The following is a 115,343-nucleotide window of genomic DNA, read 5'->3' on the forward strand; positions in this document are numbered from 1 at the left end:
TGAGGGTTCGGTTAAAGGTTCCCTATATTCCTTTGCTTTCAAGAATAATTCACCCAAGAATGGTTCCCCCGTTTTCAATACGAAATTCGGCAATAATTAATTAATTTTTTGTAACTATTGCTATAGTATTGTATTTATATTCACTGTGTCAATCCGATATAAAATTTTCTATTTTTATTTTCAAACAACACAAATACCACACAATTTTATAGTACAATGCATAAATTTCTAGGATTAGTGATCATTTTCGTGAATTTCATTCAACTTACCATTTTTCATCTTACTTGTATGGATAATAATATATAGAGAAAGTAGTGACATTATTGTAATTATTATTTTCATTGATTTATTTTCTACTTTTACATATCCATAAGCAAGTAAGGTTTCTAACCAAATGGAGGGAAGCTTGCCTACAGCAGTTGCCAACATATAGTTCAAGAAAGTCATACTGGATGTGGTGGCTACCAATGTTACAATGGAGGATGGTACGTAGGGTATGAGCCTAGCCAACAACAAGATGAAAAACTGCCTTAGTGGAGTCATATTGTTAAGATTATTTAACCACAGATAATTTACCCTTCTAAGCTTGTTCACTCTTTGAACACCTAATCGATATAAATTGTAGGATACCCCTGCACCTAAGACCTCACCAATCCACGAGAGCAAAAAACCAGGGTAGAATCCGAAAATCAAAACATTTACGGTGGTCATAAAAACTGAAGGAATTACTCCGATGATACTTATAAAAATACTAATTCCAATGCTTATCAGAAATGACCATATCCCCAGCGCACTTAACAATTCTGCAACTTGTTTTGAATAAATAGAAAACATCAGCTCACCATCTTAAAATGATTTAATTCTGATTACCAGTTAACGTCAAAGCTACAACAATCAACATATAACCAAGCACTAAAATCTCATGGTGTCCTTATAGGTAATATTGAATTATATAAATTGTTCAATCCTGTTTAAAAAATCTATACCCTATACTCCGAACCGTCTGAATTGGACTATATTTAAGCCCAGCGTTTTGGAATTTTTGGCGAATTTTCTTTATATGGGTATCAACTACACGATTTTCTCCTTCGAAATCATATCCCCATACACTATCCACCAATTCCTCTCTGGTAAAAGTTTTTTCTCTTCTTTGAGCAAGAGTAACAATCAAATCAAAATCCTTTTGAGAAAACCCCTCCAAGATCCCATCAATATAAATCTCCCTCTTTTTTGGATATATTATTAACCCAGGGAATTCAAGGGATCTTTCTTTTTCAAACATGGATTTTGTAATTGCTACCCTCCGGAGAATGGAGTATATGCGGGCTAATAACTCTTCAGGTTCAATATTCTTGGTTAGGTAATCGTCAGCTCCAATCCTAAGCCCGCGAATCTTGTCCTTAGTATCTCCCTGTTCCGTTAATATCAGCATAGGTACAAAAACGGTTTCCTTGACTACCTTACAGACTTGCCATCCGTCCATATCAGGCAAAATAATATCCAATAATATAATATCAAATGAGTACTTCTTTAACATTTCCAGTGCTTCTGTTCCTGTAGTCGCTTCTTTTACATAAAACCCTTGTTTCTCCAGATAAAACCGAAGCGATTTTCTCATATTCCATTCACTATCTGCAATTAAAACTTGATGTATAGACAATATGTTCACCTGCTCCGTTCCAATTTCCCTTATTATATATAAATTTTGTGTAGAAAAAATGTAAGTTAATTTTTAGGAAAAGAAAAAGCTTCTTAAAAGAAGCTCAGAGTGTCGAGAAACCCAGGTTATTTTAATATCTTGGGTTTCTTTTCATGTTTAGGTGGCTGTAAAATCGGGAAAGTAGGGGGATTACCCCTACTTTTCCAGGCTATCCAGGTGGATCGCCATCTTCTTCATGTTCTGCACGGCTGCCGTCATCAGTGCTTGTTCCCTGACGTTCCGGAGTCCGCGCAAACGGCAATAGCGAAACCCATGGAGCTCTTTAGCATCCGCGAAGCTTCGCTCAATCGTTTCTTTTCGTTTGCGGTACAGCTGTTTGCCAGACTTGCTGAGCCTGTTGTTCCGAACCCAATCTTTACTGTCCTCCCAAACGTGCCGGGTTACCACCTTTCGATGATTTCGGGACTGTGTACATTGACCCAGCAACGGGCAACTCTTGCAATACTCCGGATTGGAAGCATACTGTCGGTAACCTTTGCGGTCTGTGGTTCTGTATTTCAATTCGTGACTCGCTGGACAAACATATAGATTACGTTCGGGATCAAAGGTAAACTTCCACTTTGGAAACAAGCCTTGCTTGGGGTGAAACCTCCGGTGAGCAATCACGGCAAAAATCTTTCGTCTTTGTAGCCCCCGACAAATCGGTGTAGTCAAATATCCTGAATCGAGTGCAACAGCCTCAACTGCAAACCCAAAACGATCTTGCTGGCGACCTAAACGCGACAAATAGGGCACGGAATCATGGACATTTCCGGGCGTTACGTGCACATCGGTAATGAGGTTGTACTTGGTATCGACCGTACGGTGGTCCAAATAAAAGAAGCTTTCTGGTTTGCCATCACGAATCATATATCCACTGTCTGGATCAGTTGTGCTCACTTTAATTTCTTTCTCTTCGTTCACTTCCTCTCTGGGTTTTAGGGCTTTTTTCCATGTTCTTTCCGGTCATCAGCCACGGCGGTATTGAGTTCGTCAATGTAATCTTTGGTATTTTGTAGTACTTGTTGTTTGGTATAGTGATGTTTATTCGCATTGGCTTTCACATGGGTCGAATCGGTCACGAGAACACGTCCGCCAATCATTCGGTGCGAAATACCTTGGAGAACAATCTCATCGAAAATATCCTGAAAAATCGTTGTATCTTTAAACCGGGTCCGCCGGTTCCAGCTAATCGTTGTATGGTCAGGAACCTTGTCGCTAAGCCCTAGACCCAAAAACCAACGATAGGCCAAGTTGGTTTGGATTTCTCGCTCCAATTGACGTTCGGAACGAATACCGTAAAAGTATCCAAGAAAAATCATCTTAAATAAAATAACTGGATCTATAGCTGGGCGTCCGTTATCGGCGCAGTATAGCGGTCGAACCATTTCATCAATAAAAGAAAAATCGATATATTTATCCACCTTTCGAAGCAAGTGGTCTTCGGGGACCAAATCTTCTATGGAAACAAATTCGTAGGATTGTTGTCTTTCTCGGTTGGAACGTAACATTCAACACACCATCCGTTCTATAAATAGTTACCTATATTATACAACATTAACGCGGTGTCGTCTTAAATAATTAGGGCATAAAGAAGGCTGTCGAGACTTTCTCGACAGCCTGAGCTTCTTAAAAGAAGCTTTTTCAGTGAACTAATTTTTCACTTTTCGTAATATTCGTTCATATCCTTTTCTGTCTTCCGAAACTGCTTCAATGTAATCAGAATAATCAAGTTCAGTGAACACTTCTGTGTATTCAATCCATACCTCATCTATAATACTTTCTTTAACATTATTGCGTATCTCACGAATTAACTCTTCATATCCGTCATTTATTCCCGTCATCAGTCTATAAAAATTGTTGTTAAAAATAAGAATTTTCTTATATTCGTTATTGTATGTTCCCAGCTTTTTATCAGCTGATCTAATCGTATCTTTAATGTGGCTTGTTGAGGATAAAAACGTAGAGCTTAGTACACTACAAGGAACCAAGGTTTCACTAATTGAGTCTGTAAGTTGAAGAGAAATATTTAACTTCTTTTCACCAGATTTAATATACTCTTCAGTTTTAATAGAATGTTCTAAAAATTCAGCTCCATTAGTATATATATCATCTAAATCACTAATTTCAGGTCTTTTATATAGATTTCTTTTCACTTTATTCAGATTATTAAACTTAAGCTTCATGTATTTGGAAACATCCAAAGTTATACTTCCGAACTCTGCATTTCCTTTTCTCATATATTTAGCTTCATTGTATACTGCATAAATATTCTAGAGGTTAGATCTTCCTTCTCTAAGTCATTGTATTTATTACCTAAAATAGCTGATAAGCTTAATATTGTTCCATCAAAAGTCAGTTTAACACCCATTATCTCGGATTTTTTCGGTTAATCTTTTTGCGTATCTCTTTATTTTTGCCCCTAAAGTTCTCTATCAATTCAGCAATTTTTTCAGTAAAGGGATGGCGTAAAGTAAGTTGTGTACCAAGATTTGGAGCCTAGCAGGCAACAAAAAAGTAGGGTATTCTCGGGATTGCGAAACCACCAAGAAAGGAACCCTACTCGATGACTATTGTACCCGAAAATCTCATGAATAATCTATTTGAAAATCTTGTCACTACGTTTGTCAAAGACAACTTGGAATCTATCATGAGAACGGAAATTCAGCACTTCATGGAGAATGAGCAAGCGGGTGAGCGTAACAGCCGCAATGGATATTACAAACGGAGTCTGCACACCAAATACGGTCATTTGGAGGATCTAGAGGTGCCTAGAGACCGTAAAGGATACTACCAGACACAAATGTTTGAACCGTATCAACGCAGAGACGGCTGGCTGGAAGAGGCGGTGATCCAAATGTACAAAAGCGGCATGGGCACACGAGACGTGGCCCGTTTCATTGAAAGTATGTTCGGCAGCCATTATTCCGCAACGACCGTGAGCAACATTACCGCAACGGTGCTGGAGGACATTCAGAACTGGCAGGCGCGTCAGCTCGCCCAACGCTACTCCGTGATTTACCTGGACGGTCTCTATGTGAAGCTCAAACGAGGCACCGTCGACGGTGAAGTCATCTATTTTGCCATGGGCATTGAAGAGGGACATCGTCAAATCCTCGGGTTTTACGTCGGCGGTCAAGAGAGCTCCAATGGGCTGGCGGGAAGTCCTAAAAGACCTCTACACCCGTGGTGCACAGGAAGTCCTGCTGGGGGTGTTTGACGGCCTGCCGGGACTCGACGCTGCATTTAAAGAAACGTATCCTCAAGCCGATGTGCAGCACTGTGTGGTTCACAAAGTGCGAGCGACATTTCCTAAAATCCGGGTGGAACACAAAACCGATGTCATTGAAGCCCTTAAGACCGTGTATACCGCACCTGATGAAGAGTTAGCCCGGGCCGCATTCGATACGGTCAAAGCCCGGTGGGGCAAGCTGTACCCGAAAGAAATGGCCTCATGGGAAGAACAGTTGTCAACCTTACTGACGTTCTACAAGTACCCGGCGGAGATCCGCAAAGCCATCTACACGTCGAATCCGATCGAGCGAATGAATAAGGAAATCCGTAAGCGACTCAAACCAATGAATAGTCTGACCAATATGGACGCGGCGGAGAAAATCGTGTACTTGGAAGCGACGGATTACAATGAACGCTTTGCAGAACGTGTAGTCCCAGGATTTGGTGTGGATGCGGTGAAAAAGAAGCTGAATGAGCTGTTCGAAGCCCGCTATCCAACAATACCAACACGGGAAGGAGAGTAGCTTCCGCTCGTCCTGTTTCTGGGGGCGGGGTTCCCCCGCCCCAGAAACACCTGCATACCTAAAACACACTCGTAGAGTTACTTCTACTCTTTTACACAAACTTCTTGACGCTACCAGTAAAGGATATTGTTATATTTATTTCTGGATTAACTAATGTCTTAGCCTCTATTACTGTTTTTTGTCCACCAAAAACGAAAGAAATTTCAGGCCTTTTTCCATCTGCTCCTGAAATATCTAAGCATTCGAAACCAATATCTCGTAAATCAGTATTGTAAACTCTATTAATAAAATCATTTAAAAATAAATTCACTTCACATTTTCTCTTTTCACATATTCCGGTTGTAACATAGCTACATATTTGAGTCATATATAGGCTCAAACCCAAAATTAGCGGTTGAAAATTGAGTGCGGAAAAAAAACGAGGATAGAAATGGAAAAACATCTGCAAATCCTGTATTGTTGTAAGTCCTACCAAACAACAAGAAAAGGAAATGACAGATGCCACTCCAGTATATTAACGAAATGCTCGGATTACCAGAGCTACAACTGCATAACGTTCTCTCCCACAATGCAACGGAAGTGCATTTGGAAGCCTCACCGGTGGCACACAAACAGCCCTGCCCAATCTGCCACTCCGAACAAGCGGTGAAGCGAGATGGCCGCAATAAGTCGCGCAAGATTCGTCATGTCAGCATCTTTGGTAAAAAGTGCTTTTTGCATATTCCCTCGCTGCGCTTAGCCTGCTCGCGGTGCAAGATTGGGTTTGTTTGGTCGTATGCATGGGTGGGTCCCAAGGAACAATACAGCCGTCTTTTTCCGCTCACAGACTGTAAACCAGGCACTGGGCTCCACGGCAGCGCATAGGCGAGAATGCAAGATCTACCTGCCAGCACGGTTCAGCGCATGCATCAAGAGGCCTTGCCCGCAGAGAATGAGCGTCTACTTGAGCAGGCTTGGCGTCAAGCCAAAGACACGCCAGAACTGGTGCTCGGCATCGACGACTTTGCGATCAAAAAAGGATACACCTACAATACTGGCATTCACGATCTTCGAGGCGAAACCATGCTAGACCTGCTGGCTGGGCGAAAGCTGGATGCGTTACGTGCGTATGCCCAGCAACATCCCGATTTTTTGAACCTAAATCCCAAGGCAGTTGTTATGGATCTGGCTCAAACGTATCACACTTGGCTCAGCGAATGTTTTCCGGGGGCGCTCCGAATTGCCGATCGGTTCCACGTTCACGGTTGCGTCATTGAAAGTGTCCAGGCGGTCCGGAAATCAGTTCAGTCTACCCTTTTCCCCCGGGCCAAAGTCATCTTGAAAAGTCATCATCGCCTGCTGAATCCGCCTGCAGATTCCTTACCCGAAAAGAGCAGAACTCAGTTAGATCAACTGCTGGCATTCTCGCCGCTGCTGCGTGAGGTATGGGAATGGAAAGAGGCGTTTCTCACTGGTATGATTATTCGCCAAATCACCATGTGGCCCAGCTTGGGTTTACTCGTTGGTGTCAGCAGGGGGAAGCCCTTGAGCACGAAGCGATGCAAAGCGCCTTGAAAACGATGCGAAATTGGGAAGAGGAAATTGTGAACTACCATAGCTGCCGCTGGACGAATGCGACGTTGGAAGGAAGACATAATCGCATCAAAGCATATCAGCGTCGACATTATTTCACGCGCAATCGTCGATGTTACAAAGCTGGTATTTTAATCGAATGCAATCGGCTACGCTTATTAGGATGAAAATATCAACCGCTAATTTTTAGGTTGAGCCTCTTAAGTAATCAAAAACTTTCATGCTTCACCTAATTGAAATTTATTTACAATATGCTGCGATTGTGTTTGGAAATGGTTTCAGGTGTTTGTGCAATTGCGTATAACGTCCTTTTTACGAACTTCGTAAAAAGTCTATCCTAAAGGTTATTCGTGAAATTGTTGAACAATCCTGCCTGTTAGTCCGGCCCAGAAATTCTTACTCCCTCTTACAGTAATATCATGCTTTTTTGACGTCTTTCCGGTGGTTTGGTTTTGAATATATTAATTATCGGTTAACGGTACATATTCTTGGCCTATTTCGGCATTCGGTACATATTCTTGTCATTAGCTTTTGACAAGAATATGTACCGTAAAAAAGAAAAACCCGCAATTAATGCGGGTTCTATGCGGAACACATTCTTGTCATCCGACAGTTGTCCAATGACACAAAGTTACCTACATTGTTATTAATTCCATCAAAATATCCTTCATTCCACATTCCTTTACCATTAATAAGGTATGTTATTTATGGTAAGAAGGCATTTAAGCGGCTATTAGGAATGTGTCAGCATGGATAACATTAACCTCGACTAACGAAAAATTAATCTGACCCCACTTCTCAGTCATCATTATCATCCCAATCCCAATCAAATGACTCAGGCTTGTAATTAAACGATTTTCTCTTCAATTAGATGGATACATTTATCGACCTCTTCAGTCGATTCTAACTTACTGTACTTTATAGCATAATCGATCAGATCCGGCTCTTTTGTATCTTCCATTAATATCCAGTCTATTTCCCGCAGCTTTTCATTATTCCAATCTTTTCTCTTTGTTAGAAGATATTCTAAGGTTGATTTATGATTATCATAAACATATTGGACCAATGCTATTTCACCGTCTATCCAAATGTTTATCTTGCTCATTCCATGAAATCAGATTAGCTTTGAAATGATTAATTAGTAATACGAAAGAAAACAGTCACTTAAGGTACTAAATATGAATTTGTTCTCTTTTATTTTCTACGCATAGAAATTGATACAAAATAGTTTCAACTAAATGTCGTAATGAAAAGCGGACTGCTTCAGTAAGTTTTTTCTAAAGACAGCCCGCTTATTTAAAATAGCTAACTAATCGATCGGCAGGATATTTACCTTATGCCACATCAGGTCGAGCAAAATCGGAGGATGAAAAATGGGTTGTATCCAGTTATAGGTACCATCCCATTGCAGATTTCCTAGTCGGACTGTCCCATCGGGAGCATGCTGTAGGCGCCACTTACCGCTTGCGCAGCCTTCTCCATCTAGTATCCGACGTTCAGCCTCCTGAAATGAAAATTCAGTACCCTTGTTACGCTCTACAGCCGCGAGCATCTCCTGATATTGGCGCTCTAGATCTGCTTCTGTATTCAGGTTTGCTTCAGAGTCCCACAATAACTCAAATGTGAAACCTTTCAATTTACTCGCTTCAACGGCCGATTTGAAAGTATCTGTTACAAATACACGAAGACGCTTATATTCAGGGATTTTAAAAATTGGATAATCCTGAATGATATCTTTTTTGAAAGCGAAACTACTAACATTTTTTATAACGTTCGGGTGTTCCTCAATGTACTCTATAATGGACTTTTCGTAATCGAGTCCATCAATAAGACGAGTTACGTTGACGGCATAGAAACTCTTTGTCGGGTGCTGTAAGGGTAAAAGCTCCACATTAGATGTTAAATAAGGTGCTAGCACTTGAACAGCTTGTTCACTGAATATCGGTATGTTACTGTTTACACCAGTACAATCACCGACTTTACGGGAACCAGTGATTTCAACATGGACATTCTGCCATTCTTCACCAAGTGGTTCAGTATTAAATCTACTTCTTAAATATTTCTTTGAATCTTCTGGGTTCGGGAAAGAAAAAGTCTCGTATTTATCCGCTTCAAACCCCCATCGCCATACTTTCATTGTTGCACCTCCTTATATTATTTCACTCTACCAAGCGCTATCCTTCCTTCTATTAAATCTTTTCTTATTTCATGCAAAACTTTAACTCCCTCATTTGTCAGTGCCACCTGATTATAGTTTAATCCATCTGGACCATATCTATCGAACGCTTCTTGTAATTTATCAGTCACATATTGACTATAGGTATTTGTATGTCTTCCATTATGAGTAGCCAATTGTACAGTGGTGACTCCATCCCAATCAACATTTTCAATGAAAACCTCACCTTTTTGTTTGGGTGACCAAAGACCGTTTGCAACTGAGTTTATATCAATCTTAAACTCATCTTTTAATAATCTTCTTGCTTCTTCTGCTGCTTTTGCACTTTCCGGCACAAGATGATGAGCTTGCCAACTAGTTATAAGGCCTTCTGCTTCATCCGGGCGGCAGCCGTCGTCGTATGAAACGTCTGGTAACGACCACCAAGTCCCCGCGGATAGCCGATGATAAAGAAAAGGACCATCTGGCCGGCCCCTTTGGCGGCGGTCGCCACACACCGCCCTTCCCTGTTACCTCGCACCGGCTACGCCCGACTTTCTTCCTTTACTCCCGGTACGTGTTACCCTGGTGGCTGAAGCAACCGGATGGGAATTCACCGATGCTGCGACTACCGCCGTCGTCCGGAACGTCTGATACCGCAGCCGCTCAGGCCAAAGAGGTAGGTGACCCTTTCCCCGGCTGCGGCCGGCGAGCAGCCACCGACTCCCATCGCACCATCTGGTTTCCCTTTGCCGATTCCCCCACTTTTTCCGCCATTTAAAATCCACCCATATAAATGACTTGATCAATAACCATGTTTTCTTGCAAAATTAACGAGATGGGCCACTGACTTCGGTCGTTCCACCCACCTATGTGTCCGAAGCAACCAGGTGTGCTGTGCACAGCAGCTGGCCACGCCGCCGGCACCGATTCACGCAGCTCACGGTAATTGTAGATTTCCCCGTTAAAAATAGTGATACTTCGCCTGGCTCTTTGTGCATCGGCTGCGAACCTTGAATTCAAACGGTTTACTTAGGAAGGGTATCACTTCAACTCATCCATGAATAGGCTATTGTAATAAATAGAATAATGGAGGTATCCCAGATGACCTTTGGGAACGAATATCCAAACAGCCAGGCTAATCCATCCGTACACCCTTACTTTACCCGTTACGATCCTTTCCCTTACTCTCATTACTACCATCTCTTCCGTTCAGAAAGCAGTCTGGCAGATCAACCCTCAGACAGCGAAAACAACAAAAAAGAACTTTTAAAAGGTTATATGAACGAAAATGTATGCAAAGGTCAGGGGATTAAGCTAAATACCGGAGGAGAAGTAGGCGGTAAACACGGCATTGGTTTAAACGCTGGCGGGAATTTAGCCTTAGGTAGCATGGGTATGTATGCGGGCGGCCATATGGGCACTCCTTCATATGGAATCCATGCGCAAGGCAATACTCATCTGGACAGCAGCCAGGGTCTAGGGCTCAATGCCGAAGCCCAGGCCTTAAGCAAGTACGGGATTGCGGCTCAGGCAAAAACCCAAATAGGTGGCGGTCAAGAGGCAGGTTTTCATACGGGGGCGCAGGTCGGAGGAGAGTACGGTATGAGTGCTGATACAGAAGGACACTTGGGGTTCACTCAAGGCGCGGGACTGCAAACCCATTTGCAGCTTGGTGGCGAAAATGGTCTCGGCGCCAAGGCCAAGGCACAACTCGGCGGCGGTCAAGGAGCAGGCTTAGGAGTTGCCGGACAGGTAGGCAAATATAATGGAAAGTTAGGATTTAATATTGGCGGCAAGGACAAAGAAACCAAGGAGTAAAAGTTGCCCCAACGTTAAGTATTTAACCTTTCATTAGATATTCATTTAATCGTCAATGCGACTATATACTTGTCCTTGAGAAAATAGTTAATTAATTCCAAACTTATTTGATGAATATCAAATCGGTAATAGGGCCATGTTCCTGTCCATTAACGGCTAAGGGATCAAGTTCTTGTCTGGAGTAAAGGACAAGAACTTGATCCCTTAAATACAAAAACCGCTCGGGGCTCGGTTCTTATAGGACTATGTTCTTGTCTCCTGACAGTAATAGTTAGTTAGTTCGTAACTTCATCCAGCTCCTTCTACAGTCTATATGTCGGTCTTTACTTCCATATACAGCTATTGCGTGGCATAAAAAACTGTGGTTTTACATCTTATGATTATTTCATTAATCAACTTAAATAAAGTTCTTCTCTCTACGATTTTTCGAATGTCTGTTTATTTAAAATAAGAACCGCGACTACATATTGTAATTCGGTTCATCGTGAAATGTGTTGCGTACTATTTACTGTTGTCTTTTACTGTGATTGCAAAGTTAATTTTCATGGGAGTTTAACAGTCTGCCGATCCCGAACAAATCGGCTAAGGATGCGAGTTTTTGTCCTCTGACAGTAATAACAAGTAATCGGAAATTTATCTTTACTAAAAAAACTGACCTTCATTAGAAAGGTCAGCACTGAGTTATTAATTTATTCTTTTTATTAATATCATTGAATGTGTAAGTTGAATCAATTGAAGTTGTAATATTCCCATTTCCAATAAGACTATTTTCATAGTCATCTGATCGAAACACTTACTTAAAATTACAAATCAAATGATAAAAACTCAGGTAGTTGTTGTTCACGCTTGTCGAGCATAATCTGATCTGGCTTGATGCCCTGCTCACGCAGTACTTCAATGTTCTGAACGAGGAATTCGTCACTACCGACAACATAGAAAAGTCCATCCTTGTCTGTAGCAAGATTTTTCACTTCTTCATAGTAGTCTTTACGATTATCGACGAACTGTGATGTGAACTTCTTATCAGGAATGGATTCGAAAATATTAGTGAATAAGAAATTTTTTGATGAATCTATGTTCAGGGAATGAATTTGATTGACATTGTCAGCATGTTCGAAATAATCAAGAACAAGAGGTCTGAAAGTTGCCAGTCCGACACCTGATGACAGCAGGTAAACATTTTTATCTTCTCTTTTAAGCGGTAGATTCGAATGAGTTTTGAATATTGCAACTTCATTGCCGACTTTAAGAGTTCTTAAAATCGTTTTAAACTCAGAGCACTGCTCTTTGATTCGTGTTGTGATACCGATTGATTTTTCGTGTGGTAAAGTAGAGATTGACATATGGCGAATCAGGCCACGATTTGGTTTATCTCCGGCATTAAAACCTTCCAGTGCGAAGTGGGTGTGGGAACCTTCTTCCCATGTAAAGTCTTTCGGACAGTCTAGCAGGTACGTTTTAACTTCAGGTGTTTCTTCAATAATCTTATTTATTTTAGTCCAATAGATTTGCATTATATATCCTCCATACTCAATTATATGTATCGTTCTTAATATACAACAAGTGATAATAATTCTCAATCAAAAGGATCGATAACTCGATGATTTGATTCTTTGCAAAGCTACTATTGATGTCATTAAAAGATGGCTTCACCGGATTTCCCGCGCTTCACGCACTTAACTGGCTAAAGCCATAATAAAAAAGATAGCTTCAACAGCCATCTTTTATATCTTTGGAGCAACCTCCTCATTTTATGTTTTTCGCATCCTCCAGCCATTGCTGCAGCAACGTGTAATCTTCGATTTCGCCCAGCCTAATCTTTGCGATCTCTCCATCTTCATTAATTATGAAGGTTGAAGGAAGCGCAGTAATTCCAAAGGCTATAGAGATTTTCCCGGTAACATCAATAGTGACAGGAAACGAAAACTGGTGTCCTTTCAGATATTCTGATACCGTCCCTTTAGATTCTCCAACATTAATAAACAACGTTTCAACCTGATCCCCCGAAGACATGTGAATATCATTCAGCAGAGGCATTTCCTGCATGCAAGGCTTGCACCATGAGGCCCAGAAATTAAGCAGCACTCTTTTCCCCTTGTAATCCTTCAAGGTAATTTTTTCGCCGGTAAGTGTAGTAGCTTCAAAGTCAGGAGCGGCAGCCCCCACTTGAATCCTTTCAGATGGAACCTTGTTTTCATTATCTATAAATGCCCATACGACGGCCCAAATAGCCCCGACAACGACTAGCAAGGCAATGATTCGGTTTATCCTCATCTCAGACCCAGACTATGATTAAAGGCTGCGTATAAAGAACCGAATTCTGATTGAAAACCTTCAGTCGGACCTGAACCAACACATTTTCCATGGTTGAGAAAAACAATTTGATCGGCTACCTTATCTGCTATTTCCAGTTGATGAGTTGAGAACACCACCGTATATCCTTCTGCCTTTATGCCTTGTAGCAGATTAACGAATTTATTCATCCAGAAAGGGTCGAGACCGTTGGTAGGCTCATCCATAATCAACAATGGCGGTTTGGCTATCAACGCTTGACCGAACAAGATACGCTGACGCATTCCTTTGGAGAAAGTGTTTACCAGAAGATTACGTTTGTCCTCTAGTCCTACTAAGACGAGTATTTCTTCGACTCTTGCTTTCCTTTTAGGAACTTTACGAAGCGCTGCCCAAAAAGTTAGAATCTCTGCAGCAGACAGACCATGTGTAAACTGATAATCATCAGGCATATATCCGATCTGCGTCGAGAATTGTTTGCGTGAATCACTCCAGCGAAGACCATTTACGGAAATTTCACCTGCTGTTGGCTGAAGAATACCTGCAATCATCCGCAGAACTGTGCTTTTTCCTGCCCCGTTTCCGCCACATAGCGCTAATATACTTCCACGAGGAATTTGAAAACTGATTTCCTCTACTAATGTTTTCTTTTTTATAATCTTAGAGATTCCCTTCACATTTACAAATAAATTATCCACGGGAACGCCCCCTTTCCCAAATCCAATAAACGAATAGAATCGAGGTTAGTATCCAAATCAGGCATACTCCCACAAACAACAAAGTACCGTTAGATCCTCTAATCCACTCTACCCACTGGTAGTACTCAGGTCCCAGTACTGAGCCTCCACCTAGCTTTATCACAACGAATAAACGTACTAGCTCCGCAGGATTCAGAATGGTGAGTGCCACGAGCAGAGGCTTTATCCAGAGATAAGGTAGTAAACCTAAACCAGCTATCAGAAAAGTCGGCCAGCCAATGACCAAGAAGAACCATACTGCGACGGACACCGTCAGGGCTTGCCAGCGGTTACCGGACAATGAACCAATCAATAAGGCAATCGTCAAGAATAATATAACCAGACCGGCTGAAAAAGCCAGAAAAAGAAAGTACGTACTGGAATTGAAGGCCATGCCCATCAATCCAGACATCATCCCCATCAACCCATAACCAAAAGCCACAATGATGAGCAGCACAGAGGCCAGTCCCATATACTTGCCCAGAATAAAAGAGAACGTTCCAATTGGGTAAGTTGCCAGCAGTTGCCAGCTACCCTCCTCCTTTTCCGAAGTTAAAGAGAAGGAACCTAAAAACAAGGTCATTAGAGGCAAAAGATAAACAATAAGACTTAACATGGAACCCGTGACAGCTGTATACCCTTCGACCACATTTTGTGAATTAATTAGCAAAAGGCCTAAACTAAATGTACAGAATAGGCCCAAAAAAGAATAAGCCCAAGGATTGCGAAATCCCATTTTAATTTCTCTACGGGCCACTTGCAGCATGTCAGCCATAATTACATGCCCGTCTCTTGGTCATTATGCATACCATCCTGATCCTCAGACATATGGTCGTCCATATGACCTTCTTCACCATGCATATCCATATTCATATTATCCGTATTTTGTTTCCATTCATGGGATGCCAAATCTCCGGCAGTCAGTACTGTACCTACCCCTTGCTCCTTTACAAAATCTTCAGCAGCAGTGCTATCCTTAAAGCTAATTACACCATAGGCCATAGGTGTACGCAGAGACTCATCATAGACATAGCTCGCTTTGCTAAATTCAATCCACTCTTTGTCGTTGTAATCCCTGACATAGTCCATTCCAATGTCCTTGGTCCCGTTCTTTTCCTTCCATTCGTTCATACAACCAATATCATCAAACTTATAATTTTTACCATCTTTGGTCGTCAATTGAGTGGCATAAGCATCATCCTTAACCTGCATGTTGCAAATCACACAAATATCTACCGCTTCATTTATAGCCAAAGGTTTGTACTTCTTGACTCCACAAGCTGACAAGACTAACAAACTCAGGACCAATATTAAACCTACATTCCATTTTTTCATAATCGTAATACCCCCAAGTATATTATTAAAATCACTGAAAAAAACATAAGCAGCCAACCTACTATCATTACTGATCCTTGGCCTCCACTTGTCTGCCCTTCAGCGGCCGCACCTATCTCCAATTGCATTAGCGGAGTCGAGTCAGTAGACCACTGTGCTTTACCGTCTGTATACATATCGCTTAAAAATGTCATGCCTGGTGATTGGAAAAAAATCTGATAAGCAGCAGTTTTGGAGATTAATTGCTGGTAAAAGGGATTAATTGCATAAGAAAGATCGCTCATGCCATCCCCAGTAAGATCAAGACCCTCGAATGAATCCCAAAAATTACTGTTCATCTCATTATTCCTGCTTCCTGTCGCTTGTGCCTCAATGACATTAGCAACAAAACCATTGCGTTGAAAACGATTACCTTCTGCTTCTTCAAACTGAATTCCAATATAGTTCCGCAGCACAAGGTTATTCTGGAGGTTGTTGTCTGAAGACTGCTGCATATAGATCCCCACACGATTTCCTTCCACCACGTTGTTCACAATTTTTGAGGTATGCACATCATATAGCAAAATCCCTTGGGAATGGACATTCTGTCTCTGCTTGCGAAAAGAATTGCCTGAAACCAGAACATCTTTCACTCCCATTATCATTGCTCCCGTCACATTGTATTCCCCAATGTTGTTGGTGACCGAAGAGCCATTGATATACATACAATGAACACCATAGCGTAAATACGAAAGCTTGTTCTGGTCAACTACCGTATTGCGACTGTTCTCCAGATAGATGCCATCCCGCAAGTAAGAGATTTCATTCTCACTTATGTTTGTTCCGTGAGAGTTATATAGGTCAATCCCATTGCCCCTTGTTCCCGGAGCAGTCCCTTTTGGAATAAACCAGCGGATTTTATTATTTGCAATAATGCCACCGTCAGCCTCACGTAATACAATTCCAAATCCCGCAGTATGGATCGTCAAATTCCTCAATATAAACCTATCTGCTTCCACCTGAACCGCTGCCGCATCCTCGTCGTTGTCTTGTTGAATATTCAGATTTTCCAACTGTACGCCTTCAGAGAGAATAAGGACAGCAATCTTAGCGTCTGGAGAAGAGTTTACTAATGTTGCTCTTCCCTCTCCACTGATGGTCAGCCTTTTGTCAATGCGAACCGGTCCCAGGTAAGTTCCCGGAGCGAGGGAAATTGAATCTCCGCTGCGAGCCGCATCAATAATCGGCTGCAGTGGAATCGCTTCCGGATTCGTATTAGTTGCATTACAATAGGTTGGTGTGATAAAGAAGAGAGTAGCTAATATCGTGACCAGAATTCTCAGAATGCCTGAATGATAGTTTCTCTTGGCTATAACCACTGCCCCCTTTTTTTACGATCCTTAGATACCTCCGAAGCTTGCATCAGTTTCATCATAAATGGTTCATACCGATTCAGCCTCCCGTTTCTCTGCGAACCAGTTGAAGAAGTGCACGAAAAAGTTGTTTTACCTGCGCTATTTTCGCTTAGAATTGCTACTGACTCACCTAATAATGAATGAAAGCTTAATTCCTTCAAAATATTGGATTGATTGTACCCCCCACTATATCGCGAGATTTCTATTGCTAGAGACGTTTTGTGCACACTAGTTTCAGTATCGTGAGCGCTCCTCTATGAATACGCTTTAAGTGTAAATAAAAGGAAGATAACTGCCTATAGCTCAATGTAGCTATACTCGTCAAAAAGATGTGTCTTTTTTATGATTTATGTCATATCTCTTTGTAAAGTATCTGACAATCGATTTCAAAAAAACGGTATATGTGATTTATCGAAATGAGTTACTTAAAAATAGTAGCTTGAATGCTATAAATCCTCGAAATTGCAAAAAAAAGTCCTGATAAAGTTATCATCAGGACTTTTTTAATAGCTATGAAAATAAATTTTGTTAGCGAATACTATTTCATGATACGAATGGATTTTGTAGTATTATCGAAGAATACATCTGCACCAAAATACTCAGCAATGAAGCGTAATGGGAGCATAGTACGTCCGTTTACAATTTCAGCAGCTACATCCATTCCTGGTGCAAGTTCACCGATCGCAATCGACAAAGTCTTTCCTTCCAAGGTAATCAGTACGGTTTTCGTAATGTTATCCCAGCCTACTTTTGCTCCTAAGCTCTCGGCTACGAAGCGTAGTGGTACTAACGTTCTTCCTTTAACGACCATCGACGCAACGTCCATACTCATTTCGTTTCCGTTTAATTTATACCCTGTCTTACCTAGCGTAAATTCCAATATCACAGGTTCAGGCTTCGTTGTAACGAAGATATAGCCTAGCCCTTTTGCTGTGAAGGTAAATTTACCTGTCTTATGGTCATAGTTACCGCCTAAACGTTCCATGCTACCGTCTAACCGAAGAATGACACCGCATAACATGCTGATATCGTTATTCAACAACTTCTCTTTTGTCAGATCGAAGGTTACGGGTATAAGCCCTTTATACTCCTTTATTTCCCGGTCATCCGCGAAGATCTTCAACTCATAACCCCGCCCTATTACTAAGTCTCCTTCATCTACAGGTTTAATGACAATCTTCATTTTCTTGCCTGTATTCAATTGCTTCAACAATTCAGGTGATAATTCAACCGAAACGGTGTCATTCGTAACGATTAGTGGTTTGTCAGCTTTAATAATTGCACCGATCGTATCGCTATGAATCTCAAGCTCGTCTATTCCGGCTGACAACGTCAATTCTATGGAATCGCCCTTCTTCAGCTGCTCTTTGATTGTAGCATCCATACGATCCGCTACTGATGGTTCTGGCGAAGGCGTCGGCGTACTGCTTGGGCCACCTGAACTTTCGCCATTGTTATTACCGCCGTTGTCATTGGCAGTAATTACGATAGTTAACTCTGTCGTATCCCTGCCAGCATGATTGGAAGCCGTAACAGAAAATTTGTACGTTCCCGCTTCAGTAGGCACCCCTGATATCACACCCGTAGCTTCTTCTAAATTCAACCCAACAGGTAAATAATTATCACTCACTGTCCAAGTAACCGGTTCGTCGCCGTATACCGCTAATGTTACCGTATAGGGTTGTCCAGCTTTGCCGTTTGGCAGATTCTTAGTGATAATCTCTGGAGCTGTATCTACTGGCTTATCCTCTTTAATCTCGATGCTTAATACCCGCTCATCTTTACCAAAGTCATTCGTTGCTGCAACATTAAATTCGTAATATCCTGCCTCTTGAGGTGTACCCAAGATTACGCCGGTTGTTTCATCTAGGTTAAAATCTGCTGGCAAAGCTCCTCCCTGGATCTTCCAAGTCATCGGTTGGCTGCCATATACCGCTAATGTTGCCGTATACGGTTGTCCTACTTTGCCGCTTGGCAAGTTCTTAGTTATAATTTCCGGAGCTGTGTCACCGTAGACGTCTTTAGTGATCACGATATTGAACCGTTTCGTGTCACTGCCTGCTTCATTATTAGCTTGAACTTTGAACGTAAATTGACCCCATTGATCGGGTGTACCAGATAGAATTCCTGCATCTTCATCCAAGCTTAATCCTGATGGCAATTGACCCTCTACAATGGCCCATTTGATCGGTTTATCGCCATCAGTGGTAAAGACTGCCAAATACGGTTGTCCAACTTTGCCATCCGCAAGCGAATTCGTCGTAATCGTTGGCGCCGTACCTGCGCCTTCAGCCCATTTCGCATATAATTCAATATTCCATGTAACAGGATCAGCAACGAAATCCCAGGCATCGTTTAATCCTGCATCTTGATACCAACCGTCGAAAACCGTTTTTTCTTTTGTCGGCGCTGTTGGCTCGGTAATTGTCCCGCCCAGATCAGCGAACTTCATTGCAACATCGCTGCCACCATTAGAATCAAAAGTCACCGCATAAGGGTTGTGTGCACCGATGGAAGGTGTTCTGCCGCTAAGTGGGTTGCCGAAGAAGTCTGTTCTCTCCGTCATATGAGGTAGAGCATTCGCGCGATCCACATATGGGCTCACAATTTCGGCACCTGTACCAAAGGCCAGGTTATTACCGTCAGCAAGACGGAACCCGTTCATCGCACTATAATCAAGCTTGGCATCAACTGTTCCACTGTTAGTAATCCAATGTTCCGGTGTAGATTTATAATCATTTAATATAGAATGTAGTTCCTCATCTGTTACATAGCGGTTGTCTGTTGCAGTTACGCCTGCACCTAGATACCCGCCCCCGCCTGCGTTCATGCTACCAAAAAGATTAGCCGGATACACAATGTTGTTCGTAAACCGTCCGGCTGCAAATGGAGCTGATGTTCCTCCGCCTTTCAGACCAACATGGTTGTTTTCCCCAGTGTAGGCAAAAATATTATTCTGGAAATAAATGTTCAAGTTGGAGGCTGTCGGGTCAAACACTAACGAACTGCTATTCTTTAATGGCGTGACGATAACATTGTTATAGTATAAGCCGCTTAATTCCTCGCTCGTTGAAGAACCCCCCGCTAGTAATATAAGACTATTAAAGCTCTTGTTAAAATCCGGGCTGCGACCATCATTCACGCTAATGTTATACCGAACGATATTGCCCTTGGCAGCATTCATCTGTAAATACCAACCGCCATAGTTATTTCGGCTGTAATTGTATTCATATACATTGTCCTGACAATAGTTGTCTATGTCCCAAGCCATACCGTCATTGCTAGCATGATAAGGGTTATCGACAGCTTCATTATAGCGGAAGATCGTACCTTTACTTGCCATAATCCACGCGGCCGCATAGTTTTGCGAACCTAGATATGTTGGGTTTGTATTATTTGGTCCCCAGTTCGTAACCAGGTTGCCGCTCTTATCGCTTAGATAGCTGTAACCGTTGTCTGTGACCACATTTCTTTCCACAAGGGAGTTGTTTCCCCCGGACATGACAATACCATCTCCAACCGAACTTGAAACCCAGTTGTTTCTAAACACAGCTTTTGATGCCCAAGGATAGCTTGAGTTACTCCAAGTAATACCTGTGTTATTGGTCCCTGGATTGCTTGGTCCATAGGCATTATTGCGAATACCTTCATTATCGCAGCGAAGGGTTTTGTTGCCTTCAACCAATATATCTACATAACCATTAATAATGATGCCGCCGGACACCTTATTTGCTCCATTTGCTTGGTGCAGCCCATTAACATCATGAACATAGTTATCTCGAATAACGATTCCTTGCATACGAGCATCAGCATACTCTTGAATATTAAACTGACCTTGACTCAGCTTGGAAATCCGCGACATTACAGCGATACCGGAACGGCCGTCACCTGCTGCATTGCCGATGTTCGTGACTTCAATTCCACTGACTACCCAATAGTTAACGTCATATAACTCAATGGTACCGTTTAAGGAAATCCCTGATGGGCTCGACGCTGTTCCACCACCATTAATGATCGGTCGTTGGTTAGGATCGGTCGTATTATATTTTGTAAGCGTAATCGGATTTCCTTCCTCACCATTGCCACGCAGTCTGATTTGTTCATTCCATACGCTATTCGCATCCAGATAAATGGTTGAACCCGGCATAAATACATATTCATTAATCTTGGAGATTGATTTCCAAGCCGTAGCCGGAGTGAGTCCATCTTCCTGATCGTCACCGTTATTGGAGAAATAATAATCACGGACTTCAAGGGGTACAATGTTCAACTCGAATGTGATTTCGGCAGGATGCAGATTAAGTCTAACCGTATATTTTCCCGGTACGATATTATTTCTTGCGAATGATTCTTTGTTAATCTTCAATACATTACCGCTAACCGTATAATCCACATCCCGGAGTAAAGTTACAGTGCCGATTTCCACTCCAGCTAGATCCGCCAAATCAGGATTTACGGTGATATTATAGTCATCCAGACCCATAACATATGTGCTGTCTTCCAAGTGACTATACTCTTTAGGCAACAGCTTTAGCGTAATAGAAGCTGTCCCGGTTTGGGCTGTTTTTCCACTATCGATAACATATACGTCATCGATAAAATGTTTGTTCTGTATATCCTTAACCGTTCCAGCCTTGTTGCCCCAGTTTGTAGCAAGCTGCAATGCATCGATCTTGGAAATATTATTCTTAACTTGGGTATCAAAATTGCCACCATCTGTTGATTGCCTTTGAAGGTCTTGTCCATCGATTTTATAGGTCGTTCCCGTTGATGTAACGAACCATTGGAATTTATGCCAGCCTTCGCTTCGCTTGACATCTACAGGATAGAATCTTCCGGATGAACCGGGTCTGACTGCGTAATGGGTCAGATTTTCCGCCCAATCACCATCTCCATTGCCATAATTGATGGCGATATGTTCATTGGACGATGGGGTTAAGCCAAAGACAGCATGGTCATTGGAACCCGCTCTGCCATCATCATAGTACCAAGCAGTAACGATTGTTGTCTTACCGGTTGCAGGGGCGTAATTATAGGTACCTGGAACAGTAGCCACCTGACCGGCGCCGCTTGATGTCGCGGCCTTTCCTCCGGTACGGGACATCACATCGCTGTGAACATATCCGTTCGCACCATTTGAAAATTTCTTCTCCCCTTCAAACCCATCGTAAAACATAGTTTCAGCCTTATTGAAGTAATCAACGCTCACTTGAACAGTGACCTCTTCGTTCCCTGTCGGAACATAACCTTTCTTAACCGTCACGAATCCGGCATCATCCACTTCAATCTTATCCTTGTCTTGATCCGCTGGGCTGAAGCTGATGTTATCAGCAACGAACACATCAGCAGTGTCAACGATTAACCGCGTTTTATCTCCTGCACGCAGAGTATCGTTCTGGCGAATTAACGCAATGTTAGCTGAATATCGGGTGCTCTCCCCTGATTCAGCAGAGTCTAAGAATCGTGATGTTGCGTTGCCGTTTGCTGTTACTTTAAATGTATCATTTAAAGTCGGGGACAAAGCCACATCACTGGTTGTTGCTGCAATCGGGCTTCCATTACCCACTCCATTCCTGAAGAGTTGAACCGAATAGGCAGCTGCGTTAGCGACACGGTCCCATGTAGCGTATGTGCCGTTCCATCTGACATTTACCGGTACAGGTAATTTCTCGATCTTTAATATTCCGGATGCTGCAACTTCTTCACTGATGTCTCCCACATTATTAATGACAATGGCTGTAACAGTGTAGTTGCCCACTCCCAGTGCCCTAGCATAGGGCAGAACATGATGCCTTTCATGATTGTTAGGCTGGTCGGGTCCCCCATTTTTCGATAAATAATAACCAACAGGTCCACCGTCTTTGAACAGTGTTACAAGGGTATCTCCGTAATTGGAAGCACCACTATAAATGCCCGTATCTGAGTCAAGCATCGGGTTAATTGGCGCATTCACCTGTGTATTGGTGGTTATCAATAACGGTACAGCATTGGATTTCACCATAACTCCCTCTGCCGAGGACACTTCGCAATAATAGAAATTGCCTTGTTGTGAAGCTGAGTCCACATTGGGAAGCGTTAATAGCGCCTTAACAGCTCCGCTGACTTTTGTCCCGTTCAAGCCAGTCTCGTCATTAGATACATACCACTGATAGGCTGAAGCAGCGGCTGATGCCGCAACGCTAAATGTTGCTGTCTCACCTTGTTTCACTTTTGCCGCTTTTGGCTGAGTGATTATTTCTAAATTTGGCAATCCACCGGGTGGTACCAAATTCAATGTTAATGTTCTGGTTTCTGTTGCTGTAGCCACATCTTTAACAACATAAAAATCGTCGATTAGATGTTTATTTTTAATATAAGCTTTGTTGCCTGACTGGTTGTTCCATCCTCCAGCTATTTTAGGCTGAATGGTTGTACCGCTCTTCATAGCTTTGTAAATATTACTTTGCGCTGAATCGGATATTAATGTTCCGTCTATTTGTAAAGTCGCACCATTCGGTGTAATGAGCCACTCGAATTTATGCCAGCCTGTGGAACGTAAAGCCCCGCTATCTTTCCAACGGTTGCCTGCTGTACCCGCTGATGATGGTGCATATGCCCAAGTATATCTAGTCGGGTTATGAATAACATCAGCCTCTGAGCTTTGATAGAATGTCCCGGCAAAGGTGGCATTTTTGCCATCTACAATAGCAAATTGAGTTCTATCCGTCGCTGTCTTCTCCTCATCAGGATACGGGTCAAAATACCATGCCGTCATCTTGTAATTGCTGCCTGCCGGCAATGCCACGTCTTGGGCTACATTTTCATTATTCGTATCATTCGAAGGTGTAATCGCTTTCAATCCAGAACGGGACTGAGCATCGGACAGCGTGTATGACGAGCCTAATTTGCCCGTTGATGTCATCGGACCATTGTTGTTCTCGAAGTCCTCCATGAACAACACATCGGAGTCATGGTAATAACTCGCCGCGGCCGTGATTGTCACCGGGATGCCCGGAGCGCCTTGTGACGCAAAGGTATAACCGCTAGCTAAAGTAATGTTCCCCTGATTATTAACTGTTAAAAGATTTGTATTACTGGAATCGTAATTAACCTCGTCAATAACCGGTCCTTTCACCAGACTGCTTAAAGGCGAACCTTTATAGGTAAGATTCACCCTGCCCGCCTGACCTGCCGCTTGTGTCAATTCTAGTACAACAGAGTCAAAAGATTCGCCCCCTCCCGCAGCTGACACTTCAGATGAAGGCGCCAAGCCGAACAGACCAGGGAATACCAACGAAGTTGCCGTAATCATCGACAAAGCTTTTTGCATCCATTTTGATCGTATCATCCAAACACTTCCTCCCTTTGAAATTAATAAATGAATACTTTATAAAAAATCTTCATCTATAGAAGTCTCAATAGACATAGATTCTTATAAACTTAAAAACATAACTATTCTAGTTCACTACTAATTCACTGAATTGATTAGCGTTATACACGATCTTCAACTTATTGGTATTTGCAATTAACGCTCGTAAGTCAGATTCCGCCCATCCGTATAGAATGGAATCCTTCACTTCTTCCAGTTTAAGCTTGGAGATTTCCGGTTTTGTGATTAATGTGGCAATGACATCTTCACCCATATATTTACCGATTACTGTCTCGCCTACAGAAGCAGCAGCTAATGACTCCCAGAACTTAAGAGATTCGGTATCTTCTTTAGATATGTCCAAACGATTTAGCACTTTCTCTTCCTTAGCCTGCCCCGCTATCGCTAACGTGGCCGTTAATTCATCAGCAACACGAACATATTCCGCACTTTTTGAAGCATACTCAACTTGCAACTCGGATTCGCTCATTTTCGTTTTTTTAAGCTGGGTTTCTACCAAATCCGGCCAACGGGCGCCACTTAAATATTGCATGTATTGATATAAGTCAAACTGAGGCAACCCATAGTAAGTCCCTCCTGAATCATCCATCTTTGTTCGCTTAACATTTTCATCTTCCATGTCGGATTTTAGCTCATCGAAGCTTTTGTATGGGGCGATCCCCCGCTCATCTGCAATTAATTGCTCCTGTTTGGTCTTTAGCAATGCAGACATCGCAGATTTTTTGGCGTATTCAGATGGGGTTTCATGATTTTCACCGTATTGACGTGTCCAGAAGCCCTCATCTACTTGGGCCCCATAAGTTTTGAAGAAATAGTCTGTCGTTATAGATCTTTGCTCTTTGACATAAAATTGAAATTCTTCTTCTGTTACGGCGTATCCGCCTACTGTGAATATCAAATTTTCAGGCAGTCCCGCTTTTTTGTTAGTTAAGCTCAACACGAGTAAAATAAGAACAATCAGAGCGATAAATAAGATAATCACTGTTGGTTTTCGTCTTTTAATCCCCATGACGCCTCCTTTTCCAATATTCAATCTAGCTTTGCAAGAAAGCCTATGACAGCATAATTCGTCGCCGTTGTAGGAGAAGTTCCCAAATTTAATGCTTAGACATCATTGTAAGTTTAGCCGCCCCCTAATGTAAGCGCTTATTTAGACTGGATTTGAACAAATTTGACTTATAAAAATTGTCCTAGTTCGCAATTATGCGTGTGCTAGGGGATCAATTTCCACAAGAAGGACCATAGCGAACTGTTCGCTATAACACCAAAAAACACAAATGGCTTCGTCCTCTGAAAACAAAGGACGAAGCCATTAGATATTAACGTTTAAATGCAATTATAGATGATCATAAATTTATGATAGTAACAGCTGTAGCTCGAAATCAATCCATAAGAGAATTTACAACCTTATAATGAAACCTGAAATTAGGCATCCCGTTTACGGTAAAATACAATAGCAACTGTAATAAAGATCAATGTCCATAACATTGAAATACCTGTCCCTTGCATAGATGTAAGGACATTTATCTCCTCAGAGGAGCGCGGCATATACATATAATACCCTGCCATATCCGGAAAATAATTTGTAATACCAGGCAGAAAATTTCTCAGCAGTGGACTTACAATGAAATAATAACCAAGCAGTAACACTAAAGCAGGCGTGGTTCGCCTTAATAAAGCACCTATAGCTGCACTGAGAAGTGTAGTTAATGTTAGATAGCCTGTTGCACCTGTTAATGTTGTTATCATAGTGTCTATTGTAATCACTTCTGCTGTATCTTCCATCCTAATAAAAGTATATAGTACACCTGATCCAGCAATAATAAACGCCACGGGAATAGTGATGATTGCCAACGCAAAATGCTTCGTGCATAATTGAAGCCCGCGCCAAGGTATCGTAGTTAAAGTAGTTCTAATCTGCCCGCCAGTATACTCTGAACAAGTAGCTAAAATACCAAGAATAATAAACCCCGCTTGAAGATATCCCATAGAAGCAAGTCCTATATTCAGTATACTTTGCGTTCCTGCTGCCCCTTGTTGACCAACAGAAGTAAAAGCTGCAGCTACAACTAAATTAATAATGAACGACCCCATAAGCGTGAGCCATATCGATGGTAAGGTAACTAGTTTTTCCAGTTCAGCACCAAGTATTTGTGTTATTTTTCTACTAGATGAAACACTCATGCTGCAACGTCCCTCCTATGGAATACAATAGCTGCAACTATGAAAAGAACAGCTACCCAAATAGACATGATTAAACCGCCTGTGAATGGGGTGTTAAATCCGAGGCTCATAAACATATCAGCGCCAGCTATATCTGGTAAGTAAAACGCTAACTTTGTAATCTTAGAAAGCAGGAAACTAAATGACACAAGTGATGAATTTATCAAGAGTACAGTAAGCGGGATAATGCCATTCTTAGTAAGTATAGTAATCCCAAATGCTAAAAGAGCAGTAAATGTCCAGTAACAAACTGCACCGATAAGTTTAGACCATTCCAATGCAGGGGTATATTCACCAAGAATAAGATGGGTTGCTGACACAGTTGTCATAATAGCAACAATACACAGCAGTATACTAATCACTGTCACAGCCCCTGCTTTTGCCAGCAAAAAATGAAGTCGGGATGAAACAACAGTTAAACTTGTTATAATCTGTTGTCCTCCACCCGATTCACTGCTCTCTGTCATATACTCACTACTAACAGCAAGCACGCCAAGAAGAATGACACCTTGCACACCATAAACTAATCCAATATAGCCAACTTCCGCTAGCCTTGTGCTAACACCAGCAATAATCTCCTCTTTTTGTGCGGTACTGTCCAAGGCAGCAATGACCGCTGGGGCAAATGCTCCAATGAAAGAGGCAAGCCAAATGCCCGGCAGGGAGAACAATTTTGATAGTTCCGCCTTGAATGCTCTCATACAACAACACCTGTATTCTCATTTATCAGGGCAAAATAGGCATCCTCCAGCGTGGAATGGTTACCTTTTACTTCTTCCAATGTTCCATCTGCAACGATTGTTCCATGCTTAATAATCACCACATCATCAACTGTTGCTGCAAGCTCTTCCATTAGATGAATGGATAGAAACACCGTGTTTCCAGAATCAGCCCGTTGACTTAAGTGTTGACTTCTCATTAAATAATTTAATAATGCTTATGACTGAGCCAAAATTCCTTTAACAAACAATGAGACACTATGCTTGTAGAACTCTTCCTCGGTGACAAATTGGGATTGATATTGCCGGTGAATCAGCTCGCTCATCTGAAATCCGTAGCACATCGAGAGAAAAGACATTGCGACAAGACGCTCATTCTGTCTGGCTATAACTTTTTTCTTCTGCAAGCGTTCAAAATATTCAACCAGCAAGGAGTGAAGCTTCGCTGGCGGATCGGCCAGCACTCTGTCTAATTCGGGAAGCATTCCTTTGTCGCGGATGCCAATTAAAATGATGTCCGCATTTTTATGGAAAAATAAACGGTACTGCTGACTTACATTCAGCAGATCGACTTCCGGGTTATCGGTCGCTTCCTCTTTTAACAGCTTCTCAAACTGCGGGATATCCGAATGTCTTTCAATGATGGCTTCCAATATGCCTTGCTTGTTTCCAAATTGCCGGAAAATCGTAGATTCATTAACTTTAGCTTCCATTGCAATGGCTTTGGTGCTTACTCCCCGATAGCCATTCTTTTTGATGAGACGTGTCGCGGCTTCAATAATTCTGTCTGAAGTTTGCATTGTACTTCTCCTTTAACATATGTTAAACCCATTCTACTACAAGTATTGCACATGCAGCAGGATCGGGGTCATCATTTTCATAAATGTTTATTTAAAGCAAATCGCTTCTTTTTTCCCAGCGGCTTGGTTCCGTAATCTTGATATGATCGGGCACCAATTGCGTGAGCGTACCTAATTTATCAAATGTAATCTGGATTCGGTCAGAGGGCAACAACCATTGTTCGGTCTCGATTGCACAGCAATCCGGTATCGTCCCCATTCCAATAATCGTGCCCGGGAGCGGCGTGAAAACTTTGAGAACCTCCTCCATCACTTTTGTAGGGTGTGCAGAATACTCAGATGTGCTACCCTTCCAGTGCAGTCTTTCCCCGATATATACATTCACATCCAGTCCCATCGGATTGTCGATTTCATCCGGCGTAACCAGAAATGGTCCTATTCCTTTGCTGTGATCAAAATCTTTGCAGCGCGTCGGTCCGGTCAGCGCCAGGAAATCCGGCCATTGCACATCGCGGACAGTACTGTCGTTAAAAATAACATAACCTGCAATGCAGTTCTCCATTCCTGTAACAAAGGCCAGCTCTGGCTCGATATCCAGGTAGGAAGAGTAAGAAGGCCAATGAATCGTATCCCCATCGCCAATTAATGCATTATGGTTACATTTGTAATAACTGAAAGTTACTTTATTCGAATCTTGCTGGTATTTTTCAGCAATTTTTTGTTTGAGCTCTTCTCTTTCTGGCCCTGTATATTCTCTTTGCAGCAGATTTACGCCAGCATTTCTCAGATGTCTTGGCGTCAGCCCGAAGTCGATAAGCGCAGCCGGATTCGGAACTGGCGGCAGCAGTTTTACCGCTACAATCGGGCAGAATTCATTTTCATTGAATTGATGCGACTGTTCGACAGCATATTGCATCAATTCCTTAGCGGCATCAAAACTTGCCGGCAAATAATGAAGATAGCGGTCCATACTTTCAAGACTGTCAACGAATGTTCCCTGCTTTTTCATGATTGCGGCAAAAGACACGACAAATTTCTCGTTAATTACAAGCCCAAACAAAGGTTCCTGGGATGTCTTGGTTCGAAAGGTTACTAGCTTCATGTTGCTCGCCTCCATCTAGTGTGATGTTGTTCTGTTACTATCTTATCGCATGGAATAAATGCATGCAAGTACTTGCTTGCATTTCTGTTTTCCATTCTCTATAATAAAGCCATAGTCAGTATGCCTTACCCCAAAAACATACGAAAAAGGAGAATTTTCATGAAGTATGGACGTATTATCCAAAAACCTCGCGTTAAATTTATTGAAGTCGCAGATAGCGTCTTTGCCGGTATTTCGCCGTATCGCGGGATTAGTTGGGCCAATGCCGGCTTCATCAATAAGGGTGAAGGACTGGTGTATGACACGTTCTTCGATTTGTTCCATGCGCGGGAAATGCGGGAGACTTTTATGGAAGTAAGCAACGGCGGCTCTCCCGCATATGTGGTGAACTCGCACTATAACAGTGACCATGCTTGGGGAAACAAAGCGTTTGAAGATGCTTGTATTATTATGCACAAGGAAGCCTCCAGAGAGCGTCTCACCGAAAATATCGCCTGGATGGACAGCGTCATCAGAAGAGGAAAGGATTCTACGGAATCGACTCCGGGTGAGCGGTTTTTTGCAGCGGAATTTGAAGGATTCGACCTGGAGGGCGTAGAATGGGCACTCCCGAATATTGAGATAAAGGACGATATCAACATCCGTCTTGGCGATACGGAAGTTATGATTTACAATGTAGCTCCAGCCCACTCTGACAGTGATTTGCTGTTGTGGATGCCAAAAGAAAAAGTGCTGTTCGCCGGCGATGTCGTGTTTAACGGTTGTACGGCATACAGCGAAGAGGGAACCCTCAATTGGGTTAAAGTGCTTGATCGCATTATTGATGAAATTAAACCCGAAATCGTTGTTCCAGGACATGGCGCCATTTGCGGCTTGGACTTCGTGAAGGAGCAGAGAGATTACCTCCTGAACCTGATCAGCGAGTTCAACAAGCATTACAATGATGAAATTGATTCCTTGTCCCTGACCAAGCAAATGGATATTTCCCGCTTCCTTCATTGGATTCAGCCAGAACGCTTATATGTTACAGTGGATATCTTATTGAAAAGCAAACGAGGGTTACCCCCCCTTCCAATTTGGAACGAGGTGCCTGCTAAGCTGGAAGACATGAAAGCTTTTTTGGCTGGAAAATATGACAATCAGATCAAGCCATGGGACCCTATGAGTGTTTGGCAAGAATAGCAATTTAAAGCTAACCTACGAAAAACAAAAGAACGGCCCTGTCGCAAACGATGCGAACAGCGGCCGTTCTTTTGAATTGTTCCACGGAATTAAAATCGGTGCTTAGAAACGATTATGATAAAAAATGGAGAAGGACTTATGACTTACTAGTAGCACTCTCCTGAAAGGATATAAGAAAAATTTGTTGTTAAGTGTATTATTGTGCTATCGTGTCGTTTAGCATAATCTACGCACCGAAGCTATTTATTTAGTTTTATCTTTGCGGATAACCAACCAAGTACTTTTCCATTTTAGGCGATAAAATAAAAAAACGCTCCCTGCATGGATTTCAATAATGGATCCTATAGGAAAACATTAAAAATAAAAGCCCTACGTATCATGCCAAAAGGGGAATCCTCCTTTAAGTAATCTAGTTAAAGGAGCTGGAGTTTGGGGAGTTGAGGTCACTAAATCAACATACGTCAACTTCTCCGATCATTTGCTGTTCGATTTTTTTCATTTCATAAAAATAGCCTTTTTGCTCCATCAACTCCGAATAGGAACCCGTTTCGACTACCTTACCTTGGTCCATGACCACAATTCGGTCCATCTCTTCCAATCCGGTAAGCCGATGACAAATCAGGAGAAGCGTGTCATTAGCTGCTTGTGCGAAGAGATGCTTCAAAACCTGTTGCTCTGTCACATAATCCAGCGATGAAGTTGGTTCGTCCAGAAGCCATACGCGTCCTTTGCGGAGCATCGCTCGCGCCAGAGCCAGTCGCTGCTTCTCGCCGTCTGAGAGATTCTCCCCTTTTTCATACACACTATCGGTCAACGATGTATTGGGCAGCTGCACTTTAGCCAGCACATCAGACAATTGTTCGTCCGTATGTTCTTCTCCATTCAGCAGCAGATTGTCCCGAATCGTGCCCCTGAAGAAATGGCTTTGCTGCAACACCACATTAGCCGTCTGCCAAATGCTCGACTCATCCAGTTCCTTTACCGAAATGTCGTTTAAACGGATATCGCCAGCCGTTGGTGTTCGCAGCTTGAGCAGTAATTCGATAATCGTTGATTTTCCTGACCCACTCGGCCCGACAATCGCCGTTTTGGAGCCCGGTAAAATGTGCAGAGAGATATCCCTGAGTGCCGGTCTCCACTCCCCTTCATATTGAAACGTAACATCGGATAGTTCCATCGTAACAGCATGATTAACAGACATTGTGCCACTTGGCTGCGAGAACTGCTCATCAAAGGTCTGAACTGTTTCCGTCAGTCGGTTGGCTGCGTGTTCGCTATCCTCTTTATACGCGGGTAATGTGGCCATAGCTGTCGCTTCTTCAAATACGGTTTGTGATGCCATGACCAGCATGGCAAGAAATACGCCTGCAAGCGCACCTTCCATAATTAAATAGGCGCCAAGCGTCAGCACTCCCCAGGAAACGAGAAACGTAACAAAAGTGTGCATCGATTGCCCGCGCAGCAAGTGCCCGGAAGCTCGTTGCTGTTCAGCTGCCAATACAGCGGAAGCATGCTGAAGATGCTCCTCCCGCTGTGCCAATTGACCGTATACTTTCAAATCCCGGAAACCGTACAACACTTCGGTAACTTCCGTGGACAGCTGCGCCCTCTGCTCACGAACGCGTCCATGTATTCTCCGCTGCCCGAGTAACACAATTCCCGGTACAACGAATGCCGTTATCAGCATACCTAGTACAAATAAAACGGCAATCCAGATCGAAAAGGTAGAAGTAAACAGCACCGTAGCCAAAAATACCATGACGACCATGATCGGAGGATAAGCGACTCGCAAAAAATAATTTTGCAAACTTTCCACATCTCCAACGATCCGCGCAAGCAGATCCCCGCTTCGATTTTTGTTCAATATACCAGGCGTTAAAGGAATAAGCTTGGCAAAAAAGGATGTACGTAAACGGCTAAGCATGGAGAATGTCGCTCGGTGAGAATACAAGCGTTCTCCATAACGACTCGCCGCCCGAAGCAGACCGAGCAGTTTGACCATCGAGGTGAGTACAATCAAAGTATAAAGCGGCGGCGCAAACACTGTTTGCGAGATCAGATACCCGCTCGCTGAAAAGAGTGCCACTCCGGCAATTCCGGCGATAAATCCACACAAAATCGAAAGAACGATATCCTTGCGCTCCTGAAACATCGCCTTTGATAGAACAGCCAACTCATTCATGATGATACCCTCCCTTTCCGCTCTATATTAACCATCTCGGCATACTCGGGCAGGCGCTTCATGAGCTCGTCATGTCGTCCGGAGTCCACCAATACTCCATTGTCCATAAACAAAATCTTGTCGGCTTGTTGAATCGTATATAATCGGTGAGCCACCGTAATCATCGTAGCCGTTTTTGCCAGTTTGGCAATGGAGCGTTGCAGTACCTGCTCGGTATGCAAATCCAGCCCAACTGTGGGTTCGTCAAACAGAATGACAGCAGGTCGCTTCAAAAAAGCGCGTGCCAAGGCAAGCCGTTGCTTCTCCCCGCCAGACAGTCCCCGGCCTCCTTCACCCACAAAGGTATCCAATCCATGCTCCAATTGGCCTGTAAGCGCATTAAGGCCAGCTTCCTCTCCCGCCCGCTCCATTTCAGCTCTGGAGATGTTTCCGCCAGCACCAATCGCAATATTTTCAGAAAATGTGCCTGCAAAAATATACGGATGCTGCGTAATGTAGCTAACATGTTCGAACCATACGGCCTCATCGTATTGCGAAAGTGGGTTTCCATTTACCAGAAGCGTTCCAGATTCTGGTTTCAGCAAACCGGCAATAAGATGAAGCAAAGTCGTTTTGCCGGAACCGCTTTTGCCAACGATGGCGATGTGTTCTCCTGGACTAAGCTGGATCAGACCCGTCTTAAGCTCGAATGAATCTGGAGCATACTGAAACCGTAGATGGTCAATTTCTATGGATGGCGGCATTGAAAGGTTGTCATTGTCGATCTCGTCGATTTCATTGGATGTTTCTACCTCTTCATTGCCATTCGCCTCCCTGCTCACCCCTGCCGTCTCCACAAGCATCTGTTCCACCTTACGAACCGCTCCCATACTTGTTCGGCCGCTGTGAAAGGCTGTTCCTGTATTTTTTAACAGGTTGTAAAATTCGGGAACGAGCAACAAAACAAGAAAGGCGGTGTGGAAGGTCATAGATTTGAAAACGAGCAACTGAATGGCCAGTTCGAGAGCGACAATGCCGATGCTTAACATCACGATCGATTCCAGCATGAAGGTATTCGTAAATGCAATCTTCAAAATTCCCATCGTAGCATCCCGATAACCCAGACTGCTGCGTTCAATCTCCTGCTGCTGACGGTTAGCCCGTCCAAATATTTTCAACGTCATCAGCCCTTGAAGAGAATCCAGAAATGTCCCTGAAAACTCAGCCAGTTGCGCATATTTTTCTTCGGATTTGTTCTTTGTTTTCAGCCCTACCAAAATCATGAACAGCGGGATAAACGGAGCTGTAAACAAGAGAATGAAACCTGTGTTGGCATGTTGAGTAAATGTAACGACCAAAATCAGAATCGGGATGATAGCTGCTTCCATCATACGTGGCATGTACTGACTGAAATAACTATCAGCCTCATCCACAGCATCCAGAGCAATGCTGACCTTCCCTCCCGTCTGTCCACTAAGAGTTTCGGGCATGGAAGCATGGGTCAAGTTTTGCAATACGGCTGCGCGCATATTTGTTTTGGCAGTAGCAGCCATTTGCAAGCCGACTATACCGTTTCCATACGACAACAGTGTGCGTACAGCCATAACTGCCAGAAGTATGCCGAGTAACAGGATAACCGATGAGAACGAAGCCCTCTCCACAAAAATCCGCTGGACTGCTTCAGCAAGCAATCCAGCCTGACTCACAATAGCTACGCCAAGCGCGAGTGAAATAACCGCTAGGAGGGCCATATTTTTCCTTTGTAAAGACATTTGTTGAGAAATCAGACTGGATTTCCTCTTCACAGATCACACTTCCTTTATATACAGGCTTGTAGAGAAACCTCAAACACGCCGTAATAGATCAATCAGCTTTATTTTTTCCCTTTTACATAATCCGCATCAAACAGGAAGAGTTTGAAGACCAGAATAAGGGATGGGATCAACAGACATAGACCACCGATAAACACAATAACTAACGCTAAGCCCATTGCTGGCGAAGTTGCACTGCTCTGAATCGTGATGAACGGATCAAGAATATAAGGGTATTGCCCAATTCCATATGCGAAAAAGGCACAGAAAAATTGCAACATGATGCATATAAAAGCTAATCCGTAACGGCGCCCGTTATATAACAGCCACATCGCGATCATGAAGAAAGCAACGGAAAGTCCCAGCAGCCACCATAAATCCATCATATTTTGAAAATGCCGCTCATTGTGTTGACCCAAATAAATAAATGCTGTCAGTGCAAGAATTATTGTCGGTGTACTCCAAAACAGGGCGTAGTTACGCATCAGCTTCAACGCAGAATGATCCTCTGCCCGAGATGCGTAAAATGTCAGAAAGGAGCCGCTTATGAACAAAACGGACACGATTGCCAGTCCAACGATGCTCCACGATAACGGATTGGTAAACAGCTCCCAGTAATCCAGAGAAACCGTCTCCCCCTGCTTCACGATAAAGCCGCCTTCAGATAAGGTTAGCGCCACTGACAACGAAGCGGGAATAAGTAAACCTGTAGCTCCGTATAAAAAAAGATACACAATGTTTTTCTTGGAGCCGTAATTTTCAAATGCATAGAACGAACCGCGAATCGCAAGAAGAATTACTGCAATGGTTCCCGGAACAAGCAACGCGGAGCCATAATAATAGGCTGTGTCTGGAAAAAATCCGACAATGCCAATGTAGAAAAAGATAAAAAATACATTTGTAATCTCCCAAACGGGTGATAAATAACGGGAAATCAGACGATTAATCAAATGATCCTGCTTCGTCAAACGTGCATAAAAGGCGAAGAAGCCCGCTCCGAAATCAATAGAAGCTATAATTAAATAGCCGTACAAGAACAGCCAGAGCACCGAGATGCCAATCAATTCGTAACTCATCATGCAGTGCCCCCCTTTTCTGTAGTAGATTGATCAGGATGATCCTTCATATATTTCTCCAGCTCAACTTCTGCCGGATTATTGTTGAACAAGCGTCTTAGCACGATTACACACATACTGCCGAGTACGATGTACAGGAGCAATAAGCCGAAGAAAATAATTCTTACATTCGGAGAAGTCGTGGCTGCTTCCTCTACACGCATATATCCACGGATAATCCAAGGCTGTCGCCCAACTTCTGCATAAAACCAGCCCAGCTCAACAGCCAGAAAAGCGAGCGGCGCGATCAGTGCGAGGATGCTTAGCATCCACTTGTTAAGCGCATTACGTTTTTTCCAGAACACAAACAGGAAATACAGGACCGCTATCGCGAGTAAGGCAAATCCAATTCCGGCCATTAAATCAAACAGGTAATGAACGAGAAGCGGCGGCCATTCATCTTTGGGGAATTCCTCCAGTCCCGTTACCTCTGCGTTAAAGTCTCCAAAGGCCAGGAAGCTGAGCACCTTCGGCAGATGAAGAGCCCCTAGAACTTCATGCTCTGCATTCAGCCATCCCATTAGAACCAAATCCACACCGCTACCCGTCTCAAAATGCCATTCTGCCGCTGCAAGCTTCTCCGGCTGATGTTCGGCCAAAAACTTGGCGGACACATCTCCAGCTAATGTGTTTAGCAAGCCGAACAGCAAAACAACCGCCATCATGAGATTCAAGGATTTTTTGTGGTATGCGGATACCCCTTTTCTCAGCATTGCAAAGGCTGCAATTCCGGCTAATAGGGCAGCTCCTGTTAAATAGGCCGAGCTTAATACATGGAACACCTTGGAGAACGTCGCTGTATTCAGCATCGCTTGCACTGGGTCAATCGCTGTGAATTGGCCTGCTTCCATGACAAAGCCTCCAGGCTGGTTCATGAATCCGTTCACCGTCGTAATAAAAACGGCAGACATCCCTGCACCGGCGACAATCGGAATCGTCAGCAGCCAATGGATATACGGATTTTTGAACCGATCCCACGTATACAAATAAATGCCTAGGAAGATGGCTTCAAAAAAGAAAGCGAACACTTCCATGAATAACGGAAGTGCAATAACATTCCCCGCCAGTTTCATAAAATTCGGCCATACCAGGGCCAGTTGTAGTGAAATCGCTGTACCGGTCACGACACCAACCGCTACAGAAATGACAAATCCTCGAGACCATCTTTTTGCCATAAGGGTATAATGGGGGTCCTTCTTTCGGATTCCTATGAACTCTGCTATAGCGATCATTAGCGGTATACCAACGCCAATCGTTGCAAAAATAACGTGGAACCCAAGAGTCAAGCCTGTAACCAGCCTGCTCCATAGCACCGTATCAATTTCCATTCTTTACTGCTCCCTTCAAACTCTGTTCATTTTTCGTCATTTGATGCTTATGATTAGGCCAGCTAACTGTAGGCTGCATTCAATATCAGATTAAACAAAGCTCAGAGACATCGTTGCCTGTTCGTTTTAGTATGACGTTCCTCGTTCTTTGCTATGTAAAAAGAGAAAAATTTCACAAAGCAAGAGATGGCGAGACCTATTTACCTGATACTGAAGCAATCCGATTAATATAGTGGCCTAATGATTAAAATTATCATATCTTAAATTTTTAGTAATTCAATCACTGAGACCTCTTCATCTCTAAACGTTCAAGAAAGGGACAAATCTTTTTAACAACTCGGTGAATAACACAAAAAGCATCCGAAGGAGCTATTGATTCATTAGCTTATATGTGATGCTACAAGTATTCTCGTATTTCGATGTTAGAGAAACACGATATTTTCTCATTCCAATCCTTTATATATACCCTTTTTTGGCAACAAAAAAACACTGACTCAACTCATCAGTGTTTTTGAATTAAAGCGAATATCATCTTCGTTATGACAAATCTTTTTTCATCTCATATTGCTCTATAAATACGTCAAGACCAACTTCTTTAAGGAAACGTATAGAATTTATATCTCTTTTGTCTACATTATTGACGGTGATGAGTGCATGTCTCTCTCCAATCCAATGAAATAAGGAACGTCCCAATCCCTGATTTCTTTTTTCTCGCAAAACGCCGAACTGTAGAACAGCTCCATTGGCTGATTTTATTACCGCGTATCCACAAATCTTGTTGTCTTCCATTATGGTGACCACATCGTACAGATGCGGGTTTCGTAAAATTGCCTCAGCGGATTGTTCCCAAGAAGGTTCGAAATTCCAATAAGCATGTACCGATGTCCAATCGAATTCTTCCAGTCGAACCATAGAAATGAATGTACGTCTATGATCGACCGGAAGGTTTACATTAATACGACCCTTGAAGCAAACTAATTCTCTATGGATTTGAAATCCTAAAGCACTATACGCTTTTATAGCTTTAACATTGGTTTGGATCACTTCAAGCAAACATTTTTGAATATTAGCTTCTTTGAGGATGGGAAAAGCATGACGATAAATTTGTGCGACCAGCCGTTTTCCTCTATATAAAGGAACGACTCCGGTACCGGTATTAAAGGCAGTTCTTTCGCCGTTACGCTCACCGATGCCATGCATAACAAATGCAACCTGCTTATCTTGATCAAAAGCACCGAATGACATCTGATAATTAACACCCGCACCTGCAAATTTATCAGCTAAATTCTGCTCAGAAACTTGAAATGGAATGACATAATCGGAGAAGGCTTCGTTAAAGCAAGTTGTAAACTCTTGTAATTTAATATCCTCAACATTTTTGATTAACATATAGTTCTTTCTCCTTTTCTTCTAACACTATTACCACCATCATTTCGTACGACCATAGAAGAAAGAATACCCATCTGACTTCCCAAGCTTAGTCGTCTGCGTTGCGTCCACTAGCTTGACCGCTTTCAGCAACGATACAATTTGCGTATGCATAAGCTTTGCATCAAATTTGTCCATCTCTCTGTTTTCACTATCTACGAGCAGATAGTCGGGCATTGGAATGAAGCCAATCACGGGTATCCCTGCTTCAAATAAGGGCTGACTCTCTCCAAACTCAAACTTGTTATGTCCACGTAATAATACAGTCCGTGTGCCGTCTGTCTTTTCAATAGCCTTCAGCCAAATGGCTGCCATCATTTCATTGCCCGCATAGGTATATTCTGTACTTATTTGTCCAGTTGGACCATATTTACCTGTATCATCGTCCTTCCACTCCATGCTGCCTAAATGCTCAACCGTAATTCCAGCTACAGCTTTCATATGGCCGTTCGCGCCATCCCAGAGCTCACGACGCCCCTCCATCCAAGTGGAAGTCGCCTGAGAGGATCCTTTGAATTCCGGTAATCTAAAATGCCCTGTTACAAAAGCGAAAATCATCGTACGTTCCGGCTGCTCCTGCTGCAAGTAACGAATCATGGACAGCATGCCCACAGCGCCATTCTCTTCCACCACATTAATCCCATCTGTATGGGTATTTACGATAATTGCTTCGTCTTTATTTTTACTGTCAATTTTCACATAAAAGGATTCTGTTGGGGCATTTTTTTGTATTTCCGCTTCTAAAATAACCGTACCTTCTTTGTGCTCATGAGCTGCGCTGATCACCTTTTGCCCTTCCGTTTCATTGACCCAGATCGCAGGGATTCCAGCATAATCGGTGGTAAAAGGTACATACTGCTTTTCTATCTTATCATCGGATACTCCTTTCCAGACTAAAATAACTGCTTTTACACCCATTTCTTTCGCTTGCTCCAATTTAGCTTCTTTTAAAGCCGTAGTGAGCACTAGATCCCCTTCATTTGGGGCAATTCGGCTTTCGATTGGAGATGAATCCCGCATGTTCATTACGATTCCACTAGGAAATTTTTTAAAATTTTCAATTTCAATGACAGCAATTTTTCCGCTAGCCTGATCATATGCACCACGCTTCGTATATACCAGTTCGCCTGTTACACCTATTTCGTCAGTTTCCCCGGAGTAGGGAAAAGCTGAAGAGACATGAATGGGCTGCTGATCAATCCTTAACGAACTGCTCTTTTCTTCCCATCGGTCAAAAGAATAGCGATCACGATAGACTTGCAGCCCCATATCCGTTACCTGCTGCTCCAGCCATACAATAAATTGATTGTGACCCTCAGAACCGGTTGTACGGCTTCCAAAAGAATTCATCACTTCAATATCCTTCAGCATCACTGCTGCAGAATCCAATGTACGTTCATCGATCGTCACAGCTGCATCAGTTGCTAATTCCACAGGCGTTGTAATAGGTTTTGCATAGATTCCAATCCCCCAAAATGCAGTAACGGTAAGAACTGCAATGCTGAATAACACTTTTCGAACCACTAGAAACGGAGTGACTCTTCTGCTCACCGTTTGCCCATAGAGTCCTCTCCATGAACCCGCTACGATCAGCAGTAGGATGGAAAGCGCAAGCAGCCAAAATTCTTTTGTTAGTAAGAATAACCCTTCTGCCACCATTGCACTAATAAATACTAACTGTAACTTCTCACGCTTCTTTAATAGTAAAAGGGAGATGCCTAATTCAGCTAACAAAAGGATAATGGTCACTATCGAGATTACCGTTTCTTTACCAATAAATACCGCAGCACAGAGTGCTAGGATCAATAGCAGCACCGCTGACAATCGTCTATATACGCTCTCTAACATGATGCCCTCCCATTTTATCTAACTCCTATTTTGACATTACATTTGTAATGCCTTATGGTTTTAGCATATTGAAAAGACTCATGAAAAACAATAAAACGCACACTAGAATGTACAAACGGAGGGGAAATGTCATCCCAAATCATGAATTATACAGCCCAAATACCTCTCAGCATCAGTCCAATAAAGAAACCAACCGTTTGACAAGAGAAGCCATTTGCACGGCTTTGGTCTTCTTGATCCAGGAACAGCCTTTTAACAAAATTACCATCACCGATATTGTGAAGCGCGCAGGGGTCTCTCGAACGGCTTATTACAACAACTATTCCTCCAAGCAAGAGATTCTGGTGGATTTGGTCGATTCGCTTATTTTCGAGATTAATCAAAAACTTTTGCCTTACACCAATGAATTAACAGGCAAAGCCAAAGAACCTCAAAAATTTATCAAAGTGCTTTTTGAAGTTATTTATCAGCAGCGTAACATCTACAAAGCACTTCAAAGCGCGAAGTTTGATGATGTGATTCTGGATTGCTTGAATGAAATGATGCTCTCTACTGCTCATGACAAAAGCGATGAGAATGTGTACCGAATTTACTTTAAAGCGGGGGCCCTCTATAATGTTCTTCTCAAATGGATACAATCCGACTTTGCAAAATCCATTGATGAAATGACCAAGATTTGTCTTGAAGTGTACCATACTCCAATGTCTCAGGAATAAAGTTGATAACTACATTGGCTGGGCTGAGTGTACAGACGAAGCGAAAAACAAAGAAACCACGGAGCCAATTTCGGCACCGCGGTTTAATTATCAACTCTACAATTGGATTTGCTTCATGTACTCTTTGAATGCCTCGGCGATTTCTTTGTATTTTGTATGATGCAGGTAATGAGAACCTTCCATCGGGATCATTTTTCCCTGTGCGGATTGTTTGACTTGCTCCTCATGTAACGGAATCCACTGTTTATTGTGCTCATTATTCGATTGAACGAAGAGAAGCAACGGCAACTCATTTGGCATTGTGAGTTTTTCTCCATTTTTGAAATTGGAACCGAGATGGCTCAATTCATTCATCAGCGTTGGATTGCCACCGACTTGATTCGAAAACAAATGCATCTGTTCTTTGGTATGCTCATCAAATGCGAGCGATTTATACGGATCTCCGCTCACTTTTTGGAACAATCTCATCAAACCTGATTTTTGAAGAAACTGCATGGATTTCAAAGGCAATTTGACATCCATGCCGGGTTGATTGGGAACGCTGCTATCGATGCCGACAAAAGCAAGAACCTCATCCGGGTAGGTGTTCACATAGGTTGCTCCGTAAAGTCCTGCGATCGAATGTCCCATTAGAATATAACGGTTAATCTCCAGTTGCTGCAGCGCTTCGTGAACCTCACTTACAATATTCTCCGTTGTTCTTTCTTTCTCGGTTTCATCGCTCAATCCATAACCGAAAGGCTCTACCACCACGACCTTATAATTGGGAGAAATTTCATCGATCAGCAATTTGAAATCAAGTGCAGGTGTTGGGGTTCCTTGTCCCGGAAGCAATACAACAGTTTGATCTCCGCTGCCTTGAATGTACACATTCATCTTTTTGCCATCTACATTGACATACTGACCATACGATTCTATTTTCTTTTTCTCGACCCCGTTGCAGATTACATTAACGATAAAAACAATGCCCATAAACAGTACGAGCGCCCCGACAATACCTCCGAATATTTTTAACCACAATTTTCGTCTCTTGTGGTTTTTAGTTCCAGTGGTTTTTATTTCTACTAATTCTGCCACGTTCATCTCTTCCCTTCCTTGTCCTTGTATCTTAAAGCCGCTGTGGCGACTTATTCAAAGTGTAACTAAGCAAGATGTCCTCTTCGTGACGACAATATGAACGGAATATGAACAAGCCAAAAAAAACGTTACATCTGAAAGATATAAGCACCTTTCTTTTGTCCAAGCTCTAAATATATTGATATCAAAACTAAACAACCTAAGGTATGAACCCTAGGTTGTTTTGATCGTATGATTCTATAAGTGTTATAACATTGCAGCATATTGGTATATTACGCGTAAAATTTAGAAACTCATCTTATTAATTGCTGACAGTTACCTTAATAGTATCACTTAAGGTCTCTCCCGCTGCATTGACCAGCTCTGCTCGGTATTCATATATGCCGGAAGCTCGGCCAGTGACGTCAGTCGTAGCGATCTGCGCCGAAGGGGTGTTGGCGTTTAGCGCTTGTGTGTCGATCAGCTGCCCGTTCTCATAAAGGCGGTACTCTGTGGCGTTAGTGCCCCACCACAGATTCATTGTTACTTTATAAGAGCCGTCTCCGTCCCAGTTGTCATGGGCCAAGACTGGCTTGCCCGGAGCGGCGTCGCGGATCGTCACCGTGAGCGGCTGGCTCTTCGTTGTTCCGTATTTGTTGGTAAGCTCCACTGTGTATACATAAGTGCCGTTCGGTTTACCATGAAGCGCTGTGCTTGCCGTCTGGGCGGACGGAGATACATCCTTCAGCGACTTGGAATCGATTAGCGTGCCATTCTCATAAAGCTTGTAGCTGGTAGCATTATTGCCCCACCAGAGGTTCATGGTGACTGTAAAGTTGCCGTCACTGAGTCCATAACCGTAGCCGCTGTTCGAGGACAACACTGGTTGTCCAGGTTTGTCAGTTGCGAGTGCGGCTCCACCTGTAATTTGGAATGTGTAGCTCTTTTCTGCAGTGTTGCCAGCGGCGTCGATCACTACATATTTTACAGTATGGGACCCGGCACCCAGCTCCGCAGCATTCAGGGTCTGTTCTTCGGCAATGGGTTGTCCATCGAGCAGAAGCTGCTTGGAGGCTACGCCGGACAGGTTATCTTCGGCAACCAATACAAACCTAAGCTGGGCTTCCTCCTCCACATCGCCGACCGCATGACCGGACTCCGTCAGCACTGCTGTCGGTGAAACCGTGTCGATATTAAGGCTCAGTGTCTTGGTTTCTTCGATCTTGCCCTTACCCGAAACTGCATGGTATGTCAGCGTATTTCGTCCGTCTTTACTTACGGACAACGGAGTGCTGTATACAGCTTCCACGCCGCCATTTAGCGAGTAATAAACCTTAGCTGTACCGGAGTTGGCTTTCAGAGTCACTTCGGCGGGCTGGTTCAACCAGCCGGCAGCATTCGGATTCGTCGACAGCGTTGCCGTCGTTACCGGAGCTGCCTCTTCTTCCACAACGCTGAAATCTCCGAGACTTCTAGGCTTGAGTTGGTATACTTCTTTGAAGATCGCGGCTACGCCTGTAATATCGAGCTTCTGTCCTTCCGCATAAGGGAAACTGTCCTTCGTGATGCCCGTCCGGACATCCACCCGGATGTGATTGCTTGTCCCGCCTTCGGCGATAGCGTCAAATTCAAAGGAACCGCTTGGAGTGGCGGTGATAATATTCGTCACTTTCACGTCTTTAAGCTTGAGCAGCTGACCTTGATTGGCATCGTTCACCGCCGGCACGACAACGGGCTCTGGAAGCTCCGCTGTGCCGGTTTTCTCGATCTTCACAACTTCGGTCAATTCTAGCTCCGAATTATACAGCGCCGTGGACGCTGTTACCTTAACCGTATCACCGGCATGGAAGCCACTTTGGCTCTGGAAGATATAAAGACCACCAGTCTTATCTTGCAGGTAAAGGGCTTGCCCACCGAAAATACCCGGCTCAGTCGTTACGATACCCTCAACCGTCACCAAGGACCCAACGATCTTGGTCCGGGCTTCGCCGATGGAGACGGTCGCCGGAATCGGATCTTCCTCGTCTGGTAGCGGCTCTGCTGGGACGTTACCGAGCGTTACTGATTCAGTCTTCAGGTTCGTTCCGTTCAGGCGCAGCCGCAGGTTGGATGCAGCCGTGGTGCCCGGTTTAATCTGCACGGTCAAATCTTTATAGGCATGGCCGTTCAGGTCTGATGTCAAGCTAAAGTTGGCGCTGTAAGCATAGCTACTCGGCCAAGTGCCGTCACTGTTCTGGATCTTGGCGATCTGGGCGCCGCTGCTCACCTGGTAAATGCCCAATTGAAAGCCTGATACGCTGGTATTCGCAGGGAGATTATCTGCGCTTACCCGAATCTGGAAATCCTGCGCGTTCGGCAGCACCGTCTGGTGCGTCATATTGTACACCGCACTTGCAGTAGCTGCCGGTCCGCCGTAGGAGCCCGCTTTGAAGGTAGTGCGGTCAAACCATTTGTAGCCGGCATTCGGCGCGGCCCATGGTTCTGGCTGCGGCTCGGTGGAAAGTGCCGGCTCTTCGAACGGCAGCAGCTGCGTTGGCTGATCCAACGTCAACCCACTTACCTGGGTGAAATTTGTATAACTCTCCTGTTCGGCGAGCCAGTTAACGGTGTTTACCAGAAGCTCAGCATCGTCAGCCTCCTTGAAGCCGTCGTAAGTCGTTTTCTTGGCACCGGTATCCTCGCGCAAATACTTCGGCGTTGCATCTTCGACCGGGGAGGAGTCACCAATAAAGGCGGCTTTGCCCGCGCCTTTTTTCGCTACGGCCACGTAAGGACCTTCCGCTACGCCGCCGCCATTGTAGACGCCTTGGTCCACCGCGTTGCCCCATGCATTGTTGGTTTTCGGCAGATAGACGATACCCTTCGCCCGGGTCGGGTCGAGGATTGCCAGCGTGGAGCCGGCATGCATGGCTACACTTGATACTCCTGATGTAATACCGAAGGCCTGTGCGGGAGCCACGATGTTGTTTGCGTTAATATCACCGAGGGCATTGAAGCGGAATCGGACGCCGAATTCTTCTGCCAGCCAATCGGAGCTAACTACGCCTTGCATTGCCGCGGAGCCAGCCTCTTCGGCGCTCATGCCTTTAGCTGGATTATCCCAAGCTCCACGGCGGTAGCCGTTGAATGCCTCGCTTCCGTCCCAGCGGTTCTTATTGCGGTCCGCATTGTAATGATCGCCAATGAAGAAGATACTGCCGCCGTTCTCCACGTATTCCGCCATTGCTGCCTGCTCGCTGGATTTATATGGAATATTTGATTCAGCTACGACGTAGACGTCATAGCTGGAAAGATCGCCCAGCGTAATTGGAGTGGTCTTACGAAGCTCCTTGACGTAATAGCCTTCCTGCGCAAGCGCATTGCCAAAGTCGGAAAAAGCACCGTCGATAACCCAGTCAGCCGCTCCGGCCGTCTGTGCGTGGGTATTGTCGAACAGTATTTTCTGGCCTGCATGCTCGTTAACCACTTTGGCTTCAATGAATGGTGCGGGATCGCTTGCCCCCTCAGCGTGTACCGCCGTATCGGCTCCGAATGCGAACAAATGCAGAGGTACGGCAACAGATGCAACCAGCATGCAATTTAGCAGCCTTTTTTTCCAACCTGAATGCTTCTCCATTATTTCCTTCCTCCTCGAGATATAGATCGGCGGATTTCCCCATAGTTGTCCACCGCTTTCGTCTAATATGCTATCTCATAAGGATTAGGAAAAACATAGATTTATGTAAAGTGTTGTAAATTTATACTTTCGGCCTATACTGTGGGTGAAAACAAGGTCGAATCTTGGAAATAAGCTATGAAAAAAGTCTTAGTAATGATAGCGTTTTGTTCCGGAATGTCCTGGAATAGAAAAATGGTCAAACATAAGAATCAAAAAAAATCCCCCCATGGATGCAGGAAGAGTTCACGATCATGTGATCTCTTATATACCTGTCTAACATAAGGGGATTGTTGACTTAAACGCAGGCTCTTCTTGATACAGCGCATGCTTCATCCGATTATTTATTGAAAGTAATTTTCTCCAAACCGTTCTCAAGAATGATCGAAGTGTTCCGCGGCTGTGTTTCCGCGATTTTGCGGCCGCCTCTGAACGAATAAAGCACTCCGGCCTGTTTGCGAATGGTCTCGTACTCGTTCTCTGCTTCAAGAACGATGAAGTTGGCTGGTTTACCTTCTTCAATGCCATACATATCCTCGATATTCAACGTTCTTGCGCTATTTTTCGTAATAAGATCGATTGAATTTACGATTTGATCGTATCCGAGCAACTGGGAAGCATGAATACCCATGTGCAGTACTTGAAGCATATTACCTGTGCCTAGCGGATACCATGGATCAAAGATGTCATCGTGACCGAAGCATACATTAAGTCCGGCTTCCAGCAGTTCTTTGACGCGAGTTAATCCTCTTCTTTTCGGATACGTGTCGAAGCGTCCCTGCAGATGGATGTTAACCAGAGGATTGGAGACGAAATTTAGGTCAGCCATCTTCAGTAATCTAAACAGTTTGTACGTGTATGCATCATTGTATGACCCCATCGCCGTCGTGTGGCTTGCAGTCGTGCGGGAACCAAGCCCGCGCTCGTAGGCTTCTTTGGCTACGACTTCCAAGAAACGGGATTGCTCGTCATCGATTTCGTCGCAATGGATGTCGATCAGGCGGTCGTATTTTTCAGCGAGGTCAAACGCAACTTTCATCGAATCGACGCCATATTCTCTTGTGAATTCGAAGTGTGGAATACCACCCACAACGTCAACACCCATTTTCAACGACTCTTCTAATAATTCCACGCCGTTCGGGAAGGAGTGAATACCTTCCTGCGGAAAAGCGACAAGCTGGATGTCAATGAATGGTGCCATTTCTTCTTTCACTTCAAGCATTGCTTTAACAGCAGTCAAGCTTGGGTCAGTGACGTCTACATGTGTTCGTACATGCTGGATACCCTGCGCGATCTGCCATTTCAGTGCAGTTTTGGAACGTGTTTTAACGTCATCATGTGTCAGGGAGGCTTTGCGCTCTGACCAACGCTGGATGCCTTCGAATAGTGTTCCGCTCAAATTCCATTCCGGCTCACCTGCCGTTAACGTTGTATCCAAGTGAATATGAGGTTCAATGAACGGTGGCAGCACAAGGGAGCCGCCCACATCAATGACTTCCTCATTCGTAGTTGATTCCAGGGACTGCGTGATAAGATCAAACTTCCCATCTTTCACAACAATATTCCATAAACCTTCTTTACCCCGCAATTTTGCGTTTTGTATAATCATTTGTATTCCCCATTTCTTTGGATTTTTTCGTAGATAGGATCAGCATCAATGCGGTGTATACAACCGCTGTTCCGATAAGTGCGTTTAGTGGTGTTATTCCTGGGGCTAGCTGGGCAAAGGCCACACCTATTGCCCAAGCAACCATCGCTATCCAGTTTACATTCTTGAAAGTCATGTCGGCAAATGGTTTATAGTTTCTACGCTTCACAATAAAATAGTCTGCGATGATTATGGCCCCGATGGAAGGTATCGCCGCGCCCAGCACATTCAGGAAACCGACGAAATTGTTGTACATCCACATGGCAAATACGGTACCCACAATGCCGTTAACGATGACGAAAAACTTTTTAGAGATTTTTGTGATATTTGCGAAGCCCAGCCCTGAAGCGTAAAGTGCGTTATCGTTGGTCGTCCAGATGTTCAGCCCCAGAACGACGATTGCAGGAATGAGCAATCCTTGCAAGAACATAACCTCTGAGATATCTGCCAGATTATAAGCCATTGCGCCGACTGCGCCGAATAGGAACATAAGTGAGTTCCCCAGAAAGAACGAAATGACTGTTGCAGTAACCGCCTGCCGGGACGTCTTGGCAAACCGGGCAAAATCGGGCGTCAGCGTTCCGCCGCTAATGAATGACCCTATACAAATGGTCAAAGCTGCTGCTGTGGTGAGCGACTGAGTCGGTGTGTAATCAAGCAACCCTTGCAGACCTCCCAGCGTGTTTACTCCTTCGAACACGGAGTAACCACCAAGAATAGCAATGGCCGGAACCGCTACATAGCCCAGAATGACGAGCGACTTCATGCCGAAGATGGCTGATGCCGTCATTGCGAGACCAAATACGAAGATCAACAGGTACACATTCCAATCCATCGCTCTGGCGACGGGTACTGCGAACATGGCCACGCCGACACCGAACCATCCGACCTGTGTGAAGCCGAGCAGGAAAGAAGGAAGGTAGGACCCTTTTTCACCGAACGCATATTTTGCAAGCAAATGCGTGGAAAGCCCTGTTTTGGCAGCGATATGTGCCAGTGCTCCCGTATAGATGCCTAGTGCAAGATTACCTGCAAGCACGATTCCTATGAACTCCATGAATGTCAAGCTGACACCTAACGTCCCCCCTGCCAGCATGCTTGCCGAAAAGAAAGTGAATGCCAACATGACGGAAAATGTCTTCCCAAAATGATTTCTCTGCGTTTTTGGCACTGCTTGCCACGAAAACTCTTGATCTTGTTTACTCATCAGAATACCCCCAGTATAAAGTGTCCTGATACCAAAAAAGCAGAAACAAAAGAGGCTACTTGTCAAGTTAAACTGACAAGTAGCCTCTTTTGTTCATCATAACCCGCGCCAAGACACAGAGCATCCCTTGACGGAATATGCCCTGCTTCTCGCGTGATTATAAAAATCCGCTGTCCTTGTCAGCCTCTCTGGACTGAATTAAAGGTACCAGTATTCAATTACATTCTATTATTTTAGAAAAACCTATGGATGTCAATGTCATTAATATCCATAGGTTTAAATTCTCTTTTAAATGCTGCACATGGAATTTTTATGGGGCGGATGTTGAACATGGCACTTGCTCCTAGCGCAAAGCCTTATGTGGTAAAGGATAACCTCACTTTTGGAGTGTCTCCTCTTCGAATCAGAAACGCCCTGATCCATAGTCCAAACGGAGGGGTTATTTAATTAATAAATTCATAATTGTATCTAGCTGAAGCTCTAATGAAAAAGGGTCCTCCATTACGAATTCATCATGATAGTTATCACCATCGCCATTATATACAAAAACATAATCCCATCGGAAGCACTTCAAGTGAAATCGATTCAAACCCCTCCGCCATATTTTTTGCACTTTCTGTTGGTGGCAGCTGCAGCGTGTCAATTGCGACGAGCCGTTCGCTCTATGCCATCAGCGATTACTTTGTAAAGTTGGTGCGGTAAGTCGTGTCCCATGCCGTCAACCAACATTAGCTCAGCGCCCGGAATGGCAGAAGCCGTATCCTCGCCACACGCCGGGACGAATAGGGGATCGTCCACCCCATGAATGACAAGTGTTGGTACTTTTATGGTCGCCAGCCGCGGACGACGATCACCGGAGACAGCGATCGCAGCAATTTGTCGTCCAATACTGCCTGGATCGTAGGCTCGCTGGACTTCCTCCAGAATGAGCGCTCGATAAGCGTCCTCTTCAAACGGATAGCTGGTGCCGGCGATACGTTTAGCAAAAGAGACGCTGTGCGCCAAAAATCCTGCTTCATCCTCAAATGGGTTCGGCGCTGGTTTAGTCATCATCGCCATGACATCCGGGGAAGTTTGCGGAAGTGTTGGATTACCGGAACTGGACATAATGGAGGTGAGTGATAAAACCCGTTCAGGGTACTCACTGGCAGCAATCTGGGCAATCATTCCTCCCATCGACCTGCCAACGAAATGTGCCCGGTCAATTGAAAGGGCATCGAGTAGTCCGATAGCGTCGTTGGACATGTCATTGAGAGTGTAAGGGATGTCCGGTCGCTTTCCCGACATGAGAGCCGTCGCCAGTGCGTCAAAATCCAGCGTCGGATATTGGCTAAAATGCGTCGAGCAACCTACGTCGCGATTGTCATAACGGATTACGTGAAAGCCCCGCACTGCTAATATCCGACAAAACGAATCCGTCTATCGGATCATCTGGGTTCCAAGCCCGGCGATTAGGATAATAGCTTCGTCATTTTCATTACCAAAACTGTCATAGGCCAATTCGACGCTTTTGACTTTCAGAATGTTCATGATTATGTTCTCCTCCAATTAATTCGGTATTGTAAGTTCTGTCATAGGCAGAAGGCGTGAATCTTCGATCGCTGCAGTCCGATGCCCGATACCGGCCATGTAGTCTTGATGACTTGAAAAAGCAAGAAACGACTGCGCGCTGCTCTGGCGGATCATCATGACAAGATCCCATCTTTCGTCTTCGGGTCCAATAAGAAACTCTCCGCCATCGCCAAGAAACATGATTTCACCTCCGCTTTCACGGAGAAATGGGAGGGTGTGCTCGATATAGCGGTTGAAAGCTTCGGCAACGCTGATTGGAACCTCCGGTGTTAGTTCAGGATTGGCTGTGTAATCGGCAACATCACGAAAACGCATGAGGTTCAACATGACGATGCTGCCCTCGATGCCTCGCTGTATGATCCTCATGCCAGCACGTTACGATGGTTCGATGTATCGATTAAATTCAAATTCTGTCATAGTGCGGCTCCTTTCATCGTTCCTTTTTTTATTCTAAATTCCTTACGCCTACACATTCTTTCGTTCATTTGTTCCCTTCGGGGAATGCATCAGCGGCTAATTTTTTGATATGGTTTCTGATATCAGGTGCCCAGTTATCGATCAAGTGGTAAAAACGATCCGAATCATCAGCATACAGTGCCCGCAGAGCTTCTTCGTATTGATGGAAGTTCCCGGCCATAGCTGTCATAAAGTAATATGTTGCTTCTTGTGACTCTCGTATCTTGCTCTGTTTTCCTCCAGCACGGCGAGCATCACCAACGAGTTTTCGTAATGTTACCGACGCCCCTCCAGATTGACTTTTCAGCCATTCCCAATCTTTTGGTAATAATGTAACCTCACCAGATACAACTCCCAGCTTGGGTCGACCGACCCGCCGTGTAGGCTGGTTATTCATTTCCATATCGGGCAAATCGCCAAACTGTTCTCCTAATCGTTTGAGCACGTCATCTGTCTTCCCACGGAAATCAACTTCTATTTGCTTCCCCGTGGTATCGTCAAATATAAGCAGCTGTGTGAGGTCTCTGTCATCCAGAGTATCCTTCACTGTAGTAACAACGTGCTGTAACGAACCACTGGCGACGACTCCCACACCCAAAAATGCTGTGCAGCAAAAGCGCGTTTGATCATCTTTCATTCTATAGATCCTCCTCTGAATACTTCACTAATTTTACCCGGGTAAAATATATTTTGTCGTTGGTTATGGAGGGATTAAATGCAAAAGGCGCGGCCTAAGAGAAACCGCGCTGTTGAGGGTTAGTGTTTGCTTTATGTTGTTCATGCAGTGTTTTGATGTTGCGTTTTAACATTTCGATGAGTATATCCTTATTCGCATCATTTAACTCACGCTTTGTTTGCTTTGGAGTGGGTGCTTGTGATTGTTGACGGCGTAAGGAATTCGATCCTCTCGCAGATGGCTGTACGGTCATAATTAACCATTTCCAGCACTCACCTTTCTTTTTATACTGTCTTGTCTACCGAAAATGTTGTTGCCTTCTTGAAGGTTAGTTGTATCCCCTGATAACGTAGTAGATTTTTCTCGTTCTTCTCAGCCATATCTTCACGACCATGTTGTTTTGCTGCCACAATAGCTTTTGATGTGGTTTAAATATGCAGTTCACTTTTTTCAAATAACACTTGGAATAGAAACTGATCTCTGATATTTGTTGTTGCGTATCAACATGTAACGTTTGTGTTATCCTGTAGGATAACTTCTTGTACTCGCATCGACCTTCCCTTCCAATATTCTGCTAAAATGTAGTTAATGTATAATGCAAATATCCCTCATGAACAAAGGAGAATTGAAAATGAGAAAACTCGTTCTATTTCTTCACGCATCGCTTGACGGTTTTGTAGAAGGGCCGAATGGTGAAATGGACATTGGCTGGGTTTCCTACGATGCTGATTTGGAGAAACATGCGAAAGAAATTCTGAGTACTGCTGACACTGTCATTTGGGGACGTGGGACTTATCAGATGATGCACAGTTACTGGCCATCTGTGCCTTCGAACCCATCAGCTTCGCAGCATGAACGGAATCATGCCGAGTGGATCGAAAAGACAGCCAAAATCGTTTTTTCCACGACGCTGGAGAAAGTCGAATGGAATAATTCGAGACTCATCAAAGAAGATGTCGAGGATGAGATCAATAACCTCAAACAACAGCCAGGCAAGGATATGGTCATCCTCGGCAGTCCTAGATTCGCACACCAGCTTATGCAGCTTGATTTAATTGATGAGTATAAAATCACAGTTTCTCCCGTTCTGATCGGTAAGGGATTGCCGTTATTCCAAGGTCTCAAGGAGAAGATCAATCTCAAGCTAACCGAAAACAAGACCTTTGATTCTGGAGCCATAGGCCTCGTTTACCAGACGGTAAGATGACCTTCTCACTTAAGGTGATTACCTTAACGTGGAACGTTATTGGAACGACAACTGCGGCAGTCTAATACTTTATTTTCACCAAACAACAGGACAAGATATTTATCTGAATAACAACAATCCGATCACCCTACAGGGAGCAATCGGATTGTTGTATAATAAATTATTGTTCAGCCGCCAATTGCAGAAAATGATCTGCAGCCAAACGGACAGCCAGAATACTTGCGCTGTTTAGTGAATTATCAAAGATAAGAACATGATTGTTTTTCACAGCTTCCAGTGAGTTCCATGCCTTTGAAGTTTCCTTCTCCTTGATGGCCGCCTTTGCGATATCCATATCATGCTGAATAATAATATAATCGGGATTCATGCTGTATAGCCCCTCCAGAGAAAGCGCTCCGCCCTCCTCGGGATATCCCTTTGGTGGCAACAACCCAAAGCCCGCTGTTTGATTGTAGTACATCGTGTTTTTAGAGCCTTGAGCATTGAAATTGGCTTTTCCATCGACCCGTAGCAAGGCAAAGGTCTTATTTTCAAGACTATTTAACTGTTTTTTCGTATTGGCAATCATTTCTTGGGTTTCCTTAATGGCTTGTTCCGCTAACGTTTCTTTTCCAACGATCTGAGCACACAGCATCGTCGTTTTTTCCCAGGTATCGGTGTAGTCAATTAAGATGACTGGTGCAATCTTATTCAACTCATCATAATTGCTATCAACAGAACCCTTGAAGGTTACAATCACATCAGGCTTTGCATCCATGATCATTTCCAGATTCGCATTGCTGTTGCCTAAATCAATAATCTCAGCAGTTCCGGCATAAGGCTGTAAAGTAGCGAAATCTTTCATTGCTTCCACTGCGTTAGTTGATGCGATTGGTGGAGTATCTAGAGCAAAAAAGTAATCTAAATACAAAGGATGAAGAACCGCTATCCGCTCAGGCCGTGTCTTGAGCACCACTCCATTGTCGCTGGCATCTGCAATTGTTCTTGGCCATCCCGCTTCCTCGATCTTGCCGACTACAGGTGCAGGTGTGACTGAAGTTTCGGAACATCCAGCCAGTAATCCTGCAAGTATAATGAAGGATGCAATCCATCCAAATAATCTATTCATTTGACTCCTCCTTGAGTTGTTATCATTACTATCTGTATAAATGTTTCATTAAATCACGGTTTTTCTGTATGAACAGGTCATTGTGTGAAGACACCATCCCGGTCGAATTTGCCTCCGGCGTGATGTATTGTTTGGCCTGGTTTACCGCATTGGCAGAATCCTGGAACGCTCCCGCTATCAGGTGCAGCTTTCCTTCATGATGCAGAACATCACCTGCCGCATAAATGCCAGGCACGGATGTCCCGCTCATTGCTGATCCTGAAATCCGATGTTCCCACAGATCTAATTTAATTTCACTGTTCAACAGCAGTTCTTTGTCGCGTTCATAACCGTGATTAATGATGACCTCATCAACGGACAGCTCAAATCCTTCTCCGTTGTCATTGCTTTTTAGCAGAACAGTCCCTATTCTTTCGTGATCCGGCGTGGCAATCAATTTTTCGATTGAAGTATTTAACAAGCACACTACGCCATTGTTCGCCAAACGCGAAATATCGGCTTCATGCCCCTTTAAGTTCTCTTTCCGGTACGTTAAATACACTTTCTTGGCAATCGGAGCCAGTTCGTTCGCCCAGTCAACAGCAGAATGTCCGCCACCCGATATTAGAATAGTCTTCTCTTTGAAGCGGGCAAGTGACTTCACCGTATAATGCAAATTTGTGATTTCAAATCTTTCGGCACCCTCGATTTCAAGCTTGATAGGCTTCAGAATACCTCCTCCAATGGCCAATATTACAGTTTTAGTGAAATGCTTCTGGTTTGCGGCCGTGTGCAATACGAAGTAACCTGCTGCATTTTTCGAGATGGATGTGACCTTTTCGCTAAAAGCAACCTCCGGCTGGAACGTCATCCCTTGCGCAACCATTTGTTCAATAAGCTGTGAGCCAAGAATAGGTTGTATGCCTCCCACATCCCAGATCATCTTTTCCGGATAGACATGCACCTTGCCGCCAAGTACAGGCTGAAATTCAATGATTTTGGTCTTCATTTCGCGGAGTCCACTATAAAATGCTGCAAATAATCCGGCCGGACCACCGCCAATAATCGTAACATCAAACATTTCCTCTTCATGCATTGTTCAATCGCCTCAACTCTCTTTTTTAAATCCCTAGATGCTCACGAAAAGTGCACCCTGTATATTCACTTCGAAACAAGCCTCTCTCAACCAGCTTCGGTACCAGTTTCTCAAAAAACAGTTCCATAGATTGTTCTGAACCGCCCGGCAAGGCAATGAAGCCATCCATAGCCCCCGCATCAAACCGCTCAATAATATCGTTCAGTACATCCTCGACTGTCCCGACAGATACCCAATGAGCAGATCCGACAACCTCCGGCCTGTCCAGGATCTCTTTCACTGTAGGCTGGTTTTTGATAATATACCGCCGCAATAGTTCGGCATGTGTCCGGCTGCGGACGGCTTGATTGGAATCGGGTAACATATCGGCAGTTACTTGCACACCTAAGGGGTACCCGCTTAAATCAAGACCCAACACAGATTTAAGCGAAGCATGTCTGCGTTCAAGATGTAAATTCGCATGTGCAGCCTTATGTAATTCAAGTGCTTCTTCACGCGTATCGGCCAGGAAAAAATATAATCCCGGCAAAACTCTGATAGCATCCGGATCACGGCCCTGCTCAGCCGCTCTTCTTCTCAGATCATTCCTTAGCTCCACTCCTGATTCAATATCCGGCATTGCTGCAAAAATAGCATCTGCAACGGAAGAAGCGAAATTCCGTCCAATATCCGAAGCGCCGGCTTGAAATAGCGGAGGCGTTCCTGACCTGTGAGCAGGTAAAGTAAGCGGTCCTTTTACACTGAAAAATTCACCAGAATGATTTATAGCAGTCACTTTATCCTTATCCGAGAACATACCCGACTGACGATCAATAACAATTGCTTCATCCGGAAAACTCTCCCACAGCTTGCATACAACATCCGTGAACTCTTTTGCCTTGGCATATCTCTCTTCCGGTGAAGGCATAGGTGAATCGCTGAAATTATCGGCGCCTTCAATAGAAGTGACAATATTCCAGCCGGCACGTCCATTGCTCAGCCAGTGTAAAGACTGAAGCTGTCTTGCTACAACATAAGGTGGATTAAAAGTGGTAGAAATCGTCGTCACCAGTCCGATCCGCTTGGTTTCACGGGCTATCGCTGCAAAAAACAATGCAGGGTCCGGGCTGCCGAAATTAGAGGAATCCCCTAACATCTGCGGGCTAACATACAGATAATCAGCCCTGAATAGAAAATCGAGCTTAGAATTCTCCGCCATTTTTGCCAAATCAATATAATATTCGATAGACCCCATCTTTTCGACTCCGCTATCCGGGTGCCGCCAGCCGTCTCCTTTCATCCAGGTTGCATTTAAGGACAACCCAATACATAATTGTCTGTTTCGTGTCATATCTCCCAGCCTTTCATTTATAAATCAATTTACTGATAATGATTCTCAGTTACAAGGGTGAGTGTATCAAAAATTTAAATGAATTCAAATATACAAATCTCAAATTCTACATGCATCATTATTTAATCTAAATAAAAAAGTCTGCACTTCTGGTTCATCACCAGTAGCTGCAGACTTCATTCAAGTATAAGTAACTCGATATGTATATTATCTATAGGCAGAGGGAGAAACGCCGAATTTCTTTTTAAATAAACGGCTGAAATACAGCGGATTGTCATAACCGACGCGCTCTGCAATCTCGTGGATAGGAAAATTTCCTGCTTTAAGAAAGTCACAGGCTCGTTCCATACGATAATTAACGACATAGTCGATTGGACGCAGCCCCGTATATTTGTGAAAGAAGTAAGAGAAGCGGTTTATACTCATTGCATGCCGTTCCGCTAACTCACCGAGTGTAAGTGAATTCATATAATGGAGTTTAATGTATGCAAGGGCTTCGTCAATCATCCTTTGATTCGGTGAACTGTCGTTCTCTCTGTCACTGCAAGCAATCAGAACCTGATGTATTAGGCTTAAGAACAGCTCTTTGATACGCAGCTTTCCAATTTCTCCCGACGGATGGGTATTCTGATGAAGCATGATTAGTAATTCAATAATTTTTAGATTGGCTCCTGGCTCCAGCTTGAAATGAGAGTCGAATTCGGTAGTACTATTCATTTCTTCTGGCATATCCAATTTATAAAAAAGTGAGTAATACTCAAGCTCTGATTGTCCTATAACCTGCGAATCCATCTGCATGCCTGGAGCCGCATGAAATACTGAGCCTTGCCGTAATTCATATACCGTTCCATTCACTCGTATCCTGGCTCCCCCGCGAATGATAAACAGAAATCCATGCTTAACGGTAGTAAATTCACTTAATAAACTTTTGGGCTGGATAACTAACCTGCTTCTGTCTTCTATATCATAGACACCTTTAGTAAATGCCTTTGCTAATTTGTCCAAATTTATCAATGTTCTGCACCTGCCTTCTAACTTCAAATCGTATAGTCAAGTAGAAACGGCACATAATACCGTACAAAATTAAGGATAGTAAACAATTCCTAGCAAGTCAATTTAACCATGTTGTTAAAAACACAATGTTTTCCGTCATAATGTTGAATACCATGGGCAGTAGGTAAGGGCGCTTGGATTCGAACTATGCTATTAGAATGAAATAAGAAAGGTAAGGTCCTTGGATTTACCAAGAGCCTTACCTTTAATAGTTGCATAAATATTAAATTCAATTTCTTCCTTAATAGCCCAATTATAACGGTAAATCTTTTTCCTTAAAAATACGAATCCCTAGTACATAAAGGACAATGCCTATTACAGCAAGTGAAATAAATTGTATGGAGTAGCTTCCACCATTTAAGATGGCATTCGTGTCGAACAATGCATTCATGGATATATATTTCAACTTCTCCAAACTGCTGTCAACATCCCCCATTAATTTAAGGAGGAAAAATGCCATTGGAATCCCCGCGCCCCATGCTAACGAGTTTTTGGAAAGATTGAACACACAGGAGAAAAAGAAGGATATACCACTTGTTGCAAACATTAGAAGAAATAAACCTAAGTTAAGCGTTAGATAATCGGTTTTGTTGAAATCCATATCCCCTTGGAATACTGATATGGCAGTAAGACCAGCCAAGGTAATGATAGCGAGCATAATGATGAGTGACAGAATTAAGTAAACGGCTTGCGTACGAACTACCGTACTTCTCTTCGTCGGAGTAGAAAGTAAATAGGCCATTGAACCTCTATCTACCTGCGAAGCGACGAGACTATTAGCCGTCATAATGATAAACACGATAGGTAGTAGTACACCCTGAATACCATAAAAAGTTTTGGAGAGCATGCCAAGGAACGTAGCATCCCCCATAAGGTTGGCAAGTGGAGTATCTTTTACCATATTCGACATGTCGGTAAGGGTGCTTGGATTAAACACTGCGATAAGAACGACATGAAAAACGGACATGATTACTGTAAAGATGAGCCATAATTTAAAATTGGCTTTGAGTGTTTGTTTGAAAATCGGTTTGCTAAGCATTAGATGTTTCCCCCTCATATAATCCTTTGAAGTAGTCCTCAAGTGTGTACTTTATCTCTGCTATAAACTTGATGGGATACCCTTTTAAAGTCCTAAATAATTGGTTGATCTCTCGGTCATTCATTTTTAGAAAGACTTGGTTCTGACTGTCTCGCTTCTCTGCAAATTCAAACGGTTCTGACAAAAAGCGTTGATAATCCTCATGGGACAGGAACTCGATTTTATAGACTTTATCTTCACTGTGTTTTACTTCAGCTGTTGCTTTTACAGCAATCAATTTTCCGTCTTTAATTAAAGCGACCTTGTCACAGGTATGCTCAACTTCCTCAAACATGTGACTAGACATGAATATCGTCTTGCCCTTTTTCTTCTCTTCATTCAAAATGTTAACGAACTCAGCCCGCATAAGTGGGTCTAATCCTGTAGTAGGCTCATCCAGAATTAATATCTCGGGATCGGCCATCAATGCTGCTACAATCGCTGTTTTCTGTTTCATCCCTTTCGACATTCGCTTCAAGTTGGCTGTGGGATCAAGCTGTAGCTTTTTAATGATACTCTCCGCATAGGACATATCCTTTAATCCCAACAATTCCGCTTGTCTTCTTAGAAACTCTGTTCCTGTAGGCGCATCTGGAAAGGCAATCTCTCCTGGAATATAACCAATAAGCTTTTTAATTTCGGCAGAATTTGTCCAGCAATTCATACCATTAATGGTCACAGCACCGCTTTTTGGTTTCAGAAAACCCATCATATGACGAATGGTCGTCGATTTACCGGCTCCATTTGTGCCTACAAATCCAAAAACCTCACCTTTCTCAATAGAAAAATCTAGGTTAAACAGACCTTTTCCATCTCCAAAGTCTTTAGTTAAATGTTTAATTTCGATGTATGGCATTAGGTTGGGCACCTCCTGTTGCGTTTGAACTCCGATCATAAAACTTCATGAAATAGTCCTCTAAGGTAAACTTTTTCTCCGAGAAAAACTTAAGATCATAGTCGGAAATAAAGGAAATAAAACGATTGATTTGATTGTCGTTGATACTTACTATAGCTTGATGTTTGTGTGGCGACAAAGATAATACTTCAATCTCCTGCTGAGCACTTACATCATTGTTAAAACCGTTAAAAGCTTCTTCAGATTTGAATTCGAGCTTAAAGGTTTTGATCTCGTTGTGTCGTAAGTCATTGGCTACAAATGAAGAGATTAAGCGGCCATCCTTGATAATGGATATCTTGTCACAGGTTGCATCGATCTCGGAAAAAATATGACTCGATAATAAAATGGTTTTACCTTTTTCCTTCTCTTCCTTAATGAAATCAATAAACAGAGCTTGCATCATCGGATCTAAGCCGCTGGTGGGCTCATCAAGCACTAGTACTGCGGGATCGTGCATGAATGCGGTAACAATGGCGAGCTTCCGCTTCATGCCTAGCGACATCCGTTTCAAGCTGCCCGAAGGATCTAATTCAAATTTCTTAATCAGCGCTTGCGTGTGTGTCATATCCGTGATACCTCGCAACTCTGCCATCATTTTGATGAATTGTGTCCCGGTCAGAGCCTCCGGCAACGCGATTTCTCCAGGTAAATACCCCAACTCCCGTTGGATATCGCTTGCTCGCTCCCAGCTATTAAGCCCATTTACTAAGGTGTGTCCTTGCTGTGGACGGGAAAAACCCATGATATGACGGATAGTTGTTGTTTTTCCAGCTCCATTAGGTCCTAAGAAACCATATACTTCTCCCTTATTAATGCTAAAGGAGATATCGAAAATCCCTCGATTATGACCATAATCTTTGGTCAAATGCTCAATCTCGATAACAGGCATTATATTATCCACCCTTTCTGCTCAACACTCAAAAGAACAACGTGTTGTTTATCTTTATATTTTCAATTATAATCACAATGAAGACATTCAACAATAATCAGAACAGTCGAAAGTGCTGGATATCCAACACTAATTGGGATTGTGTACATTATAAAGATTAAGGAGATGACTTTTGATGCGAGAAACGGATAAGGATTTGCGAATTATTAGAACAAAGGAACTCATTCGGGAAGCATTAATTGAATTAATTGAGGAAAAAGGGTTCGAAGGCATTACCGTTAAAGACATTACAACTAAAGCCAGAATTAATCGAGGCACTTTTTATTCACATTATCAGGATAAATATGACTTAATGAACAGATGCCAAGATGAAATTTTGGCCGAAATGAAAAATATTGTTAGACAGAACCTTGGCGACGTTATTACAGAACATCATTCTAATATTCCCCAAGCCGCTCCCATAAATATTCTTGTTGGATTTTTTGGACATCTTGAGCTGAATAGAAAGTTTATGAAAGCACTTTTTAAAGCGGATTTAAATTTTCAAACGAAGATGAAAGCATTCATGTGGAAAACGCTGTTTGTAAACAATGAATTTCCTCTTATTAAGCAAGAAAATTTACTTGTCCCTAGTGAGTACCTAATTGCTTATTTAGCTTCAGCACATATCGGCGTACTTGAGCAATGGTTGAATGGTGATGGAAAAGAATCTCCTGAGGAAATGGCCAGAATACTGTCTACAATCACGATCCAAGGTCCATTCACTGCAGCAGGTTTGAAAAACTAAGCCCGGTTAATAATTCACTCAACACCTAACCTGTCATTGTTGATTGATTAGAAAGAACCTATATTTTAAGATATAGTCAGATCAACGATCAACACGTTGTTCATTAAATAATCTAATGAAGAGGTGTTTAATATTATGAAAGCAGTAAGATATCATCAATACGGTGCAGTAGAAGTACTTCGATATGAGGAAGCTCCTACTCCAGATGTAAGTGCAGACGAAGTATTAATTAAAGTTGCGGCAACTGCCTTCAATCCTGCAGATGCGATGCTTAGAATGGGTGTTATGAAGGATATTCTGCCACTAGAATTACCTTTTATTCCAAACGTGGATGTATCAGGGATTATCGAAAAAATAGGTGAATCCGTGAATGGATTCCAATTTGGAGATAAAGTATTTGCTTTTCTCGACATGACCAAAAATGGTGCGGCCGCGGAATATGTAGTCTGCAAAGCTAATGATGTAGCTTTAGCACCTAAAAATATTGATTTACAAGATGCCGCAGCTCTTCCCGGTGGTGCAATGACAGCTTGGCAAGGCTTATTCGACCACGGAAATCTTCAATCCGGCCAACGGGTATTGATCACAGCAGCAGCTGGTGGTGTAGGCTCCATCGCCGTTCAACTTGCAAAATGGAAAGGTGCTTACGTCATTGGAACGGCTTCAGCAGAAAGTATCTCCGCTCTTCAAGACCTGGGGATTGACGAAATCATCAATTATAAGAATGAATTAATAGAAGAAAAACTAACTGAGAAGGTGGATTTAATTTTCAACCTCTCTCCTCTTAGCTCAGAAGAAGTGACAAAATTACTGCTTTTGCTCAAAGATGGAGGCACCCTCGTCTCAGCTTACAATCCGGCAGACGAAGATGTAGCTAAAAACTTGGGGGTTCATGTGGTGAGAATGGGCGTGCAGCGTAATGCTGAGCAATTGTCCCAAATCGCAGATATCGTGGATCAAGGACATGTAAAGCCTTTTATTACGGAAAGATTAGCACTAAAAGAGCTTGCTGTTGTTCACGAGAAAGTAGGACAAACGCGTGGAAAAATCTTGCTTCTAGTAAATGATGTGGTGTGAGAATAACTACAAACCGGTATAGTTAGTATCTCAAAAAAGAAGCGTTGCTGCTCTCAGCTTCACTTCTTTTTAGTTTGCCTTACAAATTCATCCCGAAAAATTTGATCTTCACATAAATGATTGCCATTTCTTCAGGGGATTGTTTCATGTCACTATTTAACCAGTCCTCAATAATGCCAAGATAAGCTGAAGTTGCAAATGCCGAAAAATATTGTTTAGGGATCGACTCATCCTGAAAGCTATCGATTAATCCTGCAAAAACACTGTTTTTCAAAAACGACTTCAATTTTTGTGAGAAAGCAGGATCTCCTTTTGCACCTAATAGTCCGCTTAAAATCCTTCCCTTTTGTTTTAAATATTGAAAAACTTGAACCAACGGATCATACGGAGTGTTAGCCTTATGACATTCCAACATCTCTTGATAATTCAATATGTGCATATACTCTTCTAAACCTTCCAGTAATTCAATCTCCATTTGTTCGAGCAAGTCATATTTATCCAGATAATGGAGATAAAATGTGCCACGGTTTATTCCTGCCGTAAGTGTCAAATCTTTAACTGTCACATTACTAAATCCTTTTTCCTCGATTAATTGCATTAATGATTCTTTGATTAATTGCCGCGTTCTTTCAGCCATTTGTTCATGGACTCTCTCTGTCATATTCATCTAACCCTTTCGAAGACCTTTCATTTAGAATAACATCTTATTACATAAAAAGTATTGGCTATAATATTAAAGTGAGTAATTACTCACTTTTTATTGACAGATAACCACGATGCCGTTAAAATAACAACGAGTAAGTAAGTACTCACTTTTTATCATTAACTTATCATCAAATCCTGAAAGTGGTGAATTGATTATTGAATATTAACAACCTGTTTAACGAAATTTTAATTTCGCAATCTACAAAGTTAACGGCAAAACAACAACGGATTGTAGAGGCAGCCATTCGATTATTTGCTGAAAAGGGTTATTCCAATACTTCTACTGCAGAAATTGCTAAGTTAGCCGAGGTGTCAGAGGCAAGCATCTTTAAACAATATGGAACAAAGGATAATCTGTTATTATCTCTTACTGTCCCCTATATTAAAGAATTCTTCCCTTCCCTCGCGAATGAGGCAGTTGATCAGATAATAGGGAATGCTGATTCGACCTTTGAAGGATTCTTAAGGGCTTTTCTTAAAAATCGGATTGAATTTATCACGGAGAACAAAGAAATTTTCCAGGTTCTCATCAAGGAGATTATTTATAAAGAGGAATTGAAAAATGAATTCCTTCCTTATTTTGCAGAAATAGTAAAGCCCCGAATTGCTAATTTTATTGAAATATTCATAGATCGAGGTGAACTGAAGGACATCCCGATTGACAGACTTCTAAAATTAATTTACTCATTCATTGGCGGATTCATTGCTACTCAGTTTGTATTGTTAAATAAGGATTCAATCAGTGACGAGGAAATTGAAGATGCGATCCATTTTGTAATGGATGGAATTCGGAAATCATCTTCGGATCATTAAGATATTATAAAAAGGAGTGGGGTAACCATGAAATTCTTTAAAAACAAGCTCGTACTGATTTCGCCAATTATGGCATTCTTGGTCATCTTTATTTTTTCACTTGCGCTTTTCCCTTCCGTTCAAATCAAACCAAAGAACATGCCAATCGCTATCGTAAATGCAGATCAAGGAATTGACATCCCAAATCAAGGGAAAGTTAATATGGGGCAAACGATTGTTGAGATGATTCAGAAAAACTCGTCTCCAACCTCCAACGAGGAGCCAGCAATCAAATGGTTGGAAGTAAATAATATCGAGGAAGTACAAAACGGTTTAAACAAACAGAATTATTACGCGGCACTTGTCATTCCGGAAGACTTTAGTGCGAAGCAAGCCTCTTTGAGCAGTCCAACACCTAATTCACCTGAAGTTCAGATTTTTATTAATCAAGGTATGAATACTGCGGCTTCCACAATGGCTGGGCAAATCCTGAACGGTGTTGTTGATAACATGAACAACAATGTTCGTACTCAGATTGTAGAAGGGTTGAAAAAGAAAGGTGCAACATTGACGGTGGAGCAAGCTTCCGTTTTAGTAAGTCCTATAACCAAGACGGTCACTAATGTGAATGAAATCGGCACGAAGAGTGCTAATGGAAATTCCCCTATTTCCTTATTTCAACCGCTTTGGATGGCAAGTATGGCGAGCGCTGCGGTTCTCTTTCTTGCTGTTAGCAAGATGAAGACAACGACTCGAAAAGACGCACTTGCTGCGAAGTTAACACAGATTGTTATGGGGGCTGTGATTGCGTTAGTCGTTGGCTTTGGATTAACTTGGCTCGCAGAAAGTATGATAGGTCTTCATATCCCTCAATTTATGGATACAGCACTATTCTTAACCATTACATTCTTTAGCTTTTTCCTTATGATATCTGCCGTAATTTCGTTCGTAGGCATCAAAGGAATCGCTATCTTCGCCTTAATCCTTTTCTTTGGTGCACCATTACTTGCATTAGCCCCAGAAATGATGTCTCCATTCTATCGGGACTGGGTGCACTCTTGGTTGCCAATGCGTTTTATGGTGGATGGTCTTCGAGAGCTGTTCTTCTTTGGTAAAGGATTAAGTTGGAACGATGCCGTATCCACACTCACTTGGATTGGCCTAGGGAGTACGATCGTTATTCTTGCTTCTGTTTTGAAACCTGGAGCAGTAAAAGCTCCACAAAAGCTTGAAGGGTAGTTATAATCATTTTCTAAGCCGATCCAGAAAAGGATCGGCTTTTTTTAAAAGTCAGTCTTGTCTGTTTTCAACAGATTTCATGCGGTTTTGATCGTCAGGTACTCGATCATTACTGAATTCCTGGCCAGCTTCAACTTCACCATGACCGGAAGCACTTCGAGCGAAATTTGTGAACTGCCTTTTTTGCTCGTCTAGCTTATGTTTACTCTTAAGAAGCTCCTGCGGATCCTGATTTGTCATAATACTATCCTCCCAAAATGGAATCATGCTATTTATTTGCACAACAGAAGTTTTCCATAAAAGAATGGTGCTTATGCAAGAAATTCAAATTCCTATTTTCAACGAAAAATTTCTATTACTTTATTCAAAACAAGGTATTCTAAAACAACTAACCCAACGCAAATAATAACAAAAAACTGAAGTCTTGCAGTATTCATTCTATCCTTCCAATACTCTCCTCGGAATAATGAAACGATGTTAGGTGTAAAAGTATGTCTAATCGTTTCGTTATAATCATCATTATCCACAAAGAACACGCGAAACAATACTTTATATATTGGAATATTTATCAATAGTAGAAAAATAATCATCACAAGATCAAGACTCAATTTACACGCCTCCCCATATTTAGTTATCCTAATTTTACCACATAAATAACTGTAGACTTGGGAGGAGGATGAATTTTATATCGCGTAAAAAAGGGGTATCCCACACTGGGATACCCCTTTTTAAGCTTAGCCTATCGTTTCACCCTTCGTGCAAAATCCACGAACTGAAATTTATCCAGCCTATGCCTGGACTCGGTATATTGGAAAAGCACTGTGTTCTCCAAATAAACATAGTTTCGTACTACTACGATATGCGTGTAATTCTTCAAATCGAGCAGTCTATAATCCTCCTCTGTAGAAGGCTCAACGGATATCAGCTTCTTCGCATAACTGATTTTAAGTCCCAACTCCTGCTCCAGATATTCATAGAGTGAGCCTTCAGCGATTTCTTCGCTTAGGAATGGAACAATATCCGCTCGGAAATAATCCTTATCCAAAATGATCCGATCGCCTTCAATCTCTCTGGCACGAATAACTTTCCAGACCAGGGTTTCAGGCGGAATCTGCAGATGTCTGGCGAGCGCGGAGCCTGCCGGTTCACATATCGTCCGCTCTACCAGTGTCCGTGAGGCAGTACCCAGTGTATCGGCCATCTCTTTAAATGAAATCAGACCGGTAACGGGGAAATCCATTCTCGTCATATCAAGCACAAAGGAGCCTCTGCCCTTAATTTTGTGAATGTATCCTTCACGGAACAGCAGGTTCAGCGCTTTGCGAACAGTCTCTCGTGAAGTGCTATATGCTTCAGCAAGTTCACTTTCAGAAGGCAGCTTGGTTCCCGGCAGCAGTTGTCCAGAAAGAATTTGGTTGCTGTACTCATTATAAATTTGCAAATATTTATTTTCTCTCAATTTTGATCACCGCCCTTTATTGTATCACGTCATGCCTTTGGAAGCATCGATTCAATTAGAATACGGCAACAAGGAGAAACGATTTTGTTATCCTTTAAAGACGATAACCATTTCTCGTGGAAATATAAGAAAAATTTATAGCGTGAAACATACAAATTCTTATATTACAGAAAGACAGCCCCTAGGGGCTGTCTTTCTGTAATATAAAGTCTTTGCCAATAGAGTCTATATCAACCCTTGAGATGAATAGTCAAGATGCTAGATTGTCTAGCTGCAGCTGGTCCCGTCTTCTCCTCAATCTTCTCCACCATATCCTGACCTGCAGGAATGATGATTGGAGTAATCAAAGGATAACCTGCTGCGCGGATGGCCTCCATATCAAATTCCAGCAGAAGCTCTCCCGCCTGCACCTTGTCGCCAATATTCTTATGGGTGGTAAAGCCATTTCCTTTAAGCGACACCGTATTAATTCCAACGTGAATAAGTACTTGTACACCACTTGCATGCTCCAATATAAGCGCATGTTTGCTCTTGATTACATGAGCTACTGTAGCATCAAAAGGTGCATATACTTTACCCTCAGAAGGTTCGATTGCAATTCCCTCGCCCATCTGTTTCTCAGCAAAGGCAGGATCAGGCACCTGTTCTAGAGATACTGCAGTTCCACTGAGTGGAGAGATAAGCTCCAGAATATTCACGGATTCCTGTGTCTCTTGTACTGTAGGGCGGTTATTCAAATCGTTTGTTTCGCTCACAGTACTAGCAGACTTTGTAGCTGGGTTCTTTTCAGAACGCCCCACTACAGAACGACCGTAGAGTACAGTGGCGACAAATGGCACAATGAGAACAATAAGCATGCCAATGAAGAACACGCCCCACTGGTTAGGGAATATCGAAAGGAAGCCGGGAATCCCGCCTACGCCAATGGAAGAAGCGCGAACCTGATTAACGGTAAGAATCATACCGGCAATCCCTGAGCCGATCATCCCGAAGATGAAAGGATAACGGTAGCGGATATTCACTCCGAAGATCGCCGGCTCCGTCACGCCGAGGAATGCAGAGACGGAAGATGTAGCCGCCAAGCCTTTTGCCTTCTGTTCTTTGACTACGAACATCATTGCCAGTGCCGCGGCACCTTGTGCAATATTTGATAGCGCTAACATCGGCCAGAGGAAAGTGCCGCCCTCGCTGCCGATGAGCTGCACATCAACCGCCAAGAAGGTATGATGCATACCAGTGATGACCAGAAGCGAATAGAATCCGCCGTAAATCAAGCCACCAAGAAGCGCAAAATGATCAAATACAAAGATCAGGCCGGAGGTGATGGCATTGGCAATGCCAAACGTAACCGGTCCGATAATGGTGAAGGCCAGAAAACCTGTAATCAACAGAGTCACTGGCGCAACAACCAGCAGTTTAATGGAATCATGCACCCGGCGGTTGAGGAATTTCTCCAGCCTTGCCAGAATATAGGCCGAAACCAGCACTGGTAATACCTGTCCCTGATAACCGATCTTCTCCAAATGCCAGCCAAACAAATTCCAGGTTGGAACAGTTCCCTCAGTGGAAGCACTTGCATAGTTATAGGCACTTAATAGATCTGGGTGCACGAGAATGAGACCCAAAACGATCCCGAGCAGAGGACTGCCGCCGAAACGTGTAACAGCTGCCCAACCGATAAGTGCTGGTAAAAAGGTAAAAGCTGTGCTGGCAATCGTATTAATAATCGCAGCAATGTCTTTCCATGCGGGATAGACATCCACCAGCGACTGATTATCAAAGAAGATACCAGGTCCGGTCAAAATATTATTGATCCCAAGCAGCAAACCTGCGGTTACGATAGCCGGAAGAATAGGAATAAATATATCAGCCAGCGTCTTGATCGCACGCTGCAGAGGATTCTGTTTTCGGGCAGCAGCGGATTTCACTTCATCTTTGGAAGAACGAGAACCGCCAGTGATTTGAATCATTTCATCGTATACTTTATCTACTGTTCCCGGTCCGATAACAATCTGAAACTGCCCCTGGCTAGAAAATTGTCCTTTTACTAATTCGTTGCGGTCCAAGGCTTCCGAATCCACCTTGCTTTCATCATACAGCGAGAATCTCAACCGGGTTACACAATGTGTCGCAACTTCTATATTCTCCTTGCCCCCAACTGCGCGTACAATATCCTCAACATTTTTGCGGTCTATAGCCATATTTTCACTCCTTACATATTTGATTTGTGCTCCTACTCAAGTACACTTCGTTAGCGGGTTAACCACATATAGGAAGCATAAGGACTAAGCTGAAGCTCTTGTGTTAATGCAGGTGTTTCTGTTGTATTTCCAATCAGAAGCTTGTCTTTACCAGATGATAACTCTGCCCAGTGACTTTCTTCAAAACGGAAGGTAATCTCTTTGCTGCTGAAGTTCGAGACCACTACAAGCGACTCTCCATCACCTGTTCTGGCGTAAGCGAACACTTCAGGATGACCATTATCGAGTCTCTTGAAAACACCTTCAAGGAATATCTCATACTCCTTGCGTAGTGCAATCAGCTTGCGGTAATGATGAAAGATGGAATCGGGATTTGCTAGCTCCTTCTGCACATTAATGTCCGAATACCGCTCATCAACTTTCAGCCATGGAGTACCTGTGGTGAATCCGGCATTTCGGCTTTCATCCCATTGCATCGGCGTACGGGAATTGTCCCGTGAACGTTCCTGAAGAATACTCAGAGCAGTCTCAGGGCTTTTCCCCTGTTCGCACAAAATACGGTACATATTCAGTGACTCAATATCACGGAACTCATCGATGCTCTTCCATACCGGATTTGGCATCCCGATTTCTTCCCCTTGATACACATAAGGTGTTCCCTGAAGTCCATGCAGAGTTGTTGCAAGCAGCTTGGCGCTCTGTACACGGTAGACCTTATCATCAGTGAATCTGGAGAGGGCACGCGGTTGATCGTGATTATTAAAAAATAATGCGTTCCAACCCCGGCCTTTCTGCATTTCCGTCTGCCACTCTGTGAACAAGCTTTTCAGCGCCTCAAAATCAAAGGGCATTAGCTCCCATTTCTGTCCGTTCGGATAATCGACTTTTAAGTGATGAAAATTAAAAGTCATGGAAAATTCCCGCTCTTTAGGACTCGAGTACCGGATGCAATGCTCCAGTGTAGTTGAGGACATCTCTCCGACCGTCACCATCTCATACGGACCGAATACCTCTTCATACATCGCTTTGATGTATTCATGGACCCGTGGACCGTCAGTATAGAATTTACGTCCATCCCCCGGTGAAACACTTCCGTCATCATCAGGGAAGCGCTGATCCTTGGAGATTAAATTAATTACATCCATTCGGAAGCCGTCTACACCTTTTTTAGCCCAGAATAGCATCATATCATTCACTGCTCTACGTACCTTCTCGTTCTCCCAATTCAGATCCGCCTGGGTTTTATCGAAGAGAGTAAGATAATATTGTCCTGAAGCTTCATCAAACTGCCAGGCTGGCCCCCCGAACTTTGACTGCCAGTTGTTGGGTAAGCCGCCGTCCGGAGCCGGGTCCTTCCAAATATAATAATCACGGTAGGGATTGTTCCTGCTAGAAATGGATTGTTTGAACCACTTATGTTCTGTTGAAGTATGGTTAACCACGATATCGATCATGAGCTTCATTCCAAGTCTGTGTAGTTCCTGTACTAACTCGTCGAAATCCTCCATCGTACCAAAATCCGGGTTGATATTTTCATAATCCGCAACATCGTAACCGTTATCATGTTGTGGCGAGACATAGACCGGCTGCAACCAGACGATATCAATTCCAAGCTTCTGCAAATAATCTAATTTTTCAATAAGTCCTTTAATATCTCCCGTTCCGTTGCCTGTAGTGTCCTTAAAGCTCTTTGGGTATACCTGATACACCGTAGATCGGCGCCACCATTCCGAATACTGGGACTGACTCAAGTTGAACACCTCCAAAAAAATACTTTATGTCAAACATTAAACCTGTATATACAAGTTCAAACACTTCACACAGTTTAAACCTGTATATACAGGTTGTCAATACTTTTGCTATCAAACCTTCTGGCGGTTCTTCTTTTATTAACCCATTTGATATCGATGATTTCTTCAGGCGTTAAATTCATTAGACTAGACAGACAAAAAGCCGCTTTTTGAGCGGCTACCTGAAATTGTACAAAAAAACAGGATACCTATTTCTTAATACAAGTAAGGTATCCTGTTCCTATTATTCATTTAGTTTTTTAAGCTTTAGCTTCATTTTGACCTACAGGTTCAATTAAAAAATGATACCGATGATCAGAGCAGATAAAACGCTTACAAGTGTGGCACCAAATAACAGTTTTAAACCAAATCGTGCCACAATATTCCCTTGTTTTTCATTCAATCCTTTCACAGCGCCTACAATCGTACCGATTGATCCAAAGTTAGCAAATGAGATTAGAAACACGGAGACAATGGCGGTAGTACGCCCACTTAAACCATCTTGGATCTTAACAAAGTCAAGCATAGCAACGAATTCATTCGCAACAAGCTTTGTGGCCATGATACTGCCTGCATCAACAGCTTCATGCCATGGGACACCGATAAGAAAGGCAATGGGTGCAAAGACATACCCTAAAATTCCTTGAAACGAGATACCGAATACTCCGCTGAAGACCCCGTTAATTAAAGCAATGATCCCAACGAAACCAACCAACATTACACCGACTACTATGGCTACTTTAAAGCCATCCATAATATACTCGCCTAGCATTTCAAAAAACGTTTGTTTTTCCTCTACCTGAACCTCAACAATATCTTCTTCAGATGTAACTTCATACGGATTAATGATGGATGAAATGATGAATCCGCCGAATAGGTTTAATATTAACGCAGCCACGACATACCGAGGTTCTAGCATCGTCATATATGAACCAACGATTGACATGGATACCGTCGACATTGCAGATGCACATAATGTATACAATCGATGTTTTGGTAATAATCCAAGCTGGTTTTTCACTGAAATAAACACTTCATTTTGTCCTACAATTGCGGCTGCAACTGCATTATAAGATTCCAATTTGCCCATGCCATTTATTTTACTTAGTACCAAACCAATATATTTGATAATGAACGGGAGTATTTTGTAATGCTGCAATATCCCAATTAATGCCGACATAAAAACAATTGGCATCAAAACATAAAGGAAAAATGTATGGGCCCCTTCATTTGCAATCCCACCAAAAACAAAGTCAGTCCCTTCATTGGCGTATCCAAGCAATTTTGCAAAACTATCGGCAAACCCTTTAATTAAGAATTCACCTATACTTGTTTTTAGTATAATTAATCCCAAACCGATCTGAATAGCAATCATTACAATGATTGGTCGATATTTAATCTTTTTCTTATTGTTACTTCCGAGCCATGCTAGTAATAGAACAATAACCAAACCAGCAATAGAAATTAGATAATGCATTTTTAGCCCTCCAAATTATCGGTTAATTTTTTCGGAATCCTCATATCGGAATGAATCTTTCCACATTAACCCTTGTTCCAAAATAATCGCCAACAGGCTTCCGCATATTAATCCATTATTTAAAATGGCTATCACGATCGGAGATAAATGGGCCGTAGCTGATGAAGGAATAAACATTAAACCCACACCCACTAAAAGGGAAATTCCACTAACGATAAATGTTCGTTCTTCATGAATGACCTTCTTCAATTCCTTTAGTGCTAGTCCGACCATCTTCACAAAAATGACGAAGGTAACAGAATAGCCTATGGGAGCTGGAATCGCTGATATAACATTCATCATTGGCGGAAATAAGGATATTAAGATCACAAAGCAACATCCAATTAAAAATGATCTGCGCTCCTTCATCCCTGTTTGTTCAACATATCCCGCCGCTCCCGAGATAGGGACAGAACCGACCGCTCCTAAACCGCCACTAATAAGATGCGTAATTCCAGAAGTAAACCCGGCGCGCAAATAACGACGATGATCCACTTGCTTTTGTTTCATAACGGTCTCCATCAAACGGATGGACGCAACTGCATTGGTTATTAATAACAGAGTTAATAAAAATGCAGTAGTGATCGTCCCGGCATCGAATCGTGGTCTGCCAAATGGGAATATTTTCGGTAGCTTAAATAGAGTATCCGCATGAGAAAACACAGGTATATTTCCGCAGATAATAAATAATAGGCAGCCTATCAATATACTAAAAATTATTGAAAACTGGCTGAGTACTACAAAGCGACTTTTTCCTAACCAAAAGGTAATGCATACCACAATCACACTAAGGATGAATACTTTAACATCTAACATGGAGTGGGCTATGGTAATCCCCATCATCCCTTTCATAAAAGATCCACTTAATTGAAAGATCAATAAAAGTAAATAAATAAAAGTGATGGTTGGAGTAAATAGACGAGCGATTTTATCCATTAGCTTAAATGCTGAAATTAGGATAAATAACACACCGCTAATGATCATTGCCCCACTTAAAGCTTGTAAAGCACCATTGTTAGAAGAATAAAGTCCCCCCACTAAACTTGCGTAAATCGTAAAAATGCTCCACCATAACCCTGCCGGACCTTCATGGATAGGGAATTTATGGCCCATCACGCCTTGTAAAAATCCAGCTATCCCTAAAGTAATCATTGTGCTCTGGATAAGCCCGGAAGTCTCTATGGGTGTTAAGTTATATAAATCTGCGATAGCAATGGGGGCAGCAATTGCACCAGCGATCATAAAAATCATCCACTGCAATCCTGACAGTATTACCTTCATTTCTTTCTCACTCTCTTCTCTAACAACACTGCTCTTATCCATAAATCAGCCATCAATGACTGTGTTAAGAGCTACTTCGACCATTTCATAAAAGGATTGTTCACTTTCTTTATGAGTCAGGTGTTCCTGTCTTAACAATTGACTGCCGACTGTCAAAATCGATAACGCTTTTACACCATATTTAGCGGCTAAAGTGTATAGGGCTGTGCTTTCCATTTCTACTGCTAATACACCAAAATCCATAAACTTGTGAAGCCGATCTAAATTTTCACGATAGAATTCATCAGAATTATAGATGTTGCCAACAAAAACATTTGCATTTTTAGCTTGTGCTTGTTGATACGCTTTCATTAACAATGAGAAATCTGCTGTAGGTGCAAAATTACAACCATGAAAGATCTTCTCTGTCATATTACTGTCTGAAGACACCGCTTGGGCTATTATAATATCACGGATATTAATTTCACTCTGCATCGCACCACAAGTACCAATGCGAATCAATTTTTTAACTTCATAATCGACGATCAATTCTGTAGCGTAGATACTCATCGATGGATTTCCCATCCCTGTCCCCTGCACCGACACCGGCACACCCTTGTATAATCCAGTGTATCCATACATCCCTCTTACTTCGTTATAACAATTAGCCTCCTCTAAAAAGTGTTCTGCTACAAATTTTGCACGTAAAGGATCTCCTGGGAGCAAAACGCGCTCTGCTATTTCTCCCTTATTTGCACCTAGATGCCTACTCATAGTTCTTCCTCCAACTTTTAATAGTAAACTGAGGTTTACCGAAATCGCTTTCCACTTGCCCTCAAGTAAAATCAGTTTCGAAACTAGATTGAGCATAAGGTTTTTTGACATTACAAACTAGACCAAAAACTTACGTAGCTAACGGAAAATAATTGGTCAAATTATAAAAGCAATTCTTTACGAATATTGTCCAAATCTCTTTTAGAGGGGATCGTAGAAATAATAACAACAGGCACGGTCTTTAGTGCAACCGGGATATTACTAATGACAAGATCAATATTATTTTGCTGCATGATCTCGTCGGTTAGCCCTTTCATAATGGAAGTATTAAGGATCAACTGATCTCCTATTTCCTTCTTTATCAAATCTGCTATGTAATGACGAATTGAAAATTCCTCCCCGATCACTAAGAAAGCCCTCTTACTTGTATAACGTAAACTCGAACGAACAATTAAGGTTAGTTTTGTTAAATGGAAATTATTGAAGAGAACGGATGGGTAAGTTTTATTCCACGTTTGCATACAGGTTTGCATTTCTTGATAAATCTGCTGGCACTCCTGTTCGACATACGTTGTTAAATGACTTTTAGAAATCATCATCCATTCCGGAATGGCATTTTCGATTAACAGCTTGTCAAAGAACCCGTAAATCTCCAAGATAAATCGTTCATGCATATCCAAGTTCGGGTATACCTTTGCCAACAACAGGAGAAGCAGATTCCCCATTTGATATTCTTCTTTATCCTTATGTAATTCGACTTCTTTAATCGGAGTGATCTCTGACCCCTCATAATAATGATATTGGCTGAGACTAACCATGGATTGCATAAAGAATATTTCACTCTTTGGAAATTCGATGAACAGCTTTTCTTCAAGACGCTCTGCTATGGCTTTCACTGGTATATAAAACATCCCCTGTTTCCATGGGTAAGCATTTTCGTCGATTGTTACACAAGTTCCTTTAGCAGCTCTTTCTATTACAATTGCCAACAAAAAGGACAATTTCCTTTTGGAATTGATAAAATATACTATGTTATTCTCATTTTCTATATTTGTGATCAACTGATTTATATAGGCAAAATCGAGATTCACAAAGGGCCATCCTGTAAACTCATACGCATCACAATATAAATTCCAATAAAAATATCGAATATTCATTTCATTCCCTTTGATCGCAGGTGTAGAGTAACTAATGCGTAGCTTATACGCTTTTAGATCATTATTATTTAATTCCACAATCAGCTTCTTCAAAGATGAGGTACTCATAAACATGGCTTCAGAAAGCTCTTCCACAGACATTCGACCAGCATTCGTAAACAATAAATTCATCAGCCGATAAAAAATGGTTTGTCTGAACATAGAAGAAATCATTTCACTAATCGTACTTCGCCCATCACGTCGAAGAATAATTCCCTTTCCTCTAGACACTTCAATGGTTACAGTAGAGGGTAGTTGCTTGCTGATTTCCTCCACCATCTTCCGTATTGTCTTATCTGAGATCCCTAAACTTTTTTCCACTTCGGCTAAGGTATACCATCTTTGTTCCGTATCAAGCAGCGTTAATAGTTGGCTGGCTAAATTAAATCCCTTATCCATGGTTATCCACCCTATTTCAATTTCATTTTAATTTTTATAGTATAAACAAATTCACATCTATAACCCTAATATTTTTCAATAAAAAAACTCGGGTTTCATTTACCCGAGTTTCAAAAATATGATTAATGAAATTATTCTTGTTGAGCAAACTGTGCAAACAGCTCATCAAACGTAGCTTTAAGCTTCATTGCGGCATTGTCTGAGAACATCAGCTTCAGGTTATCATCTGAAACCTTCGCAGACGACGAAGAATACTCATACATTTTCTCTTCGTAAGCTTGAATAGCCTTATCGAAATCATCATGATGGATGATAGCAAGTGCAAGTTCAGCTGCATCGTGCATTGCCAGGTTAACACCTTCACCTGCAAACGGTGACATTAGATGTGCAGCGTCACCAATGAGCGTAATCCCCGGCTTATGATCCCACTTAAGCCCGACCGGCAGCGTATAGATCCGTCTTAGCAGAATATTATCCTCTGACTTTCGGATATAGTTCTGAAGCGGCTCCGCCCAATCTTCGAAATACGCGAGCAGCTGTTCTTTCGCTTCCTTTGGTTGATCAAAAGGGATACCGCATGTATCCATCCAGTTTTGCTCGGCCGTGAAGGTTAAGGCGACTTTGATCTTACCGTCCCCGTTTAGCTGTGCAAGTATACCTCTATGATCGCCCAGCCCAAACACCTTGCCCCTCGCGTTAAAGGATGCCTGATCAGGATATACCTTGGAATCCACTTGCAGCTCTATCATTGTTAACCCGGAATAAGAAACCTTGGCATCCGTTAACAGCGGGCGCAGTTTAGAGAAAGCTCCATCAGCACCAATCACTAGATCCACTGTCTCCTTCACGCAGTTGTCAAAATGAAGCTCATGCTGGCCGCCTTCCAGAGCCACTGCCTCCGTCAGCTTGTAACCGTAGCGAATCGTATCAGGCTGCAACGCATTCAGCAGTAGGTCGCTTAACGTTCCACGATCGATCTCCGGACGGCCACCTTGTTCTCCCTCCTCTGCTCTTTCGTCCATATAGATCTTGCCGCTTTTATCAAACAAGCGAAAATCTTCTCCTTCGTAGCGCGCAATCGCCTGGAATTGCTCAAGCAATCCTGCTTCCTTCAGAGCTATCTGGCCGGAATCCTCATGAATGTCGAGTGATCCTCCGCGCTGGGCGTTGGCATCCTGTAATTCTCGTTCATAAATCGTTACTGCAATGCCATGTCTTTGCAAAATTAAAGCTAAAGTAAGTCCACCTGGACCTCCACCGATAATAGCAATTCGTTTTTTGGTTTTATTTGCTGTCACCATAACCATCTCCTATATCCATGTATGTTGTCTGTTCCTTACACAGATATAGTAGTGCGGCTAATTAAACTGAATTTAAACGAGAATGGCGCAAAGGTTTCATCACATCTGCGCTTTTTCTTCAATAGGGCTAATTGCTCTCAGCTGCATCGTTATAACGGCTGCAATAACGGCTTTGATGATGTCTCCCGGAAGAAAGGCCAATGCTCCGACAAGACCGGCCCATATCGACGTATTTGTTATCAATGCCATGATAGGGGCGCCAATCAGACTCACTAGTAATACACCAAAGATCAGGTTGATTACTATCAGCTTCCAAGTTCGAACCTTCGGCCAGATTTTTTCAGAATACCAGCCGATAAGACCGGCCGCGATCGGGAAGCTAAATATGTATCCAGCAGAAGGACCAATGAGCACCGCGATTCCGCCGCGGCCACCAGTCAGTACAGGTAGTCCAATGGCTACCAGAATGATGAAAATGACTAGACTGAGGGCGCCCATCCGTTTTCCCAGAAAGCATCCAGCTAACATGACGCCAAGCGTCTGGGCAGTGATCGGAACGGGAATGAAACCGAGGGGAATGGGTGGAATCATGCCCAGCACCGCGATAAGTGCTGCGAATAATGCAGCATAAATAAGTTCTTTTGTCTTCAAAAAATTGACCTCCATTGGATATAAATAATTGTATTCTGGTTAGTAAATACGTCCAGTAAGCTGAATTATAATGGAGATATTCATGATTGTAAACCTAAATTTAATTTATAGTTCACAATAGAATTAAATACCAAGCTTGAGTTTTTCCAATTGTTATATAGAATTAGAGTATTCAGTCGCAATCGTTGGATGTTAATATATTCAATGGGTTTTGGTCGGAGAGTTATACTTTTGGAGGTTTAAGTTCATGACAGTAAAAGAACATATTCTTGCCTTGCTCGACAGTAATAAGGGTGAATACTTTTCCGGCGAGGAAATAGCCGTTCAGTTATCCGTGACGCGCAGTGCTGTCTGGAAAGCCATAAAATCGTTACAGACAGACGGATATTCCATACAAGCTGTAACTAATAAAGGATATTCCATGTCACCTCAAACAGACATCCTATCTGCCAGTGCAATTTCAAAATATCTGGATACCCAGGGGCAAAAGTTACGTGTAGAAGTCTTTAAGACACTATCTTCAACGAATGAAGCCGTGAAAAGCCTTGCCTCAAATGGAGAAGCTGAGGGTAAGGTGATCCTTTCCGAAGAACAGACCGCTGGGCGAGGGAGAATGGGCCGAAAATTCTTTTCTCCACCGGGAACGGGGATCTATATGAGTATCCTGCTGCGTCCCAAGCTGTCAGCAACAGATTCCGCTCTGCTAACCACTTGCGCCGCTGTTGCTGTTGCCCTTTCTATCGAGAGTGTATCCGGTAAAGAAACACAGATTAAATGGGTGAATGATGTCTTCATGGAAGGTAAAAAGGTGTGCGGGATTCTTACTGAAGCATCCGTGTCACTGGAAAACAGCTGGCTTGATTATGCCGTTCTTGGCATTGGTATCAATGTAGCGCTACCGTCCGACGGCTTTCCTAACGACCTTACCGAGATTGCAACAACTGTAATTTCTGAAAACAATTCTTATGGTGATCTCCGCAACCGACTGGTAGCAGAAGTACTGAACAATTTTATGGGATATTATGAGCAATTAACGGACAGATTGTTTCTTTCCGAATATAGAAAAAGGTTAATTTCACTTGGCAAACCCGTAACAGTGATAAAGAATAATGAACAGCTTAAGGCAACAGCTATTGATATCGATAACGATTGCCATCTGAAAGTCAGATATGAAAATGGTGACGAGGAATATCTTTCAAATGGAGAAGTCAGCGTTAAAATTTAGCTGTCGTTCTTTTTAAGATAGACTAGCTTATGACGTTTTCGCAAAAGAAGCCACCTACAAGATGGCTTCTTTTGCGTATATGTTACTCGTGGTAATCGTCAAATTCAAACATGGAGGAATCATTTTTCAGTGGTTTCTTATTGCAAATTATTTTTTATCCAGCTAAGCAGCGACTCTTCCTTCGGAGCCCAACCGAGTAGATTTCTTGCATGGGTAGCACGTACACGGCTGTTCGAAGCGATAGCAAAACGCGCCCAGTCTCCAAGTTCTGCTATCGCTTTGTCTGCGGGCCAGCTTATGGTCTTGCCTCCAAAGCCTAACGCTTCGCTGACAGATTTGGCGATATCCCCATAAGATACCTCCCCATTTTCGGCAAAGAAATACGATGCAGACGGTGCTTTTTCAAGTGCCAATACATACAGTTGTACCAAATCTTTGATGTGGACATTAGACCAGCGATTTACGCCTTTACCTACGTGAACGCCTGCCTGCAGCTCTCTCGACTTGCGAATAATTTGCGGCAATTGATCGCTTTCCACAGGCAAAGCTAGTGCATCACCATAAATCATAGAGGGGACTATCACGATGCTTCTCACCCAATCCTCAATTCCAGCCTTGCGTACGAGGTTGTTTATCGCTACGCGGTTTTCTCTAATATCCATAGGCACAAATGGTGTTTCCTCGTCAAAAATATGTTCGCTCGCCGTTTCGCCACGGGCATCATCTCCAACCACACTTGAACCCGATGTATGCAAAAATGGTTTTCCACTTCCACGTAGAGCAGCTATAAAAGTTTCAACTGCTAGCAAATGATCTGAATCGGCTGTGTGAATTACTGCATCGCTGAGCTTAGCATATTTCGTTAGCGTATCCGTATCTTCCAACGTGCCGAGTATAGACTCTATACCAATATCCCTTAATGCTTCCACCTTATCGGGATTGCGAACCAGACCAAAGACAGTATGTCCGGCATCAAGTAAACCTTTTGCCACCGACCCGCCGATATAGCCTGAAGCTCCTGTGATAAATACTTTCATAATATTCCCTCCACATCTATGATGTTAATTCTTGTCCATTCGACAAAGTGTGGTGCCAGTCTCAATTATTTAATAATTTTGCTGCTTCTTTATTGTAAACTCCAAAACATAGATAAAACAAATTATGAAATTTCCACTTATTAATAAAAAAATTTATAAATAATACTAGCTAATCCATTTTCTTTTCCCTAAGGACAGATATGATCTCATGAATCAGAGGCAAATGCTTATTCTTTAACTGATAAGCGATATATAACTCGTTTACTACTTTTAAATGCTTAAAAATAACTTTTGATTTGCCTTCTTCTAATGAATTTTGCAAGAGGTATGTAGGTATGACGCTCATGCCCACCCCGAGCTCAACTGCCTTCAGGATCATGTGTAAATTAGGAATGATATGAATAGGTCTAATTTCAGGACGTTTCTTAAAATGTTCTCTCCAAATTCTTCTTATTATCGGCAATTCCAAGCCATAGCTGATCCATTTCTGTTGAGAGAGCCATTGCTCTTCAAGCTTTAGATTATCAAATTCAAGGATTTCACAATCACTTGGAGCTACTATAACAAACTCTTCATCCATCAATTTCAAATACTCGACACCGGGAGTTTGGAACTTTTTTGACATAATGAGAATGTCTAGCTTGTCTTCCTTCAGGAGCTCTAGCAATTGCTCGGCGGTTCCAAAATGCGAAATGGTACAAGGATTAAATTCAGGCAGCCGTGGCAGTATTTTTTCACTAAAAAACTCATGCGCCGCTCCCAGCTTGATTACACTCAGCGTTGGCAAAGAAGCCGATTTAAAGCTCATTGTCGTATTCTCTAATGATTCTATAAGTGGAGCGAGCTGGGAATATAACTCCTTTCCCCGCTCTGTTGCTGTGATTTTTCTAGTCGACCGAATAAATAAAGTTTCACCCACCTCCGCCTCCAAGGCGGCTAAGTGCTGACTCATGGCTGGCTGCGTCATCATGCGGGTTTTTGCGGCTTCAGAAATCGATTGATACTTATATATTGTGCAAAAGCTTCTATACCATTCAAAATCAACCATACTCTAGGCTCCACCTTTATACTGTAAAATTTTATATTAGAAGATGAACTTAATATATCAACATAAGACTCTGTATTCTACTGTGCTAAAGCATCTAAATCTGGCTGCATCTTGTTCCGAAGAACATACAGCATGATGGCACCAACAAGGAAGGCAACGGCATCCGAAATGACGAGCGACCAGATCACACCATGGAAACCATTCATTCGATTGGCTATATACAACACAGGGATCAGAGTAACCCCTTGAATAATTGACATTATAAACGCAGCAGTTCCTTGCGCTGTAGCTTGGAAGATCCCGGTAAACAACGAAGTCATTCCTGTAATGAACAACGATAAGAATGTCACATGCAGAATATAGCTGCCCATTTCAATTAATTGCAGGTCATTTGTAAATAAGCCAATTAAGTGGTCGGAAATCAGATAGACGATAACGCCGAACACGACAGCTAAAGCAATTATCGCTTTGATCGTGAATCCGATGGTATGCTTCATGCGTAATTTATTCGCTGTAAAAGAGAAGGCAATGAGCGGTACGACACCCTCGCATAAACCCATCAGAATGCACTCAGGTAATTGCAATAAACGTGATGAAATTCCGAAGCCGGCTATGGCTTGATCTCCATATTCGACAAGGAAATGGTTCAATACGAGTGACATTGCACCCAAGAAGATACTCATAATAAAGACGGGAACTCCGATTTTGAATACATTGCTCAGTATTTCCTTGGTAGCTTTGAACCATTTTAAAGAGATAGTTAAGAATGGGCTTTTATAACCCAAATGGTAGGCGTAGAATGCGCTAGCAACCAAGTTAGAGATGACCGTAGCCGTCGCAACACCAATCACGTCCCAATGGAAGACGAAGATAACTAGCGCATCAAGAATAATATTCACGACGACACTTAGAATCATCCCGATCATCGATATGATTGCTGAACCTTCCGAGCGCACGATATTCTCAAGTGTGAAGCATAATACAACGAATGGTGAGCCGATAAGCATAATCGTTACATAGTCCTTTGTAAATCCGAAGGAGTCGGGCGTCGCTCCCAGGCCATGAACTATTGGATCAATCAACGGGAGGCCAACAGCCATCACGATAAAACCGATTACTAAACTGCTGTAAAAAGCGAATGATGATACATGCTTTACATCATCATATTTTTTCTCCCCTAGCAAGCGGGAGATAAATGTACCACTGCCCATGCCAATCAAGTTTCCTAGCGCCATAATGATCGCGAATAACGGCAAGGTTAGTGCAAGTGCGGTTAACATAGCCGTATTGCCCAGTGTGCCAAGGAAATAGGCATTCAATATGGAATATATGACACTCATTGACATGCCTAACATCATCGGTATACCGAAGTGAGCGACGGCTTTTGCGATAGGTGCTTTTTCAAAGTAATGGAGGTTTTCTGCGTCCATGTGGGTCACCACTTTCTTCATTTATTGGGTACTTAAATTACTTAGAATTCTAACTATTAATTAAATATGAACCATAACGCAGCAACAACCAACCCCATACCGTAACAACAACTTTACAGGGTTGGTGTGCGAAATTGGACTGTTCTTCAGTATCCAAGAAAGTACGTCATTATGCTGCCTTTGCCGTTCATTTTTCTCTTGTGAAAGGCTAAGCCACTGCTACTGTTTGTGGAAAAGACTCTGCTTACTTATCGTCCGAATCAGGTGACTTGTCTGGTGATGAATTCCTGCCATCTCTGGAAGGCCAGCCGAATCCGCGCATGTCTCGATGACCTTCCCCGCCAAAGCCAGGGAACCTTCCGCTAAAGCGTTCGTCCCTAGAATTCCCCCACATTCTTTGCATTTGTCCACGCATGGCCATTAATTTTTCGAATTCCTCTGTACCCATACGCTCCTTTGCGGCCTCCATCCACATTGCCATTACATCACGTTCTCCGTCCGTTCCAAGCTCTTCTTCTAAAGCCATAATTACGCGGGTTAAGTAATCCCCGAAAGCAACCTGCTCTTCTGAAGATAGGCTAGAAAATATGTTGACACTGTCTATCTCTTGCCCCTCTTCCTCTTGTCCTTTTTGGGTTAGGTAAATCAACATGATGCGTTTGTCTGTTTCTGATGGCTTACGGGTGATATATTCAGCTTTCTCCAATTTTGCAAGCAATTCATTGAGGGATGATACACGGATGTCCAGCATATAGGATAAATCTTTGGTGCTGATACCATCTTTCATCCGGAGAAATGCCAGTATCCTGCCTTGCCCGCGGGATGTGTCGGCCATAGGGCCCACAGCAGCGTGTGTTTTTAAGTGTTGTCGTTGCAGCAGCCATTGCAGTTTCGCGAGTTTTTCATATAATTCAGTATTCATGTCCATATTGGGTCCTCCATAAAGTTTTTATGGTACCTGTTAATCTTTGTGACGGTACCTGTTGGTTTTTATTATAACGGTACCTGTTAGATATGTCAAAATGTTTTTTACAGGTACCGTTAGTATGTTGCTGATTGTTACCGGAGCCTTGTCTAAAAAACTTGCAAACAAAATAAAGATCCCACACGGAGCGCGGGTTTCTTATAGGACTATTTAGTGATCAGTTTTCACTTTTTTATATCTTCAAGCAATCCTTCAAACCATTGAACATTTACTATATGGTGGGAAAGTGAATTTTCTAACATTTTTTTAAAATAAGCAGTGATATTTTCATCGTTCTCAAGAGATAACTGTATTAAAGATATCTTATTCTTAGTTTGTTCAATTTGTATTTCTATTAATTTAGTTAGCTCTTCTTTTTTATATTCATCTGAAAATAACATGGCTACATAAAAAGATAGGTTTATATAGTCTGTCTTAGACCCATATTTGAACATCAACTTTTCAAACTCTTTTTCCCCTAATTCAGTGATGTTATAATTATGCGTCTCTCTGGTGTTGTCTCTTTGGTCAACTTTTACAATATACTTTTTCTCTACTAATTGCCCAAGATTATAATAAAAAGACCCTTTGGTGAAATTCACTATATATTTATAGTGTTTTTCTTCCATTAAGGATAACAATTCATAACCGTGAGCCCCTGGATTTTGTTTTAATAATCCTAAAATTAGCAATATTATCAACTCAGCGCCTCCGTCAAAATGCTACTAGGTATTATATTTTACTCATTGTTGATTTGTACAAACTGGGCTTGAAATTCATCAAATGATATTTTTCCTAATGCAAAATCCATGCTCAATATATACATTTTTTCCGCTTTAGTGTGTATTCTTGCATTATGGCGACTTAACAACTCATGTTCATTAATTAGTGGCTCAAGTACATGTTGCTTATTAATAAAGGCTTCAAAATATCGCAATCCAAATTTTCTTTGAGATATTGCATCGATATGAATACCATCCGGATTAGAAGTTAAACCTGAAGCTGTAACAAAGTAACAATCATCTTGTTCAAAAGCATATTTTTGTAACTCTTGATTCATCAACTCATATTCAGTACAATGTTTCCCGAACCCTTCTTTGCCTAAAAAATCCCCTAGGCCACCCATTATAAATGGAATATTTGGAGCATCTAACTCTTTTCTAAGCGCCGTAAATATTAAAAGTAATTTCTGATAATAGACTTTGTAGTTGCCATTACTACTATCACTTTCTCCTTGATGCCATAAAATCCCTGATAATTCACTATTTTGAATAGCGAATTTAGTTTCTTGTAATGCATGTTTAAAAAGCGCCCCATCTACAGCCCATTCATCAATGCTGCTCCCACCCTCAGCACAAGGAATTAAGCCAATGATGTCTTCTTCATTTTCACGACACCATGCATCCGCAAATGATCCAGCCAGACTTATTCCTGAAACAGGACGGTCATAATTAATAGGTTCAGCCATCATTTGCCATCTACCATTACGTAGCATTTGGATTCTCTCGTTATAAATTGGGGGTACTTCATGTATAAATCCTCGTCCAGCCATATTTGACTGTCCAATCATTAGAAATGATTTGATCATTATTCTCATCCTCTCTTCAATAGTCTAATTAGACTGTTTATATTATTAGTCTAATTAGACTAAATGTCAACTAACCCCCAATGATATAGAAATCTTCAGTATCAGCTAATGAAGAAGAATCAAGACTAATCCTCTTCCATATACAAACTTTAACTAATAGAAAACGTAAAGTGATAATCCCCGGATCCAACCATTAGCTTTTGCCCTTCTGAAATTTGTTCCACTCTGGATAGACTTATGACTTGTTCTATTGGTGTCCCAGACTCCAAAATACTGTCCTGCTTCATCGTTGGAATAATAATCTCAGCTGTTGTATTGGATGGAATCAGCACATGCATTTCTACTGAATCTTCGTTCTGTTTTTTCCAAGTTACCTTGATCGTTCCATAGACAGATTCAAGCGAAGCATCAACCCACGTCAAATGTTCCCCGATCTGCGGCTGGATCCGTATTTTTTTATAGCCTGGTTCTAATAGTTCGATGCCACCGGCAGTGCGATAGAGCCAATCTCCAATAGCGCCGTAAGCATAATGGTTATAGGAGTTCATATCATCGCTCCAGAACGAACCGTCCTGTTTTATTCCATCCCAATGTTCCCAAATGGTTGTCGCCCCTTGGATTACAGAATATAACCAGGAAGGATACTCTTTCTGCAGTACCAATTGATAGGCTACATCCGTATAACCGAATCTAGAGAGGACTAGACACAAATAGGGAGTGCCCACAAAGCCGGTCGTTAGGTGCACTCCATTTTCTTCGATGTGGTCGGCTAGCATCTTGGCCGTTCGATGACGATCCTTTTCCTCTAATAAGTCAAACATAAGGGCAATTGTATACGCAGTTTGTGTCGGTGAGGCTACCCGACCATTTGGTGTTACGAACTCTTGACGAAATGCCAGAACAATCTTCTCATGCAATGCTTCATATTTTAAGGCATCTTGGGGTTTTCCAATGACAGCCGCTGTCTTAGCTAGCAATTCCGTTGAATAAGCATAGAACGCGGTAGCGATCAACTCTTTGGGTGTTGCTCCGACGTAGCTGTTTTCTTTTGCATCCAGACCTAACCAATCTCCGAAGTGAAAACCTGTATTCCATAGATTTTCGTCTTCACCTTGCACCCGAATATACTCGACCCATGCTTTCATACTGGGATATTGCGTTTTCAACACACGGATGTCTCCATAACATTGATAAAGCGTCCAAGGACAAATTACTGCGGCGTCTCCCCAAGCAGCAGAGCCATATCCTGCCGCTGGCACATCGGGAATAACATGAGGAACTCTTCCGTTCTCTTCTTGATCCGCGGCCAAATCCTTTAGCCACTTTTCAAAGAACGGGACGACATTCATGTTGAAGGCAGATGTGCGAATAAAGACTTGAGCATCCCCCGTCCATCCCAATCTTTCGTCCCGTTGAGGGCAATCTGTCGGGATATCTAGAAAATTCCCCTTTTGTCCCCATAAGATGTTGTGCTGAAGCTGATTCAAGAGTTCATCTGAACAGTTGAAATTACCCGTTTGCTCCAAGTCCGTATGGATGACGCAGCCGATGAATTGTTCCAATAATTGATCTAGCGGTATGCCAGTCACTTTTACGTAACGGAATCCTTGGAAGGATAAATACGGTTCAAACGTTTCTACCTCCCCGCCATGGCATATATAAGTAACAGTCTGCTTTGCAGATCGTAAATTTCCGGTGTAGAAGTTCCCTTCGAGGTCCAACACCTCAGCATGTTCTAAAGTAATTATCGTTCCAGCCTCTGCATGAACCGTAAATCTTACCCATCCAACCATATTTTGTCCCATATCCAGCACGTGTTCGCCTTTAGGTGTAGTAATGACTGCGATAGGCTTGATGGTTTCTATAATCCTGGTCGGTTCGTTTTCCTGAGCAATTAATGAAGTGTCTGGACGGTCCTTGAGAATAGTCCTTTCCCACTTTACATCTTCATAACCGGGAGAAGACCAACCTTCTACCTCGAGCCTCGCATCATACGTTTCGCCATGATACAACTCCGACATCAAAAGTGGACCTGTAGAAGTACGCCAGTTGTCATCCGATATAATGATTTGTTCAGAACCATCGGATAAGGTGATGTGTAGCTGGATAAGCACAGCACGATCTTCACCAAAGATGTCTTTCTTCCCTTCCCAAGCTAAATATCCTTTATACCACCCGTTTCCCACTATGCAACCAAGAGCGTTATTACCAGCAGCAACCAAAGAAGTCACGTCATAGGTCTGATACTGAAGCCGTTTATTATAACTGGTCCAACCAGGGTTAAATAACGTATTATCTGCTGGTATACCATTTATATATAGGCGGTACATCCCAAGAGACGTTGCATACACACGCGCTGATACAACATTATCAGGGATTGAAAATTCCGTACGAATATAGTCGCAAGGATCTGCCACATTCTCTTGTTGACTCGGAGGTGCTGCTATCCATTTTGCCTGCCACTCATCTACCGATAACAATGCCGTTTCCCAATACGCAGGTTTGCTCCATTCCGAAACCATCCCTTGATTGTCCCAAGCTCGAACCCTAAAGTAATACCGTGTGCGTGACTGTAAGGCGGGACCTTCGTATTCAATATGCACATTGCTATCCGACTCTGCCTTTTCAGAATCCCATATGATTTCTGAAAAGAATTTGTGATCATTTGCGACTTGAACTTGAAAGGCAGATTGGATAAATCCCCTTATTTCTGTAATGATCCACCAACTAAGCCGCGGGTATAAATCATCAATTCCCAACGGATTCTTTCTATAGTTCACTTTTAGATTTGAAACTTCAAAATTGGACATTTGTATTTACCTCCCATATTCATACGGCAGCTATTTCTATTGTATGAGTTGAGAGAGAATAGAATTGGGGGTAGTTCAGACATTTTTATAGGTGGATCTAGACATTCATTCATTAGTTTCGTACGATATGTCTAGCCTTAGCAATTTGAAAGGGGCCACGATTATGAGTATCAGACGCAGCACTTTTGTCATGTCTGGAGATAGCTTTTTCGAGCCTGGTGTGCCAATTTATGTGAACAGGGCTTATGAAACGTTCGAATTGAATGCGCATTCCCATGAGTTTATCGAAATTACTTATATCAGTGAAGGAGCAGGGGTTCACTATATTGACGATGAGGTTGTTCCTGTCGAGCACGGTACGTTATTTTATATACCTATTGGGCGCAGTCATGTATTTCGACCTAAGACCTCGATGAAAACCCGCCCGCTCATCGTTTATAACTGTTTATTTCCAGTAAAGTATTTATCAGAACTTCAGGCTACCTTTCCTCACACCACAGATATTTGTGAATTTTTCACAGACATGCAATTGCAATGGTTCTCTATGAAAGATGTCAATGGCGCATACCATATTATGTTCCGTGAACTGTTTCGTGAATTCTCAGCGAAACCGCCAGGATATCTAGCTGTCCTCGATGCTCTAGTCGTACAAATATTAACAGGCTTGTTTAGACATCGGTTGCAGAATGTTGCGCCAGCAGGGGCTAAGCCGCAATGGATGGCAGTAGATGAAGCGATTGCATTTATAACTTATAACTATGCCAATGGGCTTAAACTTGGCGATCTTGCTAATAAAGCGAACCTTAGTGAACGGCAATTCAGCCGCCTTTTTCAGCATCAGACTGGAATGAACTTTACAGATTATATGCAAAGTATTCGAATGGATGCTGCGTGTCGTATGCTTTCGGGAGGTCATAGAAGTGTAAGTGAAATTGCCTCTGCAGTTGGATATGCTGACCTTAAATTTTTTCACCAAATATTTAAGAAAAAGATAGGAATGAGTCCCAAACAATATAGTAATTCTATACGAAGTGAGAAGTAGCTTCTAACATCCAAGGTAACAAAAGCTGCCTAGCATTTGCTAGGCAGCTTTTGTTACCGTATAAGATGATAAGGCAGTGTATCCTACTTATCACCGGCAAGTGTAAGCCACTTGCGATTGTGATGCTCCTGAACTTCAACGGGGGTATCAAAGAAATCGCTCAACACATCTGACTGCAAGCAATTGTCTGTCTCATCCCCTTTGTAGATTTCTCCGTTCTTCACCAATAAAGTATGCGTAAAGCATGGTGTTATCTCCTCGATATGATGCGTTACATACAGCAAAGTTGGTCCGCTGGGTTGCTTCGTAATCTTCTCAATCATTTGCAACAGCTGTTCCCGGGCAAAAATATCGAGTCCTGTGCAAGGCTCATCAAGAATTAATAGATCTGGATTGGCCATAAGTGCGCGTGCAATGAGGACTTTCTGACGCTGACCTTGCGACAAGGTATCGTATGTACGAGCAGCTAAGGAAAAGCAGTCTAGAAATTCCATCAACTCCTCGGCTTGCTTTTGATCCTCTTCATTCGTCTTGTCGTATAAACCGATAGTTGCGAATTTTCCGCTGAGGACGATAGTCAGTGCAGTCTGGTGGCCGTATAGCTTCTGTTGCAGCGAGGTGCTGACCCAACCGATTCGTTTCCGTAACTCTCTAAGATCCACATCGCCAAAGCGGTGGTCTAGCACTTCGACTTGCCCAGTCGTCGGCCATATATAGCCGTTCACTACGTTCAGCATCGTCGTCTTGCCTGAACCGTTTAGTCCGACGATACACCAGTGTTGCCCTTGTTTCACTTCCCAATTCATATCGCGTAAGATCATTGTTTTATCACGTTGCCATGATACATTTTTGAGTGATATAATCATGCCCAAATTCCTCCTCTACATGAATGTCTATATTGAACTTAAAGCTCAGAAAGAGTTCCATTTAAAATTTTGAGGGTCGATTGTACTGCTTGATCTGGATCGCCATTTTTAATAGATTCATACACTTGTTCATGGTAATCGGATTGAGGATCATGAGAACTATAATTACGGTTTAATTTGCTCATTGCATCTGACAAAATATGAGTAAACGTTCTATATAAGTCAATGATTACAGCGTTTTTACATGCCATTGCTACAGCCATGTGGAATTCTATATCCGATTTGGCATACAGTTCACGATCATTCTGCTTTAGAGCCATATCTCTTGTATCTAAATGTTTTCGCATGTTGAATAAGTCAGTGTCATCATGACGTAGAGCTGCTAATCTTGCGATTTCTAATTCAATCATTTTTCGAGCTTCGAAGACCTCAATCAATTCTGCACGATGTAAACGATGGGTAAGTGGTTCTTGAATAATAGGACTGGATTTTAAGTAGGTTCCAAAACCCTGTTTTTTCTCTAAGAGACCAGCATGAACTAACACACGCACTGCTTCTCTTATCGTTGATCGCCCTACATTAAATAATTTCATTAATTCAGGTTCTGGAGGTAATTTGTCTCCTGGCAGGATTGTTCCTGTTGAAATTTTTTGTTGTATTTGATTAACAACATCGTCCACTAACTTAGTGGATTGAACAGGTTGGAACGACCCCTTTTCAAACATCTGATCATCTCCTCTTTTTGCAGAATAACATGATATTCTTTACTTAACAAGTAAGATTTTGAAGTTTATAACGATTATTAGGGTAATGAAAAAGCAGCTAATCATTTTGATTAGCTGCTTAAGTAGCTTATTTAGCTACAGCCTTATTGCATGTTTCACTCTATTTTATTGTCCTTTTTCCATTACAGCAAAGTAGTTATTTTCACCATCTGCGAAATTGAATACTCTTCCACCGGGAATTTCTACAATATCTCCAACCGTAACATTCTTGTCCTTCAACTCTCGATTCAATTGATCAAAATTATCCGAAAAGAACATTAAAGAAGGTGTTCCGAGATTCATTTCAGGATTCATTTGGGCAACCAACTCTTTATTATGAAGAACAATGCTAGTCGCTGCACCTTTCGGAGCAAGCTCGATAAATCTCATAGGGCCATTTGTTTCGTCCAAAATCACCTCAAACCCTAGCTTTTCTGTCCAGAATTCTTTGGATTCCTCTTGGTTATTTACATATAACATAATTTGTCCGATTTTATTAATCATAATTTATACTCTCCTTAGTCGGGATAATTTATTGCTTGTTAAATATACCTCATTACGAATATTCCCGTCAAGGAATATAAATTGAACTCCCTTTTCAAATACAAGTTGACTTAGTTTCTGGAGGTTGTCCATATCCTCATATTATTTACTTTCTTTTCCTACATTAAACCGAATTTCAGATCAGCGAAAGAGAACATCGATAATTATTTTTATTTTTAAATACCTCTACAATATTTCGATATACCCTTCTGTTCCATTCACACGAATTTGTTGCCCGTCTTTTATCAACTTGGTGGCATTTTCCACTCCGACAACTGCTGGCAAGCCATATTCACGAGCGATAACGGCTCCATGGGTCATCAGTCCGCCAACTTCGGTGACCAGGCCTTTAATAGATACAAACAATGAAGTCCAGCCTGGGTCAGTAAAGGCGGTAACTAATATATCGCCATCTTCCAGATCTGCCTCTTCCATGTTTAAGATGACACGTGCTCGTCCCTCTATAACTCCGGTAGAAACAGGGAGACCTATTATTGCTTTGTCTGGCAGATTTTCTTGTTTGTATTTACCTGTAATAATCTCACCATCAGATGTGATTACACGTGGCGGAGTAAGTTTTTCAAAAAAAATGTAATCGTCTTTTCGTCTACTGATGATCTGATCATCCAGTTTATTTGTACGTACGACTTCGTGAAGTTCTTCAAAAGTGAGATAGAATATATCTTCTTTTTCATGAATAACGCTAGTTTGTACGAGTTGTTCGGCTTCTTTCAGTAAAGCTTGCTTATAAATGAAGTAGCGGTTAATCATGCCGTATTTTGGATATTCACGGTAACCGATATAATTCCTGATTAAACTGATAACTCGTTTTGTCTCTTCAGCTTTAAGTTCACCATCCGGTAATTGCTTTAATCGATCTAATAACTCTTGTTCTTTTTCTAAAGCTTCTCGTCGGCCTTGCTCAAATTTCCGTTTGCCAGCATTAGGCCCAAATTTTTTGATATTACTGAGAATCATAGGTACAAGTGTAATCGGTTTTTCACTCCAACGCGTCCTCGAAATATCGATTTCACCGGCACATCGCATTCCGAATTTGTTGAGATAAGCATAAATTGCGTCTTGAGTTGCCTGTCCACTATCAAACTTAATCAGTTCATCCAAAAAATTATCATCTTTTACATGTTGTAAATAATTAATTATTTCCGGGTAAGGACGAATTACATCTGCAACATCCAAAAGCGCCAGACCCATTTCCGAGGTAATGTTGTTTGGTACAGACTGAGAAAGCGTGTCTGCTGCGTTTTTTTCACCTAACCACTCGTACATTTTTTCATTGATCCATGACGAAGCGTTCATAGCAGTCATAAAAACCTTTGTACTTTGTGGGTCAGATAAGAACTTCTTTAATTCCTGGAGATCTTCAAGAATAAAATCAAATAGATCTGTCCCTGATTTCGTTCGGATGTTTTGTCTTAATTCTTCTATCGATGTTTGACTGTTCTTAATCAAATCAGAAACGATTGCCGGATCATTTTCGATTAGTGCTTGAAAACCTTCTGATGAACTATCTTTACTGCTATTACCGGGATTCCGTTCTTTTCTATCATCTGGTAACGATTTTATATATTCTCGTTCTATTAGGGTCATAAATGCGTCTTTTATAAGCGGATCGGATTTCCCAAGGGTATTTATGAAATTTTCTCTGCTGACAGGCGAAGCCAGCATATGTGTAACATCAACAAACAACCTTCCACCGGCTTTTCGCATGGGTGCAGGAGTGATTAACAGGTAAAAAGACAATCCTAGTGGTTTCATGGGATCCGTCATCATTTGTTGATGACCGACAGATACGTAAACGTGATTTTCTTGATCATTCACTTCAGGGATCGGAAATAAAGTAGTGATTGGCCGACTCTGAACAATATAAAAAGTATCACGCTCCAAACACCATTCGATATCTTGTGGACAACCAAAATAAGCTTCGATTTCTCTACCTATGCGTGCCAGTTGTAAAATTTGTTGTTCGGTAAGGGTTTGAGCCTTTTGCTGATCGAGATCGATTTTCAGGGTCTCTGTTCCACCTTCTTTTAATCCATAGATAGCCAAATTTTTGGTTGCTATCATCATATCGACGATTTCCTCTTCTTGTACTTTATAGCAATCGGCAGATACCAAGCCAGAGACCAGAGCTTCGCCGAGCCCAAAACTGGCATTAATAGATAGCACCTTTCGATTAGAAGTCATCGGATCAGCTGTGAATAAAATCCCTGAAGCCTGAGGGAAAACCATCTTTTGCACGATAACAGATAAATATACCTGTCTGTGGTTAAATCCATTTAGCATACGGTAGATTACCGCGCGATCCGTAAATAGAGATGCCCAACATTTGCTTATGTGCTGCATGATTGCTTCTCTTCCGATGATATTTAAATAGGTGTCCTGTTGACCAGCAAAAGAGGCATATGGTAAATCTTCAGCAGTTGCACTAGAACGTACTGCATAAGCCTGTTCTTCACCAAGTTGGGAGAGATAGTTAGTAACTGCTGTTACAACATCGGAAGGAATTTCTACTTCCATAAGGAGTTGTCGAATCTTCCTACTGATTTCACCAATTTGCTCTCGATCGTTTACGTTTAACATGGATAGTTGATCTAATAAAGTATGATACTTTTCGTTCTTTTCGATGGCTTTTTGGTAGCCCACTGTTGTAACACAAAATCCTTCAGGTACTTTTATTCCTTCGATAGTTGATAATCGCCCTAAATTCAACCCTTTTCCGCCCACGAGCAAAAGCTGTGTTGTATCTATTTCCCGAAAACCAAGAATCATTGAACGCATACAATATCTCTCCTAACCATTAAAATGAGAAAAAATTTGACAAGAGTTTAGCTGCATGGTATATTATCAATATAAAATGCGTTATTTATGTCTTTATATTTTTTATAGTTGTGATCCGATTATATCATCGTGTCTTTTTATATGCAATATAAAAGAACCTGAATACTATTCAGGTTCTTTTTTGTGTCTCCCGCTATTATTTGTTATTCAAAAGCCATGGTTCGAATCCAACTACAACCCGTAGACTTCAAACTCATAAATTCGTGCTGCTGTATCGGCTCCTTGGGTGGGCTTAAGAGTTATTAATTTTACATAGCGAGCTTTCACCAAAGCAATCGCGTCTGTCGACTCAGCTGCCGAGTTTCCTTGCACGTTTACAACATCCGTCCAGTTCGTTCCGTCGTTACTCACCTGAATGGTATAGTCGCTTGTATTAAACCCGGACCATTCTCCACCACTCTCAGCATGCTTGACGATAAAAGTGCTGATTTGATGCTCGGCTCCTAGATCGACTTGTAGCCAATGAGGCAGATTCCCAAGTGCACACCATTTGCTATTATCCGTCACTTTACCGTCAACTGCGTTTGGTGCGCCTTCCTTGTCTCCGCATGCATGATCGGCTGTTGCAGGTTTTCCAAGTGCTAAATTCTTCACCGCACCAGCTTCCTTACTCACTGTAATGAGCGCCTTTTTCATAATTGTGTCTTGGCCCGAGCTGTTGGTTGCTGTTAGTGATACGTTATATACACCCTCCTGATTGAACGTTACAACCGGGTTCTTCGATGTGCTGACAGCTGGGCTACCGCTTTCGAAGCTCCATGACCATTCTTCTGTCACTTCGGTCGACAGGTCGGTGAAGTTTACGCTCTCACCTGGAGCTACCAAGGTCCGATCAGCTTTGAACTCTGCAATCGGCTTCGGATAAGCTGGCCAGCTGATCTTCACGCTGGAGGCCTGACCTTGCTCGTATCTTCCATTGATTGCAACGACCTTCAATGCTGTAAGTGTTTCTTTGTCTATTCTTCTCATCTCAGGAACGTAAAACACATGATTTGATGTTGCACCCAATAATACCTCACTGCCATCTGGCAGTACTCGATAGATTTCGTATTGCTTCACCTGCTGATCAAGTGGCTTCCACTCCAATCTAGCATCTCCATAAATTCCATCGCGAAAATCGGATTGAGTAACCTTCAGATCGTGAACCGCCGGTAGCATTTTAACCGGGTCGTTGGCATTTTGGATGGAGAGCTGGCCAATTTGAATGCTATAATTATTAATCGTATCCTTGGTATCAAAATATAGTGACAATGCTACGATTCGTTTCCCTTTGTATGGGGTCAAATTCAAAGTTTCAGTAGTCCAGCCTGGCGCTGTCTTATCCTTCACGTTTAGAAAGATAAATTGGTCTGGTTGGTCTGCAAAAGCAAGACCTACCTTCAGGCTAGGCTTGTTCAGCGTTTTATAAGTAACCGATAGCTTTGTGCTTGCTTCGATTTTAAGGTCTGTCTTGTAGAGCTTTAGATGTGTTGCATTGTTATGGCTCAGATCACCTGAAACCTTCAGCGAACTGCCGCCGTAATACGCATCGGACCAATCAAGCTCCGGAGTAAGTGAAGTTCCTTTGCTGTCTGCGATCCAGCGCCATGTTGGCAATATATCCTGCAGGCTCCGGTTATTCCATCCCTTATCTCGTACCTGCTGCCCTCGGACATAATATTTCTGCCCGCTTCCTGTATTGAAGTTGGTGATGAAAGGTAGTTTATTTACAGGGGATGATTCTACCACATTGTCCGCGATTCCTTTCCAGGCCTGATCACTCACGGTGTTACCCGGATTCCCGTTTGGCCCCACCCAGAATTTATTCTCGCGTGTGAAGAAATCCTCCATGCTTTCTGCACTGTTGAAAGTCCAGTCTGGACGGTAGATACCAAGGGAAGTGACGGCAGGCTGACCAACCGGGAACAGCAGATTCCAGTTCACATTCGTATCGTAGCCCTTGGCTTCAACATCTATCCCTGCATACAGGTCATACGGACTTCTATCTAAACTTTTGGCCTTATCTGCTGAGCTTTTAAGATCTTTCCACCAGAAGTTCAGGAACATATTGTCTGTTATTTTCTTATTATCGTCTTGCAAGAACATTCCATTCTTATCATTTAGCGCATTTTGCCAACTGATACTGCCCTCCTTGGTCATGGAGTCGTACCATACGATTTGCATAGATGCAGATTTATGCGATTCTAGATAACTTAGGAAAGCTTTCATTTTCTGGGCATCAGCTGGTGTTCCACCCTCTGTCTCCTGGTTAATAAACCAACCGTCAAATCCGTAATACTTCGCAACCTGGATCAGCTTATCTGCGGCAGGAAAGGAACCGTCGCTATTCTGCTGAAGCATTTGCTTCACCCATTCAAATTTCCCTCCATAAACAGTTGGCGGGAAGAACACCGTTCCGACGATCGGTACGCCATTCTTATGTGCTGCGTCGATTGTATCGGCGCTTGGCGGTACGATGATTCCTTCACCGGCAGATCCGCCCCAATAGACCAGCTTGTCAACATATTGCCAATAAGTAAACGTATTAGCTCCAAATTTGTCTGATCCCTGTGATGGCACACCACTTGTTCCTGAGTTCAGTGCTGATAAAGCCATAACTTTCGGCGCTTTTGTCGCATGAGCATTGACTCCATCTGTCACAAAGCGGTCTTGCAGCGGAATTGTACTTCGGTTGAATGCCGCATCCGGGTCGGATGCAGGACTCCACTGAAGCAACTGCTCTGGAAACCAGTAGGATGAATAAGGCTGTTTAGCGAACGCAGTAGTGGATATTGCTACACACATTACAAATAAGAATATAAAACCTGCACCAATCTTTTTCATGCCGTACTCCTCCAATCGATAGTTTTATGATTGCGCTTACATTTTATCAAGTTGGACGAAGCTCTAGATAGTGGATTAATGACAAGTCCAGGTGCAAATATTACAGATTGTAAGTCTGAAGCTTTAGTGCATGCATCCGCTTTGGCTCCATAAATAAAAAAAAGCCCCCATTTAAACCAACAGGTGCTCTCAATCTTTTATTATTCTTAGAATCACGATTGGCTTTGTTCAGGGTTTCATGTATGTACTAATAGATTTTTTTCCTAGATACCTACAGTGTTAAGCGTTCAGGTTTAAAAGAAATTGCCGTGTGTTCTGATAAGCTTCGTTCCATCCACCTCTCTCTCCAAGCAAGAGGTGTGGAAGAGATCATGCCAGTTTTCCCAAAACGTCCCTGTTTGATCCTCCGCATTTACGGCAACGACGAAGTCCTTCCAAGATGCATAGGTCCCGTTGCCGTCAACAGCGATCCACCCATAGCCGTTAGTTGACCCAATATCCGCTGCAGCCATTCTTGTCAAAATGTCGATAATATCAGGCAACTGAAGGGTTTGTTCCTCTGAAGTGCAATCGGTTAGGTTGCGTCCTTCCATTCGTTCCATGATCGATCACTGAATTTCACAACATAGCCCTTTCCTTCGTGGTTGAAAGAAAACACTTTGCTTATGTTGCCACCAGACAGCGGTGTAATCTCAACCGCACCGGGTCCAAGATGATTTCCTAATACATTTTCAATTTCACTTATGGTTAATTCCGGTTTTTCACACGAGTAAATTTCTTAATCTTTGTTTCCAAATACGATCAATTTATGTATATTTTACAAGATGGTATTGATAAACTGGATAGTAAAAATAATTATAATTGAATTATCCGCACAATCCCTTATTGAGCAACGCAATTTTTTAGGACTCCGAACAGAATATAAATTACGTACCCTTATACGAATACTTCCTTAATGGCAAAGAGATGTACTAAAAATGCTTTTGGAACTGATGCTGCTCATTTAAGTGTTACAAAATACTTACCCATAGATATACTCCTGGACGGGGGCCGGAATTGTTTAAAACTATATAAAAAAAGTGGCAGTCACGAAGGCTTATTTGCCTCGATTGACTACCACTTTACTAATTAATATCCCATATCCTTTAATATTTTGGATAATGTGCTCAGACGCTCACCGATCATTTCATCATCATCGCTAAGAGCTTGATTAAACAGCTTAATATCTTCATTAATTCGCTCATTATCTGTACATACCGCTACAGTCATAGCATCCCCTTGCAGGCCAACTCTGTCGATGACGGGCTGCTCCGGGTCATATAAATTCTCATATCGATATGCTTCGCGGAAATGTTCCAACGACCGGCAAATTAGAATGGACAAATCTAGCACGCGATGAAGAGGCAGTTCCTCAGATTGTCTGGACCATTTTTCTCCGGTATATCTCCATACCTTAGCCGAAATATCGACCTTTCCTCTATCATTCCACTGCGCCAATCCCAAGGAAAGACCTTTCGCATCTGTGTTTCCAGCCATTCGGCCGTCAACCTTCTCATAATTCTCCGACACGACAACAGGCTTATGTTTTAAAGTTGTAGGTATTTTCATATTTTTTTCTTCCTTCCAGTTACTATTTTACTAATTTACTAAACGACGGTTTCATTTTATCTTGGATCTCATCGTTAGTCAATTCGCGGTTTGTTATACCCTCTGTCTCCGTAAGGCTGTAATTTCTCTAACCATGGCTTTAAGATTTTCTTCCGTTCCCAGCGAATATCAGTTACCTTATCTATGTCCTTCTGTTCTATTACCTCATAGATGAACGCATCCGCACCGAATTCGTTCCACTCCTTCTGGAGCTGTGCATTTGCAAATCTCCCTGAATCCAACTGCATTTGCAGGGTAAGCCATTTGTTTTTCAAATTAGGATAGCTGTCGATAAATATTTTGCCGTTGATTTGGTTTTTGATTTGAGCAACACCCATATAAATCTTAATTTGTTTATACTCCTCGATCAGCTCTTTGCGTTTATTCATATCCATATTTTTCTCTCCTTATCGTAGATATTTAATTCATGGTAATTGTAGTTGGAATTTCAATTTCCCAGCGATTCCAGCTCCACTTTACTTCGTTTCTTAACCACAATAGGAAGCAGAAAAAGCGCACCGATAATCACAAATACACCACTCGCCATAAATACGCCCATCAAGGAGAACGTATCCTTGAGGTAGCCGGAAATGAACATGCCAACCACCATCATCCCCATAAAAATAGGCATGATTGCTCCTGAAACTCGGCCAATAAAGGCCCCTTCGGTATTTCGCACAAGAAGTGTCTGAATCCCCCCTTGAATGCAAGGGTAAAACAAACCACTGATCACCAAGAAAATAATCGTCAGCCAAACTTGCTTGGAAGCACCCATTCCAACCGTACAGACGGCATTGACAAGTAAGCCTATCAAAAGCAATAGCTGTGGCTTTACTTTTTTGGCTATCCCGATTATTACAGCTCCGCCTACTAACATGGCTGCCCCACTAGCCATCACAAGCCACTGAAGAAATTGTTTGTCCTTACCTAAATTCTCAATGACAAGAAAAATCTGAAGCGGCTGAGTTAGTCCTGATGCCAATCCCACCGCCGAGAAAGTTAAACTAAGTGTTCTTAAGGGTTTACTCGACCCGATGTAGCGTAAGCCAGTCGTTAACTCTTTGATGAAGCCGCTGGCTTTACCTGACCTCGATTCTTCTTCATCCCGAGGAAGGGAAGACAATATAAGCGAAGAGCCCAGAAACATAACGGCTGTCAGGATCAGAGATACGTTAATTCCAAACTTAATAAAAATAAATGTACCAATAACGGGTCCCAAAACCGTAAAGACAGCGACAAGGGTTTGGGACATCGCCATGACGCCCTGCAGCTGTTCAGCTGGCACATGTCTTTTGTACAGCTTCATCGCCGAAGGCTGAGAAAATTGAGATAAGCTGGCAGATACAAAAGATCCGACAAGAAGCGCAACCCATCCGCCATTCATGACCGCAATCAGCACCACCCCAACGGACAGGCCAGATAACAAATCGCTCCATACCATGGTTCTCTTCGGCCGCCATCTGTCGGCAAAGGTCCCACCAATCAGGCCAAATATAAAGATCGGTGCAAATTCAGCTACCGATATTAAAGATACATCTACTGGATTGTTATTTGTCAATTCAGAAACATAAAGAAGGACGGCATAATTCCGTATCCATATTCCGAGCTGCAACAACACACGGGAGAGGATAATTGTTCGAACATAACGATTAGAAAACATAGTAATACCCCAAATCCTTTTCTGTTTTTTTTATTTTCTCAAACTCTCCAACATGGCTATAGGATTATGCTTTAACGTTTTTGATATTTTCATTGCTTCACTCCAATTTACTAATTTACTAATTTTATTATTTACTAATTTACTAAATCCCTGCTTCATTTTATACAGGATAGAGTTGTTCGTCAAGCCGTTTTCAGTTCGGCTTTTCCACAATCCTTTTTTTAAAGGTGCTAAATGATTCTGTAAACAAATAAAAAAGTGGAGCAACTGCCGTAGCATTTGCTCCACTTTTTACGTTTAATCTAATTTCCAAAAAACTCTTTAGCGTATTCTACAACACCTTGGACATCTGAGAGACCACCATTCATAAGCTCAATAGCCATAAAATTAGCGTCACTTACTTCGAAGGGTGCTTTTATACCATATTGACTAGCTTTTTTATAACCAAACTTCGGATAATACTTATCATGACCCAAAACGACAGCGCCCTTATATCCTAGCTGCCTTGCGATTTTGTGCCCTTCAATAATCAGTAGCTTCCCTATGCCCTTGCTTTGCATTTCTGGCAGAACTGCAACAGGTGCAAGCGCAACCAGAGTTTGATCACCCACTAGTATTTCTGTAAAAAGGATATGACCCACGATCTTATTCTCGTATTCTGCTACAAGTGATAACTCTGGAATAAACTTTGTCGAGCTCCTTAGTCTATTTACTAAATTGTGTTCATCATGATCTGAATGTTCCGCATTTTCAAATGATTTTTGGATTAAATGGTAGACTTCGTTAATATCTTGAACTTTTTCTTGTCTAATGATAATGTTCATTGATTCAACCTCCTGATCGTGGATTTGAGCTCATTGCTTTCTATTCTGGGTCTTGGATAACCGTTAATCGTTACTTGAATCATGGCTCGTCCCAATTGTTCCGATGTAATGACACTGTTTAACTTCTTTAGTAAGGGATAAAGTGGCTTCATCACATCATAAAAAATCTGATACACTTTTGTTTTGGATTGTATGCCATATAGGGGTAGAATCACACCTGGTCTGAACATATATGCGTCCTTAAAAGGTAGATTCAACAAATCGTTCTCTGTCTTCCCTTTCACTCTCGCCCACATAGAGCGTCCTTTTTCTGAACTATCCGTCCCACTTCCAGAAACATATACAAAGGTCATTTGAGGGTTCAATTTTGCTAATGTTGTTCCGGCGGATAGCGCGATATCATATGTTACTTTTTTATAGTCATCTTCCTTCATACCAGCAGAGGAAACCCCAAGGCAGAAAAAGCATGCATCAAAACCTGTGATTTCATCTTGTATACTTGATAATTCAGCTACATTGGATAGTTGAATTTGTCTTAGTTTTGTATGGTGATGCTCCGTCTTTTTACGCCCAATCGTAAGTATTTCTTGAACTCTATCATCTATCAAACATTCACGCAACGCGCTTTGACCAACCATACCTGTTGCTCCAAAAATAATGACCTTCATAACATTGTCACTCCAATCTATGAGACGATTCTAATTCCAATAGTAACAGGCATTTCCGAAGCCAACAATCTTTTGGCGTAATCATGGATTGTAACAATGTGCTTGCTTCTTCATCCTTTACAATCAAGCACAACGACAACGGAAGGATTCCCAATATCCGCGCCACCTAATATTAAATTCCTAGAAAGCTATACTATAAATCTATTGAAGTTTGACCTTGTCTAGGATTAGTGAGACTAGCATATTCTATCGAGATTGATAATAAAATGAAAGAAATAAAACCCACTCCAAGCACTCCAATTGAGCTATGATGCCCTAACCCCAAGCTAGTAGCTTGGGAGGAGTAAGTGAACCGAATAACGGAGGTGTATTTTATATGCAATGTATTTTGTGTGGTCCTGCCCCAGCCATCACGGTATTCCATGAGTATCATTCGTTTACGTTGATGCGGTGTAGCAACTGCGGTCTTATCTTTAGAGCGAATATTGCAGAGATTGATACAACCGGCTTAATCGCAGATATTTATAATACAGAATGGATTGCAATGCGTGAAAAATATGCTCAAGCTACCTATTCAGATCATGCTCTCTTTAATTTAATGCTGCTGGAAATGTTCAGTCCAGAAAAAGGAGCATTGCTAGAGATTGGCTCTGGAACAGGTGAATTTTTACATGCGGCTGGAAATGGCGGCTGGAGAGCGATGGGCATTGAACCCTCACAAATGTCTCGAGCCTATGCAAAATATAAATATGGTGTGGATTTGGTTAAAGATGAATGGAAAAGAACTCAAGACGATGACTCGGACTCGGCTGAAAATCCTGATCTTCCTCGTTATGATGCGGTAGTGTTCTGGCATGTGCTTGAGCATATTTCCGATCCATTTGCATTTTTGAAAGATATTCGTACTCTTTTGACAACACAAGGGAAAATTTATTTCAGTATTCCCAATAGCCATTCAATAACCAATGAAGTCTACGGACCTGAATCACCGTTATTTATTGAACCCGATCACCTGTATCATTACACGGAGGCTAATGTGCGTGATTTACTCAATCAGGCTGGATTTGAGATCAGTTCGATATTCACGCGGCAGCTGGTTCCCGCTTCCGATGTATTGATCGATGCGCATCCTTACTATGGGCCGAATACTCCATTTGTAGAACGAATGGCATTATTAGCCAAATGGCAAGGCGAACGTCGCGGACATGAGATATGTTGCGTGGCCAACCTGAAGAAATAATATATTATACTCACAAAAGAAAAAAAGCTTGAGCCAAATACACTTGGCTCAAGCTTTTTTGTGATGATTACAATCCCAAAATTTTATAAATCAAAGCTGCAGCCTCCGCACGGGTGGTCAGATTCAGTGGTCTGAAGGTGCCGTCGGAATAACCATTGATAATTCCTGACTGCTGCAGGTGCTCAACCGCTTCTCTGGCATAAGCTCCGATTTGCTTCTGATCAGCAAATACTACGGTTTTGCTGGAATAATCCGGCTGAAGTGAAACTAAGCTCAGAGCGCGGTATAAGATAACAGCTATTTCTTGGCGAGTAATCGGTTCTTTTGCGCCAAATAAGCTTTCGCTGCGTCCGTTAACCAGCTTTAGTGCCTGAGCTGTTGAGACAGCTTGGGAATACCAAGCGTCTGGACTCACATCTTCGAAAGTATTGCTGTTCTCAGCCTGAAGCTCCAGTGCCGATACCAGCAGTTGAACAAACTCCGCTCTGGTGATTTGGCGGGCAGGCTCATATTTGCCATCGCCTGTGCCGTGAACCAAATCACGTGATGCCAACGCATCTAGGATAGCAGCGAAGTCCGAATTGACATCAGAGAAGTGTATATCTCCATTCGCCGCAGCGTATAATCCGAAGTTCCGTGTTGTGAACGTGATGCTCCCTGTACCTGAAACGTATTTGGAGTTTTTGACCACTTCCGCCAGCCCTTCGCGGGTAATAGAATAGACGATGGCTTGATTCGGCGCTTCACTAGGATTCAATTTATATCCAAACGAGACCTTCATTGCCGCAGATTGACCTAGTGTTTCTATTTGCTTTCCGTCTACCATCAAGGAGATCCGGTACACGGCATGCGTTTGCCATTTCTCTTTTAATGCAACAGAAAGGGTTGAAGGATCAACAATATGAATGGATAGCTCCAACTGCTTGGAACCTTCCGGAATATTGCCACCTATCTTCTCAATAGGGAGCGTTATGATGGTGGCTCCTGCTTTTATTTTAAGGGAGGTAACCTTCTCTTTTAGTTCGGTAACGGGCACTTGAAAAGTAACACTACGGGCAATGGCCTCCTCCGCAGTAAGCTCAAGTACCAATGCACCATCTTGCACTCCCTTCATCGCTTTGTTAATTTCTCCAGTGGGAAGCTGTACAAGGCGCATTCCTTCAGTATCAGGTGAATCCTGAATCTGAATACGTCCGGCTGAGATTATATTCACTGGATGAACTATTTTCCCTCCACTGTTTCCACTGTTACTATTGTTCCCGTCATTATTGTTGCCGGACGAACTGTCGGGTGTATCTGTTCCCCCGCGGTCTTCACTCCGTACCACATTCAAAATGTAGCTTTTTGTTGTAGTTTCGTTTGCAGCCGTAACTTTGATATCGACTCTATTTTCTCCTACCTTAAGTTCACTTCCGCCTGTTACTGTTAATTTGGCTTTCGGATCTAAAGGTATCCCTGTTACAGTCACGGCTGTTTTAGAAAAGGGCACGTTAATTGTATAGGAAAGTGTGTTACGGTCAAACCCGGGAATTTCTGAACCCTCTATACTCAAAAGGCTTAAATCAGCATTATCACTCGGTTGCGTCTCCTCCTCATCTTCGACATTCATAAACTGGAAGGTACGGAAGAGTGTCGCATCTTTCGCAGCGCCAATGCCTGATCCCCACTCAATATATCCTTTTCGGCCCGCACCATCATTATCGTTGACCAACATCGAGAAGCTCAAGACATTGCCTCCCGCTCCTCGAATTGGACTTATTTCGCTCCACGGCAGTGCCAGTGCATATGAGGTAATCTTAGTCGCTTCATTTCGGGTTACACTTAGTGTTCCCTTGGTCAACAATCCGGTAGCGGCTCCCTTCATAGACAGCCAACGGTAAATTTGTGGCCCCTCTGGTGTCTGCGAAATTCCATATTCATACCAGGATTGGCTATCGCCCGGTACACCGGGAGCAAGGCTGAACTGAATACTGTCATTTTGCCAAATATTAATCCCGGAAGCGTTATGGTTGAATACATCATCACGGATGTCGGCGGTCAAATAGATGTTATCCGCGTCCCAGCGTAGTTGTGCTGTTCCGCTAAGATCATCCACACCGTTATACCCGCTCAGCAAAGGGGTTCCGTCTGCAAGATCAATCAGCGCGGGAGTTCCTGTGTCTGACTGATGCTGCATCCGGTTAATATCTATGTTTTGCTTGAGGTGAACTGACTCATAGCCTTCAAGGTCAACAGTCAACTCTAGGGGATATTTAACGCCTTCAGAGAATCCCGGCAAAGGAATTGGATAAGTAAATCGGCTATTAGGAGCGATTTCGGCCAGTTGCAGCTGACTCCCGCTAATCTGGCCACTTCCTTCTCCTATTTTCCAGGAAATTTTGTTAATTCTCAGAGGGTCTACTCCAGAACTGTTTGTAAACTGAAGTTGAAGGGATAGGCCTCCGTTTCTACCATCTGTAATATGAGGAGTAATTTTTAAGCCTTGAAAATATAATCGCAGATCATCTACAGGTGCTTCAGGCAGTATGGCAGGATCAAGTCCGGGTCCATTATAGGCTCCGATATTCGGTGGATTTTCTGCTGAAACAGCGTTTCCCCAATAGTCCCGACCGCCGTTACCTGCAATAATAGCACCAGCACCAAGTGCAGGAGAACCTTCTCTCAGCTTGTAACCGTCCACTGTATTCCAGCCAATTCCTCCGTTGCCCTGAGCAACCAAGAGCGGATTCGCTGTGACGGGATTCGTATTTTCCGGCTCGCTTACTGGATGATTTCCATACAACAGGTTGTGGTCGAAGCTGCCATTTACCCCGGGCAGATTATAACCCCCCTGTCCAAGGTTGTAGACCAAATTGTTCCTGAACGTATAGGGAGCGTTGATATTTCCTGCGTCATCCCATTCATGGTCGATTATTTTGGTGTTTTGCCCAGTGCCGATATAGATCGTATTGTTATAGATTTGCGTATCCGGCGTAACCCCGCCTGCAAAATTAAACGTATGCGTCAGATCATTCTGGCTGATGTTGTATCTGACTACATTGTTAGAGGAGCCGGTCAGCACTCCTGGAGTTAAACGGGCATCGACAAAAAGCATGAATCCGCCCTTATTGCCATGGCTGTAATTATATTGAACTACACTGTCCATAGTATCGATATCCAGATTGAAGCCCTGACCATCTCCCTCTGGTTTATTTGTGTTAAAGGACTCATTAAACTGCACGATATTATTCTTGCCCCGGGTCGGCCAGATTGCGGCTGAGCCGTTAAACTCGCCTTCTTCGGAGTAGTTGCCACCTTCTTCTGCTATGTTATGCTCAATTAACGCTCCGTCCGCACCGAAGGTGAGGATGCCGTCGCTGTCTGCTTGTTTGACATAATTTCCGCGGATCGTAACATTGACCGTAGCATAGTCGGCTCCGTTGAAACGCTGATCCCATACCACAATTCCTGTCCGTCCAATTCGTTCGACCGTGTTACCTTCGATCCATACCCCATCAAATTTGTCCGTGCCCGTCGTTCCGCCCACATATACGGAGATTCCACCGAACGCATGTGGACCACCTTCTGCACCGGAAACTGTCGGATAACGGAAGCTGCTTGATACATCATGTATATAGTTATCCTGGATGCGGATATTTCTTAATGTTCCTCCGTTTGCGTTCTCCACCATTATGCCTTCCCGGTAAACGGTTCCTCTCTCGGAAGCATAGTTAGTGACCTCCAAATCCCGGATGCTCCAGTTTGAGGCGTTGCGCAGGTATACAGCTGCTCCGGCCATGCCTCCACCATTGATAGTCGGTTTACTTCCGCTGCCATAGGCAGTGATTGTTATCGGTTTATCGTCTGTTCCGCTACCCTTAGGATATAATTGTTCGTTCCAGATTCCGCCCTTCTTTAATAAAATTCGGTCTCCAGCCTCAAAGGTAGTCTGGTTAACTACAGAGAAGGACTTCCAGGCGGTCTCTGGTGTTTTTCCATCATTGCTGTCGCTGCCCGCAATTGAATCGACGTAATAATCACCGTCTCCTCCGCTGTTCCCTCCACCTTCAGGCAACTGGTTGGATATGGAGACTGAACCTAGCTGCATAAGCCAAGGGGCGGAATCGCCACTGAGCTCGATTTTTAAATAATGAATACCGGAAGGAACCCCTTGGGCTGGGGTATAATTCGTCCCTGTCCAAGCTGAATCTCCTGTGGCCTGTGGAGCTTCATGTATCGCTGAAATCTCTGTCCACGAGGATGCATCCGCCGACCCATAGAACTTGATGCTTCCGCTAGAGCCGGCAAAGGAATGCAGACGGATGATGAAATGCTGCAAATTATGCAAATGGTACACAAGTGATTCTGCCGAATCTGCTGTTCTCACCGCACGAGAGTGATCTCCGCCAAAAAAAGTAGGGTTGCTCGTATCTAAAGACCAATTTGTACTAAATGCATAGAGCTGTGAAACGTCATCAATCTCATCGTTAATCCTTTGGGGTACAAGTGATATATTGGAGAGCGTAAGATGTCCAAGCTGCATCAGCCAGGTGTCGAGGTCGCCGCTGATCTCGATTTTGAGATAATTGATATCATTCGGAAGTGCACCTGTGGGCGTGTATACTGTTCCATACCAACCAGAACCAGTTGCTGTGGGACTGTCATTAATGGCCGGAAGCTCCGTCCACGCTGTCGCATCACCCGATCCGTAGAACTTGATTACGGCTGTTGAGCCAGAGAAATAATAGGCCTGAAGCGTAAACGACTGAATCCCTGTTAATGAATAAACAGCATAACCGGTATCCGTGGATGTCCTGACCAACCGCGTAGCATCCCCGCCGAAGAATTGAGGATTGCTGCTGTCAATCAGCCAATTCTCCGAACGCAGCTCCGCTGCTGGCAGAGCAGAGAAATCATCGGCATACGTCTCTTCAGCATGGGCAGAAGCACCCATTACAGGGAACACTGCCGTGAAGATCAGCACTATCATTAGCAGTGATTTTGCGAGTTTTTTTAACATTGTTGTAGGATTCCCCCTAGAATATTTATTGATTGGCTTGGTTTGCGAGTCTTTCGGCCATCGGGTAATTCCATTCTGCGATAACTTTGCCTAACTGATCGTCCACCATGGATCTAAATTTTTGCTGCGCCAAATGAAGTGTGATGGCATCCTTCACTTGATTGAAAGGTTCAACTCCTGCATCCTCTACCGATAGACAGTAAAGTAGATGAATGGCCCCATTTTCAGCAAACAAGCCACTAATCTGTCCCGGTACAAGCTGATCTGCAGCAAGCAATGCCTTAGGATTTTCCAGAGCTGCTGTTCGTCGTGAAGCACTTGTTATTTTGACTTCGCCCAGGTTTATACCAAGCTCTTTTGCCTGCTGATGGATGCCAGTGTCTGATCTTATTTCTGTTGCTATTACTGCTGCCCTGAGCAATTCCATTTTCTCCAAGGCCTCCTGCTGATCCTTGTATTCTGTTTCCGGACCAAAAGGAAGTGACGCCCATTCAAGACGTATAGCTCCCGGCCGAGAATATTTAGCAGCTAGATTTGCTTCATATTCCAGCCTTACCTGTTCATCTGAAATCACGATACCTCCGTTGCTGCGCATTGCCTCAATCGTGGCATCCTCAAGGTCGCTCATGTAATAACTGTAATAGGCCTGCGCTTCCAGATGAAGAGGACCATACACCACTTCTTTATTCGCTACCGCCTGACTCCGCCGTTGATTCTCACGCCCCATTCCTTTTAGAAAACCTTCAAAGCTGATATCCGATACCACTCCTGCTTCTTGAGCAAGCTGCAACTCCATCCGCTTCGTCAGTAGCTGCGTCTGGGATTCTTTTATCCACCTGTGGATTGGTTTTTCGCCGGTATAGTCGGTAGACCAGAATTTCTCTGAGTAGTCGGCATCGTAGGTCTGTTTGAAGTAATCAGCAGTCAGTGCCCGATTCATTTGAAGATGCCAGTTGAACTCCGCTGCAGTGACCTCCTGTCCGTTAAGGGTCAGAAGTGGTTCTTCTACTTGTTGTGGAGCCTGCACATTCATCGCGCCAATCAGCAGCAGGCTTCCTGCAATCATTGCGAACAGAATAGTGATAAGTCGATTTCTTTTGGAATGAAGTCTTAAAGTCATAAGTTGATTCCTCCTCTCCGCACTCATATTAAGCGCTTTCATTCTCTTCGATCTTAGACATGTTACCTTTGAAAAAACAGGCGGGAATGCTGCGAAATGGTTTGCCATTTCACCATTTGCCTAAAAAGAGCAAGATGCTCCATCTATAAATACAAAAACAGCCCGGAGTGTTCCGGACTGCTTAGCATTGCTCTTATGTTGGGGCTAACCCCGAAAACATACTGAAGCTCAGGACGCCGCCTTTCATAATATCTTCATGAGGCAAAGAATGGTGATTCCAAAGCGCATTGTTCCAGTGAATCGATTTACTGTATACATTGGTGGAGCTGTTGTTTTCCGCTTCAATGACCCATTGCCGCCCATTTTCAAGCTGGATCGTTACTTTATCAAATAGAGGGCTGCCCAGCACATATTCGGGAATCCCGGGACTTAATGGATACAGGCCGATGGCGCTCCAAATATACCAGGCACCCATACTGCCATTATCCTCGTCACCGGGTAACCCATCCATTCCACTGTTGAACAGTTTAGCCATGGTTTTGCGAACCCAGTACTGTGTTTTGGACAACGCCCCGAGTCGGGCGAAAATATAAGGTATATGGAAGCTGGGCTGATTGCTGATGGCAAACTGCCCCAGATCGGCCGCGGCCATTTCTGACATTTCATGAATTTCCAAGCCATAAGAACCCACTTTGAATATCGGTTCCTCGGCCATTAACTGGTCCAGACGCTGAACAAAAGCTTCCTCGCCACCCATCAGACTGGATAATCCCGGGAAGTCATGGGGAACTGCCCAGCTCCCTTGCCAAGCCCCACCTTCACAGAACGGATCACCCCATGTTAGGGGATCAAATTCCTCCTGCCAAGTACCGTCCTCGTTGCGACCTCTCATAAACCCAACCGTCGGATCAAATAGCAGCTTATAATTCTGGGCCCGGGTCATAAAACGCTCATAGTCATCCATTTTGCCAAGTGCTTTGGCAACCTGAGCAATACAGAAATCTCCGTATACATAATCCAGCGTGTTACTTACACTTTCATGGAAACGATCATGTGGCAGATAACCGTGCTGCAAATACAATTCAAGCCCTCGTCTACCCAGCTTCTCGTCTGTAGCCGGACGATCTGCATGCTTCAGCAAACCTTCATATAGTAGCTCTACGTCGAAGCCGCCGATGCCCTTAACTACGGCATCCGCAGCTGACGCATCGATCAGAGTGCCGGGCATGGCACTGCGTTCGCCTGGTGACAGCCACTTTGGCAGCCAGCCGCTTTCACCGTAAGCTAATGTCCAAGCCTGCATGATCTCACCGAGCAAGGATGGAAACAGGATACTGTATAACGGGAAGCTAGTCCGGTATACATCCCACAGTCCGATATCTGAATACATTGGACCCCGGCAAATGCTGCCGTTAAAAGGACTGTAATGAATTTGCTCGTCCTGCTCGTTATATTCATGCCATGTTCTAGGAAACAGGCAGATCCGGTACATACAGCTGTAAAAGGTACGGAGGTTCTCTTCATCCGCGCTTTCGACAACGATACGGCTCAGCCGTTCTTCCCAGCCTGCCTCTGCTTTGCTCAAAATCTCTCCGAAGCTGTGCCCACCAACCTCCCGATCGAGATTCAATTGCGCTTGCTCCCCACTAATAAAGGAAGTGCCGCATTTCACTTCTATTACACCGGATTCCGGTATGTTTAATTCTACGTATGCGCCCAGCTTATCGCCGGTTCCTTCATACGTCCCTAAAGGTTGGTACTCCCCGTCAAAGATTCCCGAATCCTCCATGAGAATGTCTGTGTCGAATTGGAAGACGAAATACATCGCGAAATTATCGGGTACCCCGGCGGTATGCCCCCTTGTAAAGCCGATGATCCTGCGTTTCTCCGGTTGAAAGATGAGTTGAGACTCGCCTTTTAGCGGTGTTATTATGAGCCTGTTCTGCTGTCCCTTAGCGTATGTAATTCTAATCACCGCACAGCGCTCTGTAGGGGTCAGCTCCAGTCGGGTACGATATCGCTGAAGAGTCACTCCGAAGTAGTGTGGGGACACTTGCATATCTTCCGGTTTAAAGGAAGAAGATCGCGAACTAGGACTGAGCAATAACGGTCCAGTCTGCGGCAACAGTGTCAGATGTCCATAATCTCCGATCCAAGGACTGGGCTGGTGAGTTAGTCGTATACCCTCCAGGTGGCGATGGTGCGGATGGAAGAACCAGGTCCCCCCTGCTTCATGGGTTTGCGGGCTCCAAGCCGCCATGCCAAATGGCATCGCTGTAAGCGGCAGCGTATTGCCGTGTGAGTAGCGGAAATCCGACTTAGTCCCCTGTAATGGATTAACATAATCTAACAAACCCAAATGGATACACTCCTTTGGCTGGCTTACACCAGCTCTATAATCTTCGATCTTAACTGCTGCCGGCTAAGATAATCGAAATACTTGAACATCTCCAGCTTCTACCCGTATAGACAGTTGAGTTGTTGAAGGTTCAGACGGATTTATTGGCTGGATTGTGGCGTTCCCATCATCAAACCATGGCTCTGCTGAAGTATAATTGGCAGGCAGCGTAACTTTGGCTTCTGCCAACATGTTCCCTTCATTATGCACATAGAGGAACGCACCTCTGTCTTCTTCAACTTCCCACTCGGAAAGATCAGCGCGGACACCTCCGCTTACTTGCACATTCGGCTGTAGCTTCAATTCCTGCTGTAAAAGATCGCGCACCAACTGTAGCGTTCCGGTATGTCCATCCTGCCAGTAGGCAGCCGCAAGCAAGGTACCGAACCACACAGCACGCCCGTTGCCATAAGCGGCGGCCGTCAACACAGGCATGTTGTCCTCGGCAAATTCGGCTAGGACCTTCACATGACTTTGCAGCGCAATATCTGATTTGTAATAGGAGCCGTGTGCCTTATCATCTGCAGCTGCTTCTCCTTCCTTGCTGTGCTCCATTACATTAAGGAGTGGGATCGCCGTCCGTGATTCGAATGCTACCTGATGATAGCTATGATCCAGATTCTCGGCAGAATGAATCCAAGTCTCCCGAACCCCAAAGACTTCATCAAATCCGTAACCGGGAACTGTATAGCTGTGACAGCCATTCTCTGCCTGAAGCGCTCCGAAGGAGCATTCCGAAATCAATATGCCTCCCTTTTCAACCCACTCACGCAGGAGGTCACACAGTTTACGGTTCAGATACAGTGGATAAGGCATCCACAGGCAGCGGTATTGGTCCAATGTCTGTTCCGTAACATCCGACTCATGCAGAAATTCCACTTTATAATTAAGGTCATGTAGCAGTTTATGGACGCCTTGCAGGGAATCGTTATAGGTGTCCAAATGATCATGGGCAGCAAAGTTTGCGATTTGGTTCTGTGGGCTGAATAGAATAGCAATCCCGTCCCCACGCCGTTTTGCCTGTGAAAGCTCTTGCTTATTGTCTTGCACAAGCTTATTTAGTTGGGCCATATCCTTGTACCATGGGGTTGGACTGCCGTCCAAATATACACTGCCCCAAGCCGGAGCCTCCTGTCCTAATACCTCCGGTCTATACTGCCAGAACAGATATCCCGTGATGCCACGGGCGAGCGGGGTCAGAATATGCCGCTTCATTTCTCGCAGCTCCGGTTGGCGCGGTTTCATCGCCGTATTGCCAGGCAGCGCATGAATCTCTGAGTTGATGATCGGTTTGCCTTTGGCGGCAGAGATCAGTAGATCAGCCGACCAAGCTGAGGACCCTAGGCTATTTCCTGTCAGGTCACAGGGCTCAGCCAGCTTAAAGTCGTCTGACCCTGCTGTAATCATATTAAAAATAGGAGCTGGCACAGTATGTGCCATAACAGGATGCAGCAGATCCAGTGACTTCACAGTATCTACCCGGCTCCGCAGCTCAACTGTCAAAGTACCGGACATGAACAGCCGCCAGTCCACCAAATCATTGAATACGCCTTGCCCACGCGGTGCCTCTACTTCCTCCCAGTTTCCGTAAGTCCGCTGCCATGATTCGTTCAGAGCTTCCAGAGTAATATATTTATTTTTCAGCCATTCTTGGAATGCCAGCACGGAGTGCCCGCAATAACATACCTGGTTGTCAAATGACAGCTTGCGCTTAATCCCTGTCGTCAGCTCAGGCTCATTCCATAAATCCCACACCCAGAGTGCAGGATGATCTTTGAAAGTCTTCACTGTTTCCGACAAAAATTTCGCCTTCTCCGTGGCTGCAGCTGCATGGTGATAACAAGGTCCAGGAGCTCCGCCAATCTGGCGGCAGTTAATTGACCTTGGTTCCAGTACGGAACCGTCTGATGTGATCATTTTGGAATCAGGATGTTTTTTATAAAACCAGGCTGGCGCCACATCGAAAATCACGTTCAAAATGACCTTTAAGCCGTTCCGTTGAGCAATATCCATCAGCTCCTGAATATCATCGAACTGGTAGATCCCTTCTTTGGACACGCTGGCGCGCCACTGTACCCAATACTTCACACAATTGAAGCCCTGCCCGGCAATATTGCTTAGGTCTTTCTCCCATTGATCCCGGAATGGGGTCGGGGAACGGTAATATTGAAACCCGAATGGAATAAATGAATTTTGCATCAAGGGTACTCCTCCTACAGCGTTCAATTTCGATGTCATGTATTTATAAAAGCGCTTACCGCTCTTTTACGGTTAAAGTCTATCACAGTACATTTTGCAAAAGTTAGGATGGAATCCTATGAAACGGTTTGTTAAGCTGTTGAAATATTTAGAACATCCGCTATGAGGCTATCGTTGTACAAAGCCACCGGGGAACATACTGCGAAATCGTTTGTGATCCTGACAACTAAGAAATTATCGCTCCTCTAAAAGAGGTTTCATGTTTATAATGGCTGTAAGACATATTAGAAACTACTTCGAGGTGAGGCCAATGTTGAAAGCGCTTATAGTAGATGATGAATATCTGGTTCGTATGGGCATCACTCAAACCATAGACTGGGCAGAATACAACGTTGAGATCATAGGAGAAGCCAGCAATGGTGAGGAGGGTTTGGAGCTTGCACTACAACACCGCCCGGATGTGATTATTACCGATATCCGTATGCCCTATATGAATGGTCTTGAACTCATCGAGAAAATACGGGAGCAGGACATGCTCGTAGGTATTGTCGTCCTCAGCGGTTATGACGAATTTCAATATGCACAGGCTGCATTGCGTTATGGCGCCTCCACCTATCTGTTAAAGCCCATTAACATAGAAGAACTCGCAGATACAGTAAGAAGCGTTGGTGATGAAATCCTGGGGAAAAAGCAACTCTCCAAGCGATATTCGCAGCTTAATGAGGAAATTGCCGCGATATCCAAACAATTCTGGCAGGATTTACTGCATGGCCAGCTGCATAGTGAGGAATTCATTACCAGCAAAATAAAGCTGCTGGAGCTGCAATTGGAACCAGGAAAAGCTATGCTGCCGCTGTCCATAGCCTTCCCTGCTGATAATGGTCTTCAAGGAACTGATGTAGGCAAAGCGTTGGAGGATGAAGCAGCGGTTATTCTGGAAGCGTATTCTTTTGAACAGCTCTGTCTATTCCGCGATAGTCATCTGGAGTGGGTTATGATACTCCGAACCGATGAACCTGAGCTTGCCGGTGATTCTGCCCGCAGATTAGGTAAGCAGCTATCGGAATGGAGCCAGCAGCACTTCGGCCAGGCTCTTAGCGTAGGCATCGGCAAACCAACTCAAGAATGGAACGGAATCGTAGATTCATACAAACAGGCTTCGCTGGCTGCGCAGCGTGCATTGTCTGGTATTGAACGCGTGTTGTACGCTGAAGAAGAGGCCGGAGCTCGATGCCGGCGTGAAATCAGAGATGCCCTCGCTTTTATCCGGGAGCATTATGCTGAGAACATTACCGTGGAGATGGTTGCTGCTGCGGTGTTCGTCAGTCCAACCCATTTAATGCATCTATTCCGCAAAGATCTAAACAAGACTTTCTATGAATGTCTGACGGAATATCGGATTGAAGAAGCCAAACGTATGCTGCGCAATCCGATGTACCGGGTCTATGAGGTGGGCAATCAGGTTGGTTTCACTGACTCCAAATACTTTAGCCAGATTTTCAAAAAGATGACGGGCATCCCACCGAGCGAATATGCAAAAACCTATGGTTAAGCTAACGATGGCCAACCGGATTAATTCTTGGATGCGGAGGTTCAAGATCAAAAGTCGGATTGTTGTTGTCCTGTTAGTGGGATTGTCACTGCATCTGGTGCTGATGCTTGTTATTTTCAACTTCTATTCCTATACCTATCTTCAAAAGGATCTGTACCGCCATGTCGTCCAGACTCAGCGCCAAATTGGTCTCAGTGTGGAGTTGATGGTCGATGACATTCAGATGTTGTTTCTGCGCTTTCTAGTGAACAGTGATATTTACCAGATCATTAATAACGATTCCCTGCCGGTAACAGACAAGGAATCACGGATCGGAGCTATCATCGACGGCATGCTGACCCAGAATGCTCTCGTGGGCAATGTGATTATAAGCACAAATGACAATATGCTTTATTCTTATCAGTCCAAGGAGCAGATGCTTGAGGTTCCCGAAGCCTTATTTATTAAACAGATACAGGAGAGCAGCATGCCTGTTGTTGGTGAGATCAAACGGGATGGTGACGGCAATGCCTATATTCCTTTCGGACAGCAATTCCGGAACTTCAATACGGGGCAAAATATCGGGGTTGTCATCATCTATGTCAGAGAATTCGCCTTGGCTGATCTTTATTCCTCCAGTTTCACTGGCATTGGCTACTCCTTCCTGACTTCCAGCGACCGGATTATATCTCACCCTGACAAGCGGCTCTTGGGCAATTTTTTGGAGGAGAACGCCCCCCTTCATCCGGGTCAGAAAGAAGGCTATCGCACCTGGTCAGATAACGGTAACTCCTACATCATTGCTACTTATCCTTTGAATCCTAGGTTGGAGACGCTTGGCGTTAGCTGGGAGTTCACCAGTGTGATTTCTAGCCACAAATTGCTGGAGGGAATTGCCAAGGGTAACCGAAATGCCCTTCTTTTCGCCAGTGTTACCTTCATTGTCCTACTGATTCTTTCCTTTTATCTGGCGGCCAAAATCACCCGTCCACTACTGAATTTGAAGAAGAAGCTGAGTCTGTTTGGCAAAAAAGACTTAGCTGCTGTCTATGAGCAGCGGGCACAGGTCGATGAGATTTTCCAGCTAGAGAACAGCTACTATCAGATGGTAGAACGGATCAGCCAATTAATGCTGGAAAAGGATGAAGAGAAAGAGAAGCAACGCAAAGCCGAGCTGACTGCGCTGCAATCGCAGATCAATCCTCATTTCCTCTACAACACACTGGATGCGATCGCCTGGATTGCCCGGCTAAAGAAGCAGCCCGACATTGAGCGGCTAATTTCTTCTCTGGCGACCTTTTTTCGGATTAGCCTGCATAAAGGCGACAAATTCGTCACTGTCGACGAAGAAATTCGCCTAGTGGAAAGTTTTGTGACTGTCGAGCAAATGCGTTTTCCGAATAAATTCGAGATTGAATACGACATTGAGGAATCGCTG

89 protein-coding genes, 3 pseudogenes and 1 riboswitch (1 of these 93 running past the window's edge) are annotated in these 115,343 nt (G+C 43.0%); of the genes and pseudogenes, 15 read left to right on the forward strand and 77 right to left on the reverse strand.

What is annotated here, in order from left to right:
* Positions 1 to 102, reverse strand: a riboswitch (cyclic di-AMP (ydaO/yuaA leader). This riboswitch is flagged as partial in the annotation.
* 132 nt (positions 103 to 234) lie between these two features.
* The 4 genes from CA600_RS03400 to CA600_RS03415 form a co-directional block, all read right to left on the reverse strand.
* Positions 235 to 834, reverse strand: coding sequence for a TVP38/TMEM64 family protein (locus CA600_RS03400; RefSeq protein ID WP_094868928.1), 600 nt, complete (start codon positions 832 to 834; stop codon positions 235 to 237).
* Between the two features lie 127 nt (positions 835 to 961).
* Complete coding sequence (locus tag CA600_RS03405; protein WP_373455871.1) at positions 962 to 1,660, reverse strand: response regulator transcription factor; 699 nt, start codon at positions 1,658 to 1,660, stop codon at positions 962 to 964.
* Between the two features lie 195 nt (positions 1,661 to 1,855).
* A protein-coding gene (locus tag CA600_RS03410; RefSeq protein ID WP_256989708.1) for an IS1182 family transposase occupies positions 1,856 to 3,210 on the reverse strand; the annotation gives its coding sequence in 2 pieces (ribosomal slippage) (positions 1,856 to 2,640 and positions 2,640 to 3,210; 1,356 coding nt in all).
* A gap of 141 nt (positions 3,211 to 3,351) precedes the next feature.
* Positions 3,352 to 3,939, reverse strand: a complete 588-nt coding sequence (locus tag CA600_RS03415) for a hypothetical protein (RefSeq protein WP_094868929.1) — start codon at positions 3,937 to 3,939, stop codon at positions 3,352 to 3,354.
* Positions 3,940 to 4,265: 326 nt separating this feature from the next.
* Between CA600_RS03415 and CA600_RS03420 the strand changes: the two are divergent.
* Positions 4,266 to 5,457, forward strand: a pseudogene (locus CA600_RS03420) (IS256 family transposase).
* Positions 5,458 to 5,548: 91 nt separating this feature from the next.
* Here the strand turns inward: CA600_RS03420 and CA600_RS31100 are convergent.
* A complete protein-coding gene (locus CA600_RS31100; protein ID WP_094868930.1) occupies positions 5,549 to 5,767 on the reverse strand; it encodes a hypothetical protein in 219 nt (72 codons plus the stop codon).
* 188 nt (positions 5,768 to 5,955) lie between these two features.
* Here CA600_RS31100 and CA600_RS03430 point away from each other — a divergent pair.
* A pseudogene (locus CA600_RS03430) lies at positions 5,956 to 7,196 on the forward strand (ISL3 family transposase).
* Between the two features lie 680 nt (positions 7,197 to 7,876).
* Here the strand turns inward: CA600_RS03430 and CA600_RS31105 are convergent.
* The 5 genes from CA600_RS31105 to CA600_RS30800 form a co-directional block, all read right to left on the reverse strand.
* Positions 7,877 to 8,095, reverse strand: a complete 219-nt coding sequence (locus CA600_RS31105; RefSeq protein ID WP_094868931.1) for a hypothetical protein — start codon at positions 8,093 to 8,095, stop codon at positions 7,877 to 7,879.
* A gap of 243 nt (positions 8,096 to 8,338) precedes the next feature.
* Positions 8,339 to 9,166: an imm11 family protein gene (locus CA600_RS03440; RefSeq protein ID WP_094868932.1), complete on the reverse strand. Its 828-nt coding sequence runs from the start codon at positions 9,164 to 9,166 to the stop codon at positions 8,339 to 8,341.
* 17 nt (positions 9,167 to 9,183) lie between these two features.
* A complete protein-coding gene (locus CA600_RS03445; protein ID WP_256989716.1) occupies positions 9,184 to 9,567 on the reverse strand; it encodes an AHH domain-containing protein in 384 nt (127 codons plus the stop codon).
* Entirely contained in the window at positions 9,564 to 9,698 is a 135-nt protein-coding gene (locus CA600_RS31685; protein ID WP_256989720.1) for a hypothetical protein, read from the reverse strand. Before CA600_RS31685 ends, CA600_RS03445 begins: the two co-directional genes overlap by 4 nt.
* Positions 9,699 to 9,714: 16 nt before the next feature.
* On the reverse strand, positions 9,715 to 9,993 hold the full coding sequence (locus CA600_RS30800; RefSeq protein WP_179281515.1) for a hypothetical protein: 279 nt from the start codon (positions 9,991 to 9,993) through the stop codon (positions 9,715 to 9,717).
* 295 nt (positions 9,994 to 10,288) lie between these two features.
* On the opposite strand from CA600_RS30800, the gene CA600_RS03450 reads away from it, so the two are divergent.
* Entirely contained in the window at positions 10,289 to 11,005 is a 717-nt protein-coding gene (locus CA600_RS03450; RefSeq protein ID WP_094868934.1) for a hypothetical protein, read from the forward strand.
* A gap of 803 nt (positions 11,006 to 11,808) precedes the next feature.
* Here the strand turns inward: CA600_RS03450 and CA600_RS03455 are convergent.
* From CA600_RS03455 to CA600_RS03515, 13 genes are all read right to left on the reverse strand, one after another.
* Positions 11,809 to 12,519, reverse strand: a complete 711-nt coding sequence (locus tag CA600_RS03455) for a dihydropteridine reductase (protein ID WP_094868935.1) — start codon at positions 12,517 to 12,519, stop codon at positions 11,809 to 11,811.
* Between the two features lie 232 nt (positions 12,520 to 12,751).
* A complete protein-coding gene (locus CA600_RS03460; protein WP_094868936.1) occupies positions 12,752 to 13,279 on the reverse strand; it encodes a redoxin domain-containing protein in 528 nt (175 codons plus the stop codon).
* Positions 13,276 to 13,995: an ABC transporter ATP-binding protein gene (locus tag CA600_RS03465; RefSeq protein ID WP_094868937.1), complete on the reverse strand. Its 720-nt coding sequence runs from the start codon at positions 13,993 to 13,995 to the stop codon at positions 13,276 to 13,278. The genes CA600_RS03460 and CA600_RS03465 overlap by 4 nt, the downstream gene beginning before the upstream one ends.
* A complete protein-coding gene (locus CA600_RS03470; RefSeq protein ID WP_094868938.1) occupies positions 13,988 to 14,809 on the reverse strand; it encodes an ABC transporter permease in 822 nt (273 codons plus the stop codon). The genes CA600_RS03465 and CA600_RS03470 overlap by 8 nt, the downstream gene beginning before the upstream one ends.
* Before the next feature lie 2 nt (positions 14,810 to 14,811).
* Positions 14,812 to 15,369, reverse strand: coding sequence for a nitrous oxide reductase accessory protein NosL (locus CA600_RS03475; protein ID WP_094868939.1), 558 nt, complete (start codon positions 15,367 to 15,369; stop codon positions 14,812 to 14,814).
* Positions 15,366 to 16,727 (reverse strand): right-handed parallel beta-helix repeat-containing protein, encoded by a 1,362-nt coding sequence (locus CA600_RS03480; RefSeq protein WP_256989709.1) that lies wholly within the window; start codon positions 16,725 to 16,727, stop codon positions 15,366 to 15,368. Before CA600_RS03480 ends, CA600_RS03475 begins: the two co-directional genes overlap by 4 nt.
* Positions 16,728 to 17,301: 574 nt before the next feature.
* Positions 17,302 to 24,090, reverse strand: coding sequence for a stalk domain-containing protein (locus CA600_RS03485; protein ID WP_094868940.1), 6,789 nt, complete (start codon positions 24,088 to 24,090; stop codon positions 17,302 to 17,304).
* Positions 24,091 to 24,199: 109 nt separating this feature from the next.
* A complete protein-coding gene (locus CA600_RS03490) occupies positions 24,200 to 25,141 on the reverse strand; it encodes a hypothetical protein (protein WP_094868941.1) in 942 nt (313 codons plus the stop codon).
* Between the two features lie 416 nt (positions 25,142 to 25,557).
* Positions 25,558 to 26,316: an ABC transporter permease subunit gene (locus CA600_RS03495; RefSeq protein ID WP_094868942.1), complete on the reverse strand. Its 759-nt coding sequence runs from the start codon at positions 26,314 to 26,316 to the stop codon at positions 25,558 to 25,560.
* Positions 26,313 to 27,056 carry an ABC transporter permease gene (locus CA600_RS03500; protein ID WP_094868943.1) on the reverse strand — a complete coding sequence of 248 codons (744 nt, stop codon included), beginning with the start codon at positions 27,054 to 27,056 and terminating at the stop codon, positions 26,313 to 26,315. Before CA600_RS03500 ends, CA600_RS03495 begins: the two co-directional genes overlap by 4 nt.
* Positions 27,053 to 27,274, reverse strand: a complete 222-nt coding sequence (locus CA600_RS03505) for a hypothetical protein (protein ID WP_256989710.1) — start codon at positions 27,272 to 27,274, stop codon at positions 27,053 to 27,055. The genes CA600_RS03500 and CA600_RS03505 overlap by 4 nt, the downstream gene beginning before the upstream one ends.
* An 18-nt stretch (positions 27,275 to 27,292) precedes the next feature.
* Positions 27,293 to 27,874 (reverse strand): TetR/AcrR family transcriptional regulator, encoded by a 582-nt coding sequence (locus CA600_RS03510; protein ID WP_094868944.1) that lies wholly within the window; start codon positions 27,872 to 27,874, stop codon positions 27,293 to 27,295.
* A 91-nt stretch (positions 27,875 to 27,965) separates the two neighbouring features.
* A complete protein-coding gene (locus tag CA600_RS03515; RefSeq protein WP_094868945.1) occupies positions 27,966 to 28,976 on the reverse strand; it encodes a fumarylacetoacetate hydrolase family protein in 1,011 nt (336 codons plus the stop codon).
* Between the two features lie 159 nt (positions 28,977 to 29,135).
* Here CA600_RS03515 and CA600_RS03520 point away from each other — a divergent pair, with 159 nt between their 5' ends.
* Positions 29,136 to 30,158 (forward strand): MBL fold metallo-hydrolase, encoded by a 1,023-nt coding sequence (locus tag CA600_RS03520; protein ID WP_094868946.1) that lies wholly within the window; start codon positions 29,136 to 29,138, stop codon positions 30,156 to 30,158.
* 451 nt (positions 30,159 to 30,609) lie between these two features.
* Here the strand turns inward: CA600_RS03520 and cydC are convergent, their stop codons facing one another.
* From cydC to CA600_RS03550, 6 genes are all read right to left on the reverse strand, one after another.
* Positions 30,610 to 32,340: a thiol reductant ABC exporter subunit CydC gene (cydC, locus tag CA600_RS03525; protein WP_094868947.1), complete on the reverse strand. Its 1,731-nt coding sequence runs from the start codon at positions 32,338 to 32,340 to the stop codon at positions 30,610 to 30,612.
* Positions 32,337 to 34,124 carry a thiol reductant ABC exporter subunit CydD gene (gene cydD, locus CA600_RS03530; RefSeq protein ID WP_094868948.1) on the reverse strand — a complete coding sequence of 596 codons (1,788 nt, stop codon included), beginning with the start codon at positions 34,122 to 34,124 and terminating at the stop codon, positions 32,337 to 32,339. Before cydD ends, cydC begins: the two co-directional genes overlap by 4 nt.
* Before the next feature lie 68 nt (positions 34,125 to 34,192).
* Positions 34,193 to 35,209, reverse strand: a complete 1,017-nt coding sequence (locus CA600_RS03535) for a cytochrome d ubiquinol oxidase subunit II (RefSeq protein ID WP_094868949.1) — start codon at positions 35,207 to 35,209, stop codon at positions 34,193 to 34,195.
* A complete protein-coding gene (locus tag CA600_RS03540; RefSeq protein WP_094868950.1) occupies positions 35,206 to 36,573 on the reverse strand; it encodes a cytochrome ubiquinol oxidase subunit I in 1,368 nt (455 codons plus the stop codon). The genes CA600_RS03535 and CA600_RS03540 overlap by 4 nt, the downstream gene beginning before the upstream one ends.
* A gap of 537 nt (positions 36,574 to 37,110) precedes the next feature.
* Positions 37,111 to 37,962 carry a GNAT family N-acetyltransferase gene (locus CA600_RS03545; protein ID WP_094868951.1) on the reverse strand — a complete coding sequence of 284 codons (852 nt, stop codon included), beginning with the start codon at positions 37,960 to 37,962 and terminating at the stop codon, positions 37,111 to 37,113.
* A gap of 39 nt (positions 37,963 to 38,001) precedes the next feature.
* Positions 38,002 to 39,849: a hypothetical protein gene (locus CA600_RS03550; protein WP_094868952.1), complete on the reverse strand. Its 1,848-nt coding sequence runs from the start codon at positions 39,847 to 39,849 to the stop codon at positions 38,002 to 38,004.
* Between the two features lie 80 nt (positions 39,850 to 39,929).
* On the opposite strand from CA600_RS03550, the gene CA600_RS03555 reads away from it, so the two are divergent.
* Positions 39,930 to 40,565, forward strand: coding sequence for a TetR/AcrR family transcriptional regulator (locus CA600_RS03555; protein ID WP_179281516.1), 636 nt, complete (start codon positions 39,930 to 39,932; stop codon positions 40,563 to 40,565).
* A 96-nt stretch (positions 40,566 to 40,661) separates the two neighbouring features.
* On the opposite strand, the gene CA600_RS03560 is transcribed toward CA600_RS03555, so the two are convergent.
* The 8 genes and pseudogenes from CA600_RS03560 to CA600_RS31690 all read right to left on the reverse strand — a co-directional run.
* Positions 40,662 to 41,648 carry an alpha/beta fold hydrolase gene (locus tag CA600_RS03560; RefSeq protein ID WP_094868954.1) on the reverse strand — a complete coding sequence of 329 codons (987 nt, stop codon included), beginning with the start codon at positions 41,646 to 41,648 and terminating at the stop codon, positions 40,662 to 40,664.
* Positions 41,649 to 41,943: 295 nt separating this feature from the next.
* Positions 41,944 to 45,237, reverse strand: a complete 3,294-nt coding sequence (locus CA600_RS03565) for a chitinase N-terminal domain-containing protein (protein WP_256989711.1) — start codon at positions 45,235 to 45,237, stop codon at positions 41,944 to 41,946.
* Positions 45,238 to 45,616: 379 nt separating this feature from the next.
* Positions 45,617 to 46,885 carry a cytosine deaminase gene (locus CA600_RS03570; protein ID WP_094868955.1) on the reverse strand — a complete coding sequence of 423 codons (1,269 nt, stop codon included), beginning with the start codon at positions 46,883 to 46,885 and terminating at the stop codon, positions 45,617 to 45,619.
* Positions 46,854 to 48,131, reverse strand: coding sequence for a cytosine permease (gene codB, locus CA600_RS03575; RefSeq protein WP_094868956.1), 1,278 nt, complete (start codon positions 48,129 to 48,131; stop codon positions 46,854 to 46,856). Before codB ends, CA600_RS03570 begins: the two co-directional genes overlap by 32 nt.
* A gap of 639 nt (positions 48,132 to 48,770) precedes the next feature.
* Positions 48,771 to 49,523, reverse strand: a complete 753-nt coding sequence (locus CA600_RS03580) for an alpha/beta fold hydrolase (protein WP_373455872.1) — start codon at positions 49,521 to 49,523, stop codon at positions 48,771 to 48,773.
* 156 nt (positions 49,524 to 49,679) lie between these two features.
* Positions 49,680 to 50,030 carry a DUF1330 domain-containing protein gene (locus CA600_RS03585; RefSeq protein ID WP_256989712.1) on the reverse strand — a complete coding sequence of 117 codons (351 nt, stop codon included), beginning with the start codon at positions 50,028 to 50,030 and terminating at the stop codon, positions 49,680 to 49,682.
* Between the two features lie 154 nt (positions 50,031 to 50,184).
* Positions 50,185 to 50,796, reverse strand: a complete 612-nt coding sequence (locus CA600_RS03590) for a DUF2239 family protein (RefSeq protein WP_094868957.1) — start codon at positions 50,794 to 50,796, stop codon at positions 50,185 to 50,187.
* 294 nt (positions 50,797 to 51,090) lie between these two features.
* A pseudogene (locus CA600_RS31690) lies at positions 51,091 to 51,287 on the reverse strand (transposase); the annotation flags it as partial.
* A 179-nt stretch (positions 51,288 to 51,466) separates the two neighbouring features.
* Between CA600_RS31690 and CA600_RS03605 the strand changes: the two are divergent.
* Complete coding sequence (locus CA600_RS03605; protein WP_094868959.1) at positions 51,467 to 52,042, forward strand: dihydrofolate reductase family protein; 576 nt, start codon at positions 51,467 to 51,469, stop codon at positions 52,040 to 52,042.
* 160 nt (positions 52,043 to 52,202) lie between these two features.
* Here CA600_RS03605 and CA600_RS03610 read toward each other — a convergent pair whose 3' ends face one another.
* The 7 genes from CA600_RS03610 to CA600_RS03640 form a co-directional block, all read right to left on the reverse strand.
* A complete protein-coding gene (locus CA600_RS03610; RefSeq protein ID WP_094868960.1) occupies positions 52,203 to 53,150 on the reverse strand; it encodes an ABC transporter substrate-binding protein in 948 nt (315 codons plus the stop codon).
* 28 nt (positions 53,151 to 53,178) lie between these two features.
* Positions 53,179 to 54,225: an NAD(P)/FAD-dependent oxidoreductase gene (locus tag CA600_RS03615; RefSeq protein ID WP_094868961.1), complete on the reverse strand. Its 1,047-nt coding sequence runs from the start codon at positions 54,223 to 54,225 to the stop codon at positions 53,179 to 53,181.
* A gap of 25 nt (positions 54,226 to 54,250) precedes the next feature.
* A complete protein-coding gene (locus tag CA600_RS03620; protein ID WP_094868962.1) occupies positions 54,251 to 55,555 on the reverse strand; it encodes an NtaA/DmoA family FMN-dependent monooxygenase in 1,305 nt (434 codons plus the stop codon).
* A gap of 207 nt (positions 55,556 to 55,762) precedes the next feature.
* Entirely contained in the window at positions 55,763 to 56,569 is an 807-nt protein-coding gene (locus CA600_RS03625; protein WP_094868963.1) for a helix-turn-helix domain-containing protein, read from the reverse strand.
* A 292-nt stretch (positions 56,570 to 56,861) separates the two neighbouring features.
* Entirely contained in the window at positions 56,862 to 57,647 is a 786-nt protein-coding gene (locus CA600_RS03630) for an ABC transporter permease subunit (protein WP_094868964.1), read from the reverse strand.
* The gene (locus tag CA600_RS03635; RefSeq protein ID WP_094868965.1) at positions 57,640 to 58,542 is read right to left on the reverse strand and encodes an ABC transporter ATP-binding protein; all 903 of its coding nucleotides are present in this window, start codon (positions 58,540 to 58,542) and stop codon (positions 57,640 to 57,642) included. Before CA600_RS03635 ends, CA600_RS03630 begins: the two co-directional genes overlap by 8 nt.
* The gene (locus tag CA600_RS03640; protein ID WP_094868966.1) at positions 58,523 to 59,473 is read right to left on the reverse strand and encodes an ABC transporter ATP-binding protein; all 951 of its coding nucleotides are present in this window, start codon (positions 59,471 to 59,473) and stop codon (positions 58,523 to 58,525) included. Before CA600_RS03640 ends, CA600_RS03635 begins: the two co-directional genes overlap by 20 nt.
* Positions 59,474 to 59,648: 175 nt before the next feature.
* On the opposite strand from CA600_RS03640, the gene CA600_RS03645 reads away from it, so the two are divergent.
* Together CA600_RS03645 and CA600_RS03650 are read left to right on the forward strand one after the other, a co-directional pair.
* Positions 59,649 to 60,260 (forward strand): TetR/AcrR family transcriptional regulator, encoded by a 612-nt coding sequence (locus CA600_RS03645; RefSeq protein WP_094868967.1) that lies wholly within the window; start codon positions 59,649 to 59,651, stop codon positions 60,258 to 60,260.
* Between the two features lie 135 nt (positions 60,261 to 60,395).
* Positions 60,396 to 61,337 carry an NADP-dependent oxidoreductase gene (locus CA600_RS03650; protein WP_094868968.1) on the forward strand — a complete coding sequence of 314 codons (942 nt, stop codon included), beginning with the start codon at positions 60,396 to 60,398 and terminating at the stop codon, positions 61,335 to 61,337.
* Positions 61,338 to 61,416: 79 nt separating this feature from the next.
* Here CA600_RS03650 and CA600_RS03655 read toward each other — a convergent pair whose 3' ends face one another.
* Positions 61,417 to 61,974, reverse strand: a complete 558-nt coding sequence (locus CA600_RS03655; protein ID WP_179281517.1) for a TetR/AcrR family transcriptional regulator — start codon at positions 61,972 to 61,974, stop codon at positions 61,417 to 61,419.
* Between the two features lie 224 nt (positions 61,975 to 62,198).
* On the opposite strand from CA600_RS03655, the gene CA600_RS03660 reads away from it, so the two are divergent.
* Positions 62,199 to 62,855: a TetR/AcrR family transcriptional regulator gene (locus tag CA600_RS03660; RefSeq protein ID WP_094868970.1), complete on the forward strand. Its 657-nt coding sequence runs from the start codon at positions 62,199 to 62,201 to the stop codon at positions 62,853 to 62,855.
* Positions 62,856 to 62,882: 27 nt separating this feature from the next.
* Positions 62,883 to 64,073: a YhgE/Pip domain-containing protein gene (locus CA600_RS03665; protein WP_094868971.1), complete on the forward strand. Its 1,191-nt coding sequence runs from the start codon at positions 62,883 to 62,885 to the stop codon at positions 64,071 to 64,073.
* 51 nt (positions 64,074 to 64,124) lie between these two features.
* On the opposite strand, the gene CA600_RS03670 is transcribed toward CA600_RS03665, so the two are convergent.
* The 10 genes from CA600_RS03670 to CA600_RS03720 form a co-directional block, all read right to left on the reverse strand.
* On the reverse strand, positions 64,125 to 64,313 hold the full coding sequence (locus CA600_RS03670) for a hypothetical protein (protein WP_042188410.1): 189 nt from the start codon (positions 64,311 to 64,313) through the stop codon (positions 64,125 to 64,127).
* Between the two features lie 499 nt (positions 64,314 to 64,812).
* On the reverse strand, positions 64,813 to 65,532 hold the full coding sequence (gene treR / locus CA600_RS03680; RefSeq protein WP_094868973.1) for a trehalose operon repressor: 720 nt from the start codon (positions 65,530 to 65,532) through the stop codon (positions 64,813 to 64,815).
* Between the two features lie 230 nt (positions 65,533 to 65,762).
* Entirely contained in the window at positions 65,763 to 67,733 is a 1,971-nt protein-coding gene (gene treP / locus CA600_RS03685) for a PTS system trehalose-specific EIIBC component (protein ID WP_094868974.1), read from the reverse strand.
* Between the two features lie 50 nt (positions 67,734 to 67,783).
* Positions 67,784 to 69,484, reverse strand: a complete 1,701-nt coding sequence (gene treC, locus CA600_RS03690) for an alpha,alpha-phosphotrehalase (RefSeq protein WP_094868975.1) — start codon at positions 69,482 to 69,484, stop codon at positions 67,784 to 67,786.
* A gap of 334 nt (positions 69,485 to 69,818) precedes the next feature.
* Entirely contained in the window at positions 69,819 to 71,000 is a 1,182-nt protein-coding gene (locus CA600_RS03695) for a NupC/NupG family nucleoside CNT transporter (protein WP_094868976.1), read from the reverse strand.
* Between the two features lie 15 nt (positions 71,001 to 71,015).
* The gene (locus tag CA600_RS03700) at positions 71,016 to 72,362 is read right to left on the reverse strand and encodes a purine/pyrimidine permease (protein WP_256989714.1); all 1,347 of its coding nucleotides are present in this window, start codon (positions 72,360 to 72,362) and stop codon (positions 71,016 to 71,018) included.
* 3 nt (positions 72,363 to 72,365) lie between these two features.
* A complete protein-coding gene (gene deoD, locus CA600_RS03705; RefSeq protein WP_094868977.1) occupies positions 72,366 to 73,073 on the reverse strand; it encodes a purine-nucleoside phosphorylase in 708 nt (235 codons plus the stop codon).
* Between the two features lie 161 nt (positions 73,074 to 73,234).
* Complete coding sequence (locus tag CA600_RS03710) at positions 73,235 to 74,668, reverse strand: helix-turn-helix domain-containing protein (RefSeq protein WP_094868978.1); 1,434 nt, start codon at positions 74,666 to 74,668, stop codon at positions 73,235 to 73,237.
* Between the two features lie 131 nt (positions 74,669 to 74,799).
* Positions 74,800 to 75,969 carry an FAD-dependent oxidoreductase gene (locus CA600_RS03715; RefSeq protein WP_094868979.1) on the reverse strand — a complete coding sequence of 390 codons (1,170 nt, stop codon included), beginning with the start codon at positions 75,967 to 75,969 and terminating at the stop codon, positions 74,800 to 74,802.
* Positions 75,970 to 76,068: 99 nt separating this feature from the next.
* Entirely contained in the window at positions 76,069 to 76,620 is a 552-nt protein-coding gene (locus tag CA600_RS03720; protein ID WP_094868980.1) for a biotin transporter BioY, read from the reverse strand.
* A 247-nt stretch (positions 76,621 to 76,867) separates the two neighbouring features.
* On the opposite strand from CA600_RS03720, the gene CA600_RS03725 reads away from it, so the two are divergent.
* Positions 76,868 to 77,845, forward strand: coding sequence for a biotin--[acetyl-CoA-carboxylase] ligase (locus CA600_RS03725; RefSeq protein WP_094868981.1), 978 nt, complete (start codon positions 76,868 to 76,870; stop codon positions 77,843 to 77,845).
* A gap of 137 nt (positions 77,846 to 77,982) precedes the next feature.
* On the opposite strand, the gene CA600_RS03730 is transcribed toward CA600_RS03725, so the two are convergent.
* The 7 genes from CA600_RS03730 to CA600_RS03760 all read right to left on the reverse strand — a co-directional run bounded on the left by CA600_RS03730 (position 77,983) and on the right by CA600_RS03760 (position 86,722).
* The gene (locus CA600_RS03730; protein ID WP_094868982.1) at positions 77,983 to 78,882 is read right to left on the reverse strand and encodes an NAD-dependent epimerase/dehydratase family protein; all 900 of its coding nucleotides are present in this window, start codon (positions 78,880 to 78,882) and stop codon (positions 77,983 to 77,985) included.
* 169 nt (positions 78,883 to 79,051) lie between these two features.
* Positions 79,052 to 79,930: a LysR family transcriptional regulator gene (locus CA600_RS03735; protein WP_094868983.1), complete on the reverse strand. Its 879-nt coding sequence runs from the start codon at positions 79,928 to 79,930 to the stop codon at positions 79,052 to 79,054.
* Positions 79,931 to 80,007: 77 nt separating this feature from the next.
* On the reverse strand, positions 80,008 to 81,360 hold the full coding sequence (locus CA600_RS03740) for an MATE family efflux transporter (protein WP_094868984.1): 1,353 nt from the start codon (positions 81,358 to 81,360) through the stop codon (positions 80,008 to 80,010).
* 244 nt (positions 81,361 to 81,604) lie between these two features.
* Positions 81,605 to 82,288, reverse strand: a complete 684-nt coding sequence (locus CA600_RS03745; RefSeq protein ID WP_094868985.1) for a MarR family winged helix-turn-helix transcriptional regulator — start codon at positions 82,286 to 82,288, stop codon at positions 81,605 to 81,607.
* Positions 82,289 to 82,509: 221 nt separating this feature from the next.
* The gene (locus CA600_RS03750) at positions 82,510 to 83,025 is read right to left on the reverse strand and encodes a PadR family transcriptional regulator (protein WP_094868986.1); all 516 of its coding nucleotides are present in this window, start codon (positions 83,023 to 83,025) and stop codon (positions 82,510 to 82,512) included.
* Between the two features lie 38 nt (positions 83,026 to 83,063).
* Entirely contained in the window at positions 83,064 to 83,912 is an 849-nt protein-coding gene (locus tag CA600_RS03755; protein WP_094868987.1) for a sialate O-acetylesterase, read from the reverse strand.
* Between the two features lie 149 nt (positions 83,913 to 84,061).
* Complete coding sequence (locus tag CA600_RS03760; protein WP_094868988.1) at positions 84,062 to 86,722, reverse strand: glycoside hydrolase family 78 protein; 2,661 nt, start codon at positions 86,720 to 86,722, stop codon at positions 84,062 to 84,064.
* 163 nt (positions 86,723 to 86,885) lie between these two features.
* On the opposite strand from CA600_RS03760, the gene CA600_RS03765 reads away from it, so the two are divergent.
* Positions 86,886 to 87,764, forward strand: coding sequence for an AraC family transcriptional regulator (locus tag CA600_RS03765; RefSeq protein ID WP_094868989.1), 879 nt, complete (start codon positions 86,886 to 86,888; stop codon positions 87,762 to 87,764).
* 83 nt (positions 87,765 to 87,847) lie between these two features.
* On the opposite strand, the gene CA600_RS03770 is transcribed toward CA600_RS03765, so the two are convergent.
* The 11 genes from CA600_RS03770 to CA600_RS03825 all read right to left on the reverse strand — a co-directional run bounded on the left by CA600_RS03770 (position 87,848) and on the right by CA600_RS03825 (position 100,418).
* Complete coding sequence (locus CA600_RS03770) at positions 87,848 to 88,630, reverse strand: ABC transporter ATP-binding protein (protein ID WP_094868990.1); 783 nt, start codon at positions 88,628 to 88,630, stop codon at positions 87,848 to 87,850.
* 38 nt (positions 88,631 to 88,668) lie between these two features.
* Positions 88,669 to 89,355, reverse strand: a complete 687-nt coding sequence (locus CA600_RS03775) for a FadR/GntR family transcriptional regulator (RefSeq protein ID WP_094868991.1) — start codon at positions 89,353 to 89,355, stop codon at positions 88,669 to 88,671.
* Positions 89,356 to 89,520: 165 nt separating this feature from the next.
* Positions 89,521 to 89,898: a VOC family protein gene (locus CA600_RS03780; RefSeq protein WP_094868992.1), complete on the reverse strand. Its 378-nt coding sequence runs from the start codon at positions 89,896 to 89,898 to the stop codon at positions 89,521 to 89,523.
* A 225-nt stretch (positions 89,899 to 90,123) separates the two neighbouring features.
* Complete coding sequence (ppsA, locus tag CA600_RS03785; protein WP_094868993.1) at positions 90,124 to 92,736, reverse strand: phosphoenolpyruvate synthase; 2,613 nt, start codon at positions 92,734 to 92,736, stop codon at positions 90,124 to 90,126.
* A 231-nt stretch (positions 92,737 to 92,967) separates the two neighbouring features.
* Positions 92,968 to 95,619 carry an endo-beta-N-acetylglucosaminidase gene (locus tag CA600_RS03790; RefSeq protein ID WP_094868994.1) on the reverse strand — a complete coding sequence of 884 codons (2,652 nt, stop codon included), beginning with the start codon at positions 95,617 to 95,619 and terminating at the stop codon, positions 92,968 to 92,970.
* 293 nt (positions 95,620 to 95,912) lie between these two features.
* The gene (locus CA600_RS03795) at positions 95,913 to 96,221 is read right to left on the reverse strand and encodes a hypothetical protein (protein WP_094868995.1); all 309 of its coding nucleotides are present in this window, start codon (positions 96,219 to 96,221) and stop codon (positions 95,913 to 95,915) included.
* Between the two features lie 526 nt (positions 96,222 to 96,747).
* Entirely contained in the window at positions 96,748 to 97,227 is a 480-nt protein-coding gene (locus tag CA600_RS03800; RefSeq protein WP_042188373.1) for a DUF6530 family protein, read from the reverse strand.
* A 74-nt stretch (positions 97,228 to 97,301) separates the two neighbouring features.
* Positions 97,302 to 97,661, reverse strand: coding sequence for a GIY-YIG nuclease family protein (locus CA600_RS03805; protein WP_094868996.1), 360 nt, complete (start codon positions 97,659 to 97,661; stop codon positions 97,302 to 97,304).
* Between the two features lie 53 nt (positions 97,662 to 97,714).
* The gene (locus CA600_RS03810) at positions 97,715 to 98,926 is read right to left on the reverse strand and encodes an MFS transporter (protein ID WP_094868997.1); all 1,212 of its coding nucleotides are present in this window, start codon (positions 98,924 to 98,926) and stop codon (positions 97,715 to 97,717) included.
* 302 nt (positions 98,927 to 99,228) lie between these two features.
* Positions 99,229 to 99,750 (reverse strand): GNAT family N-acetyltransferase, encoded by a 522-nt coding sequence (locus CA600_RS03820; protein WP_094868999.1) that lies wholly within the window; start codon positions 99,748 to 99,750, stop codon positions 99,229 to 99,231.
* Positions 99,747 to 100,418 carry an epimerase gene (locus CA600_RS03825; protein WP_094869000.1) on the reverse strand — a complete coding sequence of 224 codons (672 nt, stop codon included), beginning with the start codon at positions 100,416 to 100,418 and terminating at the stop codon, positions 99,747 to 99,749. Before CA600_RS03825 ends, CA600_RS03820 begins: the two co-directional genes overlap by 4 nt.
* 376 nt (positions 100,419 to 100,794) lie before the next feature.
* Between CA600_RS03825 and CA600_RS03830 the strand changes: the two genes are divergently transcribed.
* The gene (locus CA600_RS03830) at positions 100,795 to 101,658 is read left to right on the forward strand and encodes a class I SAM-dependent methyltransferase (RefSeq protein ID WP_094869001.1); all 864 of its coding nucleotides are present in this window, start codon (positions 100,795 to 100,797) and stop codon (positions 101,656 to 101,658) included.
* A gap of 67 nt (positions 101,659 to 101,725) precedes the next feature.
* Here the strand turns inward: CA600_RS03830 and CA600_RS03835 are convergent, their stop codons facing one another.
* The 4 genes from CA600_RS03835 to CA600_RS03850 form a co-directional block, all read right to left on the reverse strand.
* Entirely contained in the window at positions 101,726 to 106,657 is a 4,932-nt protein-coding gene (locus CA600_RS03835; protein ID WP_094869002.1) for an S-layer homology domain-containing protein, read from the reverse strand.
* 25 nt (positions 106,658 to 106,682) lie between these two features.
* A complete protein-coding gene (locus CA600_RS03840) occupies positions 106,683 to 107,777 on the reverse strand; it encodes a peptidyl-prolyl cis-trans isomerase (RefSeq protein ID WP_094869003.1) in 1,095 nt (364 codons plus the stop codon).
* Between the two features lie 193 nt (positions 107,778 to 107,970).
* Complete coding sequence (locus CA600_RS03845; RefSeq protein ID WP_306440375.1) at positions 107,971 to 110,184, reverse strand: GH92 family glycosyl hydrolase; 2,214 nt, start codon at positions 110,182 to 110,184, stop codon at positions 107,971 to 107,973.
* A 15-nt stretch (positions 110,185 to 110,199) separates the two neighbouring features.
* Entirely contained in the window at positions 110,200 to 112,374 is a 2,175-nt protein-coding gene (locus tag CA600_RS03850; protein WP_179281518.1) for a beta-galactosidase, read from the reverse strand.
* Positions 112,375 to 112,684: 310 nt separating this feature from the next.
* Between CA600_RS03850 and CA600_RS03855 the strand changes: the two genes are divergently transcribed.
* Positions 112,685 to 113,926, forward strand: a complete 1,242-nt coding sequence (locus tag CA600_RS03855) for a response regulator (protein ID WP_179281519.1) — start codon at positions 112,685 to 112,687, stop codon at positions 113,924 to 113,926.
* Positions 113,907 to 115,343: the 5' portion of a sensor histidine kinase gene (locus CA600_RS03860; RefSeq protein ID WP_094869007.1), read on the forward strand. Its footprint extends 342 nt past the window's final position; 1,437 of the gene's 1,779 nt are visible here — the first part of the coding sequence; it begins with the start codon at positions 113,907 to 113,909; the stop codon falls past the right edge of the window. The genes CA600_RS03855 and CA600_RS03860 overlap by 20 nt, the downstream gene beginning before the upstream one ends.

The sequence above is a fragment of the Paenibacillus sp. VTT E-133280 genome, from assembly GCF_002264385.1.
GTDB lineage: Bacteria > Bacillota > Bacilli > Paenibacillales > Paenibacillaceae > Paenibacillus_AQ > Paenibacillus_AQ nitricinens.

Coding starts and splice junctions, on each gene's coding strand:
- CA600_RS03620 (WP_094868962.1), bottom strand. CDS start 55,555: ATGACACGAAACAGACAATTATGTATTGGGTTGTCCTTAAATGCAACC.
- CA600_RS03755 (WP_094868987.1), bottom strand. CDS start 83,912: ATGATCAAATCATTTCTAATGATTGGACAGTCAAATATGGCTGGACGA.
- CA600_RS03725 (WP_094868981.1), top strand. CDS start 76,868: ATGACAGTAAAAGAACATATTCTTGCCTTGCTCGACAGTAATAAGGGT.
- CA600_RS03550 (WP_094868952.1), bottom strand. CDS start 39,849: ATGTTAGAGAGCGTATATAGACGATTGTCAGCGGTGCTGCTATTGATC.
- CA600_RS03670 (WP_042188410.1), bottom strand. CDS start 64,313: ATGACAAATCAGGATCCGCAGGAGCTTCTTAAGAGTAAACATAAGCTA.
- CA600_RS03840 (WP_094869003.1), bottom strand. CDS start 107,777: ATGACTTTAAGACTTCATTCCAAAAGAAATCGACTTATCACTATTCTG.
- CA600_RS03450 (WP_094868934.1), top strand. CDS start 10,289: ATGACCTTTGGGAACGAATATCCAAACAGCCAGGCTAATCCATCCGTA.
- CA600_RS03415 (WP_094868929.1), bottom strand. CDS start 3,939: ATGAGAAAAGGAAATGCAGAGTTCGGAAGTATAACTTTGGATGTTTCC.
- CA600_RS03615 (WP_094868961.1), bottom strand. CDS start 54,225: ATGCATGAAGAGGAAATGTTTGATGTTACGATTATTGGCGGTGGTCCG.
- CA600_RS03655 (WP_179281517.1), bottom strand. CDS start 61,974: ATGGCTGAAAGAACGCGGCAATTAATCAAAGAATCATTAATGCAATTA.
- CA600_RS03440 (WP_094868932.1), bottom strand. CDS start 9,166: ATGAAAGTATGGCGATGGGGGTTTGAAGCGGATAAATACGAGACTTTT.
- CA600_RS03555 (WP_179281516.1), top strand. CDS start 39,930: ATGAAAAACAATAAAACGCACACTAGAATGTACAAACGGAGGGGAAAT.
- CA600_RS03665 (WP_094868971.1), top strand. CDS start 62,883: ATGAAATTCTTTAAAAACAAGCTCGTACTGATTTCGCCAATTATGGCA.
- CA600_RS03630 (WP_094868964.1), bottom strand. CDS start 57,647: ATGCTTAGCAAACCGATTTTCAAACAAACACTCAAAGCCAATTTTAAA.
- CA600_RS03795 (WP_094868995.1), bottom strand. CDS start 96,221: ATGGAACGAATGGAAGGACGCAACCTAACCGATTGCACTTCAGAGGAA.
- CA600_RS03855 (WP_179281519.1), top strand. CDS start 112,685: ATGTTGAAAGCGCTTATAGTAGATGATGAATATCTGGTTCGTATGGGC.
- CA600_RS03715 (WP_094868979.1), bottom strand. CDS start 75,969: ATGGTGACAGCAAATAAAACCAAAAAACGAATTGCTATTATCGGTGGA.
- CA600_RS03730 (WP_094868982.1), bottom strand. CDS start 78,882: ATGAAAGTATTTATCACAGGAGCTTCAGGCTATATCGGCGGGTCGGTG.
- CA600_RS03835 (WP_094869002.1), bottom strand. CDS start 106,657: ATGTTAAAAAAACTCGCAAAATCACTGCTAATGATAGTGCTGATCTTC.
- CA600_RS03520 (WP_094868946.1), top strand. CDS start 29,136: ATGAAGTATGGACGTATTATCCAAAAACCTCGCGTTAAATTTATTGAA.
- CA600_RS03485 (WP_094868940.1), bottom strand. CDS start 24,090: ATGATACGATCAAAATGGATGCAAAAAGCTTTGTCGATGATTACGGCA.
- CA600_RS03810 (WP_094868997.1), bottom strand. CDS start 98,926: ATGTTTTCTAATCGTTATGTTCGAACAATTATCCTCTCCCGTGTGTTG.
- CA600_RS03650 (WP_094868968.1), top strand. CDS start 60,396: ATGAAAGCAGTAAGATATCATCAATACGGTGCAGTAGAAGTACTTCGA.
- CA600_RS03590 (WP_094868957.1), bottom strand. CDS start 50,796: ATGAAAGATGATCAAACGCGCTTTTGCTGCACAGCATTTTTGGGTGTG.
- CA600_RS03540 (WP_094868950.1), bottom strand. CDS start 36,573: ATGGAAATTGATACGGTGCTATGGAGCAGGCTGGTTACAGGCTTGACT.
- CA600_RS03790 (WP_094868994.1), bottom strand. CDS start 95,619: ATGAAAAAGATTGGTGCAGGTTTTATATTCTTATTTGTAATGTGTGTA.
- CA600_RS03800 (WP_042188373.1), bottom strand. CDS start 97,227: ATGAAAATACCTACAACTTTAAAACATAAGCCTGTTGTCGTGTCGGAG.
- CA600_RS03635 (WP_094868965.1), bottom strand. CDS start 58,542: ATGCCATACATCGAAATTAAACATTTAACTAAAGACTTTGGAGATGGA.
- CA600_RS03695 (WP_094868976.1), bottom strand. CDS start 71,000: ATGCATTATCTAATTTCTATTGCTGGTTTGGTTATTGTTCTATTACTA.
- CA600_RS03400 (WP_094868928.1), bottom strand. CDS start 834: ATGTTTTCTATTTATTCAAAACAAGTTGCAGAATTGTTAAGTGCGCTG.
- treP (WP_094868974.1), bottom strand. CDS start 67,733: ATGGCTATAGACCGCAAAAATGTTGAGGATATTGTACGCGCAGTTGGG.
- CA600_RS03515 (WP_094868945.1), bottom strand. CDS start 28,976: ATGAAGCTAGTAACCTTTCGAACCAAGACATCCCAGGAACCTTTGTTT.
- CA600_RS03775 (WP_094868991.1), bottom strand. CDS start 89,355: ATGTTTGAAAAGGGGTCGTTCCAACCTGTTCAATCCACTAAGTTAGTG.
- CA600_RS03535 (WP_094868949.1), bottom strand. CDS start 35,209: ATGATGAGTTACGAATTGATTGGCATCTCGGTGCTCTGGCTGTTCTTG.
- CA600_RS03505 (WP_256989710.1), bottom strand. CDS start 27,274: ATGAGAAGTCAACACTTAAGTCAACGGGCTGATTCTGGAAACACGGTG.
- CA600_RS03565 (WP_256989711.1), bottom strand. CDS start 45,237: ATGGAGAAGCATTCAGGTTGGAAAAAAAGGCTGCTAAATTGCATGCTG.
- CA600_RS03780 (WP_094868992.1), bottom strand. CDS start 89,898: ATGATTAATAAAATCGGACAAATTATGTTATATGTAAATAACCAAGAG.
- CA600_RS03850 (WP_179281518.1), bottom strand. CDS start 112,374: ATGCAAAATTCATTTATTCCATTCGGGTTTCAATATTACCGTTCCCCG.
- CA600_RS03765 (WP_094868989.1), top strand. CDS start 86,886: ATGAGTATCAGACGCAGCACTTTTGTCATGTCTGGAGATAGCTTTTTC.
- CA600_RS03455 (WP_094868935.1), bottom strand. CDS start 12,519: ATGCAAATCTATTGGACTAAAATAAATAAGATTATTGAAGAAACACCT.
- CA600_RS03460 (WP_094868936.1), bottom strand. CDS start 13,279: ATGAGGATAAACCGAATCATTGCCTTGCTAGTCGTTGTCGGGGCTATT.
- CA600_RS03605 (WP_094868959.1), top strand. CDS start 51,467: ATGAGAAAACTCGTTCTATTTCTTCACGCATCGCTTGACGGTTTTGTA.
- CA600_RS03770 (WP_094868990.1), bottom strand. CDS start 88,630: ATGATTATATCACTCAAAAATGTATCATGGCAACGTGATAAAACAATG.
- CA600_RS03495 (WP_094868942.1), bottom strand. CDS start 26,316: ATGAGTGTTTCATCTAGTAGAAAAATAACACAAATACTTGGTGCTGAA.
- CA600_RS03735 (WP_094868983.1), bottom strand. CDS start 79,930: ATGGTTGATTTTGAATGGTATAGAAGCTTTTGCACAATATATAAGTAT.
- CA600_RS03645 (WP_094868967.1), top strand. CDS start 59,649: ATGCGAGAAACGGATAAGGATTTGCGAATTATTAGAACAAAGGAACTC.
- CA600_RS03745 (WP_094868985.1), bottom strand. CDS start 82,288: ATGGACATGAATACTGAATTATATGAAAAACTCGCGAAACTGCAATGG.
- codB (WP_094868956.1), bottom strand. CDS start 48,131: ATGAGTAAACAAGATCAAGAGTTTTCGTGGCAAGCAGTGCCAAAAACG.
- cydC (WP_094868947.1), bottom strand. CDS start 32,340: ATGAATGAGTTGGCTGTTCTATCAAAGGCGATGTTTCAGGAGCGCAAG.
- CA600_RS03700 (WP_256989714.1), bottom strand. CDS start 72,362: ATGGATAAGAGCAGTGTTGTTAGAGAAGAGAGTGAGAAAGAAATGAAG.
- CA600_RS03710 (WP_094868978.1), bottom strand. CDS start 74,668: ATGGATAAGGGATTTAATTTAGCCAGCCAACTATTAACGCTGCTTGAT.
- CA600_RS03475 (WP_094868939.1), bottom strand. CDS start 15,369: ATGAAAAAATGGAATGTAGGTTTAATATTGGTCCTGAGTTTGTTAGTC.
- CA600_RS03830 (WP_094869001.1), top strand. CDS start 100,795: ATGCAATGTATTTTGTGTGGTCCTGCCCCAGCCATCACGGTATTCCAT.
- CA600_RS03510 (WP_094868944.1), bottom strand. CDS start 27,874: ATGCAAACTTCAGACAGAATTATTGAAGCCGCGACACGTCTCATCAAA.
- CA600_RS03640 (WP_094868966.1), bottom strand. CDS start 59,473: ATGCCTGTTATCGAGATTGAGCATTTGACCAAAGATTATGGTCATAAT.
- ppsA (WP_094868993.1), bottom strand. CDS start 92,736: ATGCGTTCAATGATTCTTGGTTTTCGGGAAATAGATACAACACAGCTT.
- CA600_RS03570 (WP_094868955.1), bottom strand. CDS start 46,885: ATGATTATACAAAACGCAAAATTGCGGGGTAAAGAAGGTTTATGGAAT.
- CA600_RS03500 (WP_094868943.1), bottom strand. CDS start 27,056: ATGAGAGCATTCAAGGCGGAACTATCAAAATTGTTCTCCCTGCCGGGC.
- deoD (WP_094868977.1), bottom strand. CDS start 73,073: ATGAGTAGGCATCTAGGTGCAAATAAGGGAGAAATAGCAGAGCGCGTT.
- CA600_RS03825 (WP_094869000.1), bottom strand. CDS start 100,418: ATGAAGGTCATTATTTTTGGAGCAACAGGTATGGTTGGTCAAAGCGCG.
- CA600_RS03560 (WP_094868954.1), bottom strand. CDS start 41,648: ATGAACGTGGCAGAATTAGTAGAAATAAAAACCACTGGAACTAAAAAC.
- CA600_RS03760 (WP_094868988.1), bottom strand. CDS start 86,722: ATGTCCAATTTTGAAGTTTCAAATCTAAAAGTGAACTATAGAAAGAAT.
- CA600_RS03610 (WP_094868960.1), bottom strand. CDS start 53,150: ATGAATAGATTATTTGGATGGATTGCATCCTTCATTATACTTGCAGGA.
- CA600_RS03490 (WP_094868941.1), bottom strand. CDS start 25,141: ATGGGGATTAAAAGACGAAAACCAACAGTGATTATCTTATTTATCGCT.
- CA600_RS03805 (WP_094868996.1), bottom strand. CDS start 97,661: ATGGATATGAATAAACGCAAAGAGCTGATCGAGGAGTATAAACAAATT.
- CA600_RS03585 (WP_256989712.1), bottom strand. CDS start 50,030: ATGTTGAACCTCATGCGTTTTCGTGATGTTGCCGATTACACAGCCAAT.
- CA600_RS03545 (WP_094868951.1), bottom strand. CDS start 37,962: ATGTTAATCAAAAATGTTGAGGATATTAAATTACAAGAGTTTACAACT.
- CA600_RS03470 (WP_094868938.1), bottom strand. CDS start 14,809: ATGGCTGACATGCTGCAAGTGGCCCGTAGAGAAATTAAAATGGGATTT.
- CA600_RS03740 (WP_094868984.1), bottom strand. CDS start 81,360: ATGGACGCAGAAAACCTCCATTACTTTGAAAAAGCACCTATCGCAAAA.
- CA600_RS03820 (WP_094868999.1), bottom strand. CDS start 99,750: ATGAACATTATCATTAGACAAGAAAAAGTTCAAGATATTAACGAAGTC.